At 38.0% G+C, this 115,343-nt stretch carries 103 protein-coding genes and 4 pseudogenes (2 of these 107 cut by a window edge); 54 read left to right on the top strand and 53 right to left on the bottom strand.

Going from position 1 to position 115,343, the window contains the following annotated elements; translation table 11 throughout:
• The 6 genes from QF044_RS19090 to QF044_RS19065 form a co-directional block, all read left to right on the top strand.
• Positions 1 to 967 carry the 3' portion of a regulatory iron-sulfur-containing complex subunit RicT gene (locus QF044_RS19090; protein WP_307270734.1) on the top strand. The gene continues 458 nt to the left of window position 1, outside the view, so 967 of the gene's 1,425 nt are visible here — the last part of the coding sequence; the start codon falls outside the window, past its left edge; it ends in the stop codon at positions 965 to 967.
• Complete coding sequence (locus QF044_RS19085) at positions 960 to 1,424, top strand: gliding motility lipoprotein GldH (protein WP_307270731.1); 465 nt, start codon at positions 960 to 962, stop codon at positions 1,422 to 1,424. The genes QF044_RS19090 and QF044_RS19085 overlap by 8 nt, the downstream gene beginning before the upstream one ends.
• A gap of 6 nt (positions 1,425 to 1,430) precedes the next feature.
• Positions 1,431 to 3,809: a transglycosylase domain-containing protein gene (locus QF044_RS19080; protein ID WP_307270728.1), complete on the top strand. Its 2,379-nt coding sequence runs from the start codon at positions 1,431 to 1,433 to the stop codon at positions 3,807 to 3,809.
• A 75-nt stretch (positions 3,810 to 3,884) separates the two neighbouring features.
• Complete coding sequence (locus tag QF044_RS19075; protein ID WP_307270725.1) at positions 3,885 to 5,426, top strand: YdiU family protein; 1,542 nt, start codon at positions 3,885 to 3,887, stop codon at positions 5,424 to 5,426.
• Between the two features lie 89 nt (positions 5,427 to 5,515).
• A complete protein-coding gene (locus QF044_RS19070) occupies positions 5,516 to 6,358 on the top strand; it encodes a T9SS type A sorting domain-containing protein (RefSeq protein ID WP_307270721.1) in 843 nt (280 codons plus the stop codon).
• Positions 6,359 to 6,433: 75 nt separating this feature from the next.
• Positions 6,434 to 7,711 carry a DUF6080 domain-containing protein gene (locus QF044_RS19065; protein WP_307270718.1) on the top strand — a complete coding sequence of 426 codons (1,278 nt, stop codon included), beginning with the start codon at positions 6,434 to 6,436 and terminating at the stop codon, positions 7,709 to 7,711.
• Between the two features lie 44 nt (positions 7,712 to 7,755).
• Here QF044_RS19065 and QF044_RS19060 read toward each other — a convergent pair whose 3' ends face one another.
• Complete coding sequence (locus QF044_RS19060; protein WP_307270715.1) at positions 7,756 to 8,304, bottom strand: SPOR domain-containing protein; 549 nt, start codon at positions 8,302 to 8,304, stop codon at positions 7,756 to 7,758.
• Positions 8,305 to 8,486: 182 nt separating this feature from the next.
• On the opposite strand from QF044_RS19060, the gene QF044_RS19055 reads away from it, so the two are divergent.
• From QF044_RS19055 to QF044_RS19000, 12 genes and pseudogenes are all read left to right on the top strand, one after another.
• The gene (locus tag QF044_RS19055) at positions 8,487 to 9,848 is read left to right on the top strand and encodes a c-type cytochrome (protein ID WP_307270713.1); all 1,362 of its coding nucleotides are present in this window, start codon (positions 8,487 to 8,489) and stop codon (positions 9,846 to 9,848) included.
• Between the two features lie 23 nt (positions 9,849 to 9,871).
• The gene (locus QF044_RS19050) at positions 9,872 to 12,937 is read left to right on the top strand and encodes a TAT-variant-translocated molybdopterin oxidoreductase (RefSeq protein WP_307270710.1); all 3,066 of its coding nucleotides are present in this window, start codon (positions 9,872 to 9,874) and stop codon (positions 12,935 to 12,937) included.
• A gap of 25 nt (positions 12,938 to 12,962) precedes the next feature.
• On the top strand, positions 12,963 to 14,360 hold the full coding sequence (gene nrfD, locus QF044_RS19045) for an NrfD/PsrC family molybdoenzyme membrane anchor subunit (RefSeq protein WP_307270707.1): 1,398 nt from the start codon (positions 12,963 to 12,965) through the stop codon (positions 14,358 to 14,360).
• Positions 14,347 to 14,868, top strand: coding sequence for a DUF3341 domain-containing protein (locus QF044_RS19040; protein WP_047376185.1), 522 nt, complete (start codon positions 14,347 to 14,349; stop codon positions 14,866 to 14,868). The genes nrfD and QF044_RS19040 overlap by 14 nt, the downstream gene beginning before the upstream one ends.
• A gap of 1 nt (position 14,869) precedes the next feature.
• Positions 14,870 to 15,575 (top strand): annotated as a pseudogene (locus QF044_RS19035) (cytochrome c).
• Positions 15,576 to 15,583: 8 nt separating this feature from the next.
• Complete coding sequence (locus QF044_RS19030) at positions 15,584 to 16,915, top strand: quinol:cytochrome C oxidoreductase (protein WP_307270694.1); 1,332 nt, start codon at positions 15,584 to 15,586, stop codon at positions 16,913 to 16,915.
• Positions 16,916 to 17,071: 156 nt separating this feature from the next.
• Positions 17,072 to 18,091 (top strand): hypothetical protein, encoded by a 1,020-nt coding sequence (locus QF044_RS19025; RefSeq protein ID WP_307270692.1) that lies wholly within the window; start codon positions 17,072 to 17,074, stop codon positions 18,089 to 18,091.
• 161 nt (positions 18,092 to 18,252) lie between these two features.
• Positions 18,253 to 19,449 carry a hypothetical protein gene (locus QF044_RS19020; RefSeq protein WP_307270689.1) on the top strand — a complete coding sequence of 399 codons (1,197 nt, stop codon included), beginning with the start codon at positions 18,253 to 18,255 and terminating at the stop codon, positions 19,447 to 19,449.
• A complete protein-coding gene (locus QF044_RS19015; RefSeq protein ID WP_307270687.1) occupies positions 19,449 to 19,985 on the top strand; it encodes an adenine phosphoribosyltransferase in 537 nt (178 codons plus the stop codon). Before QF044_RS19020 ends, QF044_RS19015 begins: the two co-directional genes overlap by 1 nt.
• 170 nt (positions 19,986 to 20,155) lie before the next feature.
• Complete coding sequence (locus tag QF044_RS19010; protein WP_307270684.1) at positions 20,156 to 20,863, top strand: tetratricopeptide repeat protein; 708 nt, start codon at positions 20,156 to 20,158, stop codon at positions 20,861 to 20,863.
• 3 nt (positions 20,864 to 20,866) lie between these two features.
• Complete coding sequence (ribH, locus tag QF044_RS19005; protein ID WP_307270682.1) at positions 20,867 to 21,385, top strand: 6,7-dimethyl-8-ribityllumazine synthase; 519 nt, start codon at positions 20,867 to 20,869, stop codon at positions 21,383 to 21,385.
• 215 nt (positions 21,386 to 21,600) lie between these two features.
• Positions 21,601 to 23,679, top strand: a complete 2,079-nt coding sequence (locus QF044_RS19000; RefSeq protein ID WP_307270680.1) for an LTA synthase family protein — start codon at positions 21,601 to 21,603, stop codon at positions 23,677 to 23,679.
• Here the strand turns inward: QF044_RS19000 and QF044_RS18995 are convergent.
• Genes QF044_RS18995 through QF044_RS18985 form a run of 3 tightly spaced genes read right to left on the bottom strand, consistent with a single transcriptional unit; the run spans position 23,669 to position 25,446 of the window.
• Complete coding sequence (locus tag QF044_RS18995) at positions 23,669 to 24,796, bottom strand: glutathionylspermidine synthase family protein (protein ID WP_307270677.1); 1,128 nt, start codon at positions 24,794 to 24,796, stop codon at positions 23,669 to 23,671. The genes QF044_RS19000 and QF044_RS18995 overlap by 11 nt on opposite strands.
• Positions 24,797 to 24,799: 3 nt before the next feature.
• Positions 24,800 to 25,126, bottom strand: coding sequence for a hypothetical protein (locus QF044_RS18990; protein ID WP_307270676.1), 327 nt, complete (start codon positions 25,124 to 25,126; stop codon positions 24,800 to 24,802).
• Positions 25,126 to 25,446: a hypothetical protein gene (locus QF044_RS18985; RefSeq protein ID WP_307270673.1), complete on the bottom strand. Its 321-nt coding sequence runs from the start codon at positions 25,444 to 25,446 to the stop codon at positions 25,126 to 25,128. Before QF044_RS18985 ends, QF044_RS18990 begins: the two co-directional genes overlap by 1 nt.
• Before the next feature lie 78 nt (positions 25,447 to 25,524).
• Here QF044_RS18985 and QF044_RS18980 point away from each other — a divergent pair, with 78 nt between their 5' ends.
• Entirely contained in the window at positions 25,525 to 26,382 is an 858-nt protein-coding gene (locus tag QF044_RS18980) for a neutral zinc metallopeptidase (RefSeq protein WP_307270671.1), read from the top strand.
• A 62-nt stretch (positions 26,383 to 26,444) separates the two neighbouring features.
• Here the strand turns inward: QF044_RS18980 and QF044_RS18975 are convergent, their stop codons facing one another.
• Both QF044_RS18975 and QF044_RS18970 read right to left on the bottom strand, forming a co-directional pair.
• Positions 26,445 to 27,284: a GLPGLI family protein gene (locus tag QF044_RS18975; RefSeq protein ID WP_307270668.1), complete on the bottom strand. Its 840-nt coding sequence runs from the start codon at positions 27,282 to 27,284 to the stop codon at positions 26,445 to 26,447.
• An 8-nt stretch (positions 27,285 to 27,292) separates the two neighbouring features.
• Positions 27,293 to 28,213, bottom strand: coding sequence for a GLPGLI family protein (locus tag QF044_RS18970; RefSeq protein ID WP_307270665.1), 921 nt, complete (start codon positions 28,211 to 28,213; stop codon positions 27,293 to 27,295).
• 214 nt (positions 28,214 to 28,427) lie between these two features.
• On the opposite strand from QF044_RS18970, the gene QF044_RS18965 reads away from it, so the two are divergent.
• The 5 genes and pseudogenes from QF044_RS18965 (at position 28,428) to sufD (ending at position 32,980) form a co-directional block, all read left to right on the top strand.
• Entirely contained in the window at positions 28,428 to 28,757 is a 330-nt protein-coding gene (locus QF044_RS18965) for an iron-sulfur cluster assembly accessory protein (protein WP_307270662.1), read from the top strand.
• Positions 28,758 to 28,838: 81 nt separating this feature from the next.
• Complete coding sequence (sufB, locus tag QF044_RS18960; RefSeq protein WP_307270658.1) at positions 28,839 to 30,287, top strand: Fe-S cluster assembly protein SufB; 1,449 nt, start codon at positions 28,839 to 28,841, stop codon at positions 30,285 to 30,287.
• Positions 30,288 to 30,294: 7 nt separating this feature from the next.
• Positions 30,295 to 30,810, top strand: coding sequence for a GNAT family N-acetyltransferase (locus tag QF044_RS18955; protein WP_307270656.1), 516 nt, complete (start codon positions 30,295 to 30,297; stop codon positions 30,808 to 30,810).
• Positions 30,811 to 30,812: 2 nt separating this feature from the next.
• A pseudogene (sufC, locus tag QF044_RS18950) lies at positions 30,813 to 31,557 on the top strand (Fe-S cluster assembly ATPase SufC).
• 115 nt (positions 31,558 to 31,672) lie between these two features.
• Positions 31,673 to 32,980, top strand: coding sequence for a Fe-S cluster assembly protein SufD (gene sufD / locus QF044_RS18945; RefSeq protein WP_307272076.1), 1,308 nt, complete (start codon positions 31,673 to 31,675; stop codon positions 32,978 to 32,980).
• Between the two features lie 190 nt (positions 32,981 to 33,170).
• Here the strand turns inward: sufD and QF044_RS18940 are convergent, their stop codons facing one another.
• Complete coding sequence (locus QF044_RS18940) at positions 33,171 to 34,091, bottom strand: DUF3078 domain-containing protein (protein WP_307270653.1); 921 nt, start codon at positions 34,089 to 34,091, stop codon at positions 33,171 to 33,173.
• A 219-nt stretch (positions 34,092 to 34,310) separates the two neighbouring features.
• Positions 34,311 to 35,237, bottom strand: coding sequence for a DUF3078 domain-containing protein (locus QF044_RS18935; RefSeq protein WP_307270650.1), 927 nt, complete (start codon positions 35,235 to 35,237; stop codon positions 34,311 to 34,313).
• Between the two features lie 257 nt (positions 35,238 to 35,494).
• Here QF044_RS18935 and QF044_RS18930 point away from each other — a divergent pair, with 257 nt between their 5' ends.
• The 4 genes from QF044_RS18930 (at position 35,495) to QF044_RS18915 (ending at position 39,582) form a co-directional block, all read left to right on the top strand.
• Positions 35,495 to 36,262 (top strand): rhomboid family intramembrane serine protease, encoded by a 768-nt coding sequence (locus tag QF044_RS18930; RefSeq protein ID WP_307270647.1) that lies wholly within the window; start codon positions 35,495 to 35,497, stop codon positions 36,260 to 36,262.
• Between the two features lie 165 nt (positions 36,263 to 36,427).
• On the top strand, positions 36,428 to 37,537 hold the full coding sequence (gene dprA, locus QF044_RS18925; protein WP_307270646.1) for a DNA-processing protein DprA: 1,110 nt from the start codon (positions 36,428 to 36,430) through the stop codon (positions 37,535 to 37,537).
• A gap of 190 nt (positions 37,538 to 37,727) precedes the next feature.
• Positions 37,728 to 39,086 carry an NADP-specific glutamate dehydrogenase gene (gdhA, locus tag QF044_RS18920; protein ID WP_307270644.1) on the top strand — a complete coding sequence of 453 codons (1,359 nt, stop codon included), beginning with the start codon at positions 37,728 to 37,730 and terminating at the stop codon, positions 39,084 to 39,086.
• A 127-nt stretch (positions 39,087 to 39,213) separates the two neighbouring features.
• Entirely contained in the window at positions 39,214 to 39,582 is a 369-nt protein-coding gene (locus QF044_RS18915) for an iron chaperone (RefSeq protein ID WP_307270641.1), read from the top strand.
• 39 nt (positions 39,583 to 39,621) lie between these two features.
• Here the strand turns inward: QF044_RS18915 and QF044_RS18910 are convergent, their stop codons facing one another.
• The 4 genes and pseudogenes from QF044_RS18910 to QF044_RS18895 form a co-directional block, all read right to left on the bottom strand.
• Positions 39,622 to 39,867: a hypothetical protein gene (locus QF044_RS18910; protein ID WP_307270639.1), complete on the bottom strand. Its 246-nt coding sequence runs from the start codon at positions 39,865 to 39,867 to the stop codon at positions 39,622 to 39,624.
• A gap of 176 nt (positions 39,868 to 40,043) precedes the next feature.
• Complete coding sequence (locus QF044_RS18905; protein WP_307270637.1) at positions 40,044 to 40,367, bottom strand: hypothetical protein; 324 nt, start codon at positions 40,365 to 40,367, stop codon at positions 40,044 to 40,046.
• 115 nt (positions 40,368 to 40,482) lie between these two features.
• Positions 40,483 to 40,972 (bottom strand): annotated as a pseudogene (locus tag QF044_RS18900) (YkgJ family cysteine cluster protein).
• Complete coding sequence (locus QF044_RS18895; RefSeq protein ID WP_307270634.1) at positions 40,973 to 41,944, bottom strand: ion channel; 972 nt, start codon at positions 41,942 to 41,944, stop codon at positions 40,973 to 40,975.
• Between the two features lie 152 nt (positions 41,945 to 42,096).
• On the opposite strand from QF044_RS18895, the gene QF044_RS18890 reads away from it, so the two are divergent.
• Positions 42,097 to 42,477, top strand: coding sequence for a group III truncated hemoglobin (locus QF044_RS18890; RefSeq protein WP_307270632.1), 381 nt, complete (start codon positions 42,097 to 42,099; stop codon positions 42,475 to 42,477).
• A gap of 58 nt (positions 42,478 to 42,535) precedes the next feature.
• On the opposite strand, the gene QF044_RS18885 is transcribed toward QF044_RS18890, so the two are convergent.
• The 9 genes and pseudogenes from QF044_RS18885 to hflX all read right to left on the bottom strand — a co-directional run.
• Complete coding sequence (locus tag QF044_RS18885; protein WP_307270630.1) at positions 42,536 to 43,606, bottom strand: calcium:proton antiporter; 1,071 nt, start codon at positions 43,604 to 43,606, stop codon at positions 42,536 to 42,538.
• Between the two features lie 203 nt (positions 43,607 to 43,809).
• Positions 43,810 to 44,148: a DUF6122 family protein gene (locus QF044_RS18880; RefSeq protein ID WP_307270629.1), complete on the bottom strand. Its 339-nt coding sequence runs from the start codon at positions 44,146 to 44,148 to the stop codon at positions 43,810 to 43,812.
• Positions 44,149 to 44,176: 28 nt separating this feature from the next.
• Positions 44,177 to 45,415: a hypothetical protein gene (locus QF044_RS18875; RefSeq protein WP_307270628.1), complete on the bottom strand. Its 1,239-nt coding sequence runs from the start codon at positions 45,413 to 45,415 to the stop codon at positions 44,177 to 44,179.
• Positions 45,416 to 47,365, bottom strand: a complete 1,950-nt coding sequence (locus tag QF044_RS18870; protein WP_307270627.1) for a hypothetical protein — start codon at positions 47,363 to 47,365, stop codon at positions 45,416 to 45,418.
• A 95-nt stretch (positions 47,366 to 47,460) separates the two neighbouring features.
• Entirely contained in the window at positions 47,461 to 48,129 is a 669-nt protein-coding gene (locus tag QF044_RS18865) for a hypothetical protein (RefSeq protein ID WP_307270625.1), read from the bottom strand.
• Positions 48,130 to 48,214: 85 nt separating this feature from the next.
• Positions 48,215 to 48,934, bottom strand: coding sequence for a DNA alkylation repair protein (locus QF044_RS18860; protein WP_307270624.1), 720 nt, complete (start codon positions 48,932 to 48,934; stop codon positions 48,215 to 48,217).
• A 26-nt stretch (positions 48,935 to 48,960) separates the two neighbouring features.
• Entirely contained in the window at positions 48,961 to 50,241 is a 1,281-nt protein-coding gene (locus QF044_RS18855; RefSeq protein WP_307270612.1) for a sodium:proton antiporter, read from the bottom strand.
• A 21-nt stretch (positions 50,242 to 50,262) separates the two neighbouring features.
• Complete coding sequence (locus QF044_RS18850) at positions 50,263 to 50,892, bottom strand: DUF4919 domain-containing protein (protein WP_307272074.1); 630 nt, start codon at positions 50,890 to 50,892, stop codon at positions 50,263 to 50,265.
• A 15-nt stretch (positions 50,893 to 50,907) separates the two neighbouring features.
• Positions 50,908 to 52,122 (bottom strand): annotated as a pseudogene (hflX, locus tag QF044_RS18845) (GTPase HflX); the annotation flags it as partial.
• Positions 52,123 to 52,328: 206 nt separating this feature from the next.
• Between hflX and QF044_RS18840 the strand changes: the two are divergent.
• The 4 genes from QF044_RS18840 (at position 52,329) to QF044_RS18825 (ending at position 56,658) form a co-directional block, all read left to right on the top strand.
• Positions 52,329 to 53,036 (top strand): LytTR family DNA-binding domain-containing protein, encoded by a 708-nt coding sequence (locus tag QF044_RS18840; protein WP_307270611.1) that lies wholly within the window; start codon positions 52,329 to 52,331, stop codon positions 53,034 to 53,036.
• Between the two features lie 164 nt (positions 53,037 to 53,200).
• Positions 53,201 to 53,683 (top strand): T9SS type A sorting domain-containing protein, encoded by a 483-nt coding sequence (locus tag QF044_RS18835; protein WP_307270608.1) that lies wholly within the window; start codon positions 53,201 to 53,203, stop codon positions 53,681 to 53,683.
• 4 nt (positions 53,684 to 53,687) lie between these two features.
• Positions 53,688 to 56,234: a collagen-like protein gene (locus QF044_RS18830; RefSeq protein ID WP_307270605.1), complete on the top strand. Its 2,547-nt coding sequence runs from the start codon at positions 53,688 to 53,690 to the stop codon at positions 56,232 to 56,234.
• Positions 56,235 to 56,241: 7 nt separating this feature from the next.
• The gene (locus tag QF044_RS18825) at positions 56,242 to 56,658 is read left to right on the top strand and encodes a hypothetical protein (protein WP_307270603.1); all 417 of its coding nucleotides are present in this window, start codon (positions 56,242 to 56,244) and stop codon (positions 56,656 to 56,658) included.
• A gap of 75 nt (positions 56,659 to 56,733) precedes the next feature.
• Here the strand turns inward: QF044_RS18825 and QF044_RS18820 are convergent, their stop codons facing one another.
• Positions 56,734 to 57,168, bottom strand: a complete 435-nt coding sequence (locus QF044_RS18820) for an META domain-containing protein (protein WP_307270602.1) — start codon at positions 57,166 to 57,168, stop codon at positions 56,734 to 56,736.
• Between the two features lie 86 nt (positions 57,169 to 57,254).
• Here QF044_RS18820 and QF044_RS18815 point away from each other — a divergent pair, with 86 nt between their 5' ends.
• Both QF044_RS18815 and QF044_RS18810 read left to right on the top strand, forming a co-directional pair.
• On the top strand, positions 57,255 to 59,462 hold the full coding sequence (locus QF044_RS18815) for a S46 family peptidase (RefSeq protein WP_307270598.1): 2,208 nt from the start codon (positions 57,255 to 57,257) through the stop codon (positions 59,460 to 59,462).
• 71 nt (positions 59,463 to 59,533) lie between these two features.
• Positions 59,534 to 60,010, top strand: a complete 477-nt coding sequence (locus QF044_RS18810) for a YdeI/OmpD-associated family protein (protein ID WP_307270595.1) — start codon at positions 59,534 to 59,536, stop codon at positions 60,008 to 60,010.
• 209 nt (positions 60,011 to 60,219) lie between these two features.
• On the opposite strand, the gene QF044_RS18805 is transcribed toward QF044_RS18810, so the two are convergent.
• The 11 genes from QF044_RS18805 to QF044_RS18755 all read right to left on the bottom strand — a co-directional run bounded on the left by QF044_RS18805 (position 60,220) and on the right by QF044_RS18755 (position 76,372).
• Positions 60,220 to 62,430, bottom strand: a complete 2,211-nt coding sequence (locus tag QF044_RS18805; protein WP_307270592.1) for a thioester reductase domain-containing protein — start codon at positions 62,428 to 62,430, stop codon at positions 60,220 to 60,222.
• Complete coding sequence (locus QF044_RS18800; RefSeq protein WP_307270589.1) at positions 62,384 to 63,322, bottom strand: AMP-binding protein; 939 nt, start codon at positions 63,320 to 63,322, stop codon at positions 62,384 to 62,386. Before QF044_RS18800 ends, QF044_RS18805 begins: the two co-directional genes overlap by 47 nt.
• 418 nt (positions 63,323 to 63,740) lie before the next feature.
• The gene (locus QF044_RS18795; protein WP_307270587.1) at positions 63,741 to 65,276 is read right to left on the bottom strand and encodes a YifB family Mg chelatase-like AAA ATPase; all 1,536 of its coding nucleotides are present in this window, start codon (positions 65,274 to 65,276) and stop codon (positions 63,741 to 63,743) included.
• A 178-nt stretch (positions 65,277 to 65,454) separates the two neighbouring features.
• On the bottom strand, positions 65,455 to 66,417 hold the full coding sequence (locus QF044_RS18790) for a T9SS type A sorting domain-containing protein (RefSeq protein ID WP_307270584.1): 963 nt from the start codon (positions 66,415 to 66,417) through the stop codon (positions 65,455 to 65,457).
• Positions 66,418 to 66,456: 39 nt separating this feature from the next.
• Entirely contained in the window at positions 66,457 to 67,854 is a 1,398-nt protein-coding gene (locus QF044_RS18785; RefSeq protein WP_307270582.1) for a porin family protein, read from the bottom strand.
• Positions 67,847 to 68,413, bottom strand: a complete 567-nt coding sequence (locus QF044_RS18780; RefSeq protein WP_307270580.1) for an RNA polymerase sigma factor — start codon at positions 68,411 to 68,413, stop codon at positions 67,847 to 67,849. The genes QF044_RS18785 and QF044_RS18780 overlap by 8 nt, the downstream gene beginning before the upstream one ends.
• A gap of 102 nt (positions 68,414 to 68,515) precedes the next feature.
• Positions 68,516 to 69,091, bottom strand: coding sequence for a DUF4840 domain-containing protein (locus QF044_RS18775; protein WP_307270579.1), 576 nt, complete (start codon positions 69,089 to 69,091; stop codon positions 68,516 to 68,518).
• 209 nt (positions 69,092 to 69,300) lie between these two features.
• A complete protein-coding gene (locus QF044_RS18770; RefSeq protein WP_307270577.1) occupies positions 69,301 to 69,633 on the bottom strand; it encodes a hypothetical protein in 333 nt (110 codons plus the stop codon).
• A gap of 4 nt (positions 69,634 to 69,637) precedes the next feature.
• On the bottom strand, positions 69,638 to 70,435 hold the full coding sequence (locus QF044_RS18765) for a hypothetical protein (RefSeq protein ID WP_307270573.1): 798 nt from the start codon (positions 70,433 to 70,435) through the stop codon (positions 69,638 to 69,640).
• Between the two features lie 347 nt (positions 70,436 to 70,782).
• Positions 70,783 to 72,621: a hypothetical protein gene (locus QF044_RS18760; RefSeq protein ID WP_307270571.1), complete on the bottom strand. Its 1,839-nt coding sequence runs from the start codon at positions 72,619 to 72,621 to the stop codon at positions 70,783 to 70,785.
• A gap of 25 nt (positions 72,622 to 72,646) precedes the next feature.
• Positions 72,647 to 76,372 (bottom strand): hypothetical protein, encoded by a 3,726-nt coding sequence (locus QF044_RS18755; RefSeq protein WP_307270569.1) that lies wholly within the window; start codon positions 76,370 to 76,372, stop codon positions 72,647 to 72,649.
• A 776-nt stretch (positions 76,373 to 77,148) separates the two neighbouring features.
• Between QF044_RS18755 and QF044_RS18750 the strand changes: the two genes are divergently transcribed.
• The 12 genes from QF044_RS18750 to QF044_RS18695 all read left to right on the top strand — a co-directional run bounded on the left by QF044_RS18750 (position 77,149) and on the right by QF044_RS18695 (position 88,131).
• Entirely contained in the window at positions 77,149 to 78,291 is a 1,143-nt protein-coding gene (locus tag QF044_RS18750) for a serine hydrolase (RefSeq protein ID WP_307270567.1), read from the top strand.
• Between the two features lie 387 nt (positions 78,292 to 78,678).
• Complete coding sequence (locus QF044_RS18745) at positions 78,679 to 79,242, top strand: hypothetical protein (protein ID WP_307270564.1); 564 nt, start codon at positions 78,679 to 78,681, stop codon at positions 79,240 to 79,242.
• Between the two features lie 10 nt (positions 79,243 to 79,252).
• Positions 79,253 to 79,897, top strand: a complete 645-nt coding sequence (locus tag QF044_RS18740) for a hypothetical protein (protein ID WP_307270561.1) — start codon at positions 79,253 to 79,255, stop codon at positions 79,895 to 79,897.
• Between the two features lie 11 nt (positions 79,898 to 79,908).
• Positions 79,909 to 80,679, top strand: coding sequence for a sensor histidine kinase (locus QF044_RS18735; RefSeq protein WP_307270558.1), 771 nt, complete (start codon positions 79,909 to 79,911; stop codon positions 80,677 to 80,679).
• Positions 80,676 to 81,320, top strand: coding sequence for a response regulator transcription factor (locus QF044_RS18730; RefSeq protein ID WP_307270554.1), 645 nt, complete (start codon positions 80,676 to 80,678; stop codon positions 81,318 to 81,320). The genes QF044_RS18735 and QF044_RS18730 overlap by 4 nt, the downstream gene beginning before the upstream one ends.
• 415 nt (positions 81,321 to 81,735) lie before the next feature.
• Positions 81,736 to 82,587 carry a caspase family protein gene (locus tag QF044_RS18725; protein WP_307270551.1) on the top strand — a complete coding sequence of 284 codons (852 nt, stop codon included), beginning with the start codon at positions 81,736 to 81,738 and terminating at the stop codon, positions 82,585 to 82,587.
• Between the two features lie 68 nt (positions 82,588 to 82,655).
• The gene (locus QF044_RS18720) at positions 82,656 to 83,666 is read left to right on the top strand and encodes a serine protease (protein WP_307270546.1); all 1,011 of its coding nucleotides are present in this window, start codon (positions 82,656 to 82,658) and stop codon (positions 83,664 to 83,666) included.
• A 280-nt stretch (positions 83,667 to 83,946) separates the two neighbouring features.
• Entirely contained in the window at positions 83,947 to 86,175 is a 2,229-nt protein-coding gene (locus QF044_RS18715; protein ID WP_307270543.1) for an outer membrane beta-barrel family protein, read from the top strand.
• A gap of 55 nt (positions 86,176 to 86,230) precedes the next feature.
• Positions 86,231 to 86,740 carry a hypothetical protein gene (locus QF044_RS18710; protein ID WP_307270540.1) on the top strand — a complete coding sequence of 170 codons (510 nt, stop codon included), beginning with the start codon at positions 86,231 to 86,233 and terminating at the stop codon, positions 86,738 to 86,740.
• Positions 86,737 to 87,084 (top strand): tRNA-binding protein, encoded by a 348-nt coding sequence (locus QF044_RS18705; RefSeq protein WP_307270537.1) that lies wholly within the window; start codon positions 86,737 to 86,739, stop codon positions 87,082 to 87,084. The genes QF044_RS18710 and QF044_RS18705 overlap by 4 nt, the downstream gene beginning before the upstream one ends.
• Before the next feature lie 15 nt (positions 87,085 to 87,099).
• Positions 87,100 to 87,801 carry a 3'-5' exonuclease gene (locus QF044_RS18700; protein ID WP_307270535.1) on the top strand — a complete coding sequence of 234 codons (702 nt, stop codon included), beginning with the start codon at positions 87,100 to 87,102 and terminating at the stop codon, positions 87,799 to 87,801.
• Between the two features lie 3 nt (positions 87,802 to 87,804).
• Positions 87,805 to 88,131: an SUF system Fe-S cluster assembly protein gene (locus tag QF044_RS18695; RefSeq protein WP_073328229.1), complete on the top strand. Its 327-nt coding sequence runs from the start codon at positions 87,805 to 87,807 to the stop codon at positions 88,129 to 88,131.
• A gap of 216 nt (positions 88,132 to 88,347) precedes the next feature.
• Here the strand turns inward: QF044_RS18695 and QF044_RS18690 are convergent, their stop codons facing one another.
• The 13 genes from QF044_RS18690 to QF044_RS18630 all read right to left on the bottom strand — a co-directional run bounded on the left by QF044_RS18690 (position 88,348) and on the right by QF044_RS18630 (position 104,485).
• Complete coding sequence (locus QF044_RS18690; protein WP_307270530.1) at positions 88,348 to 89,184, bottom strand: sulfurtransferase; 837 nt, start codon at positions 89,182 to 89,184, stop codon at positions 88,348 to 88,350.
• 181 nt (positions 89,185 to 89,365) lie between these two features.
• Positions 89,366 to 90,214 carry a hydroxymethylglutaryl-CoA lyase gene (locus QF044_RS18685; RefSeq protein WP_307270528.1) on the bottom strand — a complete coding sequence of 283 codons (849 nt, stop codon included), beginning with the start codon at positions 90,212 to 90,214 and terminating at the stop codon, positions 89,366 to 89,368.
• 193 nt (positions 90,215 to 90,407) lie between these two features.
• Entirely contained in the window at positions 90,408 to 91,934 is a 1,527-nt protein-coding gene (locus QF044_RS18680; RefSeq protein ID WP_307270526.1) for a TSUP family transporter, read from the bottom strand.
• A gap of 6 nt (positions 91,935 to 91,940) precedes the next feature.
• On the bottom strand, positions 91,941 to 94,778 hold the full coding sequence (locus QF044_RS18675) for a TonB-dependent receptor domain-containing protein (RefSeq protein WP_307272071.1): 2,838 nt from the start codon (positions 94,776 to 94,778) through the stop codon (positions 91,941 to 91,943).
• Positions 94,779 to 94,951: 173 nt separating this feature from the next.
• On the bottom strand, positions 94,952 to 96,625 hold the full coding sequence (locus QF044_RS18670) for an NADPH-dependent assimilatory sulfite reductase hemoprotein subunit (RefSeq protein WP_307270524.1): 1,674 nt from the start codon (positions 96,623 to 96,625) through the stop codon (positions 94,952 to 94,954).
• A gap of 19 nt (positions 96,626 to 96,644) precedes the next feature.
• Positions 96,645 to 98,354, bottom strand: coding sequence for a sulfite reductase flavoprotein subunit alpha (locus QF044_RS18665; protein WP_307270521.1), 1,710 nt, complete (start codon positions 98,352 to 98,354; stop codon positions 96,645 to 96,647).
• On the bottom strand, positions 98,344 to 99,189 hold the full coding sequence (cobA, locus tag QF044_RS18660) for a uroporphyrinogen-III C-methyltransferase (RefSeq protein WP_307270519.1): 846 nt from the start codon (positions 99,187 to 99,189) through the stop codon (positions 98,344 to 98,346). The genes QF044_RS18665 and cobA overlap by 11 nt, the downstream gene beginning before the upstream one ends.
• Before the next feature lie 24 nt (positions 99,190 to 99,213).
• Positions 99,214 to 100,125, bottom strand: coding sequence for a cysteine synthase A (gene cysK / locus QF044_RS18655; RefSeq protein ID WP_307270517.1), 912 nt, complete (start codon positions 100,123 to 100,125; stop codon positions 99,214 to 99,216).
• Positions 100,126 to 100,154: 29 nt separating this feature from the next.
• Positions 100,155 to 100,985: a serine O-acetyltransferase EpsC gene (epsC, locus tag QF044_RS18650; protein ID WP_307270514.1), complete on the bottom strand. Its 831-nt coding sequence runs from the start codon at positions 100,983 to 100,985 to the stop codon at positions 100,155 to 100,157.
• A gap of 2 nt (positions 100,986 to 100,987) precedes the next feature.
• Entirely contained in the window at positions 100,988 to 102,226 is a 1,239-nt protein-coding gene (locus tag QF044_RS18645; RefSeq protein WP_307270512.1) for a sulfate adenylyltransferase subunit 1, read from the bottom strand.
• A gap of 125 nt (positions 102,227 to 102,351) precedes the next feature.
• Entirely contained in the window at positions 102,352 to 103,260 is a 909-nt protein-coding gene (gene cysD / locus QF044_RS18640; RefSeq protein WP_307270510.1) for a sulfate adenylyltransferase subunit CysD, read from the bottom strand.
• 10 nt (positions 103,261 to 103,270) lie between these two features.
• A complete protein-coding gene (locus tag QF044_RS18635) occupies positions 103,271 to 103,984 on the bottom strand; it encodes a phosphoadenylyl-sulfate reductase (protein WP_307270508.1) in 714 nt (237 codons plus the stop codon).
• A gap of 84 nt (positions 103,985 to 104,068) precedes the next feature.
• Entirely contained in the window at positions 104,069 to 104,485 is a 417-nt protein-coding gene (locus QF044_RS18630; RefSeq protein ID WP_307270506.1) for an Rrf2 family transcriptional regulator, read from the bottom strand.
• A gap of 156 nt (positions 104,486 to 104,641) precedes the next feature.
• Here QF044_RS18630 and pepT point away from each other — a divergent pair, with 156 nt between their 5' ends.
• The 6 genes from pepT to QF044_RS18600 all read left to right on the top strand — a co-directional run bounded on the left by pepT (position 104,642) and on the right by QF044_RS18600 (position 109,614).
• A complete protein-coding gene (gene pepT / locus QF044_RS18625; protein ID WP_307270504.1) occupies positions 104,642 to 105,889 on the top strand; it encodes a peptidase T in 1,248 nt (415 codons plus the stop codon).
• 6 nt (positions 105,890 to 105,895) lie between these two features.
• Entirely contained in the window at positions 105,896 to 106,465 is a 570-nt protein-coding gene (locus tag QF044_RS18620) for a hypothetical protein (protein WP_307270502.1), read from the top strand.
• 306 nt (positions 106,466 to 106,771) lie between these two features.
• Positions 106,772 to 107,008 carry a hypothetical protein gene (locus QF044_RS18615; RefSeq protein WP_307270500.1) on the top strand — a complete coding sequence of 79 codons (237 nt, stop codon included), beginning with the start codon at positions 106,772 to 106,774 and terminating at the stop codon, positions 107,006 to 107,008.
• A gap of 145 nt (positions 107,009 to 107,153) precedes the next feature.
• Positions 107,154 to 107,750 carry a porin family protein gene (locus QF044_RS18610; RefSeq protein ID WP_307270498.1) on the top strand — a complete coding sequence of 199 codons (597 nt, stop codon included), beginning with the start codon at positions 107,154 to 107,156 and terminating at the stop codon, positions 107,748 to 107,750.
• A 78-nt stretch (positions 107,751 to 107,828) separates the two neighbouring features.
• Complete coding sequence (locus tag QF044_RS18605) at positions 107,829 to 108,890, top strand: sensor histidine kinase (RefSeq protein ID WP_307270496.1); 1,062 nt, start codon at positions 107,829 to 107,831, stop codon at positions 108,888 to 108,890.
• Complete coding sequence (locus QF044_RS18600) at positions 108,880 to 109,614, top strand: LytTR family DNA-binding domain-containing protein (RefSeq protein WP_307270494.1); 735 nt, start codon at positions 108,880 to 108,882, stop codon at positions 109,612 to 109,614. The genes QF044_RS18605 and QF044_RS18600 overlap by 11 nt, the downstream gene beginning before the upstream one ends.
• A gap of 160 nt (positions 109,615 to 109,774) precedes the next feature.
• Here QF044_RS18600 and QF044_RS18595 read toward each other — a convergent pair whose 3' ends face one another.
• The 7 genes from QF044_RS18595 to QF044_RS18565 form a co-directional block, all read right to left on the bottom strand.
• Positions 109,775 to 110,677, bottom strand: coding sequence for a DUF6268 family outer membrane beta-barrel protein (locus QF044_RS18595; protein ID WP_307270491.1), 903 nt, complete (start codon positions 110,675 to 110,677; stop codon positions 109,775 to 109,777).
• A 131-nt stretch (positions 110,678 to 110,808) separates the two neighbouring features.
• A complete protein-coding gene (locus QF044_RS18590) occupies positions 110,809 to 111,108 on the bottom strand; it encodes a hypothetical protein (RefSeq protein WP_307270489.1) in 300 nt (99 codons plus the stop codon).
• Positions 111,108 to 112,037: a multidrug effflux MFS transporter gene (locus QF044_RS18585; protein WP_307270487.1), complete on the bottom strand. Its 930-nt coding sequence runs from the start codon at positions 112,035 to 112,037 to the stop codon at positions 111,108 to 111,110. Before QF044_RS18585 ends, QF044_RS18590 begins: the two co-directional genes overlap by 1 nt.
• A gap of 178 nt (positions 112,038 to 112,215) precedes the next feature.
• Positions 112,216 to 113,034: a helix-turn-helix domain-containing protein gene (locus QF044_RS18580; protein ID WP_307270485.1), complete on the bottom strand. Its 819-nt coding sequence runs from the start codon at positions 113,032 to 113,034 to the stop codon at positions 112,216 to 112,218.
• 3 nt (positions 113,035 to 113,037) lie between these two features.
• On the bottom strand, positions 113,038 to 113,484 hold the full coding sequence (locus QF044_RS18575) for a hypothetical protein (RefSeq protein ID WP_307270483.1): 447 nt from the start codon (positions 113,482 to 113,484) through the stop codon (positions 113,038 to 113,040).
• Positions 113,485 to 113,569: 85 nt separating this feature from the next.
• Positions 113,570 to 114,634, bottom strand: a complete 1,065-nt coding sequence (gene thiL, locus QF044_RS18570) for a thiamine-phosphate kinase (protein ID WP_307270481.1) — start codon at positions 114,632 to 114,634, stop codon at positions 113,570 to 113,572.
• A 60-nt stretch (positions 114,635 to 114,694) separates the two neighbouring features.
• Entirely contained in the window at positions 114,695 to 115,189 is a 495-nt protein-coding gene (locus QF044_RS18565; RefSeq protein WP_307270479.1) for a thioesterase family protein, read from the bottom strand.
• A gap of 114 nt (positions 115,190 to 115,303) precedes the next feature.
• Between QF044_RS18565 and QF044_RS18560 the strand changes: the two genes are divergently transcribed.
• Positions 115,304 to 115,343 carry the 5' end (the start) of an NAD(P)/FAD-dependent oxidoreductase gene (locus tag QF044_RS18560; RefSeq protein ID WP_307270477.1) on the top strand. The gene runs 1,166 nt beyond the window's last position, so 40 of the gene's 1,206 nt are visible here — the first part of the coding sequence; the start codon lies at positions 115,304 to 115,306; its stop codon lies beyond the right edge, outside the window.

Here is a 115,343-nt window from a genome sequence, read left to right as displayed (position 1 = left end):
TCTTGAAATGAAAGTCACTGATGTAGAATACCAGGGCGATTCTTCAAAGATCACTTTTTATTACACTGCTGATAACCGAGTGGATTTCAGGCAGCTGATAAAAGAATATGCCGGAGCTTTCAGAACAAAGATCGATATGAAACAGATCGGGTTCAGGCAGGAAGCGGCCAAAGTAGGCGGAATCGGATCGTGTGGAAGAGAACTCTGCTGTTCCACATGGCTTACAGATTTTAGATCCGTCAATACGAATGTAGCAAGATACCAACAGTTAAGCATTAATCCTCAAAAACTTGCAGGACAATGTGGTAAATTGAAATGCTGTCTTAATTACGAACTGGACAGTTACCTTGATGCATTAAGCCATTTTCCCTCTTCTTCAACAACATTGGACACGGAAAAGGGAAGAGCATTCTGTATCAAAATAGACGTTTTCAAAAAGAAAATGTGGTTTGCCTATGTTGACAGCTCTATGGCATGGTACGATTTTGATATTGAACTCGTTAAGAAATTAATAGCAAAAAACAAAAAAGGCGAAAGAACGCCTCCTTTGGAAGATCTTAAACAGCCGGATATCCCTGCCCAAACTATTGACCTGATCCAGGAGAACAATATGGACAGGTTTGAAAAGAAAAACAGAGGAAACAACAGGAACAGAAACCAAAACAACAGACCAAACAACGGCGGTCAAGCGCAAGGGCAACAAGGACAAGGACAGGGACCAAAGAAAAACAGACCGGAAAGGACTGAGAGACCTGAAAGAACCGATAGACCTGACAGACCAGAAAACACTAATGCAAATTCTGGAAATCAGCCTAGACCGCAACAGAAGCAACAGCAAAAACCGCAGCAGCCAAAAGCACAAACGGAAAGAGCTGATACACCTTCTGATCCTGAGAAAAAACAGCAGAACTCAAACAAGAAAAATTTTAAAAAGAAATTTCCTCCAAAAAAAGATAAAAATGCGTAAAACTTTAGGATTATTACCTCTTATGCTTTTCTTTAGTTGTCATTCTTCCCAGGAAGAAAATGTGACGATGAATTCCGTTAATAATAAATGGAACAAGAAAAGTGAGCAAAAATTTAATCTTGAAGTTACCGATCCGCAGAATCCTAAAAATATTATATTTGTTGTAAGAAATAACAATGATTATCCTTACAGCAACATAAGATTCATTGTCAACTTCACCAACCTGCAGAACAAAAAAAAGGAAACAGATACCCTGAATTATGTTTTGGCGAAACCAAACGGAGAATGGCTTGGTACAGGTTTTGGTGACACGAAGGAAGCATTATTTCAGTATAAAATGAACTACAGATTTCCAGCAAAGGGAAAATATGAGATCGGCCTGATTCAGGCGATGAGAAATGACATCCTTCCGGGAATTGAAGACGTTGGAGTAAAAATAGAAACGGCTAAACCGTAACCATAAATGGAAGACAACAGACAAAATGCAGGAAACAAGGGAAAAACCTTCCCTCTTCCTCCCAAAAAAAAGAAAGATACCTCCTGGAAAAAATGGGTTAGATTTATTTGGATTGGACTCATTGCGGTAGTTTTAGGTATTTCAGGACTTTTCTTTGCTGTTTCTCAGGGTTTCCTTGGGGAAATGCCTGATGTAAAGGAACTTGAAAACCCTGACATCTACGTCGCTTCTGAAATCATTTCATCGGATGGGGTTACTTTAGGCAAATTTGAAAAAGAAAAAACGCAGCCTATTGTTTATAAAGACCTTCCTCCTTACCTTATTTATGCCCTTCAGGCTAAAGAAGACGAGCGTTTCAAAGAACACTCAGGGATTGATCTTCAGTCTATTGCCAGAGCCGTAGTTTATGGAGGTGGCCGAGGCGGAGGTTCCACTATTACCCAGCAGTTAGCTAAGCTTCTTTTCACAGGATCTGCTTCTCAGAATAAAATTGAAAGAGCATTCCAGAAACTGAAAGAATGGGTAGTTGCAGTAAGTCTTGAAAAAAGATATACCAAAGAAGAGATCATCACATTATATTTCAACAAGTTTGACTTCCTTTTCAATGCTAACGGTGTAGAAATGGCTTCCAAGGTTTATTTTAACAAAAAAACTTCGGAACTTACCCTTCCTGAGGCGGCCACTTTTGTAGCCATGCTTGAAAATCCAAGGAAGAACAATCCTTACAGATATCCTGAAAAAGCAAAGGACAGAAGAAATGTAGTGCTGGAGCAGATGCAGAAAACCGGTTATATTGACCAGGCTACTTATGAAAAAGCCATTAATACTCCGGTAGAAGTAGACTTCCACCCTATTAAAAATATTACAGACGGATATTCTGCGTATTATAAATTTTATTTAAGAAAAGAAATAGACAGGTACCTTGAAGGCTACGAAAAAGAAACCGGCAAGAAACTTAATCTTTACAAAGACGGATTAAAGATTTATGTTACCCTTGATTCCAAAATGCAGAAATATGCTGAAGAATCAATCAAGGAGCACCTTACTGATCTACAGAAACGATTTGATGCAGAACAGAGAGGCAGAAAAGACAGACCTTTTTATTACCTGACCAAAAAGCAGGTCAATGATGTAATGATGCAGGCTGTAAGAAGAACAGGCCGTTACAAACTGCTGAAAGCTGACAATATGCCTGAAGACTCTATCATCATGGAGTTTCAGAAACCTATTAAAACATCAAGGTTCACATGGGCCGGTGAAGAAGAAGTGGAAATGTCTCCATGGGATTCCATCAGATATCACAAGCAGATTGCCCAGGCAGGCTTAATGTCAATGGTTCCGGGAAGTGGAGAGATTAAAGCATGGGTAGGTGGTATAGACTGGCAGCATTTCCAGTATGACCATATCAAACAAGGAAAAAGACAGGTAGGATCTACCTTCAAGCCATTTGTATATGCGACTGCTATTATGAAATTAGGAATGACACCATGTTCCACTGTTTCTAACGGTACTTATGATCACAAAGGATGGCATGTGCCTGGAAGAGGAGGAATGCTTACATTAAAAGACGCTCTTGCACACTCCCAAAACCCGGTTGCCGCAAGGTTAATTGAAATGACAGGAGTAGATGCCGTTATTCAGACTGCAAGAGACCTGGGTGTTACGGAAGACATTCCTAGAAACAATACCATTGCCTTAGGTTCATCAGACATTACCATTTATGAAATGCTTGGTGCATACAGTACTTTTGCCAACTATGGAAACTACAATAAACCTGAAATGATCTGGAGAATTGAAGATGCCAACGGAAGAGTAATCAAAGAAGTAAATGTAGAACCAAAAGAAGTAATGAACCCAATGTATGCCTACACCATGATTGAATTAATGAAAGGTGTTGCTCAGTTCGGTACAGCTTCTGGAGAATTAGGACGAAGAGGAATTTCAAAAGGGGTGGAAATTGCCGCTAAAACTGGTACCACTCAGAATAACTCCGATGGTTGGTTTATGGGAATTACTCCAAAACTGGCAACGGGTGCCTGGGTAGGATGGGAAGACAGAGCAACTCACTTCTTTGGAACCGGTGAAGGTCAGGGTGCGAAAATGGCATTGCCGATCTGGGCTATCTTCATGAAGAAAGTATGGGCTGACAAATCCCTGGGAATTACTCCTGATGACAAATTCACCAGACCTTCTGACTGGAAAGACGGATGTTCAAATCTTAAAGGCTTAGGTGAAGGATATGGAGATGACGGAGGGCTTCAGACCATTGACGAGATCAAGAATCCAAGACCGGTAGACCCAACTCCGAAAAACAATACAGAAAAGAAAGAAGAAAATATCAATGACAATCTCCACTCTACTGATGAGGTAGATTTTAATAAATAAATTCTCTTTTAGAAATACACAAGACCTTTCAATAATTTGGAAGGTCTTTTCTTTTATAATTTATACCTTTGACCTATGAATATTGAACAGATCAGACAGCCTTTTACCGATATATTTCCAGGAGATCTTTCCGGCAATACCCTGCAGAGAAATACTCCAAAAGTTTTATTTGCATCCGTAAATCCCGCAGGTTTTGACGGTCCTAAAATGATTGCTTTCAACGAAGCCTTATCCGAAGAAATAGGATTAGGGAAATATGAAGAAAAAGACCTGGATTTTCTTGTTGGAAACAACCTTCCGGACAATGTAAAAACCTACTCTACAGCCTATGCCGGACACCAGTTCGGGAACTGGGCAGGGCAACTTGGAGACGGAAGAGCAATACTTGCCGGAGAAATCATCAATAAAGACGGAAAAAAGACAGAAATTCAGTGGAAAGGAGCCGGAGCAACGCCTTATTCCAGGCACGCAGACGGAAGAGCAGTACTGAGGTCTTCCGTACGCGAATATCTGATGAGTGAAGCAATGTACCATCTCGGAGTTCCCACAACAAGAGCGCTAAGCTTAGCCTTAACAGGGGAAGATGTGGTCAGAGACATGATGTACAACGGAAATCCTCAGCTGGAAAAAGGTGCTGTGGTCATTAGAACTGCTGAAAGTTTCCTGCGTTTCGGACATTTTGAACTGATGTCTGCCCAGAGAGAATACGACACCCTACAGGATCTCGTTGATTTTACCATTGAAAATTATTTTCCGGAAATCACTTCAGCAGGTACTCAGAAATACAAAGATTTTTTTGAAAATGTATGTACAAGAACTGCAAATCTGATGACAGAATGGTTCAGGGTAGGATTTGTACACGGTGTGATGAACACCGACAATATGTCTGTTTTAGGATTGACGATAGATTACGGGCCTTATTCGATGATGGATGAGTATGACCTGAATTTCACCCCAAACACAACAGACCTTCCGGGAAGAAGATATGCTTTTGGACAGCAGGGACAAATCTCGCAATGGAACCTCTGGCAGTTGGCAAATGCCCTTCACGCATTGATTAAAGACGAAAAGTTCTTAGAAGACACTTTGAATCAATATGGCACTTATTTCTGGGAATCTCATGATAAAATGCTATGCAGAAAATTTGGTTTTGATGAGCTTCGGGAAAGTGATGAGGAATTTTTCACCAACTGGCAGGGATTGATGCAGGAACTTCACCTGGATTATACCTTATTTTTCAATCAGCTGGAAAAGCTAAATGCTGAAAGTGATGTTAAATCTCTCTTTGAAAATGTGTCCTATGTTGTTTTAACCGATCAAAGAATCAAAAAACTGGAAGATTTTGCGAAAAAATATGAGGCAAGGCTCTCTTCTAATAGTATTTCAAGAGAAGCGTCACTTTCATTGATGAAGCAGACAAATCCTAAGTTCACTTTAAGAAATTATCTTCTTTACGAGTGTATTGAAGAGATCAGTTCAGGAAAGACAGATATGCTTGAAAAACTTACGCGAGCATTAGAAAATCCATATGAAGAATTGTATCCTGAATTTTCTACAAAAAGGCCATCAGCCTATGATGACACATCTGGGTGTTCTACACTTTCTTGCAGCTCATAACGTAAAAAACCATATCGTTTAATAGATTTTATTGAAATTTCTACATCATATTATTATTTTTCCTTAATTTTAGAAAAAAAATAATTCTTATGAAGAAAGCTCTCTTTTCGCTAAGCTTATTGCTTGGAATTACAGCAACTCATGCACAGACTATCCTTTCCGAAGATTTTGAAGGAGCAGTATTTCCTTCCACCGGATGGACAAGAACCTCTACAGTAGCCTCCAGACCATGGCAGCTAACCAGCTCTTTCCCTACGAGCACATCAGGATTCCTTATTTCAGGAACAAAATCTGCAGGTGTAGATTACATTAACCAAAATAACAATGCTGCTTTAGTAAGTCCTGCATTTTCATTGGCCGGAACTACTGCACCAGTTTTAAAATTCAAAGTAAAGGTGGGCTGGTCTTATATGATCGATCAGGATCTTGGCAACCTTGTGGCTCAGATTTCCACTGATGGAGGTACAAACTGGACGACTCTTTGGGATGAAGATACAGAAGCCGGATTTACAGATGACGGAGATAACAATGAAGCAACAGATTTGTACAACACAGTATCAGTACAAAAATCTTTAACTACTTACGCCGGGCAAGCTAATGTTAAAATCAGATTTCAGTATATAGCTAATGATGCCGATGCTGTTTCTATAGACGACATCCAGGTCTTAGGAAATGCCACACTAGGGACAAATGAGATCACCTCCCAATCTAAAGAGGCTGTAACCATTCACCCTAACCCTACAAAAGGAGAAATCAATATCAAAGCTGATCAGAAGATTAAATCTACAACAGTATTTGATATGACAGGCAAATCCCTTCTTCAAGGAGATTCTGAAAAAGCAAATATTTCGTCACTACCTAAAGGAATTTATTTAGTTAAAATTAATTTTGCCAATGGCAGCACATCAACAAGAAAAGTGATCAAGCAATAATGCCATTATCATAATCTTTAAAACTCACCAAGTCCGGTGAGTTTTTTTATTTTATTTTTGCAAAAAAAACAATACGTGTCTCTTATTAAAACAAAACTGATCAATTTATTAAAGCAGGTATTTCCATCTTCCTATACCGAGTTGGCAGTATTTCTGTTCTTCATTAGCTGTTACGGAATTTTAGGAACTTATATTGCCCTTCATTACAGGATTATTTTTGACAGCAGAATTCCATGGGACGCTTATTTCAGTTTTGACAATAAAGCAATTGTAATGACCGGCGGAAGTTTTGAAAGACATCCTTTAGCTTATTACTTTTTCAACTGGATCAGAGAGTTTTCCCTTTTGATATCCGGAGGAAAGACGGATGCTTCCTTTAGACTCATACTGGCCTGGCTCAGCAATATAGCCATTAGCCTCTGTATGGTGCAGATATTTAAATATCTGAAAAATATCATTAGACTTCCGCTAATGCTCAGCCTGTTAATTATTTTGTTTTTCGGATGTTTTTCAACCAGTATTATTCTCTCTTTTACTCCTGAAAACTTTACTTACACTCTCCTGCTTCTCAGTATTTATAATTATTATGCGGCCATAAAGCTTAGAAAAGAAGAAAAAATTCCCGGATCGGCACTCACATTAGCCGGTATTACTATTGGAGGGCTTACTATTACCAACCTGGTTAAGGTTTTTATTCCGGTTGTGTTTGAAAGGGATATTTTCAAAAATTGGAAAAAATTCGGAAATGCAGTATTCCGTGTTCTATTGGCTATAGCCTGTTTTGTTTTTCTCTATCTGCTCCGGATTGATTTTAAGTATGAAAATATATTATCGAAAACCAACCAACAGTACGAGAAGTTCTCCAATGTAGAATCCATTCCGGACTGGGATATGATGCTTTCTTATTTTTTTGGAGGCAGCATTCTTTTTCCAAGTTTCATGATTTCGGATAAACATAATATGAAAGGTTTTGACTTTAAGGGACTTTTAATGGAACCTTATTCTACCACTTTTTCATACCTTTTTGTCATCACTTTACTTATATTGATTTTGTGGAGTTATCTTAAAAATTTCAAAAACAAAATGGTCCAGATTCTTGCCCTTTCATTCCTGTTTGACATTATCATTCATTGCATGATGAGGTTCGGACTTCATACATCGTATATCTATGGAGGACACTTTGTATTCGTATATCCATTACTTTTAGGATGGCTTTTTCATGGATACAGATCAAGGCCGAAAACACTATCATTTTTAATGATAACAATGGTCGTCTTATTTGTTTTTCTACTCGCCAATAACCTGTTTAGAATGTCAGATTTTTTTTCGTTTTTAGAAACTTACTACCAATAAAAAAAGCTGAGAAATTTCTCAGCTTTAATTTTATATTTTTGTTATTACTTTGCTTCTGAACAGAAGATTCTGTATTGTACAGCCACCGCCGACTTAAAGTATTCTCTAATTTTCGACAAGTCTGAAGCTGCACTCTGTTTCGTGAAATAGCTACCTGCCAAAATTTTATAATTTGGTCTCAAAGAAGCATCTGTTTCCACTTTCAGGCTGGGAAATCTTTTTCTGAAATAAGATTTTACCTCATTGGCCTCTTCATTACTTTTAACAGTTGTGATCTGAATTTTAAATCCTAAAATCCTTGGATTTTTACGACAAATCTCTGCATTACTCAATTCTCTGCTCGGCACATAGATTTTTGGAGGCCTTGGAGCAGTCACAATTCCGCTGTCGGTATTATTTTCTCTTACCGAAGGGCCACCCGTAGTTCTGGAACATTTATCTTCAATTCCGCCCAAAGCAGCACTTACTTTAGAATCCATCGTCATTATTAGCTCTGTACCAGACAGTGTATCTTTCTGAACAACCTGCTGGGCTTCAATACTATAAAACCCAAATAAAGATACTATTGAAAATATTTTGATTAAATTTCTCATTTAAACTTGTTTCTGCAAATCTATTAAAATTAAAAAATTATACCAAACAACACTATTTAGAATCAATACAAATTAAACGTAAATGATATTTTCCCTTTTCCATATACCGTTAAATTCCTGTTAAAAATATTATTTTTGCGGGATTGATATGTTCAATATTTTACTAACATAAGATAATTTAAATGATTAGTTGGAGAAAGCATTATAAACAAACGTTGATCGCAATAGGCTTATTGCTATCAACCAGTGCTTCAATTTACGGGCAAGACGGCGATCCTAAAAACGGAGAGAAACTTTTCAAAGCAAATTGTACTGCATGCCACGCGCTGGACAAACAAGTAATAGGACCTCCTTTGAAAGGGGTCGTAGAACGAGTGAAAACAGAAGGCGGTGTAGACAAAGATTGGCTTCACAAGTGGATCAAAGACAACAAAGCTCTAAGGGCTTCTGGGGATAAATACGCCAATGAGATTTTTGAAAAATTTAATAAGACTGAAATGTTGCAGTTTCCTAATCTTACAGATAAGGATATTGATGACATCTTAGCTTTTACCACTAATCCTCCGGCTCCCGAGCCTGCCAAAGTTGACGATAAGGCAACTGCAACAAACGGAGCTGCTGCTGCACCTGCAGACAAAACCACTACAAGCGTAGTGATTATTTCACTTTTAGCCATTGCTGCTTTATTAGTTTGGATCTTAATTAAACTGAGACAATTGGTTAAATTAGGTCAATCTGAAGAATTAAACGAGCTTAATAAAACAAGGGTTAAATCTTTCAGTGAAATTTATGAGAAGTACCACTACATAGGTAAAGCTGCATTGGGTATCCTTGCCCTTCTGGCCGCTTATGGAGTTTGGAACTGGATCATGTGGATCGGGGTTTACAAAGGATACAAACCTGAACAGCCAATCTACTTCTCTCACAAAATTCACGCTGGAGAACAGAAAATTGACTGTCAACTATGTCACTCAAGTGCCAAATACGGTAAAGTATCTGAAATTCCTTCTATGAACGTTTGTATGAACTGTCACAGAACAATTTCTGAATACAATGCAGATCACTACATGGAACCTGGAAAAGACAAAGCATTCTACGATGGTGAAATCCAGAAGATCTATGCCGCTACAGGCTGGGATCCTGCAAAACAGGTGTACACTGGAAAAACACAGCCGGTTGAATGGACAAGAATTCACAATATGCCAGACTTCGTGTACTTCAACCACTCTCAACACGTAGTAGCGGGTGAGCAGGCAATCATCAATTCTTTCAACAAAAAGAATCCAAACAACAAAATTGACGTTGTATGTAAAGCTTGTCACGGAAAAATCGATACAATGAATGTTGTTCAGATGGCTAACGACTTCACTATGGGATGGTGTATCGAATGTCACAGAACGACTGAGGTTGATATGAACAACGGTTATAATAAAGAATACTTCAAGAATCTACATGACAAGTTGAAAAAACAATATCCTCAGGATGGCGGTAAAATCACTGTAGATGCAATTGGAGGTCTTGAGTGTGGTAAATGTCATTATTAATAACTAAAAAATTAGAAGTATAAATGGCTTCAAACAAAATACAATTTAGAAGTATTCATGAACTTAAAGACCCAGCTTTAAATGGTAAGCTGGCTCTTAAAGAGTTTCAGGAAGAAATTCCGGTAGAAGATTTCCTTGGAGATGCTGAACAGAACGGATCCAGTACTTCAAGAAGAGATTTCTTAAAATTATTAGGATTCTCTACAGCAGCAGTAACACTGGCTGCCTGTGAAGCTCCGGTAATCAAAACGATTCCTTATGTGGTAAAGCCACATGATATCATTCCAGGGGTTCCGAATTATTACGCTTCAACATATTTTGACGGATTCGACTTCGCCAGCGTTTTAGTAAAGACCCGTGAAGGAAGACCTATCAAAATAGACCCGAACCCTGCTGCAGGTGATTTAGGTAAAACGAATGCAAGAGCTCAGGCAAGTGTACTTTCTCTTTATGATAACGATAAAGTAAAACAGCCTAAACTGGATGGCAAAGACGAAACTTTCGATAAAGTAGACAGCTTTGTTCTTAAAGGTTTAGCAGACGCTGCTGCATCAGGCAAAAAGATTGTGCTTTTATCACACTCTTTCGCTTCACCTACTTTCAAAAAGCTGTTTGGTGAGTTCAAAGCTAAATATCCTACCGCTGAGCTGGTAACTTATGATGCTTTCCCTTACTCAGCATCTCTGGATGCTGCACAGGAAGTTTTCGGACAGAGAGCATTGCCGGTTTATGACCTTAAAGTTTCAGAATTGGTCGTTTCTTTCCAGGCTGATTTCTTAGGAGATTACAACGGAGGAAGCTTAGAAAGCTCTTATGCGGCGGCAAGAAAGCCGGGAGCAAACATGTTGAGACACATTCAGGTGGAAGCCAATATGTCTGTAACAGGTGCTAACGCTGACTCAAGATACAGATTAAAGCCAAGTGCTGTAAACAAAACATTAGTTGAAGTTTATAATGCAATCGTAGGAGGTGGTACTTCAGATAAGACTGCTACTGAAATTGCAAACGAACTTAAAGCGAAAGGCAGCAAAGCTGTTGTTTTTGCTGACGGTTCTAAAGGTGCTCAGGTTTTAGCTCACTTAATCAACCAAAAATTAGGTTCAGTTGCTTTCACAGGTAAAGCTAACTTCCTGAAAGAATTTGACAAAGCAAGATACCAGGAATTCTTAGGATGGGTAAATGCAGGTCAGGTTGGTGTATTGATCGCGAACAATGTAGACCCTATCTACTCTCATCCAAAAGGTGAAGATTTCAAAAAATCTCTTTCTAAGGTTGCTTGTGTAGTAGCTGTTGCAGATAAGAAAAATGAAATGTACAAAGCAGCGAAAGCTGTAATTCCTGTAGCTAACTGGCTTGAATCTTGGGGTGACATTGAACCTCAGACAGGAGTTTACTCATTAATGCAGCCTACGATCCAGAAAATCTACAAATCAAGACAGATTGAAGAATCTCTATTGGTTTGGAAGAACGGTAAAAACAATGCTGCTAATAATTACTATGATTATTTAAAAGCAAGTGCAGCTTCTATTTTAGGAGCAACTTCTTTCAATAAAGCTTTATATAACGGTATCGCGACTTCAAATAATGCAACTGCATTATCTTATACAGGAGGAAACGGTGCACAGGCAGTTGCTGAATTAGGAAGCTTCAAACCTTCTGAATTAGAATTGGTATTGTACACTAAGACTTCAATGGGAGACGGAACTCAGGCCAACAACCCTTGGCTTCAGGAATTACCGGATCCACTGACAAGAATGTCTTGGGATAACTACCTGACTATTTCTCCAAAAGATGCAGAGAAATTTGCCATTGATAACGATCTGAATGCAAGAATGCAGCTGAACGGTTCTATTGTAAATCTTACTGTAAATGGAGTAACAATAAAAGATGTTCCTGTATTTGTTCAACCGGGACAGGCAGAAGGTTCTGTAGGTCTGGCACTTGGTTATGGTAAAAAAGATTCCGGAGCTACTGCCGATACAGGAGTAAATGCTTATCCATTATTTGATGGATCTAACCTGGCTATTTCAGGAGTGAAAATCGAAAAAACTGGCGAAGAGCACGAATTTGCAGGGATCCAGCTTCAGAATACATTAATGGGCCGTTATGAAATCGCTAAAGAAGTTCCTTTGGCTGAATTCATCAACGTAGCTTTCGATGACGAACATAAAGGATGGAACAAGCCTTTGGAATACCACACGATCAGCGGAGCACTTCCAGCGAGAAAAATCGACCTTTGGGATGCTTTTGATGATACGGATGGACCTCACTTCAACTTATCTATTGACTTGAACTCTTGTACTGGTTGTGGAGCATGTATTATTGCTTGTCAGGCAGAAAACAACGTTCCAGTTGTAGGTAAAGAAGAAATAAGAATGTCCAGAGATATGTATTGGTTAAGAATTGACCGTTACTATTCTTCAAGACAGAAAGTAGAAGTATACGAAGGATTGAAAGAAGGAATGGCAGTACCTGAACTATATGGTACAGCATTCGGAGACGGAGGTGCATTAAACCACCCTGCAGACAATCCAGATGTAATCTTCCAACCAGTAATGTGTCAGCACTGTAACCACGCTCCTTGTGAAACTGTATGTCCGGTAGCGGCTACTTCACACGGTAAGCAAGGACAGAACCACATGGCTTACAACAGATGTATCGGAACAAGATATTGTGCAAACAACTGTCCGTACAAAGTAAGACGTTTCAACTGGTTTACTTATAACTTAAATGATAAATTTGATTTCAATCAAAATAACGATTTAGGAAGAATGGTACTTAACCCTGATGTTGTTGTAAGAACAAGAGGGGTAATGGAGAAATGTTCATTGTGTATCCAAAAGACTCAGGCAACCATCTTAAATGCTAAGAAGGAAAACAGAAAAGTAACAGACAACGAATTTAAAGATTCTGTTGCTTGTGCTGGCGCTTGTTCTACCGGATCAATGACGTTTGGAGACATGAATGACAAAGATTCTGAAGTGAGAAAATTGTATTCTAGCAACAGAAGATATTATTTACTTGAGGAGATCGGCACAAAACCAAACGTGTTCTATCACACTAAAGTAAGAAACAGAGTAGAAAAATAAAGTTTAAATAATAAATAGGTAAAAAATGTCAGGACATTACGAAGCTCCGATAAGGGAACCTCTAATTATTGGTCACAAAACTTATCACGATATTACAGAAGATATCGCACGACCTATCGAAGAAAGAGCAGGTAAATTATGGTGGGTATCACTATATGCAGCCTTGGTTCTATTCATCTATGGATTTGGGTGTATCGCTTATACTATCGGGACAGGTATTGGAGCATGGGGGCTTAACAGAACTATTAACTGGGGTTGGGATATTACCAACTTCGTATGGTGGGTAGGTATCGGTCACGCCGGAACACTTATCTCCGCAGTATTATTATTATTTAGACAGCGTTGGAGAATGTCTGTAAACAGATCTGCAGAGGCGATGACGATCTTTGCGGTTGTGCAGGCAGCAATCTTCCCTGTAATCCACATGGGTAGAGTTTGGGTAGGATACTGGGTTTTCCCTCTTCCAAACCAATTCGGTTCTCTTTGGGGGAACTTTAACTCTCCTCTACTTTGGGACGTATTTGCGATCTCTACGTATTTCTCAGTATCAACTGTATTCTGGTTTATGGGACTAATCCCTGACTTTGCAATGATCAGAGATAGAGCTAAAACACCTTGGACTAAGAAAATTTATACATTCCTAGCATTTGGATGGGGTGGTAAAGCAAAACACTGGCAGAGATTCGAAGAACTTTCTTTGGTTCTTGCAGGTTTAGCTACTCCACTTGTATTCTCAGTACACACCACGGTATCTTTTGACTTCGCAACTTCGGTTATTAAAGGATGGCACTCTACGATCTATCCTCCTTACTTCGTTGCAGGAGCAATCTTCTCAGGATTTGCAATGGTACAGACCCTATTGCTTGTCGCTAGAAAAGTATGTCACCTTGAGGAATATATCACAATGTATCATATCGAAATTATGAACATCGTAATTATTCTTACCGGTGGTATGGTAACTGTAGCGTATGCTACTGAATATTTCATCGGATGGTACTCAGGATCAAGATTTGAAGACTTTACTTATCTTTCTCCGGGTGCTGCTGTAGGACCTTACTGGTGGGCATTCTGGGCTTTGATTAGCTGTAACTTGATTATCCCGGCATTATTCTGGTTCAAGAGAATAAGAACAAATATCATCGCAACATTTATTATTGCATTGATCATCAACATCGGTATGTGGTTTGAGCGTTTTGATATCATCGTTATCAACCTTTCCAGAGATTACTTACCAGGATCTTGGACTATGTTTAAGCCAACGATCATTGATGTGGGTGTATATTTAGGAACAATCGGATTCTTCTCTGTATTATTCTTACTATACGCAAGAACGTTCCCTGTAATTGCACAGGCTGAATTAAAATCGATTCTGAAAATTTCAGGTGAAACTTATAAAGCAAAAGAAGGAGATGAGCACCACTAAAATTGTATACGGACTTTATGCTGACGACGACGATCTAATGAACGGCGTTAAGGCATTCAACGATAAAGGAATCGCTATAAACGAAGTTTATACTCCGTTTCCGGTTCATGGACTAGACAAAGCTTTAGGGTTAAAGAAAACAAGAATTTCTGATGCCGCATTCTTATATGCTCTTTATGGAGTGACCATTGGTGCTACTGTAACCTGGTATGTAATGAATCATGACTGGCCTCAAAATATTGGTGGTAAACCTGCTTTTGACTGGGCACACAACATGCCTGCATTCGTAGTTCCAATGTTTGAATTGATGGTTTTCTGTGCTGCTCACATGATGTCATTGACTTTCTTAGTAAGAAATAAAATGTATCCTGGAGCTCCTGCTCAGAACCCGGATCCGAGAACTACTGATGATAAATTCATGATGGAATTTGTAACTGAAGATGTAGAATCTGTAAAACAGTTGCTGATTGAAACTGGAGTTGAAGAAATAACTGTTAAAGACGCTTAAAATGAAAAAGAATGTATTAAAAATTACAGCTGTTTTAGGTTTAACAACGGTTTTACTTAATTCTTGCGGACCAAAAGAAAATACACCATTAGTATACTTCCCGGATATGTACTTCCCGGTAGCTTACGATCCATTGATGAAAGCTCAGGACGCTTATTCAGATCATGAAAATGAAATTCCTGCTTTCGTTAAAAACAGTTTTGCAACAGGATTGGCTCCGGTAGAAGGATCTGTAGCTCAAAATAAAGATGGAATCTTTGAAGAAGGCTTACTTCCGAAAAACGTAGATCAGTACAATGCAGGATATGATGCTTCAAAAACTATGACAACATCACCTCTTAATCCGGCTAATGCAGCTAAAGATATCGAAAGAGGAAAAATGCTGTTTGATCATACCTGTGCAGCATGTCACGGAACTGGAGGTGATGGACAAGGTCCTATCGTACAAAGCGGTGCTTTCTCCGGTGTACCTAACTATGCCGACAGAGAAATTACTGTAGGATCTGTTCATTATGTATTAACAAACCGGTAGAAATGCAATGGGATCTTATGCTGGCCAGCTTAGCGCTGGAGACAGATGGAGAGTGGCAATGTATGTAATGAGTGCTTTCAAGAAAAATGCAGCACCAGCAGCAGCTACAACGGCTACAGCTACACCAGCTGCAGCAACGACAGAGACTAAGACTACTACCGAAACTAAAAAATAAGAAAAGAAATGTATAGTTTTTCACCAAAATTAAAATCAACTTCTCTAATACTTCTTGTGGTAGGTTTAGTTCTATTTGCTGTCGGTTTCTTTATGAATAGAGGAATCAGTACTGAGAAAATAGAGCATATGATGGAAGCGGTTCATTCTGCCGGTCATGATGCACCTACACACTCAAGTGAAATGGTAGGGCCTCAGGACCATGCCGCTCATTTAGAGCATGCGACAATGCAAATTCATAATTCGCCTTTAGCATCATTACATTTCGTAGCTGTATTCTTCTTCGGAGTAAGTTGTGCAGTATTATTTTTCTACTGTATTCAGCATGTTGCTCACGCAGGATGGCCAATTATCATCACAAGAGTAATGGAAGCTATTGCTTCTTATATCCCTTTTGGAGGTGCTATTTTAGTAATATTAATGTTCCTGAATATCTTTCACCAGGCTCACCTGTTCCATTGGATGGATCCGGATCTTACAGATCCAAATTCTGCCCATTTCGACGTAATCCTGTTTGAAAAGAAGAGATTCTTAAATATTCCTTTCTATGCAATCAGAACATTGATCTATGTGATAGGCGCTTCATTCTTTGTAATGAAACTTAAAGCTCAGTCTAAGAAAGTAGACGAAACCAAATCTAAAGTAGAATATCAATTGCTTTACAGATGGGCAGTAGGATATATCGCATTCTTCGGATTTGCTTCTGCAGCTTGGGCTTGGGACTGGTTGATGTCTATTGACCCTCACTGGTATTCTACAATGTATATCTGGTATTCAATGGTAAGCTGCCTTTCAAGTGGTATTGCTGTGATCATTCTTCTAAGTGTTTTCTTAAAGAAAAACGGATTTTTACCTCAGTTCAATGACAACCACTTACACGATTTAGGAGTATTCCTTTTCGCTACAAGTATGCTTTGGACGTATACATGGTTTGCACAGTTTATGCTATATTGGTATGCGAATGTACCGGAAGAAGTTAACTACTTCTTTGGAAGATTCCAGCACTATGGTATTACTTTCTTACCAATGCTAATAGTAAACTTCGTATTGCCATTATTGGTATTAGTAAGCAGCAGCATCAAAAGAAACTACAAAGTTGTTACCACAATGGCTGTAGTGGTTATTTTAGGTCACCTTTTAGATTATTTCAATATGGTAATGCCTGGAACGGTAGGTCCATACTGGAAAACTCCTGAAGTATTGATCCTGATATTAGGTGCTGTACTATTTGTAGTAGGATTATTTATGTTCACTGTATTGACTGCTTTATCAAAATTAAAGCTGATTCCTACAGGAAACCCATTCTTACATGAATCTGAAATTTATGAGTATCCTTTCTAAGGACTTGTAACAGAAATAAAATAAAAAAGACTGATTGTAATGATCAGTCTTTTTTTGTGCAGACCAATGAACATTAAAAGTGTTTCAGGTAACCCTTTTGGATTTCTGGTGTCTTTATAAAATTGATGAATTATTTTAACCCAATAAAATATTATTATGAAAAGAAATCATCTGCTTCTCGCTCTGTTGATCTTCCTCTCCGGATTTATTCAGGCCCAGACCATCACTTTTGTTTCTGACCAAACGAATAAACCACTCCCCAAAGTTTCCGTGTTCGGTAATGACGGAAGTATCCTCGCATTCTCTGATATCGATGGCAAAATTGATAAACAGCAACTGGATCCGTCAAAGGAGAAATTCCAGCTCGTTTATAATAACTTTCCGGTGGCAACCCTATCCTATTCAGATTTCAGTCAGGAAGTAATTAAAATTAATGATCAGGTCAAAGAAATAGAAACCGTAGTCATTAAAAATACAAAACCGGCAAAATATATTTTTATCAAAGGAAACTTCAACGCTTACGTAACTGTGAACAATAAGCTGAACAGCTACGCAGACGGCATTGTTATATACATTTTTGACAATAAAACTAAAAAACTCAAAAGCACCAATGTAGAGCAATACAGAGTGTACAGATTAAACATCAAAAACGAAAAAAAAGAAACAGCATCATGGGATTATGGAAATTCATTGCAGCTTCCCAAACTTAAAAATGTCGGAAATCCCGAAGAATACATAACAAAAAGAAATACCATTAAGGAATTAAAAGGAGACCGGAAAGACCAGATCGAAGTCACAGGAGCTGCTCTAAAGGAAAAAGAGTTTTCCCTGTTTGGATTTCGGTTTTACGATATCAGAACTATTTTGAATATGTCTTTTGAAAAAGGATCAGAAAAAACACTAAAAGATTTCCTTGAATATAATGAAGTTGCTTTTGTAAAACTTAAGCATAAAAGCGAACCCAATTATAACCAGATTATTCTTTACAATAATTTTTATCCTACAGAATTCAGCTTCAGTAATGATAACGATATTGAAAAAGTGAAATTTGATAAGGACAACAGCAGCTACCAAACAAAATTCTGGCAGGAACCATCATTCCCGGATATGCAGACCATCTTTAGCTCATTCTTCAAGGACGACCTTAAGGAACAACCAAACAAAACTAAAAATTAAATTATAGGTTTAAACGGAAAGAAAAGCTAAGACATTAATATTCAAATAACGAGGTGACTGAACAAATCCATAAAAGAAATAAAACTTAAAACCTCACAAAAGAAAAATAAAAACTCACTATTAATAAAGGTTTTATTAAATTTGCAACAAACCAAATAAAAATGAAAAAGTTTTCTTTTCTACTTGTTTTCAGTCTGTTGCTTTTTACAGCATGCAAAAAGAATCATGTAGATGCTACGAATACTAAAACGCTGCAGTCAAGTATCAATGACATGACTTCAAGCCTTTCAACAATTAAACAGATCAAATTCAATGAAGCGCTTTATATTTTAAAGACGTTTGGGGTAGAAGCAGAAGGTGATGTAGAAGAACTTAAAGCCCTTGGAAAGCTTATCGACGGAAAAAAAGTTCCTGAGATCCTTACATTGGCCGACCAAGTTGCACAGAAAAACGGCATCGAATGGGCCAGTACCTCCCCTCCTTCACTTGGAGAAATGAATATCTTCGGAGATGAAAAAGCAAAAGAGACTGATCCCAACGATGTAAGAGCAAATGCAGTAAACATTATTACCCGGCCTACAGGGGATGATGGAAATGGTGCACCTACTGCTATTCAGATCATTCCAAGACTTGTAGATGCTGCAGGAAACCCTGTTTCATTTACCGGAGCCGGCCTTGAAGCCACTTTAGAAGTCTTCAGCAACGGGGTAAAACTTTCTACAGCTAAAAACCTGATGCAGGATAATAATTTTAAAGGATTTAATTTAAAATTCTCTTCAATTCCTGCTGCAAAAGTAGTAGACGGCAAAATAGACATCACAGTTTCAGTAAAAACAACAGCCAAGACATTCAAAATGTCAAAAATCGGACTTGATGTTAATCCATCAGCCCTAAAAGTTCTTGTTGTACCAAAAACCGACTCAACTGCCGTAACCAAGGATCCAAATGCTGTAATTGATCCAAACAATCCTACAGCTACACCAACTCCTGGAGATCCTAATGCAACTACGACGACACCAACTACTCCAAAACAGCCGGCAGCAGATCCTAAAAATACAGTAAGCAGGTTCTTAAGCAGCGTAAGTTCACAAAACCTTAAGGCAGCCTATGACGCTTCCAGCAACCCAAGCTGGGGAAGCTATGAATCTTTCTCAAATCCTACTTCAGGGTTCGGATCTGTGAAGAACGTGAGCGTAAAAAACATTACTACCAATGCGACGAATGCAGGTGGTGCCAGTGTAAACGCAACTTATGATGTAACGGACAAGAACGGAAAAACAACTTCATTAAAAGTAACTTTCGGACTTAAAAATGTAAATGGAGACTGGAAAATTTCCAGCTATAAAATAAACCCATAATGGCTTCACAAGAACTGATCAGAAAACTGGAAGATACAATTGAAAATATCCCTGATTTTCCCATCCCGGGAATCCAGTTCAAAGATATTTCACCCATTTTTCTAAATCCAAAACTTTATGAAGATGTGATCGCAGAATTGGTTGCATTCAGTAAAGGAAAAGTAGATGCCGTATGCGGAATAGAAAGCCGCGGATATTTATTCGGAATTGCCATTGCCGTAGCATTGGAAGTTCCTTTCATCCTGATCAGAAAGGCAGGCAAGCTCCCACCACCGGTTATTTCAGAAAAATATGACCTGGAATACGGAAGTGCAGTGATTGAAACCCGTAAAGGGCAGATAAAGCCGGGACAGAGAATTCTTATCCATGATGATTTATTGGCAACAGGCGGAACTACAGAAGCCGCAGCCAAACTAGTGGAAAAACAAGGGGCAACCGTCGCACAATTCAGTTTCCTTATTGGCCTGAAAGGATTAAACGGAGATGAGAAACTGAAAAGATTTAATGCAGAAATCTATCCCGTTCTTGAATATTAAATGGCTATAAACTGTAGAAAGATATTGGCCTTGAAGATATCGCACTGGGCAGAATCCAAGCGTAATATCAATAACTTTTGACAATTAACAACATTTTCACAATAATACTTCAAAGTATTTTGTAAATCATTCAGAAACAATTAAATTTGCATTTCAATTTTTAAAAATTTATGGCAAAATTGGGAAAGAATGCTCAGAACGAGCAAGAAGGTAAAGAAACGGTTGAGTTCTTTAAAGACCTTGACAGAGAGGCTTTAAACACTGAACGGTTCCTTGAGAAATATTCAAAACCATTGGGTATTATTTTCGGGGTATTGGTATTGGGTGTTTTAGGATTTTTCGCTTACAAGCAGTTTGTAGTGGCTCCTAAGAATGTTGAAGCTGTAAAAGGTTTCCTTGCTGCTCAAAAAAACCAGACAGCAGGTAAAGACAAAGAAGCCTTAGGCGGAACTTCTGCTGCAAATACAGGTTTCTTAGGAACATATAACGAATATTCGAACACAAAGGTTGGTGAGCTTGCTGCTTATAATGCAGGATTATTAAAATTCAAAGCTGGAAAATTCCAGGAAGCTTACGATCTTTTAGATAAATTTTCATCTGACAACAAAACATTGGTAGCATTGAAATTTGGTGCCATGGCAGATGCACAATCAGGTCTTAATAAAAATGATGAGGCGCTGTCTTTATTAGATAAAGCTGCATCAGCTTCTGATGATCCTTATACTACTTACTATTTCACAAGAAAAGCAGGTATTCTAGCATTGGGATTAAAGAAAAATGCAGAAGCTAAGAAATACTTCTCTGCAATCAGCGAGAAATATCAGGACTATGACAACGGAATGTCTGATTCTTATATTGAAATGACTAAATATTTTTAAAAAATGGCAACAGTTAATCTTTCCGATTACAAGCCACTTCATATAACAAATGCCGAAGATTTTTCTATCGGCATTGTTTTTTCTGAGTGGAATGATTTTGTAACTTACAATCTTCGTGATGCAGCTTTGGAAATTCTTGAAAAAGAAGGCGTAAAACCAGAAAACATTAAACTATTCTCGGTTCCGGGTGCTTTTGAACTGAACTATGCCAGTATGCAGCTATGCAAAGAAAGAAAGTATGATGCAGTAATCGCTATCGGATGTGTAATCCGTGGTGAGACTCCTCACTTTGATTTTGTATGTGATGCAGTAGCGCAGGGAATCAAAGACTGTAATATCTTAACGGATACCCCTACTATCTTCTGTGTGCTGACTGATGACACAAAAGAGCAGTCTATCGCAAGAAGTGGCGGAGACCTTGGAAATAAAGGTGTAGAAGCAGCAGTAACCGCTTTAAGGATGATCGATTTTAAAAAGAATCTTTCTGATAAAAAGGGGAATATCGGTTTCGGACACTCTTAATTTTTAATTTCTTTTAACAGTATACAGGACTATTTTTAATAGTCCTTTTTATTTGATATACTGCTTTATATTTCCTTTTTTTTACATTTAATTGATGAATATTACAAGTTATTTATTCACTAATAATTTCAAAAAAATATAAGAAACGTCATGTTTTTATCTATAAGTTATATACAAGAACTATCTTTGCGAAAATTAACTAATACATAACGTACATGTTTCCAAGCAAAATAAAACCATTCTTGTATTTAGGGATTTTCTATCTGATCATTTCATTGATCGTAAGAATTGTATTTCTTTTTCATCCGATCACTACGGCAAGTTTCGGTTTTTTTGAAGTCATAAAAGTCCTGTCAATCGGTTTATTGAATGATATTTTTGTTTTCACGTTAGCCAGTACGATTTTGGCACTTTATTTTTTATTTCTATCCAATTCAAAATACAAAAAACCTTATGGCTATATTATTTTTGGAGCCTTGGTGCTGTTTTTCCTCTACATATTGCTCGTTCCCAACAATATATTCAATCAGTATGGAGGATCTATTTCAGAAGTGGCTTTAACTTTTGTGGGAATTAAAACGCTGTTCTTTGGCCTGATGCTTTTTATCCCTTCAAAGAGGATCAGAATCAGAAATGTGTTATATTTCATTACACTTTTGCTATATGTTCTTCTGATCATCTTCAATGCTGTAAGTGAATATTTCTTTTATAATGAATTCGGAGTACGTTATAACTTCATTGCGGTAGATTATTTAATATACACCAACGAGGTTATCGGAAACATTATGGAAAGCTATCCTGTAGTACCCTTATTTTCTGCAATCCTGATTATCACTTTAGCCATTACATGGTTTATCTATAAAAAAACAAAAGACGAGCTTTTAGAACTTCCGAACTTTAAACAAAAGATGATCCTTTTAGGGAGTTTTATTGTTCTTGCCGGAATCAGTCTTTTTGGGATATCATTATTAATGCAGATCAGATCAGACAATGTTTTTGCCGACGAGATTGAAAACAACGGACTTCCAAAATTTTACTGGGCATTTACTCATAATGAACTGGATTATTTTAAATTTTACCCACAGATTGGCCAGCAGGAAGCTGAAAAGAATTTTTTGAGCCAGTACGCAGAACCTGTGTTAACAAGAAATGTGGTCGCAGAGCAACCTGAGCTTAAGAAAAACGTTGTTCTGATCTCTATTGAAAGCTTATCTGCCGATTTCATGGCACATTATGGAGGCACTTTAAAAATCACTCCTTTCCTGGATAGTCTGGCAGACCGATCCATGATGTTCACCAATCTTTATGCTACCGGAAACAGGACCGTAAGAGGTCTTGAAGCGCTTACACTTTGTATTCCCCCTACTGCCGGAGAAAGTGTGATCAAAAGGGATGATAACAAAAATAAATTCACAACAGGAAGCGTATTCAAATCCAAAGGATATGATGTGAAATTTTTATATGGCGGTTACAGCTATTTCGATAATATGCAGGATTTCTATGCCGGAAACGGGTATGGTATTGTCGACAGGAATAATTTTAAACCTGAAGAAATCACTTTTGCCAATGTCTGGGGTGTTGCCGATGAAGATATGGCTAAAAAAGCAATTCAGACAATGAATGCTGAGGCTAAATCCGGAAAACCGTTTTTCAACCACTGGATGACCGTTTCCAATCACAGGCCTTTTACCTATCCTGACGGAAGAATAGACATTCCCGGAACAGCAAAATCACGTGACGGCGGTGTAAAATATACCGATTATTCACTTAGAATGTTTTTTGAAATGGCTAAAAAACAGGATTGGTACAAAAATACAGTCTTTGTGATCATTGCCGATCATTGCGCATCCAGTGCAGGGAAAACAGAACTTCCTATGGATAAGTACAGAATTCCGGCGATGATCTTCTCGGAAGGATTTATCCAGCCTCAGAAATTTGATAAGCTGATGTCTCAGATCGATATAATGCCTACTTTATTCGGGCTGTTGAATTTCAACTACCAATCTAAATTTCTTGGCCAGGATGTCTTCAAAAAAGAATTCCAGCCCAAAGCCTATATAGCAACCTATCAGGATCTTGGATTGATAAAAGACGGGCGTTTAACGATCATTTCACCAGTTAAAAAGGTAAAACAATACTCGTTACAGCTGGAATCCAGCACTCTCGCTCCTGAATTCAAATTATATTATGATGAAAAGCTGATGAAGGATCCCGATCAGAAACTGGTCAATGATGCGGTTTCTGCCTATCAGTCCACTTCATTCTGGCTTAAAGAAAAGAAGCTTAACCGATAAGGTGAGGAACAAAACGGCTCTGGTTATTGGTGATCAGGTGAACACTTTCCCTGATCCCGATGCCTGCAGGCTCCTGCCCGATCACCCAGCTGCCGATTACCGGATAATTACCTTCAAAATTGGGAAGCTCAAATAATTGCTGATAAATAAAGCCTTCCTTGCCGTAAACGCCATCATTCTCCTCAACAGGGATGTTATTTTTGTGTAGGATCACATTGGCTCCTTCTCTGGAGTAAATAGGCTTTTTAGCAAAATCTTTCAGATGCCCAGGTTCAAAATAAGATTCCAGAAGGTAAGGATGATTGGGATACATCTCCCAAATAATGGGCAGAATAGCTTTTGAGGAAAGTAAAATTTTCCATGCCGGTTCAATCCATTGCGACCTGAAACCATTTTTCACCAGTTTTTCGCCAAAACCGTCTGCAAGGATCCACTCATAAGGATAAAGCTTGAAAATATATTCCATCACAGAACGGTCTTCTGCAATGAATTCTGAAATATCTTCAGCCCATCCAATATCCTGAACAGGAATAAATTCTGTATCAAAACCTGCCTGCGAAGCACAGTCGCGCATGTATTCCACATTGGTTACATCTTCAATATTGGTAAGTGAAGCAAAATAAATATGATGAGGATTCATATAATGTTTAAGGTGCTTCCAATAGCCCACCAGCTTTTCATGAATAGAATTAAACTGATCTTTATTAGGATACATTTCCTGCAGCCAATACCATTGTATAACCGATGCTTCATACAGCGAGGTAGGAGTATCTGCATTAAATTCCAGCAATTTCAGATTCTTTCCATCAAAACCGAAATCAAATCTTCCGTAGATGGACGGATGATCTTCTTCCCAGCTTGTGATAATATAATTCCGGAACCACTCAGGAATATTGAATTTTTCCCAAAGATCTTTTTCAATAATATAATCTACCGCTTTTAAGCACATTTCCCAGAGCTCGGCAGTAGCAGTTTCTATTGTATCGATTTCTTCTGTACTCAACTGGTAATAATGACTTTCGTCCCAATAAAGCCCATCCAGAGAATGGTATCCAAACCCCAGGTTCTCAAGTTTATGCTGCCAGTTTTTCCTGAACTGTGACTGAATTCTTTTCATAATTTATGATGATGCACTGAAACCACTTCTTCCCAGCTGGCCTCTTACTACATTTCCTTTAAAGTTATTTCTACCGATATTGGATTTGGTGCTTATCGCATCACTGTAATAGCCGGCCTTCTGATAAGAACCGTAGCTGTAAGCTCCATACGGCCTAAATGCATGGTACAGCAGAAGTCCCGTCATAAAACCATGTGATCTGGTGTAGGAAGCTGTAGTATCAGACCTCATATAGACTTTCTTTTCGTTTGGATTCTTAGATGTCTCCTGAGAACAGGCAGCCAATATTCCTGTCACAAAAAGCAATTTTATAGAACTGGACTTTTTCATTATTGAACGGTTATAAAAAATTCATAGTCTTTTTTCGTTTTGGCAATATGCTCAGAACCATTATTGTCTTCTCCTCCTACAAGAGTATCTCCAAGGCTTGGAATGGTATCCTTTTTAATAATTTCTTTAAAAAGTCTTTTATCCTTCCAGATTTTGTGTTTAGTGATGAGAAGGTCTGCATGATCAAGATGTTCAACGGAAAGTACGGTTTCAATTGAACCATTCTTATCAACATTATTTACTTCATCCTCTTTCTCTTTTTTACAGGCTGTAAATGCCATTATTCCAACTGATAACAGGCAAAGCTTAATTTTTTTCACGAAGGTTGTAATTTTTCACAAAAGTAGCAATTTAGTAATGATATTATTTTAAATTTACAAGGCAAAAATTTATTTATTATGAAATGGACAGACGACAGAGGCGGAAACGTGGATGACCGCCGTGGTTCTGGTGGCAGCGGAGGTATGATTGTAGGTGGAGGGCTCGGAACTTTGATTATAGCTGCAATTGTTTTCTTTTTGGGAGGTGATCCTTCCGGTATTCTGAACTCCGGCAGTGTACAATCTTCCGGAAACGGACAAAAACGCGAACTTACCGCTGAAGAGAATAAAATTGGGGAAATGGTAGATATGATGAGTGGATGGAATGTCATTACCTGGGATCAGATTTTTAAAGAAAACGGGATGACGTATACAAAACCGGGAATTGTTCTTTTTGAAGATACTACACAATCCGGATGCGGAACTGCTCAGTCTGCCATGGGACCGTTCTACTGTCCTGCCGACCAAAAGATCTATATGGACATGAGCTTTTTTAATGAACTACAGCAGAGATTCGGGGCAAAAGTAACGGAATTCACTGTAGCCTATGTTTTGGCCCACGAAGAAGGGCACCATATCCAGACTCTTTTGGGAACCACTCAGAAAGTAGATGAGTTAAGAAGAAGCGGAAGATATTCTGAAGCAGATATGAACAGGGTGTCTATAGCTACAGAGCTGCAGGCAGATTTCTATGCCGGAGTATGGGCAAAAAGAACAAATGATACAAAAGGTATTCTGGAGCCTGGTGATATAGAATCTGCCATAGATGCGGCCCAGGCTGTAGGTGATGACAATATCCAAAAAAGATCGCAAGGCTATGTGAATCAGGAAAGCTTTACCCACGGCTCATCAGCTCAGCGCAAAGAATGGTTTATGAAAGGTTATAATACAGGAGATATTAAGCAGGGAGATACCTTTAACCAGCTTTTAAAATAATTTAAGAATAGAAATCTTATACAAACAATCATCCCTGAAGAAGTTCTTCAGGGATGATTGTTTTATTGCAATTCAATGGGGTTGCTATTTTTCTTAGCTTCTTGTTTTACTCTTTCTTCCATTCTCTTCCTCATATCTGCCGGGTTTTGATTTCCACCGCCACCACCTGCTCTCGGGGATGCCGGGAAGCCTCCCCCTCCGCCACTCTGCATGAATGACATGGGATCTGTTTTAAACTTTTCCTGTTGCTTCACATAATCAGATCTTTTTACTTTCAAAGTATTTCCAAATTGATTTAAAGTTGAAATTTCTGCAATTTTATAATTCTTCATCAGGTCAAAAGAATAATCACCGTTCTCATCTTCCACTTTAACGATAAGTCCGGGAAGTCCTCCAAATTTATAGGGCCCGTCCTGATAAGGCAGATCTGTAGTGAACCAGGCAGTCCATTTCCTTCCTGCAAAATCCGTTGTTGCCTTTTGTACTTTGTAGTCTCCTATTTTCGTGGTTTCGGAAGATATCTTCCAGTTCAGGGGACGGTCTTCCTCATACACATAAACATCCCTTCCAATCCTATCCTTAAAGATTGTTTTCTGGCTAGCCTTATCCTTTTCAACTGAATAATTGATATTGGTTCGTACACCTTCCATCTGCTCTCTGCTTACTGAACCTCTGCCTCCTCCACCTGAAAAAGCCTTTTGCAGTATGGAATCCCTTTTAAATCTGTTTTCGGAATAAAAAAGAGATTTTTCTGCGGAAATATCCAGATATGCATTTTCTGTTTTAATATCGGTTTTATTTTCCGCATCAGGTTTCATCGTAACCTGATATACAAAACGGTTGCTCTGTCCGGAAATATGCTGTATAAACAGCGCTAAAGCAATGATGCCTATTTTTTTCATTCTAAGTTTTATTTTAATTCAATTGGGTTTTGACTGATCTCATTATTAAAAGAAGGAGTAGCTGTGTCAGAATTTGGTGAAGGCATGTGATCCCCATTCATTCCTCTACCCGTCATTTCCCCACCACCTGGATGATCACCTCCTCTCATTCCTCCGCCATGTCTACCGCCTCCGCCAAAGTTTTGCATTCCTGCAGCATCTTTCATTGTTCTTCTGTTTTTTGCAAATTCAAGCTCCAGTGCAGCTTTATCACCGTTAAAATTAATTCTTGTACTTTGTTTTGCATCAGAAATATCCGGCTCTTCAAAAGAATTTTTAATTATTATTTTTTTGATCAGATCAAATTTATAGTCGCCTTTATCATCTTCTAATTTCACAATTAATCCCGGTAATCCAGAGAATTTATAGGGACCATCAGAAATATTAATTTCTTTTGTGAACCAGGCTGTCCACACTCTGCCTCCAAAATTGGTTATAGCTTTTTGAGCCGGATATCCATTTTGCTGTTCCATAACATTCGTTATTTCCCATTTTATCGGTCGGTCTTCCTGATAATAAATTTGTTTCCCTGCTACTTTGTCGTGGTAATAAACCTTTTGCCCGGGAATATTTTTGGTGATATAATATTCAAAAAAAGTAGGTTCAGCATGTTTTCGTACATCAAGCTTAGAAAAATCTTTTTTTTCACTCTTCTTATCTTTTTTTTCTTCTTCTTTAAAAACGGTAAATAAAGAATCTTTAATTAATTTATTTTCACTGATAAATAAAGAATGATCTCCTTTAACATTCAGAAAAGTTTTTTCAGTTTTCATCGTTACCAGATTAATTGAATCCGGATTAACCGAAGCCTGGTATATGTATCTTACCGTCTGTCCATGGTACATTGTTAATAAAAACAGCATCAAAAAAACAGGTAATTTATATTTCATATATTATTTCTTTTATAGATATTAAATCCTACTCAAAGTTAAATCAAAAACAAAATCTCAGGATTTTTGAAATGAAATTTATATAAATTTAACATCCACAATCAAATCCAAATTAATTTAATAAGATTGGAATCATTAAAATAGATAGCTTCAATTTGAGATTGCGGAAATTAGTTCGTATTTTTGCATAATTAAATCATTCTAAATAAATACAATGATAAAAGTATCAGACCAAGCAAAGGCAAAAGCCATCCAACTTATGACGGAAGATGGTTTCAACCCTGCTGAAGATTATATAAGAGTAGGGGTGAAAAGTGGAGGATGTTCTGGTTTAGAGTATGTTTTGGGATTTGACAATCAAAAAACAGACACAGATCAAATTTTTGAAGACAATGATGTCAAAATTATTGTTGAAAAAAAATCTATCCTTTATTTAGCAGGAACGATCCTTGAATATTCAGGAGGATTAAACGGAAAGGGGTTTGTTTTCAACAATCCTAATGCATCCAGAACGTGTGGTTGTGGAGAGAGTTTTTCTTTATAATTAGAAGTTAGAAACAAGAGGTTAGAAATGAGCACATTGCAAAGACTAACATCTGAAAACTGACCTCTAAAATCTATTACAATGAGTAAATACACTGAAGACGATTTAAGAGTCGATCTCGAAAATAAAAAATATGAATTCGGTTGGGAAACAAAAATCGATTACGAAGATTTCCCAATTGGTTTAAATGAAGATATCGTTCGTGCCATCTCTGCAAAAAAAGAGGAACCGGAATGGATGACAGAATGGCGTTTGGAATCTTTCAGGATCTGGCTGAAAATGACGGAACCTACCTGGGCCAACATTAAATATGAAAAGCCAGACTTCCAGGCGATCAAATATTACGCTGCACCAAAATCAAAACCTGAATTGGAAAGTTTAGATGAGGTAGATCCGGAATTATTGGCAACTTTTGCCAAATTGGGGATCAATATCGAGGAACAGAAAAGACTTTCAGGAGTTGCTGTAGATATCGTAATAGATTCGGTTTCCGTAAAAACTACATTTCAGGATACCTTAATGGAAAAAGGAATTATTTTCTGTTCCATTTCGGAAGCTATTAAAAACCATCCTGATCTGGTAAGAAAATATCTTGGAAAAGTAGTTCCAAGAGGAGATAATTTTTATTCAGCATTGAATTCCGCAGTATTTTCTGACGGAAGTTTCTGCTATATTCCAAAAGGGGTAAGATGCCCGATGGAGCTTTCCACTTATTTCCGTATCAATCAGGCAGGAACAGGTCAATTTGAAAGAACGCTTGTGATCGCAGATGAAGGAAGTTACGTTTCTTATCTTGAAGGATGTACAGCCCCTTCAAGAGATGAAAACCAGCTGCACGCAGCCGTTGTGGAACTTATTGCAATGGATAATGCAGAGATCAAATATTCAACTGTTCAAAACTGGTATCCGGGGAATGAAGAAGGAAAAGGTGGTGTTTTCAATTTTGTAACCAAAAGAGGTTTATGTGAAAGGAAAGCAAAAATCTCCTGGACACAAGTGGAAACAGGTTCTGCCGTAACATGGAAATATCCTTCATGTATCTTAAAAGGTGACGGATCAATCGGTGAGTTCTATTCTATCGCTGTAACGAACAATCATCAGTATGCCGATACAGGAACAAAAATGATCCACATTGGTAAGAATACGAAATCAACAATTATTTCAAAGGGTATTTCTGCAGGAAAATCTCAGAATTCATACAGAGGTTTGGTAAAAGTAATGCCTTCTGCAAAAGGAGCAAGAAATTTCTCCCAGTGTGACTCCCTGTTGATGGGTAATGAATGTGGTGCACATACCTTCCCTTATATTGAGATCAAAGACCCAACGGCACAGTTAGAGCATGAGGCAACGACTTCAAAGATCGGTGAAGATCAGATCTTCTACTGTAACCAGAGAGGTATTGATACAGAAAGAGCAATTGCTTTGATTGTCAATGGCTTCAGCAAAGAAGTATTGAATAAGCTTCCTATGGAATTCGCCATTGAGGCTCAGAAATTGTTAGAGATATCGCTTGAGGGCTCTGTAGGATAAATTGATAATGGAGGCCACCGAAAATTTAATTTTAAGAAGACCTGAGAAAGAAGATTTTGAAAGGTTCTTTGAAATTAATAAGGATCCACAGACGAACCTGTATAATCCGGGTGGACCAATGACTTTTGCGAAAGCAGAAAACACATTTAAAAGAATGATGGATCATTGGGAGCAGTATGATTTTGGGGGCTGGACCATTATAGCAAAAGAAAACAAGAACATTATCGGTTTTGGAGGCTTGAGCTATAAAATGTACGGTGAAGAAGAAAAACTAAATCTTGGATACCGCTTTGCAGTGGAAGCATGGGGAAAAGGATACGCAACAGAATTCACAAAGAAAGCTATAAACCTGGGATTTAATATCGGTAAAGAAGAAATATTTGGAATTGTTCGTCCTGACAATATAGCTTCTGTTAAAGTTTTAGAAAAGGCAGGAATGACACCAATTGGAACTCTTAATGATGTTCCCGGTCAACCTGAAAGTTTAGTATATAGAATTCAAAATAATTTGTTTAGCAAATAAAAATGTTAGAGATAAAAAACTTACACGCCAGAATTGAAGATGGCGCAGAAATTTTAAAAGGAATTAATCTTGAAATAAAGCCGGGTGAAGTTCATGCCATTATGGGACCGAACGGAGCTGGAAAATCTACTCTTTCTTCTGTGATTGCAGGAAAAGAAGAGTATGAAGTAACAGAAGGGGAAATTATTTTCCAGGGAGAAAACATCATTGAAGATGCTCCTGAAGATAGAGCACACAAAGGAGTTTTCCTTTCTTTCCAATATCCGGTAGAAATCCCGGGAGTTTCTGTAACCAACTTTATTAAGGCTGCTTTAAACGAGACAAGAAAAGCAAACGGACTGGCTGAAATGCCGGCAAAAGAAATGCTTGCTCTTATCCGTGAAAAGTCTGAACAATTGGGAATTAAAAAAGATTTCCTTTCAAGATCACTGAACGAAGGTTTTTCCGGAGGTGAAAAGAAGAGAAACGAGATCTTCCAGATGATGATGCTTAATCCTAAATTAGCTATTCTTGATGAAACAGATTCAGGATTGGATATTGATGCATTAAGAATCGTTGCAGATGGTGTAAACCACTTTAAAAAATGAAGGAAATGCAGTTCTTCTGATTACTCATTATCAGAGATTGCTTAACTATATCCAGCCTGACTTTGTTCACGTTCTTGCCAACGGAAAAATCATCAAAACCGGTGATAAATCTCTGGCTTTAGAGCTTGAAGAAAAAGGCTACGACTGGCTTCTTAACTAAGAAGAAGAATTCAGTGGGGATTTTATCAATCCTTTCTGAAGATGCGGAAAAACCGCAGTAAATATTATTATTTTTTAAATATATAAAATAAGGTGTGATGGCCGAAATAGCAGTAATGGCTTTATACGATCAGATTATTGACAATCACGGTGAATTTTTGGAGAGTCTTCGTCACAGGTTTCTGGATGAAGAGAGAAAAACTGCTCTTCAGAATTTCGAAAACTTAGGTTTTCCAACAAAAAAAGACGAAGAATATAAATATACCAATGTAAAAGAGATCACAGAGAAAAATTATAACTTTTTCCCTAAAGAAGGTCACAATATCACCAGAGAACGGCTGGATCAGCTGCATTTGGGTGAAGAAAATTTTGACTGGATCGTTTTTGTAAATGGTAAACTTCATAAAGAGCTTTCAAAAGTTTCTATAGAAAATGTAGAATTTCTTTCGTTCAATTATGCTTTGAATGATGAAAAACATAAAGAAGTATTTGATACCTATTTTAATACTATTGCTTCCAAAGATTCAGCTTTCACCAATCTAAACCTTGCTTACTGCAAGTATGGTTTTTTTCTGAAAGTTCCCAAAAATGTAGTGATTGAAAAACCAATCCACATTTTTTATATTTCTCAGAATCAGGAAGAAAATACATTCTATAATACAAGAAATTTACTGATTGTAGAAGAAGGTGCTAAAGTAGAGGTTATAGAAAGTCACCATAATTTTGATGACACTTATGTTCTGACAAATTCTGTGACGGAAATCTTTACTTATCCCAATGCTAAAGCAGACTGGCATAAGCTTCAGAATGACAACAACACCTCATATCTGATTGACAGTACTTTTGCAAGGCAGGAAAAAGACAGCTTGACGACAGTAAATACCTTCACTTTCGGAGGGAAGCTGGTAAGAAACAATTTGGATTTCATTCATAACGGAAGCAATATCAACTCGTTTATGAATGGAATTACGATCATTGGAAAAGATCAGCTTGTGGATCACCATACAGCAGTTCACCACAATTTCCCGAACTGTGAAAGCTACCAGAATTATAAAGGTATTTTCGATGGAAATGCGCACGGTGTTTTCAACGGAAAGGTTTTTGTAGATAAAATTGCTCAGAAAACCAATGCTTATCAGCAAAACAACAACGTCCTTTTAAGTGAAGGGGCTACCATTGATACAAAACCTCAGTTGGAGATCTTTGCAGATGACGTAAAATGTTCTCACGGTTGTACAGTGGGCCAGCTTAACGAAGATGCCCTGTTCTATTTAAGAGCAAGAGGAATTTCTAAAAAAGAAGCTCAGGCTTTACTTTTATATGCTTTCGCCAACGACGCAATGCAGAATATTGATATTGAACCGCTTAAAGAAAAAATTTCAAAACTTTTAGCTGAAAAGCTACAGGTGGATTTAGAATTTTAAGACTTATATAAATTGATACCCAAAAAGCACTTCTTCTGAAGTGCTTTTTTATTGATGTCATTTTATAAGTATGGAAGCTGGAAGAGGGAAGTTATTAAGGTTGAATCTAAAATTATTGTTCTTTAAACAGTTAATTCCTTTATTCCTATAGTAAATTCTTGCCTCCTTTTTTCTAACTCTACCGCCCCAATTATTTCAACCAGGATTGATTGTCTTTCTTATCAGAACGTTTTTTTCCGTTATCGATATTATAGGCGAAACCTACTCCCAAAGTTTGTTTAAGCTGTGTTTTCTGGATCTGGTTATGGTCATACAGGAGATCTAAAGTAACATTCGTTGAAATAAACTTATTGATCTTCATATTAAGAATTCCGCTGTAGCCCAGCACCAGGTGATCAGGATGGTCCAGATAATTGGAAAATACAGAAGCCGTATTCGTCAGGTTAATATTCTCCATGATCTTGATCTTGTACATCGCTGTGCCTAAAAAACCGAACTGGAACAGAGAAGAATCACCGTCATTTTTAAGGCCATAAGTTCCTGCTGTCTGAAGTTCCTTATCCAGAACGAAAGTTACTCTGGCGTTAGCAGGACGGAGCGTCATTGTAAAATTGTCATTAGGGCGGTAAGTAACACCAACACCTACGTTCAGGTATCCGGGGGCCATAAAATTAGAAATCTTTTTTGCATCAGGATTATTTCCGTCCTCATAACCTCCTGCAAACTGAGTCTGCAGACCTATACCTCCTGAAAGGTACCAGTTCTTGACAAATTCACGCCCGTAATTGGTAGACAGATTGATTACATCCTGTGTTTTTCTGGTCCCGATCCCTTTTGTATTATTCTGCCCGTAGCCCAGAATAATGATATTTTCCCAAAGATCCTTCCCTTTTTCATAGGTCATATTGTAATTAACCCCGGCAAGCCATCCAACGTTGTTGGCTCCCCCGCCGACCCAGTTTGAAAAGGCAGCCTGATTGAGCATTAAGGTATTCTGTCCCTGTATAGACCATGCTTTTATGGTATCTGCTGTAGCGGCATCAGTTTTAACTTCCTGAGCCATTGCGCTGATTCCAAAACAAATGGAAGCGGACAATAAAAGTTTTTTCATAAGTAATGATTTTCGTTACAAAAATATACATATAATTTCTGTTAAAAAACTAATCACCCTTATTTGAAATATCAAATTGCTATTTAAAGCATTAAATGACTGCAAACTACACTTAAAAAAAAAACCAATGAACTTATCCGCACTTATAAATCCCGGCTTACATTAACGGGAAAGCACCTATTATAGAAGTGCTTTGATCTTTATAAAGAAGGTTATAATTTATTTTTTAATCCACCATTGGCTGTCCTTTCTGTCAGAACGTTTCACACCGTTATTCAGCAGATAGGAAAACCCTATCCCGAGCGTCTGCTTAAGCTGTGTTTTTTGGATCTGGTTGTGGTCATACAGAAGATCTACTGTAATATTGGATGAGATAAATTTATTTACTTTAAAGTTTAAAACGGCACCATAGGCCAGCACCAATCTTTCCGGATGGTCAAGGTAATTTGAGAATACTGAAGCCGTATTGGTTATATGAACATTCTCCATCAGCTTTACTTTATACATTGCTGTTCCTAGAAAACCGAACTGCAGCAATGAAGTATCTCCATCATTTTTTAAACCATAACTTCCGGCATACTGAAGTTCCTTATCCAATACAAATGTCCACCTGGCGTTGGTAGGCCGCAGTGTTACCGTCAAATTATCATTCGGCCGGTAGGTGATCCCCATACCGAGATTTAGATAGCCGGGCGCCATAAAATTAGAGATCTTTTTGGCAGCAGGATTATTACCGTCTTCGTATCCGGCAGCAAACTGAGACTGCAGCCCTGCTCCTAAAGAAAAATACCAGCTTTTGGAAAATTTCCGCCCATAATTAGTAGAAACATTGATAACATCTTGTGTTTTCCTTACACCCAGGCCTTTCGTATCATTCTGCCCATAATCCAAAGCAATTATATTTTCCCAGAGATCATTGTCTTTTTCATAGGTAATATTGTAGTTTACACCAGCAAGCCATCCTACATTGTTGGCCCCTCCGCCGACCCAGTTTGAAAAGGCCGCCTGATTGATCATTAAAGTATTTTTCCCCATTACCGACCAGTATTTTACCGTATCCACGACTACTGAATCTTTTTTCAATTCTTCTTGTGCACTTACATAAATTCCCATAGAAAAGGAAAGAATCAATAAAAACTTCTTCATTATGTTACCTGATTTTCATTACAAAAATATTAATATAATTTTTTTTTAAGCAAATCCAACTTATAAAAAGCCTTAAAAAGTAAAAACTCTTTTCAATTAACCAAAAACAAGCCAGTTTAATACATTCAATGTCAAAATATTAAGCTTCGCATTTTAAAAATTGAAACCTTTTGTCTCAAAATAAAGAGATCATCATATGATACATCGCCAAATTTTCCGAAATTTATTATTGGCTTTTGATTTGAGATACCATTCCTATGTTTAAAAATATAATTTCCAAAAGAGCTATTATAGTCCCATTGCTAATGCTTTCGGCTATGTGGTTAGGCTACTTTCTGCAGACACTGGGCTTTTTTCAAAGCTGTTTCGGAGCCATTATACCTTTACTGCCGGAAGGTCTTTTGGGAATCATCACTTCTCCCCTGCTGCATGGAAATTTAGATCATATCATAGGAAATTCTATTCCGGTAGCCATTCTTATGTCTCTTTTATATCAGTTCTATCCTTTAGTTGCCAATAAAGTAATCATTACCGGCTGGCTGGCCACAGGACTGCTGATCTGGCTATTGCCTCCCATAGACATCCTGACCGGTGATTATATGTACACCTGCACCATTGGAGCCAGCGGAATTGTATACGTCCTTGCATTCTTTCTTTTTTTCAGTGGGGTATTCAAATGGAATATGAAGCATCTTACTATATCCATGCTCGTTGTTTTATACTATGGCAGTTTGATCTGGGGTATGTTTCCTGAAGAGTTATTTTATAATATGCAGGAGCCAAGCAAGATTTCATGGCAGGCACACCTTTCAGGAGCAGTGGTAGGAAGCATTATAGCTTTTGCTTTTAAAAATGTAGGCGAAAAGAAAAAAAAATACATCTGGGAATTTCCCAATTATTATAACGAAAAAGATGATAAGCTCTGGCAGCAATACAAAGAGAATCATCCCGAAGACTTTTTGGAGCTACCTTATAAAAAAAGAGATGATATCTGGGATCATTTGGATGAATTAAGAAAGAAGTAAAATTGAGTAGAGATTGGAAAATGGAGTCTGGATATTAAAATAGGCTTCAGTAATCAAGTAAACTTAAAAGAATAGAAAATGCCTCAATAATTTCTTTCTTCCAGCTTCAGGTTTCCTGACAGTAGCCAACTCATGTTATTTTATTATATTTGATAAAACACACACATGATCACTGAAGAATATCTTTATGCAATTGCCCTGCGTGAATGCAGCCTTATAGGCGACATCAATTTCCATAAACTTGTACGAACCTTCGGAAGCGCTGAAGAAGTATGGAAAAAAGCTAAAAAGGAATACAGCAAAACGAATGGAATAGGCAGAAAAACGGTTTCGGAAATTGGCAAAGAAGACCATCTTAAATTTGCAGAGAAGGAGATCGAATTCTGCGAAAAGAACAATATACAGATCAGGCTCAGACATCTGAATGAAATTCCACGCTTATTAAACGAATGTGATGATGCTCCTGCTATTCTTTATCAAAAGGGAAATTTTGATGATGCTCTGCCAAAGGTAAGTATCGTAGGAACCAGAAATATGACCTCTTATGGCAAAGAATTCATTGAAGGATTTTTCGAAGCCACAAAGCACAACAAATACATATCAGTCAGTGGATTAGCTCTTGGAGTTGATAAGGAGTCTCATGAGCGATCAATTCATTATAACATACCTACAATAGCGGTTCTCGCCCATGGATTTCATACGCTATATCCTTCTAAAAATAAAAAATTATCTGAAAAGATTATTGAGGAAGGAGGTGCATTGCTTACAGAATTCAATTCTTCCAGAAAACCGGACCGTGAAAATTTCATCCAGAGAAACAGAATTATTGCAGGAATTTCACCTTCTACTCTGGTCGTGGAAACGGGTTTCGGCGGCGGATCTGTAAGCACTGCGGCTTTTGCCAATGATTACAACCGGGACGTCTTTGCCCTTCCGGGAAAGATAACGGATCCTTACAGTCAGGGGTGTAACCATCTGATCTTCCAAAACAAAGCAACGGCTATTTCTACGATAAAAGACCTGGTGGATTCCCTGGGTTTCAATCAATCAAAACATAAAATGGAAGAGCTATTTCCTTACAGCGAAACAAATACACAACTATCTGATAACCAAGAATCAATATATAAATCTATAAAAGACAATCCTAAGGTTTCTCTTGACGATCTCGCACAGATGGTTTCGATACCTTCCTATAAAATTCTTCCTGTAATTTTGGAATTGGAGCTTTTAGGGAAAGTAAAATCATTTTCCGGGAGGCAATTTACAGCAATTTAAGAATTAACGATTTCTTAATACTGCATTATTTGTGACATAACTTTTGATTTTTAATAAAATTTGCTTACAAATTATTAATTTAATAATATTTCGGGACATTATTATTTAATTTTCAGCAATGTTGAAATACAGTATTGTGAATCTTGAAAAAAAAATTAAATTTGTTGACAATAATATTCAACCCTAATATATGGAACAATATAATATTGACCAGAAAATCCAGGAGTTTATTGCCAAGATTGAAGCAAAAAATCCTAATGAACCAGAATTTTTACAAGCCGTAAAAGAAGTAGCTGTGACTGTAATTCCGTTTATTATGACCAAGAAGGAATATACGGGAATGAAGCTTCTAGAGAGAATGGCTGAACCTGAAAGAGTGATTATCTTCAGAGTTCCATGGGTTGATGATAAAGGAGAGATCCAGGTAAACAGAGGATTCAGAATCCAAATGAACTCTGCGATCGGACCATACAAAGGAGGAATCCGTTTCCATCCTACTGTAAACCTTTCTGTTCTTAAATTCTTAGCTTTCGAGCAGGTATTTAAAAACTCATTGACGACTCTACCGATGGGTGGAGGAAAAGGAGGTTCAGATTTTGACCCACAAGGTAAATCTGATATGGAAGTAATGCGTTTCTGCCAGGCTTTCATGACTGAATTATGCAAGCATATCGGTCCTGAAACAGATGTACCTGCTGGAGATATTGGTGTAGGAGCAAGAGAGATCGGATATCTTTTCGGACAGTACAAAAAAGTAAGAAACGAGTTTACAGGAGTACTTACAGGAAAAGGTCTTGCATATGGAGGTTCACTGATCCGTCCTGAAGCTACAGGATATGGTGTAGTTTACTTTGCAGAGCAAATGCTTAAAACAATCGGACAGGACTTTAAAGGAAAAACGGTAACGGTTTCAGGCTTCGGAAATGTAGCTTGGGGAGTGATCAAGAAAGCAACTGAGCTTGGTGCTAAAGTTGTAACAGTTTCTGGTCCTGATGGATATATCTACGATAAAGACGGAATCAGCGGTGAAAAGATCGATTATTTATTAGAATTGAGATCTTCCGGAAATAATAGAGCTGAGGATTATGCTAAAAAATATCCTTCTGCGGAATTCCATGCAGGAAAACGTCCTTGGAGTGTAAAATGTGATGTAGCATTCCCATCTGCAACCCAAAATGAATTAGATCTTGAAGATGCTAAACTTTTGGTAGAGAATGGATGTCTGTGTGTTACTGAGGCCGCTAATATGCCTTCTACATTAGATGCAATTAACTATTTCTTAGACAATAAAGTATTATTCTCGCCTGGTAAGGCTTCCAACGCTGGAGGTGTTGCTACTTCAGGTCTTGAGATGACACAGAACTCTATCCGTCTTAACTGGACTTCTGAGGAGGTTGACGCAAGATTGAAAGAGATCATGATCGGTATCCACAAGGCTTGTAGAGATTACGGAAAAGACGAAGATGGCTACGTAAACTACGTGAAAGGTGCCAACATCGCTGGATTCGTGAAAGTAGCGGAAGCAATGCTAGCTCAGGGAGTGGTATAAAAATAAACAAAGGTTGGGAAGTTCCCAGCCTTTTTTGATAAAGCCTGTTCCCGGGATAATGGGAAAAAAGTAAAAAGTGAAAGGAGAAAGCGTGGTATTTGTACCGCGCTTTTTTTATTTTTATGGGATGAAAAACACCTTCAAAAATATTAATGAGTACATTCTTCTGTTTCCTGATGAAGTTCAGCAGAAACTTATAGAATTAAGAGAAACTATTCATTCCGAAATTACAGGCCTTGAAGAATATATTGGTTATCAGATGCCGACATTCAGATACAGGGGAAAACCGTTGGTCTACTTTGCAGGCTATAAAAAACATATAGGATTTTATCCCGGGGCCGAAGACATTAAAGCTTTTGAAAAAGATTTTGTGAAAAACCAGTATAAATTTTCAAAGGGAGCTGTTCAGTTTCCGGCAGATCAGAATATTCCGGCAGAGCTTGTCAGGAAAATAGTACAGTTCAGAGCCCATGAAATAGATCAGAAAAAATCCTGAGATACTTATCCCAGGATTACTTTTACTTTATTTTACGATTTATTTATTTTTCTTTTTCATTTTTCTGTCACTTTGTACAGCATTTTTGTTTTTCGAGTTGGCAGTATCAGTTTTTGATTTGTCCCAACTATTGGTGCTGTTAGTGTTATTCATAGTACTGTCCTTCATGTCCCGATGGGTCCTGGTGGTATCAGGTCTCGTGGTGTCTCTTTTCTGTGGAGTCGTTTGTGCGGAAATAGCTACTGTTCCTACTAATAATACGGTTGCCAAAATTAACTTTTTCATAATATTAATAATTTAGAATGGTATTATGTTAAATACAATTTTCATACTAAAATATTCTATAAGTAACTGTTTTAACGTGATTTATAATTTTTTAAGACAATTTAAAATATAAGCTCCACGAAATAAAAATCCTGAGATATTTCATCCCAGGATCCCCTTTCTACTTTGCTCAATATCTACTTAGATGATTTTGCTTTTTTCTTCGCTTTTTTCTCTGCTTTCGTTTCAGAAGGCTTTGTAGCATCTGTAGCGGTTTCTGTACTTACTGGTGCTGCTTCTTCAACAGTGGTAGCTGGAGTTGCTGCCGGATCTACCGTGGTCGTCGTGGTATTTTGTTTTTGAGCATCTGTAGTAGTGCTCGGTTGTGTATTTTGCTGTTGAGTTTGAGTAGTCTGGTTATTAGTGGTATCGGCAGGCTTTTGAGTTTGGGTCTGGGTTTGTGCCGATACTGCGATTACGCCGACTAATGTAAACGCTGCTGTTAAAACTAACTTTTTCATAATGTAATATTTTAAATGATTGTTTAACTTAAACGACACACCTTTTATTAAATTATGCGTAATAATCTTATTTAACGTACTTTATAATTATTTAAGAGATTTTACAAACCATTATTTACTTTGAAATATTCTTCATCATCTTTTCTACAAACTCATAGGCTGCAGGACAGATAACGGTATTTTTCAGCATTAAATCGTTGATTTGGTAGATTTTTTTCCGGTCTGTATGTGGATATTCCCGGCAGGCTTTCGGCCTTACTTCATATATTGAGCAGGTATTGTCACCATTCAGAAAGAAGCAGGGAAGATCCTGAAGTACCTTATCGTTGTCTTCATCCACCCTTAAAAATTTAGCTTCAAAATCAGCCTGTTTCATGCGCAGATGTTTTGAAATACGTTCAATATCTTTTTCTGTGTATAAAGGTCCTGTTGTTTTGCAGCAGTTGGCGCACTGAAGGCAATCCACTTCTTCAAAAACTTCCTCGTGGGTTTCCTGCACTATATAATCAAGATTTTTGGGCGACTTTTTTTTTTAATCCGTCCAAAAACTTTTTATGTTCCTTCTGCTTTTGTAAAGCCTGCTTTTTATAGAAATCTAAATCCATTTATTCTTTGTTTCCGGTAATTTCCGGAAGATCTGCTTTTTGGTATTCATTAATTTTATCCAGATCTAATATCGTCGTCTGATCTTTATTGTCCGGATAATACATTGGAGTAAATCTAGCTCCGTACACAATTTCTTTTGAAACATAGGAAGATCTCTGCACCACCGTATTGGAAAAGACTTCATCAAAGGCACGGACCTGTATAATAATCTCAATATCCGTATTTTTAAAATCATCTTCAGAGAACCCGTAAAACGGTGATTCTTCTTTGATCTCATGTACAACAGTCCAGTTCAAAGCCAAAGTATTGATTTTGCTTAAATGGGTCTTTAAAGAATAAAAATTACTTTTGGGTACCCCATTCTCAATTACTTCAATAGCTGTCGAAACAATGACATCTGCATCCGTCAAAGCATTGTTTTTAAAAGGAGCCAGCCTGAACATCAAAGCCCGCGACCCTTTAAATGGAGCAATCACTGCAATATCCGAAAACCTGAGATAAGCCCTCGGTCTGGAAAATCTTCCGTAAAAAAGTCCGGTTGCGATGGCAAAGGTAAGCAATCCCAGAAAAGCTTCAAAGGTAGCCACCAGACTTGCCGTAAAGCCTACCGGTGCAATTCTCCCATATCCAACAGTAGTAAACGTTTGTGAGCTGAAAAAAAATACATCGATAAACTCGTTCAGCGGATCACTTTTATCAATTCCGGTAAGGTGCTCTACTCCGATTAGGTAATAGATAAAAGCAAATACCAGATTAATCAGGATATAGGCTATGATGAGGTAAGATAAGAACCGGAATGTTGAAAGATTCAGCATGGTATGATACCAGCTCAGCCTATTGAAGACATTAACTCCCTTGCGCTTTACATTGGGAAGTCCATCTTTATTGATGAACCTTCCGGATGCATTGCTTCCAAAGCCACTGTTTTCAGAATTTTTCTGACGGATCTTCTGTCTGAAGCCTCTTGCCATTCTTATATGATTTATAGTTTAATGTAAGCAGATAAGCGAAAAATACCTATCCCTCTTTTTCTGTTTATAATGCAAAGATAAAATATTGTTTTCATGAAATTTATCAAGCTGATGATTGAATTTATAATTTGATTTTGCAGTACATTTGACATATGAAAAAACTGGAATCAAGAGAAGATATTGAGCATCTTGTCAATTCGTTTTACAAGAAAGTAATTAAAGATGAGACCATTGGGTTTTTCTTTAATGATGTAGCGAAAGTAGATTGGGACAAGCATCTTCCGAAAATGTATTCTTTCTGGGAATCCATCCTTTTTGGCCAGATGAGCTACAAAGGAAATCCTATGGGCGTGCACTTCCCCATCAATGAAGTCCAGGCAATGGAACAGAAGCACTTTGACCGTTGGTTAGAGCTTTGGAGAACAACGATTGAGGAAAATTTTGTCGGAGAAAATGCTGATACGGCTATTTATAAATCAGAAAACATTGCGAAGCTGATGGCTTTTAAAATGGAGCTTGCGAGGAGACTGTGATATAAGTTTGAGAGTCGGAGAGTTTTGATGTTTCCGGGTACGAGATATGCGTTCTAAATTATGGGACAATGACAGTAAAGATGTACGCTGCAAGATTCACCAATAAAACAGTTCCGTACAGGACATTTGTTTTTCCACGGCTTAACGAGAGCATCACTATAAATACGGATAGGGAAAGGAGGATAATATCTTTTTTATCAAGTCCCAATACCAATGGAATATCATATACGATACACACAACAGATACGGCCGGAATGGTCAGACCAATACTTGCCAAGGCAGATCCCAATGCCAGGTTCAAACTGGACTGTATCTGATTGCTTCTTGCAGCACGTATGGCAGCCACTCCCTCAGGAAGAAGGACCACTCCTGCAATAATGACCCCAACCAAAGATTTCGGAGCACCTATGCTCTGTACCATCCCTTCTATGGTTCCTGAAAGGCCTTTGGCCATCAAGACCACAATCACCAGACAAACCACCAGAAAACCAAAGCTTATCAGCGTTTTATTTAATGAAGGAATATAATGTTCTTCCGGATGTTCATCAGGAACGATAAAATAGCTTCTGTGACGCACAGTCTGAACCATCAGAAAAATTCCGTAGATCACAAGACAGGCGATGGATATAAAAATAAGCTGAGCTTCGTTATAAAAAGGACCATTGACGCTTGAAGTAAAATTGGGAAGGACAAGGGTAAGTACGAGAATGGAAACAATACTCACTAAGTAAGTCGTTGCTGAGGTTCTTGCAAAAAACTGCTCATGATATTTCACACCGCCTACAAGAATACAGATTCCTAAAATTCCATTAAGAATGATCATTACCGCAGCAAAAACGGTATCTCTGGCCAGCGTGATCGCCTGATCTCCGCCGGCTACCATGAGTGAGATGATCAACGCAACTTCAATAATAGTGATACAGAGTGCAAGGATAATGGTTCCGAACGGCTCCCCTACTTTATGAGCCACAACTTCTGCGTGATGTACTGCAGATAAGACACTTCCGGTGAGCAGAAGTCCTGCAATAATATCATAAACAACTCCGCTTCCCATTAGCCCGGAAAAGTAATACCCAACGGCCAGAACGGGGAAAATATACGTATAATGTAAAAGTTCTTTTAATTTCATAAAGTGTCTACAAAATACAAAAAATCTATGAAAACTGAAATATCAAAAGAAAATATTAATCATATTTTAATCTCATAAAGTATGAAAGCCAAATGTTGCAAGATGGAAGTTATTGAGATAGAAAGTAGAAATGCAGAATAGTTTTTATTAATTTCTGCACTCTAGTTTCTAATCTTCCTCTTTCAGCTCCAGTCTCATTTTATCTAATGGATCCACAGGTTAAAATCCAGGAAATCCGTCAGCATATGAAACAAAAGACCAATAGCTATAATTCTAATATTTCCTTTGAAAAACAGCAGCAAAAAATACACCGCAATGGCATAATAGGAATGTAAAATATGGAAACCTATGCTATTTCTTGACGGATCAAAAACGGGATTGGCAAAAATATGATCCAGATCTACCAGCATGGTCGCCAGCATAATGAGATATGCTTTCTTCCAGTTTTTACGGAAAAAGATCAGGGCAATAAAAACCGGAAACACCAGATGTAAAAAGTAATGGGTGAACGTTTTCAGTAATGCAATTTCAGTTAAAGTCATTTAATAGTCAGTCAGTTTTAGGATTCGGTTACCATCTTAAAATTAAAGGTAATACTCCGTTTTTAGCTTTAATCTTCACCCAATAATTATCTGCTTTATTCCCGTAAAATATATAATCTATGTCAGAAAGAATTCTTTTTTCCATTGATGTTAAAGTACTTAAAGATGAAACAAGCAGTGGATTATTTCTAATGTAAATATAGCTTTCTTTAAGGTTCGGGGATAATGCTATCGGTTTTCTGGTGGATCTTATGGTAAGGCCTTTATCATTCCTGCCGATATGATTAGGCTGAAAAGGGATCACTGTGAATTGCCCCTGATCATTGATCCATTTTTTATGCTGAAAATATTCCCATGCTTTCTCAGGTACTGAACTTTGAAGATCAATCACATAATTAGGCTGAATAATTTTCTGAACAGTCTTTTTCTCTATTTCATTAAAATTATCATCATAACCGTAGCTAATAATGGTATCGTTTACCTGTTCAATTTCAGCAGTTGCTTTTAAATAGCTGATCTGCGTTGAATCCGCTATATTTTTTTCGAAAAAACGGGCATATTTTTTCACGTTATGAGCATCCAATTCTATTTCTAAAAAGTGTTGTTCTTTCTGAAATTTAGAAATCACAGCTGTAAAATGATCGGTTGCTGAGGTATTTTTTATTTCAATTTCATCAGCTTTCAATGCAATAGAAAAATTCTGAATTTTCTGTCCTGTAATGAAGGAAATACTTCCTAAGGTATTGTCAATAAACTGATCCGCATTCAGGGTATTTTTTTGGGAAGACTGAGAAAGTGACTGGTTGATTTGGTCAAAAGCTAAGAAAGAAGTTCCTACAATACAATGTTTTCCTATTATTTTAAGGAAGATCTGATCTTTCTGAAAGAGGTTTTTCCCTTTGCTGATAAACTGATTATTTTTTAAATAAGCTGAGAATTTTTCAAGATCTTTCAGCTCAACCACGCTGTACCATTCTGAAAATTTGGTGTCTTTGAGATGGAAAATCTGTATGAAATCCGGCATTTTTATCCCCGAATCTTTTAAAGAAATTGTTTTCTGATCTTTCTTTTTACTGCCTGACCATTTTGAAGGATGAGTAATTAAGCTTGAAATATATTGTCCCGTTAATTTTTTCATATCAATTAAAACGACCATATCAGCATTTTCCGGGACAAATTTTAAGGTTTTGTCTTTATGAAAAAACGCAAAATAAAGCGCAGCTGCGAGTAAAACAATTAACGGGACAATAAGTTTCTTTTTATTCATTTACAGGATTTGCGGCTTTTTTTCTGATTCATTAATTTTATAAAGCTCATCAAACAGATCAAAGAAATACATCAGACTGTTTTCCGAAGAATTTTTAATGTTGTAATCCATTTCTGTTTCTACGCTTTCTCCCTTTACTTCGGTTTTATAATACACTTCACCAACATTTTTTCTGAACAGATCCAATGTTTTTCTTTCGGAAGGTGTTTTGAATTCTTTTTCTAAACCGATCAAAAGTCTCTGGATATCGAATCTTCCGGATAATGGATATTTAGAGGAATCTTTTGCCCACTGCTTAGAGATGCCAGACTGGTTCTGAGGCGTAAGATTGTCTGTAGAACTGGTAAGGTATACGATGCCGTCTTTTACTGTAAAATACAGCTGATCAAGATATCCATCCCCTTTTTCATCTTTAAACGAGTAAAAATTTCCGGTTTTTGAGAACTTTTTAGACAAATGCTTATTGGTGGTCAGTACATTGAAAACCCTGTTCCAATAACCTTCATTTTCTGTTGCAAAGGCAAAAGTGAAATTAGGAACGGCTACATCTTTAGTTTTCTTCACTTCCTTTTCATTATAGTCATCATCATATTCGTAGTCCGTATATTCTACCTGCTTGGATTTTAATTCATTCAGAACAAAAATTCCGTTTCCTGGAGCTATTTTGGTAATAGCTTCTTCGTCCAGAACAATTTTCATGGTTTCCATCATCAGCTCCATTTCCTTTTTGTACTCGCCTTCTCCGGAATCCTGAAGCAGGCTGTACATCATATCAAAAGTTTTTGCCCCGTTTACATTCATCACATAATACCCGATGCTTTTATCATTGATCAATGCAGCCAGTTTTTTGTTTTTCTTTCCTTTATAAACAGAAGAAATAGTTTTCTGGGTTTCTGAGTTTTTATGCTGATAGTTATTTACTAGCTTTACTTTATCTTTTTCAAAGTATAAATTATAAGAAGAACTTGAATTATAGGCATTCTTAAGGAACTGCCAGAACTCCAGACTCTTCATCATTTTACCATAGATTCCGTCATTAACTATCTTTCCGTAGTCTGTGTAGACGAACATGTCAGAATTAGGATCCCGGAAAGTGAGCATTGCTTTAGGAACATCAATTTCTAAATTGGAATTAAAATACCGGTCGAAACGTTCCTCAGCAATTTTCTTTACTATTTTGAACTCTTCTATACGCATAGAATCCAGTTCTTTCTGATAAGCCGTATCCACTACAGCTTCACCTTCGTTCCAATCCTCTTCTTTCGGATATACTTCAGCCTCACCATCCGGGTGCTGGGTATCTACATTTTCCTTAGGATATTTGTGGTTCTTTTCCAGATACTTGATATCTTTCTGGATCCGGGTGATTTCCTTGTTGTTTTCTTTGATATTTTCCTTCAAATATTTGATTTCATCCTTCAAACTGATGATTTCTTCTTTATAGTCAAAAGGAAGTTCCGGCTCTATGGCATAAGCACTGTCTACCACGACTGCTGCACTGTCTGCAACCGCTACGGCACTGTCTATCGTAGCATCAGCAGACCAGATGTCTTTATATGGCTTTGTATAACTAACCAGGCTCAGGACCGCACGGTCATTATTCCATGCTACAAAAACATCATCATCTATATCTACGTAAGAATACTTGTTTTTCTTGGAAATTTCCAGGCCTTTTTTCTTAATAGAATTGATAAATTCCTGAAATTTTTCTTTGTTATCAATGATAAAATGAGTGTTATAAGCCTTTATAGAATCATTGGTAGTGGCATAATGATATTGCGTAGCATCATATTTGATCCCCGTTTTGGAGTAATCATTCCACGAAGATTTTTCTTTGCTTTTTTTGCTTAATTCATGCAGTAACGGATTCAGTTTCTGCCAGTTGATCTTTTGATTAAGCTGTTTCCCGTTGATCTCCATATAAAATACGGCATCATTGGGAAGTTTCATACTTTGCTGTGCAAAAACAAACATAAAACCCAAAAAGTATGAAAGTAATTGTTTGTGTTTTTAAAAGGATCGATTTCATGGTTGTGTATTAGAATTTATTGAAATAATATCGTGTTTTGTAGTTGTTTTTTTTGAAAAATAAGGTCTAAAATATCGGCCTCCAGCTTCACTGCTTTTTTATTTGGAGAAAGTACATAGGCGCTGTTTGTCTGGGATTTTACAGAACTTTCAAACTGCATCACGGAAGTATATTTGGCATTATTGAAGATTTCTTTGTCTGCCTTTCCCATTTTATCATAATCCGATTTAAAGGTATTCACCTTATTTCTGGTCAGTGATTTTTTTTCAAGATTCTGGCTGTAGATTTGAGTCGGGATCATTTTGCCAAGGATATTTTTAGCTTTAAGCTGTTCAAGTCCGGCATTGATGTTTTCAATTTTTTTAAAATTACAGCTTAATTTGATGATATAATTATCAAAATCCATTGAAGTTTTCACATTGGTGATTCCCGGAGTTCCTTTGAATATTTTGGCTGCTTCATTAATTTTATTCTCAATTTCCGCTTTTTTCGGAACTTTTTTTCCGTTAATAGTTTCCATTTTAGAAATTGAAGCAAGCCTGGTTTTGCTTTTACTGGCGTTGAGAATAATAGTGTACTCTCCTGTTCCATCAGCTTTTACATTGACTTTATCCAGGATATCAAAACAGCTGGTGAGCACCAATAAAGGAAAAATAAGAGCCAACAGCTTCAGAAAATTTTTCATATTTGAGTTTTAAAACACAAAACTACTTAATTCCTGTTGAAAAAAATTTACGGAGCCTGTAATTTCACGGAAAACCACTACTTTTTTAAATTCTGCCTTTCAAATAATCCTGTCTTATCCCTTCATCCAGCTTTTCGATAGCATATCTCAGGCTGGTTCTTGGCATTTCCCGATAGTGTTTATTTAAAAAAGCAATCAGTTCAGTTTCACTTTTCTGACCCATTTCCCTTAACAGCCATCCGTTTGCTTTATGCATCAGATCATGGGAATGCTTCAGGTTTTTAGTAACAAATTCTTTCGTCAGTTCAAAAGACCCTTTTTTCACATAATGCATCGTCCCTACCACAGCAATTCTCTTGTGCCACATTTCCTCAGAATCTGAAAGGTTTCTCAGCAGTTCTTCCTTTCCGTTTTCAAAGGCATACCTCCCTAGAATTTTATAGCAGCTCGAATCTACCAGATCCCAATTATTGACGTATGGCAAATGATCCAGGTAAAACTGTATGATCTCTTCTTTCACGGCCTTATCTTTCGTTTTTTCAAACTTGTAAATCAGCATAAAAAGAGCAGTAAGACGATGTTCATGGTATTTAGATGTCAGGAGAATGCCCAGATCCTGAAGACTTATTTTGGAATAATATTCTTTGGCTACAGATCTCTGATCCGGAACCTTTACGCCTAAAAATAAATCTCCTTCACCATATTCTCCTTTTCCTGTTTTGAAAAACCTTGGAAAGAACTCCGCTTTTTCAGGAATGGACAGTACAGCCAGGGCTTCCTGTATTTCTTTAATCAGATCACTCATGACAATAGTGATTTATCTATTTAAAATTATGCATGCTCATCTGCAACACTACTCTGCTGTTCTTCTTTCGCAATAGCCTTTGGATTAGCTACTTTGGCAATCGTAAGTCCCTGAACGATAATAGAAAATACAACAACACAATATGTGATACTTAGAATAATTTCACTGTATTCACTTTTGGGAATAGACATGGCCAACGCAATAGAAACTCCGCCACGGATTCCTCCCCAAACCAAAACTTTTATAGTCTGCGGACTAAATCTTGTTCTTAGAGACATGAATCTAGTTGGCACCCAGATTGAGATCAGACGCGCAATTAAAACCACGGCAATAGCCAACAGGCCAGGAACCATAAAGAACTTTAAGTCTTTGATCATCAATAACTCAAAACCTATGAACAGGAATAACACGGCATTCAGAATTTCATCAATCAGTTCCCAGAATTTGATAAGATAATCCTGAGTGATTGATTTCATTTTAAATCTGACGTTAAAATTACCCATGAATAAACCTGCGGCAACCATCGTTAAAGGTCCGGAAATATGCATCTGTCTGGCGATAAGATATCCTCCCATCACCACAGAAAGCGTTACCAGAACGGAAATAATATAATCATCCACTTCACGCATCAGCCTGGATGTGATCCACCCCAGCACTACACCAAGAAGAATACCTCCACCCGCTTCTTTCAGCAGCAGCAAGCCTATACTTTCAACGCCCAGATCTACTTCTTTTCCAATAGCCAGCTGCAGCACTACGGTAAAGACCACAACAGCCATACCGTCATTAAACAAAGATTCCCCGGCCACTTTTGTTTCCAGTGATTTGGAAACATTGGCCTGTTTCAGGATACTCAGAACCGCAACCGGATCGGTAGGCGAAATAAGTGCTCCAAAAACCAGACAGTAAATGAATGGCAGTTGAATTCCTAAAAACGGTAGCAGGTAAAACATCCCGAATCCTACTACAAATGTGGAAATAACCACTCCTGCTGTAGAAAATATAAGAACCGGCCGGAACTGTTCCTTAAGGTCGTTGATATTAATATGAATTCCTCCTGCAAAGAGAAGGAAATTCAGCATGGCTCCCATCAGAACTTCTGTGAAGTCTATACTGTTCATTAAATTGTTTAAATGCCCAAATGTTCTTGGAAGTATCGTCTCACCAAACATTACAAGAAAAATAGAAACTACAATGGCAATCACCATGATCCCGATGGTACTCGGAAGCTTCAGAAATCTGTAATTCAGGTAGGCAAAAATCGATGCTAATACTATTAGGGCTGAAAATGAATAATATAACTCCACTAAAGTGTTTTTTTAATTAATTTATAGGTCTAAATAAAGTATTTTGATATACAGCTGGTTACCGTCTTTTTCCCAAATATCAAACATACCGTCCTTCCCGGTTTTTGATGCTCTTGTATAATCTTTTCCAATATTGAGGATATTTAGAAGGATGTACTCATCGCCCACGGAATTGACCAGATAAGCTGTTTTTTCAGATGCTCCGTCCCCGGAATTTTTCATTCCTTCAGTAAGCGAGCGGAACTGATTCAGGTGATGCATAAAGTTATTGCCGTCTTTCCGGGCATCATAAGCTCTTAGAAGGACAAGAAGAATATCCAGATTGGTAGGATCTTTATCATAAAGGATCTTTCCCTGTTTGATACATTCTTCAAAATTCTCTTGTTTAAAAGCTTCTGCCAGAATTTTAAAGCCGTCGTCTGTTGTCGAAATTTTATCATTCCTGAAATTTCTTCCGTAATATAAGTGCTGGGCTTCAATACTGTCCAGAGATTTCGGATATCCCTTATATTTAAAGATCAGCTTCTCATAATTGTAAGGAGAAGCTGAATTTTTAAGATCTTTCTCTATATTTTTTAAATTAATTTTTGATTTCTGGCTGAATCCAAAAACTGAAAATAAAACCAATAACAGGAAAAAGTGATATTTCATCAAATCGTTGTTTTCTTCTTCTACCTCATCGTTATCGAAATACTCGAAAAGGAAATCATTGTATGGGAACCTGGAAATATGAATTTTCATTACCTCATCGTAGATCATCTTCTTCATTTCCGGGAAATTTTCCTTCGTTAAAGCAGAGATGAAAACAGTTGGATATTTAGATTTACCCATCCACGTTTTCGTCCATTCTTCCAGAGAAATATTCTTTTTTGTAGATGGTGTAAGATCATCATCATCCTTTTTCTCGTAGCTGAAATCATCAATTTTATTGAAAACCATGATCATTGGTTTCTGATGAGCATTGATCTCCATCAAGGTATTGTTAACAGACTCTACCTGGTCTTCAAAGCTTTCATGAGAAATATCTACTACATGAATCAGCAGGTCTGCTTCCCGAACCTCATCCAATGTAGATTTAAAAGATTCTACAAGCTGCGTGGGTAGCTTTCTGATAAATCCAACTGTATCAGTAAGTAAAAACGGTAAATTTCCAATGACCACTTTTCGTACGGTCGTATCCAGTGTTGCAAACAGTTTGTTTTCTGCAAATACATCAGATTTGGAAAGCGCATTCATCAGCGTAGATTTTCCAACGTTGGTGTAACCTACCAAAGCAGCCCTAACCACTTTTCCGCGGTTATTACGCTGGGTGGCCATCTGTTTGTCTATTACTTTCAGCTTATCCTTCAATAGGGAAATTCTGTCACGGATGATACGGCGGTCAGTTTCAATTTCAGTTTCACCGGGACCTCTCATCCCGATTCCTCCTTTCTGACGTTCAAGGTGAGTCCACATCCTTGTCAGACGGGGTAATAGATACTGATATTGAGCCAATTCCACCTGGGTTCTTGCATAAGACGTCTGGGCTCTTTGTGCAAAAATATCCAGAATAAGATTCGTCCGGTCCAGAATTTTTACTTCTATTTCTTTTTCAAGGTTTTTAAGCTGGGAAGGAGACAGTTCGTCATCAAAAATAATAGTTCCTATCTCGTTTTCCTTTACATATTCTTTTATTTCCTGTGCTTTACCGCTTCCGATAAAAGTTTTGGAATCCGGCTGAGTTAATTTCTGAGTAAAACGTTTTTGCACCGTCGCACCTGCTGTGAAGGCCAAAAACTCCAGTTCATCCATATATTCCGTAAGCTTATCTTCATCCTGATTTTGGGTAATAACCCCTACCAAAATGGCTTTTTCGTAATTATGTTCTTTCTTATCTAGCATTAATTTCTGTCTATGTTTATGATTTTCACAAGATACCAATTTTCAGGAAAAAAAACAAAATCATTTTTTCATTCTATCGATTTTTAATGTTAATTTAAGTTTACAATATCTTTCTTTTGTGAAAAATTAATAACTTTATAAAACAGATTTGCAAACAATAAACATTTAAAATTACAAATCTTATAAAAATCAACCTACAAAAGATCATGATTACCTATCTTAAATGTATGATCATTGACAATGACGAACTGGATAGACTGGTTCTTCAGCATCATGTCAGGCAATATGACAATATAGAGATTATTGCATCTTTTGATTCTGCGGAAAAAGCAATTCCGTATCTTGAATTCCCGATTGATCTTCTGATCAGCGAGACCAATCTAAACGGAATGAGTGGATTGGAATTCAGAAAACTGGCTCACAAAATCCCGGCCTGCATCTTTGTAAGCTCCCAACCTGAACTGGCAGCCGAAGCATTTGAAACGGATACCCTTGACTTCGTCACAAAACCACTGAAAACAGAACGATTTCAGCAATCAATACAGAAAGTATTCAATTTTTTTGAAACAAAAGAAAAGTGTGACAGCTTTGATGCTCTTCTTGGTGAAAACTGCATTAAAATAAAAGAAGGTGGTAATACTTCTCAGGTAAAACTTACTGACATCCTCTATCTTGAAGCTCTGAAAGATTATACCAGACTCGTTACCCATGAAAAGAAGCACTGCGTTCTGGATTCCCTGGGAAACATCCTTAATAAAAGCTTTTTTGATTCTTTTGTGAGGATACATCGCAGCTATGCCGTACCCAGGCACTTCATCCGCGGAAAAAGCAGCAACGAGATAGAACTTATCCATCAGATCAGACTTCCTATTGGCAGAACTTACAAAGAGAAACTTTCCTTCCTTGATCCCTGAAATCACTGAATACCAACATTTTTGCAATAAAATGCCGTTGGTCGATTATTTTTGTCGTTAGTCTATTTTCCTGTCATCTGGTTTTGATATATGGTAATTTAGTGTTCACAAATTTTCAAATAAAAAATTTGGATAACTAATTAATAACCAGAAAACTATTTTACATGAAAAGAACATCTATTCACTGCTTCTTTCTCATTCTGTTCACTTTTTCCGTCAGTCTTCTGACTGCTCAGTCAGCAGTTTTGGCGACAGGAACGAATGCATCGGGAAGCAACGGCTCGGTTTCTTACAGTGTGGGCCAAACCACCTACCTCAACAAAGGGGCGAACTTCCAGGTAATGGAAGGTGTACAACAGGCCTATGAAATTACTACACTGTCCGCCAGCGAAACCGTATCAAAGCAAGAAGGCATTTTAATTTACCCCAATCCTTTCAGAGATTTTCTGTACATAGATTTTACCTCTACTTCTTATAAAGGGACGGAATACCAGTTGTTCGATGCTCAGGGCAAACTGATCAAAAAAGAGATGATCGCAGAGTCCAAATCCGAACTTAATCTTTCTTCGCTCCCAGCAGCAGTTTATATTATTCGGATCAATCAAAAGGGAGAGAACATAAAAACTTTTAAAATCATAAAAAAATAACGCCATGAAAAAAATATTATTATCGCTGGGTATCATGCTTGGCCTCTTTATGGGACATGCACAGGTTCCTGAAAAAATGAGCTATCAGGCCGTCATCAGAAATAGCTCAGGCCAGCTTTTAACCAACCAAAGTATTGCTGTAAAAGTGAGTATACTGGCGGGTTCTCTTATCGGGCCACTGGTTTATTCTGAAAGACTTACCGGAAATACAAATGCCAACGGGCTGATCAGTATGGAAATAGGAACAGGAACAGTGCTTTCCGGAACCTTTGCTACCATAAACTGGCCTACCGGCAACTATTATCTAAAAACTGAAACTGACCCTACGGGAGGAACCAATTATACAATAGCAGGAACCAGCCAACTATTAAGTGTTCCTTATGCAATGTATGCAAAAACAGCTGGAGGTGGCGGTGGAAGCTTTGCCATTCCTTATACCAGCACGGTAAATAATGCAGGAACGCTTTTCAGCTTAATTAATGATGGTGATGGAACTTCTGTAGAAGGGATCAATAATACAACAACCTCCAGCATAGCTTCGGTACGGGGAATTGTAAGCAATACTGCTCCCGGTGGATTTTCCAGTGGTGTCCGTGGGATCAATAACGGTACAGGAGGACTGGGCGTAGGGGTCTGGGGCAGCCAGAACGGAAGTGGCTGGGGCGTTTATGGTGTAACTCCTAACGGGCTTGGTGTCTATGGAAATTCATCTGCTTCCGGTACCGGTGTATACGCAAACAGTAACTCGGGAACCGGCCTTACAGCTACCAGCACCAATGGAATAGCAGCAAATATGTCGATTTTTAATAATGCAAATAACAATAATGTCCTTAATGCCAACACGGTTGGAAACGGAACCGTGATTAATGTTTCTTCCAGCGGAAACGGTGCCGGGGTTGTCAGCTCTACAGGGAGTGGTTTTGCTGTTCAGGGTATTACCAGTGCACAAACCTCTGCAGGAATCATAGGGGACAATAACGGAAACGGCGAGGCTATAGTAGGTAGAAATACCAGTGACATTGCAGGTGCCGTAGTCGGCAGAAATGATGGCGGAGGCTATGGGGTAAGAGGATTTGTAGCAACCAATACTACGGGAACTTCTATAGGGGTCTTCGGCCAGGTAGGCCTTAGCAGCGGAAAAGGACGTGCAGGAAGGTTTGAAAATGTGAATGCTTCCAATGATGTGAACACTTTGGAGGTAGAAACCAATGGGACAGGAAACATTCCTGATAATACAGAAGGTAACGCATCCTCTTTTCTTGTTAATAATACCAACAGTGTAGGCGCAGCAGTACGGGGAGAAGTAAAAACAATCTTTGGGAACTTCGGAGCAGCCGGTATTTTTGGAGTTTCTTCAGGGACAGGTGGTTTTGCAGGTTTATTCCACGCTTCCAATACATCTGGGAACGGTGCTGCTCTAGTGGCTATCACTGATGGAAATGGAAATGCCATTACGGCTAATGCCAGTAAAAACGGAAATGGTGTAGAAACCAATATTGATGGAGCAGGAAATGCCTTATATGCATGGGTTCCCACTTTTGCAACAGGACGCGCCGGAAAGTTTAATATATTCAATGATACCAATACAAGTGATGTCATAACGGTAACCACTGTAGGTAACGGTATTGGGGGGAACTTTAAAGTTGATCGTGTAACAGGTACCTCTCCCGCCGTAAAAGGAGAAGTAACTTCACAGTTCGCCAACTTCGGTACTGCCGGTGTTTATGGTTTATCATCCGGAACGGGAGGTTTTGGCGGATTATTCTATGCTTCCAATGCTTCAGGAAATGGACCCGCTCTGTTAGCTTTAACAGAAGGGAATGGAAATGGAATCACAGCCAATGCCGGTAAAAACGGAGATGGTATTGAAGCAACAGCAGACGGAACAGGAAACGCCGTGTATGGATGGACGCCAAATTTCGGAGTAGGAAGAGCTGGAAGATTTGCTAATTTCAATGCGGCCAACGGTAATCCTACTGTACACGTAACCAACGTGGGAACAGGAAGTGTATTACTACTGAATCATCAGGGACCAAGTGGAAATATTGCTATCCTGCAAACGAACAGCGCAAATGTAGCCCGTGTAGACAGAACCGGCAAAGGATTCTTCAACGGAGGAACTCAAAACAGTGGGGCTGACGTTGCTGAAGCATTTGATGTGGAAGGCAACAGTTCAGAGTATGAACCGGGAGATATTTTAATCATCTCAACAGATTCTGACCGTACCGTGGAAAAATCATCAAAACCCTACTCTACACTTGTTGCGGGAGTTTATGCTACAAAACCGGGTGTTCTCTTAACGGAAGAAAATATAGATTCTGAATTAATTGGAAAAGTTCCGATGGGAGTCATTGGAGTCATTCCTACGAAAGTCTGTCTGGAAGGCGGAAAAATTAAAAGAGGTGATTTTTTGGTAACCTCTTCCATATCCGGAACTGCTATGAAAGCAAATCCTAAAAAGGTGAAAATCGGGCAGGTCATCGGTAAGGCGCTTCAGGATTATGACCAAAATTCAACAGGGAAAATCAAAGTATTGGTAAACATTAAATAAAACGATCATGAAAGCATTATATATCATTGCATTTTCAGCATTAAGCACTACGATCTATGCTCAGGAAAATACGAAAGCGCCTGAACTTGAAGACCAGACTCAGGTGGTGAAGCAGCTGAGAGAACATGAGGCTCAGGCTGCAAAAATAGCCCAGGAAAGTACTCCAAAAAAACAGACCGCAACTGTTCTGGCTTCAGACCAGGGTCTTGAGGTTAAAAAACAGGACACAAAGGTTAAAGCCGCTCCTTCAGCTGCCGGTTCAGGAAAATTGCTGCCCAATACAGCATCTCTTGCCGAACTCAAAGCTTCTATTCCCAACAGACAGGCATCCAATACCGTTTCTAAAGGCACAAATAACAGTGTACAGGGCTTGCCCAATACAGCAACTTTATCAGAAATAAAAAAAACAATTCCAAAAAACTGATAACCAACCAGATTTCAAGCAGGAAGTCCGCAAATTTGCGGACTTTTTATATTTTAAACAGATGGTCTTTAATGATCAATCCCAATCTGCTGCTACAAATTTCATAGAATTTCCACTTTCATCAGACAAGGTAAGGAAATGCCCTTCTACAGAATAATGAGTCATTTGTTCAAATTTTTGAGCAAAAGCGGTTTCCAGATCCATATCCTGACACGCTTTCAATGTACTTCCCACTTCTGAAATCTTTACTTTTCCATCCTTTTTAAATTCGGAGGTAAAAAAGATGTTATTGCACCCCATGAACGCTCCTCCCTTAATTTTTCCTTTCTCCATAGTTCCAGTCAGGTTGATTTCTGCTTTATTTTTAATGAATCCTTCCTTTGAAAAAGGATCAAAAGAAACAAGCATCCATTGTCTCTGAAGGCTGGGATTTTTTTCAGGAACTGAAGAGCAGCTGAAAACTGCTGACAAGAATAAAATGGCAAAAAATGATACAAGTACTTTTTTCATGCGGGTTATCCTTCCATTTTCATACCATTCGGGGACAGAATATCGTAAAAATTAGTAAATTAGCGACACAAAAATTATTTTATAAAATGAAAAGACTATTTCTACTGTTCACTTTCTTGTTGGGCTTTGCTCAGATGAGGGCGGATGAAGGGATGTGGCTGTTAATGCTCATCAAAAGACTTAACGGGGTCGATATGCAAAAAGAAGGACTGCATCTGACACCTGAAGAAATTTATTCGGTAAACAATTCAAGCTTAAAGGATGCTATCGTAAGTTTCGGTGGATTCTGTACAGGAGAGATTGTTTCTGACAAGGGACTTATCTTCACAAACCACCACTGTGGTTATGGTGCTGTAGCTGCTGCATCTACTCCGGAAAAAGATTATCTGAAGAACGGATTCTGGGCTACAAAGCAAAAAGATGAATTCAATGCAAAAGATCTTTATGTAAGATTTTTGGTTAGAATGGATGATGCTACACAGAGAATCAATTCTAAGCTAAATAACAATATGACCGGTGCAGAGAGAAAAGCAGTGATTGATGCTGAAACTAAGGCAATCCAGACTGAAAACTCTGAAAACGGAAAATATACAGTAGTGGTAAAAGATTTCTTCAATGGAAATGAATTCTACTATTTCGTTTACCAGGATTATAAAGATATCAGATTGGTAGGGGCACCACCTTCATCATTGGGTAAATTTGGGGGTGATACTGATAACTGGGAATGGCCAAGACATACTGCTGACTTTACAGTATTCAGAGTATATGGAGATGCAGCAGGAAACCCTGCAGAATTTGCTCCGGGCAACGTTCCATTGAAGCCTAAGCACTTCCTTCCTGTTTCTCTTAAAGGAATCAAGCCTGGAGATTTTTCTATGATTTTAGGATATCCAGGAAGAACAAACCGTTACCTTACTTCTTACGGAATCCAGCAGATGGTAAACAAAGACTATCCGGCTTGGGTAGAAGCTTCTAAACTGGCTATGGATGTTATGAAGAAGTATATGAATAAGGATAAAGCGACTCAGCTTAACTATGCTTCTCAATATGCTTCCGTGGCAAACTACTGGAAAAACAGACAGGGAACTATTGATGCGGTAGATAAAAACGGGACTATCTCTGACAAACAGAAGATTGAAGACACTTACAGAAAATGGTCTGCGTTGCCAGGAAACGCTGATTATGATGGTGTTTTAGAAGATATTGGGGCTTATTACAAGCAGGTTTCTGACAGAAATGTTGAAAGAAACTATGCTTCCCAGTTCTCAAGAAATGCAAAATATATTACGCTTGCCTTACAGGTAGGAGCCGTTCTTAAAGCTTATTCTGCTCAGGATATGCAGGGAAGATTAGCAATGAAAGCTAAAACTGAAACAGCTATCAAAGAAGCTTATGAAAATTTCAGTCCACCTTTGGAAGGAGAAATGCTTGCTTCTATGGCTGGTCTTTACCAGTCGAGAGTAAATAAAGATGTAGCATCTGCCACTATTTTAGGATTGGATTCCAAAACACTTTCTAACGTAGCATATTCTTCAATTTTTGCAAACAAGACTTCTGCTACGAACTTCTTACTAAACCCTGATCCATTGAAACTTGATGCTGATCCACTTTGGAAAATAGCAAACGGAATTGTTGCTGATCAGAAAATGAGCATGGAGAAATACTCTAAAGTTGATGACAACTTCAACAAAAATAACCGTCTTTTCTTAGCTGGATTAATGAAAGCTATGCCTGATAAAAAATTCTATCCGGATGCTAACTCTACCATGAGATTAACGTACGGAACGGTAGATAAACTTCCTGTAAGAAATGACAGAAACTATTTCGGAGTTACAGACAACTATTATACTGATATGACGGGTCTTGTAGGGAAATACAAGAAAGGTGACGAAGAATTCGATCTTCCACAGAGAGTGATCGATCTTTACAACCTTAAAGATTTCGGTCAGTATGCTGATGCTGCAGGATATATGCCTGTTAACTTCCTTTCTAACAACGACATTACCGGTGGTAACTCTGGTTCTCCTGTCATTGATGGAGACGGAAACCTTATCGGTATCGCATTCGATGGAAACAGCGAAGCATTAAGCGGTGATATCGTATTTGAACAGGACTGGCAGAAAACAATCAACGTAGATGTACGTTTTGTTCTTTGGACAATCGACAAATATGCAGGGGCAAGAAGATTGATCGATGAATTAAAGCTTGTAAGAGGAGAAAATACACCTCCTGATACAAAGTCTAAAAATTCAGGAACGACTCAAATGCCTAAGAAAGCAAAAAAGGTAAAATAATCTTTTCCTGATAAATTTTAAAAACCGTGAATTTGCGTTCACGGTTTTTTTATTTTTGAATTTAAATCTTTATGATGCAAGATAAAATTGAATTTACCGCACTGATACAACAAAACGGGGAAATGGACGCCGCTTTTGTGGAATTTCCTTTTTCTACAGTAGAACTGTTTGGCAAAAAAGGACATGTAAAGATTAAAGCTACATTTGACAATAAAGTGGAATACCGAGGCAGCCTCGCAAAAATGAAATCTGACTGTCATATTTTAGGCTTAACCCAAGACATACGGAAGCAGCTTGGAAAGACTTTTGGCGATAAGGTTTTAGTAAGCCTTATTGAAGACAAAGAGGAAAGAACCGTTGAAATTGCTGATGATATAGCTTTTGTTTTTAATGAAAATCCTGAAGCCAAAGCTCTGTTTGATAAAATGAGCTATACTCACCGGAAAGAATACATCCGTTGGATAGAGGAAGCCAAGAAATCTGAAACCAGGGAGAACAGAAAAGTTAAGATGATCCAGATGATCTTAGATGGTAAAAAGGGAATTTAAGCAAACTGCCCAAAGCAAAAAACTAAGGGCAGAATGAAAGGATTGTATATTTCACGTTGAAAGTGCAGACAGCTTATGTTGTTGCGCCTGTACTTAGTTCGCAGTCATTGGCACCTGGACTAATTCATCATTTAACGGCAGCGATTTTCTTCAACTGCAGACTCACAAGAAAGCCGGATGATAGACCAAGGCCATTTCAAAGTTTTATTTTATTTCAGAATTCCCAGATATTTCAAATATAAATCCAGCATTTTCTTATCAAATATCGGCTCCTCAATACCAGATCCTTCAAGGAACTTCATCACATTAGAACAATCCCAGACATAGGTATTCTGATAGAGCTCCACCGTGGAAAGTCCTTCATGCATATTATCCTTAAAGAGACTGGTCAGCGGGTAGAGCCTGTTTTTACGGTCATCTTCCCACTGCTTTCTCCATTCTTTATAAGGAAGCCCCTCAAGCGTAAACGGGTAGTATTTCTTTAGCAAACCAAAGAAATTTTCAAGAGTAAGATTGGTTTCCGGCTTTGCAATCAGGTTGAACTTTTTACCAACCGCATCTTTATTTTTTGTGATGTGAGCCATAGATTGGGTCATATAATCTACTGTGATCAGTCCTTCCCTTAGCTCTGTCAGCAAAGGATAAGATTTAAATTCAACACAATTTTTCACGAGACCGGACCACCATTGGTAAGGAGCACTGGCACCCGTTTCGCTGTGACACATGGCATAGCCAAGGCGATAGGTGATTAACGGGAGACCTTCTTTAGCTGCTAGATCAGCAATAGCCTCCATCACATATTTACTCCTTACATAGCCAATATCTTTGCTTACTGACATAATATTCTGTTCAATATCATCACTTTCAAGCATTACTTTTTTGCCTGTGAAAACATGGCCCCAACTGTAAACAGAAATGGTAGATAACAACGCAAGGCATTTGGTTCTTTCGGCACCGGCAAGCTTTATAATTTCCCTTAATCCTTCTACATTCGGTGCTTTCATATAAGAATAAGGTTCTATAAAATTAACGGAGCTTCCAGAGTGATAAATAAGATCCAGCACTCCTGCAAGTTTTTTGAATTCCTCTTCAGAAAGACCTAATAATGGAAGGGATAAATCTCCTATTACCGGAATGATTCTCGGTTTCTGCTCTTCTTTTCTATCAATATGATACTGTTTATAGCAGCGGTCTATTTTCTCTACAGCATGAAATTCATCCTGCGCTCTTACGAGACAGTAAATATCTGCAGATGTGGTATCTAAAAGCTCCTGAAGCAAATGAATCCCTACAAATCCGGTAACTCCGGTCAAAAATATGGTTTTAGGCTTTTCCAGTTGCTTGGGATCAAAACCTCCCGCAAAAACGGTTCCCGGAGCCAGATAAACATCCTGTTGAAGGGCTACATACGGCTCTACATCTTCCTTCGGAATGGCCTCCCGAGCTTCTTTGGCTCTGATGATCAATTCATCAGCAAGCTGCCTGAGGACCGGGAACTGGTAAATATCCCTCATATAGATTTTAGTATCCAATCTTGAATTCAGGGCGGTTGCCACTATAGCGACAAGAAGGGAGTTTCCACCGATGTCAAAGAAATTATCCGTCATATTAATCACCGGACGTTCCAGCTCTTCTGCCCAGATATCTGCTATAATTCTTTCGGTTTCGTTGGTGGGAGGTTCTGTAGAAATAAGCTCTTTTGCCTCTTTGTCTGCCCATTCCTTCAGCAAATGAGTGTCTGTTTTTCCGTTGGCCGTCAATGGTATTTTATCAACATTGATAATCTGAGCCGGAATCATATAGCCGGGCAGTTCTTCTTTCAGCTGTTGTCTTACCCATGCAGCATCTGCTTTTTCACCGGGCTTTATGATGATAAAAGCTACAATATATTTATTACTTCCATGGTCTTTTGTAATGACTGCAGCTTCCTGTATTCCTTCCAAACGGGCAAGACAGCGTTCAATTTCGCCCAATTCCACGCGAAAGCCTCTAACTTTCACCTGATTATCTATCCTTCCTAAAAATTCAATATCTCCATCTGGCTTCCAGCGGGCAAGATCACCGGTACGGTAGAGCTTTTCATTTTCTCTGAATGGACTGTTAATGAATTTGGATGTCGTGAGTTCTTCATTATTAAGATAGCCTTGAGCCAGAAGATTTCCTCCGATATGCAGTTCTCCTACAGCCCCTACCGGCAACAGCTCGTTATTTTCTCCTAAAATATAAGCCTGTGCATTGGCTATTGGCCTTCCGATTGAAGAAACATACCGCCCATTAATATCTTTAACCTTCTTGAAGGTAGCAAAAACTGCGCATTCGGTAGGACCGTAATAATCAATTAATTCATAACTTAATTCGCTGGTGAGTACGGGTTTAAGTTTTTCCCCCTGCTGTAAAGAGGTATTTGAGTTTAAGATCATTATATTTTCTGGTTTCTTCAACAACGGAAGGAGCAAGAACAGAAGGGACAAATCCATGGGTAATCTGATTTCTGCGGTAAAAATTCACAAGCTCTGAAGGTCCTACTCTATCTTCATTGTCCGCAATATACAGTATGGCACCGGCAATAAGCGCTGACCAGATTTCCCATACAGAGATATCGAATGCCAATCCTGCAACAAGGGTAAGATGTGAGGTGTCGTCAACATGAAAATACTGATTGTGCCATGTAACCAAATGTTGAATGCTATGATGGGAAATCATGACCCCTTTAGGGTTACCTGTTGATCCGGATGTGTAGATAGTATAGGCTAATGCATCCTGATTTATAGTAATATCGGGCAGTTCCGCAGATAAATGAGACAGGCTTTCTGTATTATCCAGATGAAAAATTTCAGCATTAATCCCTTCTCTCAGTAAGTTCCCCCGCTGCGTATCGGTAATAAGTATTTCCGCTGAGGTATCTGCAAGAATGTATTCTACACGTTTTACAGGGTACCCAGGATCTATCGGGACGTAAGCGGCTCCTGTCTTCAAAATACCCAGGATGACAACAAGCCACTCCAACGATCGGTCCAGCCATACGGGAACAAACATTCCTTCTTTAACTCCTTTTTCTAAAAGGACATTAGCAAGCTGATTGCTTTTCTGATCAAGCTCAATGTAATTCATCCTGTTTTCCTGATAAACAGCGGCGAAATTTTTGGGATGCAGGAGTGCCTGTTTTTTGAAAAGAGAGACCAATGTTTCTTCTTTGTGATAATCCCAATTTGTTTTGTTAAAATCATTGAGAAGTCTTTCTCTGTCTTCAGGGGATAAAAAGACCGGTACACCAGCGGGCTGCCCCGATGGCGTTGATATTGTATTTGGCATATTAGTTTTTGGTTTTGTTGGTGATAATAGTTTCAGATGAACTGCATTATAGCAGGACGTTAGGTCTGTGTAAAAACAGCCTAGTACCTATTAGCTACAAAGAATGTTATGCATTCTGTGCCTATCATAAGCTAGAATTGAGAAGCTCATGCCTTTTCTGTTGATTTTTCTTTCATAATGTAATATTTTTAAAAATTTGGCAATTAAATTTAACATAATTTTTAAATATAAAAAAATAAATAATCATAAATTTTCTCCAAATAGGGATTTAAATATTGTGATTAGCATGTATGATTTAAACCAAAAAGTAAACAATATATCAAAAAAAAAAAATATGTTCTACTGATCAACAAAATAGTCGGGGGAAATTAAAACGATCAGAATGTATTTTCCCCAACCATATTGAGAATTTCACAATTTACACATTCCAAAATTCCCGATCCAGACTCCTGTATTGTATGGCTTCTGAAATATGATGGGATAGTATATTTTCAACTCCTTCCAGATCAGCTGCTGTCCTGGCCACTTTTAGGATACGGTCATAGGCTCTTGCCGAAAGATTGAGTTTTTCCATAGCAAGTTTAATGAGATGCATCGAGGTTTCATCCAAACTGCAGAATGCTTCAATTTCTTTAGGTCCAATCTGAGCATTATAACTGATATTGAGATCCTTATATCGTTCATTCTGAATATTCCGTGCCTTGAGTACCCGTTCCCGGATATCTGAACTTTTTTCGCCTTTTCTTTTTTCTGCCAGCTGTTCAAATTCAACTTTCTGTACTTCTATATGAATATCGATCCTGTCTAATAAGGGTCCTGAAAGTTTGTTCATATACCGCTGCATTTCGTAAACGGATGAGGTGTTGCCCGGATCATCCGGAAAAAAACCGCTGGGGCTTGGATTCATAGAAGCTACGAGCATGAAGCTTGCAGGGTAGTTTACAGTAAACCGGGCTCTGGAAATTGTTACTTCACGGTCTTCAAGAGGTTGTCTCATAACTTCTAAAACGGTTCTTTTGAACTCCGGCATTTCATCAAGAAATAAGACGCCGTTGTGGGCAAGCGAGATTTCTCCAGGCTGGGGGTAGCTGCCGCCGCCAACCAATGCAACGTCTGAAATGGTATGATGTGGCGAACGAAAGGGCCTTACGGTCATAAGAGACGTTTCTGCGCCCATTTTACCGGCTACAGAATGTATTTTTGTTGTTTCTAAAGCTTCTTTCAGGGTTAAAGGAGGAAGAATGCCCGGAACTCTTTTGGCGAGCATGGTCTTTCCGCTTCCGGGAGGCCCGATGAGGATGATATTGTGTCCGCCGGCAGCAGCTATTTCCATGGCTCTTTTTGCTGTTTCCTGGCCTTTAACCTCAGAAAAATCAAATGAGAAATCGTTCATTTTTTCCTGGAACTCTTTTCTGGTGTCCAGTACTACTCTTTCGATAGGCTTTCCTTCGTTAAAAAAATCAATTACTTCTTTGATATTTTCGGCTCCATAAACTTCCAGATTATCTACAATGGCAGCTTCGCGGGTGTTTTGCTTAGGAAGTATAATTCCTTTAAAACCCTCTTCACGTGCCTGAATTGCGATAGGCAAAACTCCTTTTATAGGCTGCAGGCTACCATCAAGGGAAAGCTCACCCATGATAACATACTGATGGATATTTTCGGCAAGGATCTGATCTGATGCGGCAAGGATCCCTATTGCAATAGAGAGGTCGTAAGCAGCACCTTCTTTTCTGAGATCTGCAGGCGCCATATTAATCGTGATCTTTTTACCGGGAATTTTATATCCTACATTCTTTAAGGCTGCAGAGATTCTGTAACTGCTTTCTTTGATGGCATTATCGGGAAGTCCAACAAGATGGTAGCCTACTCCTCCTGTGTCCACATTTACTTCAATAGTAATGGTTTGTGCAGCGACTCCGAAGATGGCGCTTCCATAAATTTTTATTAGCATGATTGGTGTTTTTTGAAGTAAATATAAATAATATATTATTTTAAAAAATTGATCTAATAATGAACAACTTTCTGATTCATAATATTTTTTGAAAAAAATATCAACAAAAGACAAGCCGGCAGAGACTTTCTCTGTACCGGCTTGTCATAATTAAAAAAACTAACTAGGATGTGTACGATTATTTTTTTATAAACTTATTTTTATAGGTATTTCCTTTGGAATCTTTAGAAAGGATGATATAATTTCCCGGAACAAGACTACTTACATCAATAGGTTCATTGAATCGGTGTTCGTTTTTCTGAAGGACAATCTTTCCTGACATTTCAATAATAGAAACCTCTTTGTAAGTTTTGTCGGATTCTTTCCCGATAAAAAGAAACTGTGAGGCAGGATTTGGATATACCTTCAGATTGTTTTCCTTATGTTTCACTTCACCAGTTCCAAGACTACAGAATTCCCAGCTTCCAAAATTGAGCTTAACGAAATTTCCTGTTCCTAAAAATTCACACTGATCCGGGCAATACTCTGTGCAGGCATAAAATCCATATTCTCCAGATTCTGTAGCAGTATAAGTATCTCCCACGGCCCCACTAATCACACACGGATCTCCGGCCGAAGGTGGCGGGCTGTTCGGAATGCACTTATACCAAACATGGGTACCATAAAGATCAGGAAAAACATCATCAAATTGCACAGAAGCTCCGGCACAGATATTATATTCTCCTTGTCCTATCTCCTGAAAAGTTCCGGGGGTAAAGGTGCTGAGCATAGAGGGCAGGCCATAAGCAAATCCGTCTGCCATCACAGCAGGGCTTTCTGCAGTACAGTCACCTTGAGTAACCTCAACTTTAAAGTAATACAGCTGGTCATCATTTCCGTTGATCGTCAATGTCTGTGAAACAGCTCCAGGTATAGCAGTCCAGGGATTGGTGTTTGGTGTCTGCCAGGTCCATTGCTGTTTGTACCACTGATAACTTCCGAATGCCTGGGTAGAAAGCACCTCTGTTTCAGTGTTGCAGAACAGTATCTTATCAGGAAATTTCAGTCCCAGTCTTGGGCTGGTAATGGTAGGATTGCACTGGGCTTTTATATTCAGAATAGCCATGAATAATAAAGCCAAAAAAATTAGTTTGGTTTTCATATTTAAATATTTAAGGTTTGATGTCGTCTATTGTGGGTATCAGTCCAGCAGGAGCCTGATTCCGAACTTCATATTAAAATTCAAAGGTTTTTCTTTATAAATAGTGTTGAGTTCACTATTATTCTTAAAGTGATACCCAATTCCCGGCTCCGCATAAATCCCTATTTTATCAATAATTTTCACCTGTAGTCCTACCGCTGAATTGACTGAAAACTGCACAGGTTTAACATCCAGTTTTTCTTCCTGGGTGTCCTGCACCTCATCATTGACGATATATTTTGTTCTGAGTTTTCCAGCAACTGCTTTTTCGGCAAGCACTCCACCCGTCACATATCCCGTAAACCGGCCTTTCTGAATTACATTATAATTTACCTGTACAGGAATACCAATATAATGGATACTCTGCTCGCCTTTTATATAATTGGAAGTACTTCCTGAATGTAGTTCCGAAGTTAGTTTTGTATAATTGATCCCAGTTCCTATACCCCACCTTTTTCCTAAATTATAATACATCGAAAGACCAAATGTAACAGGAATTTTATGTCTTATCCTTGCTTCGACTTCCTTGCTTTGGTTGGCCAGCAGTACTTCAGTAAGAGGGTCAGGATCTGTTCCGGAAATCCACATATCACTGAAGGTCATGGGACTTCCACTAATGGAGGCATAGCCCGGAAACTTCTGATCGGAAGCATTTGAGGAAACATTTCCGGTCAGCATACTGAGCATCCATTTTTTGGACTGGCGTCCGGGAATTTTAGCTTTATTATTGTCTGCATACTTTTCCGATAACCTATTTTCTTTGTCATTTAAAACTTCCTCTAAAGGGCTTTTATCTGCCGAAACCGGATTGATATTAACAGGAAAAGAAATGTGATCAGATAGATTTCTCTCTGCCAAAAACATTAAACCGCTGGGTTTTATACCGAGTTCCATTATTAATTTTCCATCCTTGGCTTGTTTATTTAATGGATCTTTTATAATTTCATTTATGCAAGATCTTTCTGTTAGGATATTTCCAAGACTGCCGTATTGTTTATCCTCATCTGTTTTAATCTGTTCATCTTCACTCGCATCTGATTTTGGCAACTCTGAAACATTTCTGTCTGTTTCTTTACTACTGTCCGAATTATCAGTTTTTTTTGTGATGTGAGAGGTGTTTTTTTCACCATTGAAATTTAAAAGCAACTTTCCTGTAAAGAATAATATAACAATAGCTGCAGCAATTCCTGCGATACGATAAAATGCTGATTTCCCTTTGCTTGGTAAAATTAACTCCTTTGGTTTTTCATCTTCATTTCCAGGCATCACGGTACCCAATAATGCGTTTTCTTCATCAGAAAAAAGCTCATCTTTAATATCTTCCCACAATCCGTCCGGAATATCCTCTTCGTGGTCTTCCATTTTCCTCTGCAGGTCATTTAGCCACTGATTATTCATATTGTGCTTTTTTTGACATTTTAAATTCATTAATTCTCTGGATCAACAGTCCTTTCGCCCTGTGAAACTGAGAGGCGGAAGAGTTCTCTGCAATTCCTAAAAGTCCGGCAATCTCTTTGTGGCTTTTTTTCTCAAACACAAACAAGTTGAAAACCGTTCTGTAGCCATCCGGAAGCGACTGTATCATTTTCATAATGGCAGCTTTCGGAATTTCTTCCAAATCGGGCTCTTCTTCATTGGGAATATCAGGAAATTCAGATATATCCGTATCCGTAGCTGTACCGGAATGCTGTTTTATATGTTTTAAAGCTTCATTAATGGTGATTCTGATCATCCAGCCTTTGAGTGAACCGCTTCCTCTGTATTCAAAACTTTTTATGGAGCGGAACATATTGATAAAACTGTTCTGAAGAACATCCCGGACATCATCTTTTCCAGAAATATACCGCGAACAGATTCCTGAAAGACTTCCAGAATAGGATCCGAAAAGTTCTTTCCAGGCAGCTTCTTCCTTCATAAGAAGGCGCCTTATCAAAATCTGCTCTTTGTTTTCTTCCATGTACGAATAAGGTCCGGGTTGATTTATCGGCCGATTAAAAATTTAAAGCAAAAATAGACTGCATCCGGCAAAACACAATCTATTGTTTATATTATCTATCAATTAATTCTTTATACAGTAAGGAAAATTGTAATAAATAATTTCAAAGGGATTCACTACTACTCCATCCACCGTAATTTTTTCAGCTGCAAAAGCAAATCTCAGTGAATAATCTGCAGCAAAATAACCTTTCTGCTTTGCTGTGAGGGTGACCGTTGTCTTTTTATTAACTCCATCCACAGGAATCTGAAGTTCCAGTTCTTTAGGAACAAAAGTAAGTTCCACCCAATTTTTTTCAGCATTTAATACGGACGTATAATTCAGGTTATATTTCACCTTCCCCATTTCTGTTAAGGCTTTTTGTGCCTTTACAGGATCTTTCACAACAGTCATTACAATTTCCTTTAATGGAAACTCCGGAAATGCCAGGGTATCTTTTTTTATTTTAAAGTCTACAATTTTCTCTGCTCTAAACTCTCCCTGCATGGTGATCAGCCTTCCTTTATAATTGCCGTTTATATCTTCCAGCTTTACAGGTGGTAATTCTATCCTGTCCTCATTCATGCATGAGAACAGGGAGAAGATAATTGAGATAACCAAAACGGTAGTAATAACCTTAAGTACTATTAAATTCTTCATTTCATTATTTTTTTAACATTAAACATTGGTTGTATTGAGTACTCATCTATAAAATCCGTTTTTTGGAAAATCTTGCGTGGCATTTTGAAAAAAAGATAAAATTGAATTATAACATACTGATTTACTGTGAATAAAATTTTACGATTTATTTTGAGAAATAAAAAACCAGCGTGGGTTTCACGCTGGTTGGGGGATTCTATATAAATAAATTATAATGTATCTATTTCTGATAACTTGATAAGATAATTCTCGCTAAAATATTTATCTAATTTGAAAATAATATCCTTATAATAGATTTTAAAAAACCGAAAAAGTTCTTCATTGCTATAGGAAGACTCTAAGAGACTCTTATAATCATACTCTGGATGCTGTATAACCCATTCAAAAACTTCTTTATTCCTTAAAACAATATCTATTTTTAAATTAGATAAATCTATATCTGCTACTACATATTTATAAATATCTCTATGTGTATAAATTTGACTTACTTTTTGAAAATGTAAAACACTATGTAAAACATCTCCTAATAATATGTTATCCATAATTTTAAAATTCTGATTTGAATTGAATATTTTCTTTTGGGTTCTCAATATTAAAATATCCCCTATTCTGTAGTTCCTTTATTGTATTTTTTTCTACAAGATCTAAGGTTGGCCTGTAGTGGCCACTCCCATTATTTATCTCTTTTATTCTGCCTTGCTTGATAAGTATTTCTCCACCTGCAGATATTGGTTTCCCCTCCAAAAATGAAGAATGATGAAACTCTCCAACCTGTCTGTTTTTTGACAAGTAGATTTTTCCCTCTTCAGACATAACGAAAATAGCATATTCAGTTTTAACCGAAGTACCATCTTCTAAAGTAGATATACTTACGTAAGTATCAATCAAATTTCCTTCTGAATCAACTATCTTATCATATTGAACAAACACTTCGTAGGAAGTACGTTCCTTTTCAGTAAGGTACTTCACTCCCTTTTCAAAATCCTTTTTGGAGCCAACAGTATACATATTTTCTAGACTCGTGGTAGAATATTTTACTCCAGAGGCAGGTTCCTTATCGAAAAACATCCATGTATCATCAAATGCTTCTTCTAAAACATCAATTAGTTTTTCTTCGTTGTAACTAGCCTGCTTGACTTTATTGATCAGGTTAACATATTTCCTTATATATTTATTTCCTTTAGCTACTGGTAACCCTTTATAAATGAGTAAATACTCCTGTCTGGTTGTCTGTCCTGTTTCATTTGCTATTTCTATAAAATCTATACCTAAATTTTCTAGTTTAACCCCAGAAATATGATCAAAAGCACCACAACTTGGTTCTACCCATTCTGATGTTTGCAAAAATTGTAGTCGACTACGATGAAAATGCCATGTATTCAAATCCAAAAACAAAGAAATTGCCATTGCTCTCAAACCTTTCTGCAAATCTAATCGTAAATTTTCGCAAAACTAAATGTAAAGAAAAAAACAGTATAATTGCGTCAACTATAATAAAGCCTTTCAGTTGTGTTTGAAAGGCTTTTTAATTTAATTTTAAATCACGTTTAAAATTTCCAAACTAGAAATGCATCCAGTCGTAATTCTTTTCCCTGCCTAAAGAGACAAAACCTTAATAAATACACTGTGCATGGGTTACATCCTAATAACTTAGACTAGGAGAAATAAATTTCACTTTAATTAAGTACATTTCATTTTAAACTCTTTACTAATCGCCAAATAGCATTAATCACAGACTTTGCCACTAATTTATATCCGAAATTATTAGGGTGCAAACCGTCATTAGTTGTAATCATTAATGTTTCATCCGTGATTTCGGATTGTCTATATTGATCTACAAAATCCCACCCATTAAGTGCACAAATTGTCATAATTGCTGCTTCATAATTTAATAGTGTGTGACCTTTTGTATTTGCTGAGGTGGATGTATAGCCAGAATTATTTCGTTTCAAAGCGTTAAACGCTATCACCGGTGAATTATATCCGTTGGGCTGCAACGCAACAACTCTATCACGGAATGCCCGCAAAGCACCATAATAAGTCAGCACACCTGTTGAATTGTCATAATCTGAAATAGTTCCAATAGGAATATTTCGTTTAAAATCGTTCGTTATAGTGTCAATAGTCCAAAATCCTACGCTTGCATCGGTGAAAACGTTCAAGCGTAAAGCTAAAGAGTTAGCATCATCCAAGGCTGTAGCACCAAGCGAAAATCCTGAATAACAGTATTTATTATAACCTTCAAATTTAAAAATACGCTTTACAAGTGTTTGAATTCCTTCATAAACATTTGTCTCTGATATTGCAACACCATCATATGCCCAAATTGAATGCCCAACGCAATTCCAAGTTAAAGGAACTTGAATTCTTTTATCAGCAGTTAAAAAATCATTTTTGATCAAAAACCCTTTCTTAATAATTTTGGGGGGCTGGTCTATATATCCACACGCACGTATAGAAACAATATCATCTGTAATATTAAAAGGATAAGGAGTTATTGAAAAATCTCCTGTTGGTACTAAAGCCACTACTGAATTATCAGCCTTATAACCAACTACTCCAACGGAAATAGTTGTATTTTTTCCATAAAACTCATAATTTCCCGGCGATAGAAACATCATTTCAGTAGTTCTCCAATTTTGAGAATTCGACATTGTTCCATCACTTTTTAAGTAATTGTTTAGCGCCGTATAATTACCCGTAATATTTATGCTCTTCTTATCGCCTGTTAAAGGGTTTATTACAACCGACTTTCCTTCATCTGTAAGTTTAATACCTCCATCAATTCTATTGAATTCTACATACATATCTACATATCCCTGCGAATTGGGAAAAGAAGTTGCATTTAGATCATTTATAGTTGTGACAAATGGAGCGCCATATCCTAAGGCTGATGTACGCGTAGCAGTTGCAACCCTCTTGTATGAAAAAGGATTATTTGTAAGAATCTGAATCCACAATTCACCGCTATACTGTATATTAGAATCAAATTGAACAGTAGTAGTAAAGTCATTAGTTGTCGATGCAGTTACCGTCTGTCTTTTTTTCGCAATTAATGTACCATCAACTTTTTTACCCTGAAATAAGCGCACTTCTATTTCAGTTATTGGAGTTACAGAATCTTGAGCAAATGACACATAAATTTTATTAAAAGTATTCGGTACGACTCCGATGGAAATTGATACACCCCGAACATTGGACACAGCAGTAGTGGTAACTAAGCCAGATGCGGTTACTTGCTTCGCGTCACTTTCAATTGAACTATTTATAAAAACTGTATCTTGAATTTCTACTCTTTTTGATACATATTCTGAAATTTGTTGCCCGCCTTGAGCTTCAATATTAGTATTGGGATTAAAAAGTGGAGATACGTTAGCAGCTGCCGGAGTTTTCATATCTCCATTTTCATCAATGGCATAGTCTGTATAAGTAGCTGAACCGGGTTCAGCTACTTGGTAAATAACATTGGTTTCCCTTTGCCCTTGCGGAGGTAATGCATTTACTCTAATAATTTTTCCTATAGTAGACATATTTTTTGTTTTTAGTTAAATGTGATTAATTAATCTGCTGCCAATCTCCGGAAATCACTTTCTCAGATGATGTTGCAGGTTCCTGAACACCTAAAAGGTTCGTATTATGCTCAAAATTGAATTTCTCTTCTGTAATCACTTCGGAAGGCACTTCAAAATCATCCGGATTTTCAGTACTGAATGGCAATGCATGTTTTACTTTCAGTCCGATACTTTCTGCCTGAAGGATATTCAGAGCAGTAGGAAGTCTTGTGATCCATGCTTTTCCTTGTTTCAGACCTTTTGGTTCTTTCATTTCGTCAGCAATAGACAAATAAAGTTCGTCTCCAATGACAGGAACTTCTCCTCCATTCCAGATTTTTCCGGTTGCCAGGTAGAATTGCACTGTTTCTTCAAATCCTGGGCGTACAGTCACTACCACTCTGGCCATACCACTCTGCATGAAAGCTCTGAATAGCGGATCGGTATCTTCTGACTGGTAAAGATTCAGCCAGTTTTGTTTGCTTCCCCAATAATAAGGATACAGGTTGTAGGAAAGATTTTCCCATTCAAAAGCCTGCTCCATAAATTTCACAAAAGCAGTGTATTTATCAAGATCACTATTTAAAACCGTTTCATAATTGCTGAAAGAAGAGCCACTTGTTAAGCCTTCCAGGCCATATCCGTGTGTTGATCCTGTTGCTCTGTCTGCCATATAAGAAATACAGTTTTTACGTAAAATTGTATTTTCAATCTGACGGTAGAATGCCGGATTTGAACCTTTGATCTCTACAGCCTTACTCTTCTCTTCTGCAAGCTTATTGTTATATTCTACAAGCGCATCTTCGTAAGCATCCATAATCGCCTTAAATACTTTCTGATACCACGTATTTTTAGCTTCCTTTGTCAACTGAAGATCTACAATACAATTGGCTGATCCTGAGAAAATCTCATAAAAAGTAGCAGAAATGGGAACCGATTTTGAGTATGGCTGGGCAAAAGGTTTTCTTGGATAGAATTTTAACTGCGACCAGAAACCATGATGGAAGAAATCCTGATCCCCTATCATAATACACATGGCAGACTGACTGCTATCTCCTGCTGCACTATATCCTGCCAAGCAGCTTACCGCCACATAATTGTCCGGAATCTGAATTTCATCTTTAAAAGCTGCATTCTGTATTGCGCTATGTTCATCTGTAAACTGGCCACTTAATGATTTTCCTATGCTGTAATTTTCTACAGGCTTTTCAGGCACTTCAACATTATATTTTGCTGCCCAGTATTTTAAAACAGCATCTGATTCTAATGCCCCGTAATTTTCCATTTTCATCACAGCAGATGTCCTTGGATCTTCCGGTTTAATAAGATCAATCTGATCAGGGTTTTTCTGAGAAGTCATTCCCAATAAATGTAGTTTAGCAGGTTCGGGAACCATGAATTCAAACATCATTCGCTTACCGTAGTTATAGATCTGGTTTTTCATCAGCTTATCTACCCATCGGTAAACGCCTACTACATTTTTATCACCTTTTCGGTTATCAAATCCATGAGAATTGTTTTCTTCGAACTCATCAATAATTTTCTCAATTCTTTCTTCATGAACTTTTGTGACAATTCTATCCATTGCCCTTGCCGTAATATCCTGAGCCTGTGTGACAGCCTGTCTCGTGCTTTCGTCTTTGGATCTGTGATTGGCATAATTTGCACCTACGTTCATTGAGAAAGAAGGACCTACTTTAAAATTAGCGTTAGCAAAACCAGCAAAATCATTGGATTCCTGTAAGATTTTAGAAACCTCAGACTGCATTTCAAAACGGTTGGCTGTCGTTGTATCTGAAAGCTGCTCTCTTTCAGTATCTGAAGATGAGGTTGTTGTATTTTCGCTTCTTCTCAGTTTTCTCGTAGATTTTTCACGGTATTCCCTTGCCATGATATTCTCAATGTGAGCGACTTCTCCCTCTACATAGGCATGGGTACTTTGCTCGACTTTCAGATAATCAGCAATTCCAATTTGTTTAAAGCCAAATCCGGAAGGGATAAAATTTTGTTCATCATCAATCGTCACAGGAGGGTTTTCTGTTTCTTCAATCTCCAGATCAAATTTAGATGAAATACAATTTTTTACTGTAATTCCCGGTGTTTTAAATTTAGCTACTCTACCGTTAGTAAAATACACTTCAACATAAAATGAGGCACCTTCAAATTCTGAGAAATCTACTCCCTGTCCTAAAAGATTATTCAAGAAAATAGTATTCCCGTTTCTGGATTTAATGAATTCAGTTCCTCTTCTGACTGGGAAATTAGTGCTAACTAATTCGTGATACACTTCTGAAATATCCCAAGAGGCATCCGGAACATTTAACGCCATATCAAGCCCATAAAATCTGAACATATCTTTTGGACATAACTGATAGGTAAAAGGCACAGTAACGGTTCTTGCCATTGGAACAATAACTCCACCGATACTTGTATAGACTTCAGTATTAGTCTCTGTATTCTGTGCAATGATTCTGTTGGTGTTTTCTTTTACTTCTGTGATTAAAGCGCTGATCTCAGAAAAAGTATTTCTACCTTCCAGTAATTGATGAAGTTCTGAAATTCCTCCTGTAGCAGCTCTTTCTTTATCAGATGATACATTTTGAAATTCAAATCCTAAAACATCCAATAAGGTGTCTAGATTTTCAGGTTTTAATACCGATACCAGATATTCTGCTTCAATTTCAGGACGAAACTGAAAATCTAATTTCGGTAATACCGGTTCCGGTACTTTCGGAATCTGCTGACAAGGATCTTTAGGATCATATGCTACACCGGGAGCTCTTGTCGGACAATATTTATCCCTATTTGCGGCTACTTCCTTATTGTAGTCGTTAATAATTGGCGCTATTCTTACCTGATGCTCTTCATATCTAATATCATATTCTTTCTGATATTCATCTCTATACTGTTTCTCCAAGAGAGATAAATTCTTTGCCAGGCTTTCATATCTTCCGAGCTTTACTTGTCCCTCAGAAATCTGCTGCTGTTTTTTCATTTCTTCAGTCGGAACAGTTTGTTTAAATTCGTCGTCAACTGCTTTTGAAAGCATTTGATATCCAGAGGCAGTTTCGTCCAGCATTAATTCTTTAGGAAGTACAACCTGGGCATTCAGAAGAATTCTTAATTCCTCTTCATTGGTTGCAGAAAAAACGTGCTGTGTTAAAAGTATCTGTATGACCATTTCTTTGATATAGAAGTCCTTTTGAGCAATTACCTGATAAATTAGGTTGTTCCAGAGATCTATTGATTCAGGGGTTGGAAAAAGCTGATTGTCATAGATCTCAGATTTCTTATCCAAAAATTCCCCGTAAGCGCAGGTCTCTTTATTTCTTACAAGCCAAACTGCAAATTGATAATCTCTAGCGTAAGTTATTTTAAAACTTTCCAGGCTATACGTGCTATTAGGACCAGACGAAATACATTTTGGATTATTAGCAAAAGCGGCGGCGCATTCAATACGTTTTCTATGTTTTGAACCTACAGCATTTACCACTGGCTTGTAAAAAGTTTCATCGTCTTTTAGTTGTTGCGGTGCAAGCATAAACCTCTTGCTCTGTTCGTTCTCATCAGATAGCTGAGGGCTTCGCAGGCTTACAAACCTGAAGAGTGTTTGTGTTGGCGTGTTTTCTGTATCCATATTGTTTGTTGATTTGTAGTTAATAATCCCTTTTCCTATTAAGGATTCCCCGATGGTAAATGCCGGAGGCGTTGGTGTGTTATTTGTTGACATTATTTTTCTTTCTTTAATTAAATTTGAAGATTCTTTTTAGTAGAACAACTTCAGGTGCTAGCCTATTTTTTAAGGTGGTGTCTGCTAAAGGATATCCACCATTGGATTTAATATCAGTTCTCATTTCTGTGTTTTTCTTGGAGCAAATATCAGAGCTGAAAGCGACAGAACTTGACGTGTTGAAAATCAATTTTGACTTTTCTGGAATTTTTTTTAAAGCTGCCTTGGAAGCGAAACAGAATCCCTTCAGATTTAAATACTAATATTATTGTGTGATTTTATTGAAAGGTTTCGGGGTTTCTATTGATGAGATCAATTATTCTTATGGAGATTTTACCATTCTTCCCTGACTCTTTATCAGATTAAAGCTGGCCTCATAAGCTGATGATAACATTTAACCTTTTTCAATGGTGATTATCACTTTTAGAATAGCATTTCCGACAGAAACCAGACATTTAGTTTCTAAGTATTAAGTTATTTGAGAAAAGTTGAGTTTGTGGTTCCCTTCTCTGTTTTATACCAAAAAAACTCTGAATTAGGAAAAAAGGATATTGAGATAACGATCCCAACTCACTTTTTATAGAATTAACAAATTTTTAAAACAGCGGTTGATTCAGAGCTGGTTTTTATTGTTAGATTTACCTCAAAATAAACCGATATAAGAAAGCTTTAAAACGAGAAAAACTAGAATACCATCTTAAGTTAAGATACTCATTTTAATCATTAATATTTTGTTTTAATCTAAAACAATCATTCAAAAAATATTAAAATTTCTTATGACAAAACTAAGGTTTATTGCAGCAACAGTTGCTGTTCTTATTATATCTAATTCTTGTGAGCAGGACAATATGCCTGCCCCATCTGCCACACATCCCAATGGTGATCAATACCAGAAAATTGTAGACAAATTCATGGAGGCCGGAGCCGTAGGTGTAAGCATTGCCGTTATTTCGCCGCAAGGAACCTGGAGAGGCAGCGGAGGTTTAGCAGACCGGGAGAAAAACAGTCCTATGACGGTCGATAAAGAGCTGCGTGTAGGGAGTATGACAAAAATGTTTGCCGCAACAACGATCCTGAAGCTGCAGGAGGAAGGATTACTGAATATTAAGGATAAAATCAATAAATATCTTCCTAAAAGTATCACAGATCGTATTGCTAATGCCAATGAAGTCACTATTGAACAGTGCCTTAATCACAGGGCGGGTATCCGGAATTATTTGCAGGATATTTCCGCTGGTGTTTTCGACGGCAGTATTGTTAATTATTCGGCCGCACAAACGCTGACGTTAATCTATGACAAACCTGCTGATGATCCTGTAGGAAAGGGATATTACAGCAATTCCAATTATCTTTTGCTTTCGCTAATTATTACAAAGGTTACAGGAAAACCTTCCTATGAGGTCGTGAATCAGAAGGTCATCAATCCGCTGGGACTGCGTAATACATTTGCAAGCACTACACTTCCCAAGAAACTTACACGGTCTTATTATACGGAAGATCCGGCAGGAAACAACCTGAATGACGTCACCCAGATAGACAATAACGGTATTGGTGGTGAAGGTGCTTTAGACGGCGGAATGATCTCTACAGCTTCAAACATTGCCAGATTTGTAGAGGCTCTGATAACGGGTAAGATCCTGACGCCCGCTTCTATGCAGCAACTGGAAACTTTTGTTGATAATGATCTGAACCGCCTGGAACCTGACCTGAAATACAATAAGCAGTATGGACTTGGTCTTATGAAGCTGGATTCTGACCAAGGTGTAGCACTGGGTCATGACGGCCATGTCTTCGGGTTTGGCGGGAAGTCCTATTACTTTCCAAAACAAAAAACAACGATCTGTATTTTGCTGAACACCTGGTCTCCGAAGGTAGTAGCTTTACTTAATGCGAAATCGACTTTGAATTTGTTTTTCTAATCAATAAAAATATCAGTTTATTATATTGAGATCCTTACTTTTAAATGTGAGGATTTTTCATATGCTATTGGTAGCCATTATTACATCGTTTGACCTAAGATCTGATCCTTATTTTATGGTAAACTATTAAAAAAATTTAAACAGAGTATGAATTAACTTGGATCAGTTCATGTAATCAATCAAGTCAATAATGAAAGTAGATGGGTTATAATTATATAAATTCTTTTTTAAACACCGCTCTGCATAAGCATTATTCAAAAATTACTTATTTATCTGAAAATCAAACCAAAATGTTGTAATTTTATTATGTGTAAAAACAGTGTTTTCCCCCTTTTGCAGAGTTGATGAGTTGCCTAATTTTGTTTTATAAAATTAAAAACCATAAAAATGAAAACTCCTTTTTTTATCAAAAATCTAAGCCTGCTTTTTGCGTTGCTTATTTTAAGTTTTTGCATGTTAAGCTGCACTCGCTGCTCGGAACCCCCTAAAGAACCCGTGAGTGACAGCTATAAAAAGAAACTGATCAGCTCCCGTGAGGGCCGTGTTCTTTATGATGAATATTCCAGGACAAACAATGCCATTCTTACGAAATACAGAAATGGTGAGCCGGATTCACGCTGGTACTGGTTTTCTGTAGAAGATATGGAAGGCTACATTCAATATGTAAAAGAAACGGCAAAAAAACAAAAGCTGAAAAACCCGGGAATCAGAATTTACATGGGGAAATATCCCATCAATCATCCTAAAAGTAAAATGGCAAAACCGGAATATGCCGGATATCAGACCATATTCCTGGTGCCAACTGCTCAAAACCTGAAAAAAGACAGTACAACCGCCATGTCCAGAACAATGAGGTCAACCGATGAAAACACTAATGTAACAGACATGCAATACCTGAATATGACCAATCTTGCGCCTCCGCCAAAAGTGTCTACAGCAGGAATGCAGTAATAATAAAGTCATGAACTGGAACATAGAAACCGGCAAACAGATATCAATGGGCATATCCGTTGTGGTGATGGCTTTACTGATCATCAAAAGCAGAAAAATCTGGAAAGAAAATTTATTTTTTATCATAGGCTATATATTACTTTCCCTGATCGATATTTTTTGCTACTTCTATTTTAAAGCCACGAACCGGTCTACCGAGATATTTTTTGTAATTGGCTTTTTAATACTTGTCTTTTTCCTGTATCTGCTGTACTATTTCAGATTAATTTATCTGCCTCTTTTAAAAAAAATACAGTTGATTTTGCTGGCTATTTTTATCATCAATATCGGGGTTATGTTTTATATAGAGGATGATCTTTTACACCATTTTTCATTCAGTATGCTGTATACGGATATCCTTTTGCTGATGTTTTCCATTATTTTATTTTTATATCAGACCTTTAACTCAGACAAAATACTGGAGCTTAATAATTATCTACCCTTCTGGATCTCAGTTTCTTTACTGATCCTTTTTATCGGGAGCATTCCGATCCTGTATTTCAGAACTACCGTTTCGGAACATATTTATTTTTTTATTTTATTTATTCTGAATCTGATAAGTAACGGAATACTCATATTAGGATTGGTTTGGAACCAACAATACAGATTAAGATAAGTCCTTAAAGTATGGAAGAAAATAATTTGGTCATTACCTTTACCATTACCCTACTTATCGTTGTCCTGACAATGATCTTCATCTATGTGGTCTTTATCAAGAAAAAAACAACCCTTCTGATCAAGCAAAAAGAAAAGGATATGCGGTTTGAAAAGGAACTGGCGACATCACAGGTCGAAATCAAAGAGCAGACGCTGAATTATATAGGACAAGAGCTTCATGATGATCTGGGTCAAAAACTTTCGGTGGTAAGGCTAAGGCAAAATCAACTTATTTCTAAGTTGAAAAATTCCGAAAAAGAAGAGCTGAATGAGTTGAGCGAATTACTGGGTGAATGTATTCAGGATATCAGGAATTTATCTAAAACATTGATTACCGAACAGATCATCCATTTCGGTCTGACAGAATCCATAGAAAGAGAGGTAAAAAGAATACAGAAACTAAAGCTGTTAAAAATAGAATTCATCACCCAGAAACAGGATATTGATATTTCACCGAAACATGGACTGATTCTATTCCGAATTATTCAGGAAAGCATTAATAATATTTTAAAACATTCCAGAGCTAAAAATGTATCCATAAGACTGAAAGATGACCCTGAAACGTTACGCATTAATATTTCTGACAACGGAAAAGGATTTGATACCCGTAAAATACAGGACGGTTCCGGACTGAAGAATATGGAACTGAGGGCGAAACTCATCCATGCAGAATTTGCCATACAGTCGGAACTTGAAAAAGGAACACAAACTTCAATAATCTATTACAAACAGCAACCATGAAAACGATTCCCATAGCTATTGTAGATGATCATACTCTAATGTCCAAAGCGCTGGAAAATATGATCGTAGAAAATCCCCAGTATAAAGTGATCATGAATCATCCCAACGGTGAAGATTTTATAGCTGCGATAGAGAAAGCTTCAGAATTACCTGCCGTAGTCCTGATGGATATCAATATGCCTTATAAAAACGGGATAGAAACCACAGAATGGCTCACTGAGCATCATCCTGACATTAAGGTGATTGCCCTGACCATGGAAGATGAGGAGAAAATACTCATCAAAATGCTGAAGGCAGGTGCCAAAGGATATCTGCTGAAAGATATGCAGCCAGCCATCCTTTTTCAGGCGATTGATACGGTATTTGATAAAGGCAGTTTTTATACCGATTTCGTTGCTCAGAAATTATTGAAAGTAAAAACAGAAGATATGAAAACGGCTTCCCTACTTTCTGAATTAAAAGACAGGGAAAAAGAATTTATCAAATGGGCCTGCAGCGAACTTACCTATAAAGAAATTGCTGACAAAATGTTCCTGAGCCCAAAAACCATTGATGGCTACAGAGATTCCGTCTTTATGAAATTAGAAGTAAAAAACAGGGTTGGCCTGGTTCTTTTTGCCTTAAAACATGATCTCTGCTGAATCTATTTTTATTTAAAACACTGTATATCAATAATTTTAACAACCAGACTTCAATCCGGTGGATTTTTACAATCTACCGGATTTTTTGTTTTTACTATCATCAATAAAATGGTCACCTGTAAAGACATCAAGTTTATTTGACGCTAAGTTTGACCGTAATCTCGCATTAGTATAAGGAGAACAAAGAATCATTAGCCTACTTAGAACTATCAGCGTAATCATCTGTATTAATTTGTGCAATTCGTGGTTAAAAAATTATTCAGAACTCAAAAAAGGTGTTTTACCTGCCACATAATTAGTCTTTTACCTCTGTTTTCGCTCTGTTAAATATTAGAATTTTGTCCTGTAAAAATAACCATACAGGCAGACCCTGAAAAGCCAAAACAGAGTAGGGAAAATTCTAAAAACTAACAACATGAAAAAAGCACTCATCGTAGGAATCAATGATTATGCACCTGTAGGATTAGGTGGGCCGGATTTGAACGGCTGCATCAATGATGCAAGAGACATGGCCAACACCTTAGTAATCTGCGGTTTTGATCCTGCAAAAATTAAAATTCTCACCAATCAGAATGCCACAAGAGCCAACATATTAAACTACCTTAAAACATTGGTGAGCAGCAGTGTAAAAGGAGATTCACTCGTGTTCTATTACTCAGGACACGGAACCAGAGTGGCCAATATCGGAGCAGATCTGGAAATAGACGGTCTGGATGAAGCCATTTGTCCGCACGACTATGCAAGTGCCGGAGTGATCCGTGATGATGATTTTAAAACCATACTCAACAAACTAAAGGCAGGTGTCAACCTGGAAGTTATTTTTGACTGCTGCCATTCCGGAACGGGAACCAGAAAAATGGACCTAGGACTTGATCTGAATCTGGAACTTTCTTATGAAACCGCCCGCTTCATCCCTCCCATGCTGGAAGATGAATTTTATATGACCTATGCAAGCGAAATGCAATCTTCCAAAAATTCTAAAAAGGCAATTGCTCTGACTAAAGCTCTGATTCCGGTTACCGGATTAAATCATACGTTATGGGCTGCCTGTAAAGATAATCAGGTATCTATGGAAGGAAATATAAGTGGGCAGATCAGAGGCTACTTTACCTATCATTTCTGCAAAATCCTACGTGCTACCAATGGAAATATCGTCAGAAAAACACTTGACAAACAAACTGCTATAGCTTTGGCTGCTATGGGAGCCGCCCAAATCAATCAAACTGAAAGCATCACTGCAGAATTTTCTCAAAAAATATTTTCATAAAAAATCAATGGCGGAATCCGAAAAGCCAACCAAAGAGTAGGAAAAACTGATTAAAAAACTCAATAATCATGTCGAAAACTGAAAACAACCAACCAATGACTGCGGAAGAAGTATTAAGACTTAAAACCGTGAAAGCAAAATCAACTGAAAAATTGGCAAATGTCGAAAAACTAGTCAGCCAACGCCCTGCAATGGAAACCATTAACGGAAGATCTTTTCCCAAGGGAATGAAAGCAATCGGGATGCTCGCAGATGAAAAAGCTGGAGAAAGCCAATCTCTGGAAACTGATCATTTCTATCCTACGCATGCCGATTTTGAGTATCTGGCAAAACTTGAACCTAGAAAGGACCGTAAACCAAAATTCATTGACAGAGAATCTTTCTTATCCGCAGAAGGGGTAAAAACTATATTCGGTCCGGATCAGAGAAAAGTATACAATTCTACTGCGTATCCGTGGCGATGCGTGGGAAAAGTAGAAAGCGCTTTAGGCTCAGGAAGCGGGGTAATGATTGGCCCGAGACATCTACTGACCTGTGCCCATATTGTAGACTGGCAGCCTAATAACACTACGGGCTGGTTAAAATTCACTCCCATGTATTATAATGGAAGTGCTCCTTACGGAAGTGCCTGGGGTACCCTGACTTATTATAAATACAAGGTAGCAGGACCAACTATTGATTCTACAGAAATCCAATATGATTACGTGGTCATTGTTCTCGACAGACCTATCGGAAACAGCACAGGCTGGCTGGGCTCAAAATCATATTCCGATTCGTGGGATGGCGGAGCCTACTGGACACATGCAGGGTATCCGGGAGATTTAACAGGAACCCAAAGACCAACATATCAGACAGGAATCGCTTTAGACGGAGATTTCTGGAGTGCGGATGATAATGAAAGCATGACCCACAAAGCAGATATCTGGCCTGGACAAAGCGGCGGCCCGTTCTGGGGATACTGGGATGGCGCTCCCTACGCAGTAGCTACACAAAGTGCCCATAATCCAAGCGACAATTTTGCGAGTGGCGGTTCAGATCTTGTGAATCTTGTGATAAGAGCTAGAAACGAGCATCCTTAACCAATTTATTTGTTTACTGAAGAGCCTGGCTACAAGTCAGGCTCTTTTCGTTGTATCAGACTAAATAATTTAGTTTGAAAATTTATAAATATCTAATAAAATAATACACAATCAACAGTTTTTTAGAGTAGATCAAAACATAATCGAGTTCATGATGTAATATTTGACATATTACAATTGTTTTATAATGAGAGATTTATAATTAAAGTAATAATTACACCTATTTATTATGCATAGCAAGCTACATTGTAATACATTAAATTTAAAAAACACAAAATATATGAAATATCAAATCTTCTTAATCTTAGTTTTGAACAGTATCATGATAACTGCACAAGAAAAAAAAGATACAATAGCTACAAAAACAATCAATGAAATTATATTAACAAAAAATAAATTCCAGAGAAAAAATGACAGATTTGTATATGATATAGGAGCATCCCCTTCAGCAAAAGGAAGTACAGCTTTTAGTCTTTTAAAAGAAACTCCTCTCATCTCATCAATGGATGATAAAACGTTACGAATTGCCGGAAAATCAAACGCGGTAATATACATCAATGGGAAAAAATCTCAGATGGATTCTGATGCTCTGGCAACCTTTTTAAAAAGTATGCCATCCGAAAGTATACAAAAAATAGAGATTATTACAATGCCCGGCAGTGAATTTCAAGTGGAATCCTCAGATGGAGTTATTAATATTATTCTAAAAAAGGTAACAGAAAATGGGCTAAATGGGAGTATAAGAATGAATAATAATCAAGGATACTATAATAACCAGGGAATGGGAGCCTCTATTAATTATAGAAAAAATAAGCTCGGAATTAATTCAAATTTTAATAGTGGAGAAAACACCAAACGGCAATATTATATATTAGAAAATGGTAATAATATAGCATCAAATCAGTCGGAAGGAACCGTTTCTATTCCGAACAAAGATTATGGTGGTTATGTAAATATAGATTATACTTTAAATAATAAAAGTAGTCTTGCATTGAGCTATAATATTTGGTATAATAAAAGCGCCAACTCTATGACTAACTTATTTAATACCGTAAACACGCGCAATGGTAATACTTGGAAAACTGACTATAACCGAAGTATAAACTATGAAAATACACAATCGTACAATAATTCTGTTAATTTAAATTATGAATTAAAAACAGATTCACTGGGCAGTAAACTCAATATAAATGCGGCATACTTAAATTTTAGAAAAAAACAGCAAAGTATCAATACAACATTAGCAGCAGATTCCAATGGGAATACAGGAGAAAGTATAAGCCGGATTACTCAGGAAACTCCACAGATTATTAATAGTTTTTCTACTACAATAGATTACATTAAGAAATTTAAAAATGATATCATCTTATCATTGGGCGGAAATTACAGCTATACCAAAACAGATAATGACACAGAAACAAGTCTGTATCAGTTTGCCACCAATAGCACCATTAGGAATCCTAATCACTTTTTTTATCTGGAGAATATTTACGGAGGATATTTAACTCTAGAAAAGAAAGTAAGTGATAAACTCTCAGCAAAAGCTGGAATCCGATATGAATTAACACAAAATAAAGGTAATTCTAATAATGCTCAGAATGAAAATTTAAGCAACCTTAAGAGAAGCTACAGTAATATTTTGCCTTACTTAAATCTGAATTATTCAATTAATAAAGACAACAACCTTTCCTATTCTTTTTCAGGTCGTATGAAGAGACCTTCCTTTTGGGAAGTGAATCCAGTAAGAACATACTTAACAGAAACTAATTATGTTCAGAATAATCCATTTATGAAAGCATCCGCAGTCTATTCACAGGAGCTCAACTATATGTTCAAAAATTCATATTTCTTCATTATAAGCCATAAATATTATAAAGACGTTATCTTACAAATACCTTTACAGGGACAAATTAATATGAATGGTAATCCTGTAAATGTACTGAGGTATATAAGAACAAATTTTGGTGACCGCCAGGAATTAAATTTTACAATCGGTTTTCAAAAATCTTTTTTTAAACAATATTGGAATACCAATGTGAGTCTGGGAATACAGCATAACATTAATAATGGAACCATCGATACAGATCCATTAACCGGTGAAAAATTTCCGGCTTATATTAATACCAAAAAATCAAATGGAATTACGGTTGCAGTTAACAATAATATAAGACTTGATCACGCTAAAACCTGGTTTGCAAGCATTAATTATTGGTATGTTGGCAATTACCAAATAGAATTGGGACAGCTAAAACCATTAGGAAGTCTGGAAATAGGGCTCAAAAAAATATGGAAAGATTGGACATTTACAGGAAGCGTTGATGATGTTTTAAACACAAATAGAGTTATAATTAATGATCCTCAACAAAATGGAAATTATAATTATGTGAATATTTATAATTATCCACGCCAATTAAATATTTCTATCTCTTATAACTTCGGAAACAAAAAAATTGAAAAAGTACGTAATTTTAATAATGCTTCTGATGATATTAAAAATAGAACAAAGTAAATTTATGAGATTATCAAAACCAATATTTTAATACATTTGTTTAAACATATTCTGAATGAATTTCGAGCAGATCAACTTACACCTTGAGGCTTACAAAGAACACGACCAGATTCTGGATGCCGCTCAATTTTTAATCCATTCTTTTGATCTGGAACATGAAAATTTTGCAGGTTTCGGCTTCAGGGAGGAACGGTCTCCCACGTCCATGCTTTTAACTGCAGAGGGAGAATTGGGAGGACCTCAGAAAGTAATGATCCCTAAGAATTTATTTGATTTTGATCTGAATCTTGTTCTGAATATGGTAGCCCATGAAATGCTTCATGTACGGCAGAAAGCTCCCGGTCAAGTTATCGAAGATAAAAACGAACGGGAATTCCAGGCATACTATGAAATGCTTTTTCACAAGGTCTTTCCGCAGGTTCCTGAGTTCTCAGATTTTCATAAAAAGTTTTTTGGAGGTAAAGCTCTTGAATATTATAAAAGAATGGGTGAAGGATCAGAACTGCAACAGAAATATGCTATAGAAAAAATAGAAATAGAACACTTAATCAATTCATTATCATGACTATAAAACCGGAAATATCCTGGACAGACTTTGAAAAAATAGATATGCGATGCGGAACGATAATTTCAGTTACCGATTTTGAGAAAGCCAGAAATCCTTCTTACCAACTGGAAATTGATTTCGGAGATCTTGGCATTAAAAAATCATCTGCACAGATCACTTCCCTCTACCAAAAAGAAGAGCTTATAGGAAAACAGGTAATGGCTGTCGTCAATTTTCCTAAAAAACAGATCGCTAATTTCTTCAGCGAATGTCTTGTCATGGGAGTATATGGAGAAAACAAAAGTGATGTCACGCTTTTAACGCCTTCATTACCTGTAAAAAACGGAATGCCGATCGGATAAAAAACATCAACACATATGATACAACACATTCCATTAGAAAAGATTTTATTCCTTGATATTGAGACCGTTCCGGGATCAGAATCATGGGAAGTATTGCCTGAAACCGAACAGAAACTTTGGGAGAAGAAAACCAGGTTTCAGAGAAAAGAAGAGGTCACCGCTGCTGAATTCTACGACCGGGCAGGAATTATGGCCGAGTTCGGAAAGATCATCTGCATTACGATCGGAATGGTGGAAAAGAATGATACTTTAAAAATCAAAAGCTTTTCAGGCCACGATGAAAAGAAAATGCTTCAGGAGTTTGGGGAAATTTTTAACAGCCCGAGACTGAATAATGTGATCCTTTGTGCCCACAACGGAAAAGAATTTGATTTTCCCTGGATTGCAAGACGATACCTGATTAATGGAATCCAGCCCCCGATCCCTTTTCAGATGTTTGGAAAAAAGCCATGGGAAATTCCGCATATCGATACGATGGAGCTTTGGAAATTCGGAGATTATAAAAGCTTCGTTTCATTGGAATTACTGGCTCACGTTTTTGGAATTCCTACCCCAAAAGATGATATAGACGGCTCAATGGTTTCATCAATCTACTACATAGAGAAAGACTTGCAGCGAATTGTGGACTATTGTGAAAAAGATGTCTTAACTTTGGCAAATGTTTTCCGGCGAATGCGTCAGGAAGATTTGTTGAAAAGGAATATCAATCTAGATTAAAAAATGAAATTTACAGACGATCAAATTGCTGACATTGGTGAGGAAATCATCAAGGTCTTAAAATCCGTATACGACCCGGAAATTCCGGTAGATATCTACGAATTAGGGCTGATATATGATGTACAGATCTCCGAGGATGGCGATGTAAAAATTATAATGACCCTTACTACCCCGAACTGCCCGGTTGCAGAAACGCTGCCGCAGGAAGTGAAAGATAAGGTAGGAGAAGTGGAAGGTGTGAAAAGCGTAGACTTAGAACTTACATTCGAGCCAAGCTGGAATAAGGATATGATGAGCGAAGAAGCAAAGTTTGAATTGGGAATGCTTTAAAGATTAAAGCAAGGAAGATAGAAGCACGAGGATGGAAGCTTTTGGAGCTCATAAAATCACTCTCTTCCCATATAACTTCTTTGCTACATCAAATACAATACAAACCCGGAAATTTTCCGGGTTTTTCTCTTTAACATTCAATTTTCAATATGATGAGTTTGAAGAAGAAATTATTAAGGCTACAGTAACTTCAGTCTCCTCTTCCATTTTCCAGCCTTACTCTTCCTTAGCTATCTCCTTTCCTTCTCTACGGCTCCATTCGCTCCATGAACCCACATAAAGATCTGGGATAGGGAAACCGGCATAATTCAAAGCTAAAATAGTATGACATGCCGTAACACCAGATCCGCAATGGATGATGAGGTGCTGAGGTTTATCATTTAAAAGTTTCGTGTATTTTTCTTTTAAAACTTCTGGTTTAAGGAAATTACCATTTTGATCCAGGTTTTCCGAGAACGGGATATTGATGGCTCCGGGTATATGTCCGGCCACTAAATCAATAGGTTCAGACTCGCCTTTATAACGGTAAGCATCTCTTACATCTATTACAGTCGATGAATGGTTTATTAATTCATTTTCAACATCTTCCAAACGTTTTAATGGAAGAAGCCAATCTTCTTTTTTTATTACTGGAGATGTTTCAAATGTTTCTACGCCCGAGGAAAATTCTATACCTTCTTTTTCGGCAGACTGAATTCCGCCATCTAAAACCTGTACATTTTGTAATCCGAAAGATCTTAGCATCCACCAGGCTCTTGCTGCTGCATTAGCTCCGCTTTTATCATCATAAATCACCACATGGGAATCTTCTAAAACGCCAAGATTCGCAAGCGTTTCAGCAAATTTTTCAACACCCGGAAGCGGATGTCGTCCTCCAAAAGCAGCATTTTCACCAATCTCAGCCAGATCTTTATCCATATCTATAAAACGGGCTCCTTTGATATGTTTCTCAAGGTAGTTCTGATAGATCTCTTTTCCTACTCTGGCATCAAGAATGATGAGGTTTTCTGATAGATTCTTTTTTAATTCTGATGGTGAAATGATGGGTGACATTTTGTTGGTTTTGGGATTAAATTATAGGTTTTGGCTGATTTTTAAATACGAAAGCGGGCTAAAACCCGCTTCTGTTGATTTATTTTGTCTCGCAGATTTGACAGATTACGCAGATTTTCTTATATTTTTAAAGCAATTCTATCTGCTTTATCTGTAAAATCTGCGAAAGAAGAATCTTTAATTAAAAATGAAAAATATCCTTTGCCTTATTATATGAACTTTCAAAATTCAGCAGGTTTAGTTTGTGTTCTGCTTTTTCTACGCTCATAAAATTGATGACCTGTTCTGTGGGCATATTTCCTACCAGATCATCTTTGGCCATGGGGCAACCTCCGATTCCTTTAATTGCACTATCAAACCTTCTGCAGCCTTTGTCGTAAGCAGCTTTCAGTTTTGAATATGAGTCTTCGTAACGGTTATGAAAATGTCCTCCGAAGTTAATCTCAGGGTATTTTGACGGAATTTTTTCGAATAAAAGCGCAATTGTCTCAGGAGTAGCAACACCTGTGGTATCAGAAAGCAGAACATCGGTAATTCCGATCTCTGAAAATCTTTTTGCCCAGAAATCTACATCTTCCCATTTCCACATTTCTCCGTAAGGGTTTCCAAAAGCCATAGAAAAATAGATATTCAGCTGCTTTCCTTCACTTTTGGTCAGTTCAAGCATTCTGATGACCTCTTCAAAAGCCTCTTCCTGGTTTTTATTGGTATTCCTGTGCTGAAACGTTTCCGAAATAGAAAACGGAAAGCCTAAAATATCTACAGTCTGATGTTTTAATGCTTTTTCGGCACCTCTATAGTTTCCGATGATTGCAGAGACTTTAGTATGGGATAGGGATTTATCGATGTTTTCGGCCACCTCATCAGAATCAGCCATTTGAGGAATTGCTTTCGGAGAAACAAAGCTCAGACAGTCCAAAACATCAAAGCCAACTTCCATCAGAGAGTTGATGTAATCTATTTTTTTGCCGGTAGGGATAAATTCTCCCCAACCCTGCATGGCATCTCTAGGACATTCAGTAAGAAACATTTTTACTTTTTGATTTTCTCAAATATAATAAAACTAAACAAGTTTATATACGGTACATACAAATCTAACATTATTTTGATTTTCAAATATTTATATCCGATTCAAAATTTCAATAACTGATATGCAGTCCCTGATAAGCGATCCAAGAAATCAAATATATTATTTCCCACAGGAACTTTCCCTTCAAAAGCATTTATATTAATGATTTTATAATGGTAATAAGACTCATGATAATCACCACAACACCCACGACAGCAAACATCTTTTTTGCCGGAAGCCGTGATGCAAACATCGCAGAAAAAGGAGCGGTAAAAACGCCGCCTAAAAGAAGTCCGAGCACAATGTTCCAGTGATGGATCCCGATAGTAAAAATAAAGGTCAAAGCACTTATTACAGTCAATAAAAACTTAGCCATCGTTGAGCTACCTACCACATATCGTGGTGTTCTACCCTCCTTGATCAGTGTTCCGGTAACCAGAGGTCCCCAGCCTCCTCCGGCAAAAGAATCTATAAATCCTCCAGCTAAGCCAAGAATTCTGAGATTCGTTCTCTTTTTTGGCCTGCTATTTCCTGATCTATTATTTTTCCCTTTAAAAGCATTTCTAAGGATATTAATTCCCAGATAAAGGGTATAGCAGGCAATGACCGGCTTTACAATATGAGCATACTGTTCTCCGAAATGAGACAACGCAAATGCTCCGATAAAAGCGCCTACTGCTGCCACAGGAAATAAAATCCACACCATTTTTTTATTCACATTTCCTAATTTGTAATGGCTGATGCTTCCGGCTGCCGAAGTAAAAGATTCTGCAGAGTGAATACTGGCACTCACTACCGGAGGCGGAACATTCAGAAGCAAAAGAATGGTCGTACAGATTACTCCGTATCCCATGCCCATAGACCCGGCAACGATTTCTGCCAGAAAACCCGCCAGCAGCATCCAGTAAAAAATATGTCCATCTTTGCTGAGAAAGGTCTGAATATCCCCTGACAGATTGAACTGGAAAATAATCAGGGCCAATACTCCGATAAGGACCAAAACTCCGATGATTCCCAGATAGATATTGGCTCTTCTCTGGACCGTTTTGGTGATGTTGATGAGTTTTTCAATCTCCAGTTTTGTTTCAGTGGGCTGATTGTTTTTTTCATCAAGATAGCTTGTTGTCAACCGGTTCAGCTCTTTTACTTTGTAGGTAAAATCACCTTTCAGCTGGTTCCGGATATGCTGCATATTATCCAGCAGGCCTTCCATTTCTTCGTCCGGAATGGTTTCTGTCAAAACTTCGCGCAGTCTTTTGGCTACTGTGGGAGACTTTCCATTGGTAGAGACTGCAATTTTAAGATCTCCCTTTCTTACAATTGAGCCCAGATAAAAATCACACAGACTTGGTTTATCCGCAATATTAACAAGTATATTATGCTGATGGGCTCTGATACGGATCCGTTCAGCGAGAGAGATATCATTAACAGCTACAATGGCGAGATCTGCACTGTTGAAATCATTATCAGTGTAAGATCTTTCATGCAGGGTCAAATTGGGATAGTTTTGCTTAAGCGCTCTGACCTGATCACTAATTTCTTTTGCTACAAGTTTAATACGTGCCTCAGGAGAGTTCACCAGAACGGACTGCAATTTTTCCAAAGCGATGTTTCCGCCACCGATGATCAGAAGTGATAATTCTTCAAGCTTTAAGAATATGGGATATAAAGAGTTACTCATTGTAATTTAAAGTTTTAGATCATAAGTAAAAGCAATATAATACAGTCCGCCAATCTCGGGTCCTGCCGCATACTGAAGATACCTGCGGTTCAGCAGATTGGTAGCCCCTATTTTCACATTGGCTTTAATTTCAGGAATCCTCCATGTGGCCTGTGCATCAATGGTGTAGTATGCAGGAATATTTCCTGAAGCCAGTGGGCTTTCCCACAAGAAACTGTCCTGCCATCTTGCCGCAACCGTAAATCCTATATTTTTAACGATTTCCCTGTTTCCTACGCTTAAATTGATTGCCCATTTTGGCGTATTGAAGGCTGTAATAAAGAGATCGGAAGTATTGGAGGAAACAAGATCATTATAAGAAACATTGACGTTCACATTATAATTTTTCACGATATTATAACGGACCCCCAAAGATGTTCCCAGACTTTTGTAAATACTGTTGCTGTTGGTATAAACCCTATATCTGTCCTGCTTGCTTCGGTCCGTCATCGCCAGAACAGCATTATCGCTTCCTACAGTTTCATTCTTGGGTACGGCAACTTCTACCTGTCCGAGAAAACCTTCATAAACATTATAATAAAAATCCCAATCGATGACCAGTCTGCTGTTGAATAAAACGGTTTTGTAACCTACTTCAAAGGAGTTCACCTTTTCAGGCTGTAATTTTGGAAGATTGGCGGCAGTTAAAAGGTTTCTGTTTTTCAATGCGGCCTGGCTCTGGCCCATTCCGCCATCCACATCTTTATTGACCGCAGCAGTGAATTGATCAATAGATGCCAGTGTATAAGAGTTTTCAAGATAGCCTAAACCATCATTTGCTTTTGCAAGACCGCCTACTCTTCTCACATTTCCGTTATTAACAAATGACAGGGCTTCAAATAATGAAGGAAAACGGTACCCATTCTGGAAAGAAACTCTGAAATTATGCTGATTAACAGGAGAATAAACCACACTTATCCTTGGATTGAATTTAGCTTCAAACTCCGGATTCCTGTCAACCCGAAGCGCAAGATTCAGTTTTAATTTATCATTAAAAAAAAGCTTGGTAGCCTGGGCAAATGCTCCGTATTTCTGATAAATTACATTGTTACCGAACGTACCGTCTGATAAGGCAATATTTCTTTCATTAACCGGTCTTTCAAAATCAACAAAATTATTTCCGTCAGGCGTGATGCTGTAAAGACGGTAATCTGCTCCTGCCAAAAGACTGAATACTTTGACGAATCTGGTCAGGTCATACGTAATTTCTCCCTGATAAAACCTGGATTTCTGTTCAAGCTTTGCTCCTCCGGTAGCAGGTGCTCCTGCAATTCCTGAATTGGCGGAATCCCAATTATTGATCCCGATAATCGTATTTTTTAACTGCTGAAAGGCAGCCGTTCCCGGAATCACTCTGTTTTTATCTGCTTCCTGTCTTGCGAGAATAAAGGCATCGTTCAGGTTTATCCCTGAATTCAGTCTGTCCTGCAGCGTTGTCTGAAAAATATTTTTCCAGTTGGCATTAGACAAATTGGTAAGATCCAGATTATCAGCTAAAGGCTTAAGATTGTAAGAATCCCCGGTGTTTTCTATGGACATATACGCCCTGAATGTCAACTCTTTCCCGGTAAGTTCTACTTTATGATTCTGAACCGTTGCGTTCTGAAGCCGGATCTTGTTTCCTCGCTGAAAAGTTCCATCCAGCAAGCCATAACGGTACACGTAGGATGTTTTCCACTGGTCTCCAAAACGGTAGTACAATCCTGCATCAAATTTTATATTTTTTACTTCAGGACTGATGAGATCTTTTTCATAATAGCCTGTTCTCGAAACGTTGAAGGTTGTAGGTTTTCCATTATAATTCACTTTTACAGAGGTACGGTTATTCCTTTCGTCTCCGTATTTGTTCCAAAGATCTTCTGCCGGATTGTTGGTGAGAGAAAAGTTTGGGTTGGCAGTAATCAGTGAGCCGGGATTCTGGTCTGTCCGGTTGTCCGAGATCCAATCGACACCGCTGAAATAGGAACCGTTGATTTTTATTGCGAGATTGTTGTTCAGAACTTTTGCGATCCTGAATGCACTTTCTCCCAACGCAGCTGTTTTGTGGTTCACATTGTCCACATGGTTCACGCCGCCTCTGAAATAAAGACTTACGCCTTCCGAGGTAAATGGATCTTTGGTCTGAAGGCTCGCCAAACCATTGATGGCATTCATTCCGTATAAAGCGGAAGCGGCTCCGGGTGTAATTTCCATAGACTGGATGTCCAGTTCTGTTGGCCCTATTGCATTTCCCAATGGAACTCCCAAAGTGGCAGACTGTACATCTACCCCATCTACTAACTGCATAAAGCGGAAGTTATTCGGAGAATTGAATCCTCTGGCGTTGGGAACTTTTAATGTAAGGCTTGAGGTTAAAAGCTGTAAGCCTTTTACGTTTTCCAGGGTTTCATAAAATGAAGCAGCAGGGCTTTCCCGGATTGTTCTAATATCAATCTTTTCAATAGCAATCGGTGATCTGAGTAATTTTTCGGGAAGCCGTGAGGCAGAAATCACTACTTCATTGATAATAGTGTTCTGAGGATTTAATTCTACAGCTATTTTACTGGATAGTGAAAGAATTTCAGCGGTTTGTTCTGTAAACCCCTCTTTCCTGATCACAATTCTGAAGGGTATTTTGACCCTTGTTATCAAATTAAAATTTCCTTCCTGATCGGTAATTGCCTTATCCTGCGTATTTTCTACCTGGATCTGCACTCCGGCAATCCCATTATGGGTATCTGTTTGTTTTATAATTCCGCTTACTTCAATCTGCTGTTGTGCCTGTACAAAGCCGGCAAAGAATAATATGAGGATAATAGGACTGATTTTCTTCTGAAAATATTGTGGGTGTATGGATTTCACTTGTATAAAATTTTAGGGTTGATGAATGGTTTATGCGTCGTCAATTAATGAACAGCATATACACATTCGGATCCCTAAAAGATAATGGTAATGTTTTCCGGCATTTTTTTGCCGGTAAGGAACGTTGATCATATATTTTATTTTATGGTTTGTAAATAGCGATAAGAGAAATCACCAAAGGTTTCTTCTTCCTGCCTGTTTTCTGAGTAAATTCCGAAAAGTTCATCAAGGGTTTCAAGGATCTCTTCTTCCCCGATGTTTTCTTTAAACTTTGTATTGAGGCGCATTCCCAGTCTGTCGCCCCCGATATGAAGATTGTATTTACCATAGGCCGTACCCACAAAGCCAATCTCTGCATTCGGCGATCTTCCGCATCCGTTGGGACAGCCGGTCATTCTGATCGTGATGTCTTCATTCTGAAGTCCGTATTTTTCAAGAACGGGTTCTATTTTTGTCACTAAAGCAGGCAGGTAACGCTGACCTTCAGCCAAAGCGAGTGAGCAGGTATTGAGCGCTACACAGGCCACAGAATTTTTACGTAGTGCACTGGCATCTCTGGTGTAACCGAAAATTCCGGATTCTTTCAGAAGGTCTTCAATTTCAGCTTTATCTTCTTCCAGAATATCAGAAAGGATCAGGTTTTGATTACAGGTAAACCTAAAATTGACTTTTCCTGTTTCTGCAATTTTTAATAACCCTGATTTTAGAGGATAATCTTCTGTATTCAAAACTCTTCCGTGTTCTACAAATAAAGTATAAAACCACTTCCCTTCATGATTCTGCACCCATCCGTAACGGTCTTTTCTCTGTTCAAACTTGAATTCTCTGGCAGGTTCAAAACTAAAACCGCATCGTTTTTCTACTTCATTCCTGTAGCCTTCAATTCCAAGCTTGTCTATAGTATATTTTAACCTTGATAATTTCCGGTCACTTCTGTTCCCGAAATCACGCTGTACAGTAATAATTTCATAAACCGCCTGCAATACTTTTTCTTCTGTGGCTACAAACCCTAAAACAGAGGCAAGACGTGCATAAGTGGCATCATTCCCGTGAGTGGCACCGAGTCCTCCTCCTGCGGCAATATTGTAGCCTACAATTTTGTGATCCTCAATAATCGCAATCAGCGCTATATCATTGATAAAAACATCAACGTCATTATTGGGAGGAACTGCAATTCCAATTTTCAGTTTTCTAGGAAGATATCTGTCCTGATAAAGAGGATCTTCCTCTGATTTTCTGTCAATGACCATTTCATCATCGATCCAGAGATCATAATAAGACTTTGTTTTCGGAAGACACATTTCACTAATCTTTCCTGCCAGTTCATAAGCCTGCTGGTGTAAGGAGGATTCTGAAGGATTTGAGGTACAGGTTACGTTTCTGTTGACATCTCCACATGCTGCTATGGAATCCAGATGTTGCAGATTGAAGCTCTGGATGGTAGGTTTTACATGAGATTTTAAAATCCCATGCAGCTGAATGGTCTGACGTGTGGTAATTTTGATGACGCCCGTGGAATGATCTTCTGCAATATTATTGAGGCCAACCCATTGTTCCGATGTTAAAAATCCTCCGGGAAGCCTGAGACGGATCATGTAGGAATACAGCCATTCCAGTTTCTTGGCGACTCTTTCCTCGCGTCTGTCCCTGTCATCCTGCTGGTACATCCCATGAAATTTGATGAGGGTTTGGTCATCTTCTCTGATGGCTCCGGTAAAATCATCTAAAAGGCTTTCCTTTAAGGTTCCCCTGAGGCCGTTGCTGCCGGTTTTTATTTTTTCTACCGGTGAAAGATTATTTTTATCTGTCATTATATTATCCGTTTATCATTTAATACACATCTTTAACATATCTTCCGCTGAGCTCCAGTTCTTCAAGATAGATCTGAGCGTCTTCAGGACTACGCTTTCCTTTCTCCTGAATAATGTTCAGAATGGTTTTTTCAACATCTTTACTCATGGGTTCTCTGGCACCACAAACGTAAAGTGATGCTCCGCCTTCCAGCCAGTGATATACTTCCTGTGCTTTTTGCTCCAGCCTGTGCTGCACATATATTTTTTCTGTAGTGTCTCTGGAAAAGGCAAGATCAAGATGGGTTAATGCTCCTGTTTTGAGGAAATCCTGCAGCTCTGCCTGATAGAGAAAGTCTGAAACAAAAGTCCGGTCACCGAAAAAGAGCCAGTTTCGGCCTTCTGCCCCCAACGCATCCCGTTCGTAGAGAAAGGACCTGAAAGGAGCAATACCCGTTCCCGGACCGATCATAATAATATCTTTTTCAGGCTTGGGAAGTCTGAAATGTTTGGCTTCCTGAATATAAAACTCCAACTCCTGTTCTTCTTTAAATTCAGCCAGAAAACCACTACACAAACCGTTTTGCTTTTTATCATTGATGAAAAATTCAGATTTCGCTACTGTAATATGAATTTCGGTATCACCATGTGCCTGCAGCGAGGAAGAAATTGAATACAAACGTGGTGACTGACCCGTGAGAGCAGCAATGACTTCCACAAATTCACCGGCATTGTTTACCGGATAGATCCGCAGCAGGTCAAGAAGGCTTAACCTTACATCGGGAATAGAGTGTCCTGTAATCTGTGCATATTGGGCTACTGTAGTTTTGAGCAGATAACTGATATTAAGGTGTTTGTACAACAACTCTTCTGCACTGGCTGTAATTTTTGCTGTTTTAATTTGCTTCTGAGGATCAATTCCGGTGAGGCTGATGATCTCATCTACTTCAGATTTAGAATTGAAAGCAATTACTCCCAATGCATCGCCGGGGTTATAAATCAAAGGTTCTTCTGTTTCAATTTCTATATGAAAGGTTTGCTTTTCGGAGTCTATATCATTCAGATTGATAATAGTTGAAACTTTTCCCCGGTAATGTTTTCTTCCTGTTGAAATTTTTGGAACAGATGTACTTTTCTGGCTGCTTTCTGCCTTTTTACCGACAACATCCAGGATATGTTCTGCCCAGTTATGGGCCTCCTGCTCATAATCAATATCGCATTTTTTCAAAGGAATGATTCGCTGTGCGCCCAATATTTCGAAACGGAAGTCAACATCTTCCCCGGTTTTGCAAAACAGTGGATAGCTGCTGTCTCCAAGCGCAAGGATTCCAAATTTCAGGTGATTGAGATTAAGATCATTTTCATGAAGGTGATCATAAAATTTCTTAGCCAGAAGTGGCGGTTCGCCTTCACCTTGTGTGCTGATGATAACGAAGAAAAGGTCTTCTTTGGCAAGATCTTTAGGTTTATATTGGGAAAGATCCGCCAGCTTTACCTGCACTCCTTTTTTCTTTATTGTTCCTGCAAGTTCTACGGCCAGTTTTTTACTGTTACCGGTTTCCGTACCGTAAGCAAGGGTGATTTTCTTTGGAGAAATGATCTCTGCCTGATTCTCTTCAGAAAAAGTTGGCTGCACGGCATTGGAAAATCCTGCAAGGCCAGCGAGAAAACCGCTTGCCCAGACTGCTTCGTCCCTCGAAAAATCACCGGATATTTCTTTTAGGGCATTTAATTTAGTTTCAGACAGCATATTCGAATAGATTTTGGGTATTTGACACTAAGCTTCCGTTAGTTACAGATTTAAAATAAATCCCTTCCTGTTTATCTGATTCCAGCCATGAAAATTCTTCGTGAAGATTCACCACTTTTCCTACAATAACCAATGAAGGAGATACAAATGTTTTATTTCCAAGCTTTTCCTGAAATTCTTCCAGTGATGAGGTATACACTTTCTGATAAGGAGTGGTGGCCTGTTCGATTATTGCAATCTTTTTATCATCAGTATTTCCTACTGCTAAAAATTTTTCAACCAGACCGTTCAGGTTTCCTTTTGACATATAAAAAACAAGGGTATCCTCTGAGGTTCTAAGTTCTTTCCAGTATTCTTCACTGAGGATTTCTGTTTTATAATAGGTCAGAAAACGTACAGATGTGGCATATCCTCTGGCTGTCAATGGCATTCCTGCGTACGCTGCGGCTCCTGAAGCAGCGGTAATTCCGGGTATAATTTCAAATGGAATATGATGTTCTTTCAATACTTTCAATTCGTCCAGAACATTGGAGAAGAAGGATATATCTCCTCCTTTAAGTCGTACTACCGTTTTCCCCTGAGAGGCAAAGTCTATGATGAGTGTATTGATGTGGGACTGGGGTGTAGAAGCATTTTTGCTGCATTCTTTGCCAACATAAATAATCTCGCTTTTTTTATTGGCATAACGGCTTAGTATTTCCGGACTTACAAGGCGGTCACATAAGATGATATCGGCTGATGCAATAGCTTTTACGGCTTTTACAGTGATGAGATCAGGATCGCCGGGTCCTGCACCTACCAGGTAGACCTGTGGTGAATGGGTATTTTGTTTCATTTTAATCTTCTTATTTTAGGGTGACTAGAACAGTCCTTCTATGGACAGATATCTTTCGCCTGTGTCATAATTGATAGTCAGTATAGTAGATCCGGCGGGAATTTCAGAAAGTTTTTTTGCGACTGCCGCTAAAGCTGCTCCGGTAGAAATTCCTACGAAAAGGCCTTCTTTTTTGGCAGCTTCTTTAGTGAATTCAAAGGCTTCATCTTTCCCGATCTTTACAATTTCATCCAGAATTGCAGTATCCAGAATGGAAGGAATAAATCCAGCCCCCAGACCCTGCAAAGGATGTGGTGCGGGCGAACCTCCGCTAAGAACGGGAGATAATTCCGGTTCTACAGCAATCACTTTGATATTGGGAAATTTCTGTTTCAGAACCTGGGCAATTCCTGTGATGTGACCTCCTGTTCCTACTCCGGTAATGAGGTAATCAAGACCTTCGGGAAAGTCTTTCAGTATTTCCTGGGCGGTCGTTTCAGTGTGTACTTTTACATTGGCAGGATTGTCAAACTGTCTCGGGATCCACGAATTCGGGGTTTCTTTGGCCAGTTCTTCAGCCTTTTCAATGGCTCCTTTCATTCCTTTTTCTCTTGGAGTGAGTACGAATTCTGCTCCATAGGATTCCATAATTTTGCGGCGTTCCAAACTCATGCTTTCCGGCATCACAAGAATAAGTTTATAGTTTTTCACGGCTGCTACCAAAGCAAGACCTATACCTGTATTTCCACTGGTAGGCTCTATGATAACACTGTCTTTATTCAAAAGTCCTTTTGCTTCAGCATCTTCAATCATTGATAAAGCAATTCTGTCTTTAATGCTTCCGCCGGGATTGGCTTTTTCCAGTTTGATCCAGACTTCATTTTCAGGACCGAAAAGTTTGTTAATTTTGACAACCGGGGTATTTCCGATGGTTTCTAATGTGTTTTGGAACTTCATACCGACTCAATTTTATTTTGTTTTTTGTTTTAAATCACAAATGTTAAAGATTCTGGAAGCGGTCCGTTATCTTTTATTTTTATTTCACTTTTATTATAAACCAGGGAATTGGAAGGGACATTTTGTGTGATCCATACATTTCCTCCAATGATACTGTCTCTGCCTATCGTTGTTTCGCCTCCTAAAATCGTTGCACCGGAATAGATGATAACATAGTCTTCAATATTGGGATGTCTTTTCTTATTGGCTTTATCTTTTGAAACATTGAGCGCTCCAAGCGTCACTCCCTGGTATATTTTCACATGATTGCCTATCTCTGTCGTTTCTCCGATCACGATTCCTGTTCCGTGATCAATAAAGAAATGCTTTCCAATGATCGCACCGGGATGAATATCTATTCCTGTTCTGCTGTGTGCATATTCTGAAATGACACGCGGCAATATTTTTATTTCCTGAATCCAGAGCTGATGCGAAATTCTATACACATAGGTTGCAAAAAAGCCCGGATACGAAAGTAGAATCTCTTCTAAAGACCCTGTAGCAGGATCAAATTCTAAAATAGATTCAGCATCAAGAATTAATTTATCATAGATCTCCGGCAAAGCCAGGAAGAAGTTATTGGACTCATTTTGAGCAAAAACCTCATCATTTTTCATACTTTTAATCAAATCAAAGAGACCTTTCTGCAGTTCTTCAAATCCTGTTTTCAGTTGATCACCGCTATTAATTTGCTGTGGAAGAAAAAGGACATTGTACAATTCTCTTACCCATGTTTCCATATCGGTTTTGTCAAAAAACCCATGGGAACTGATCTGCTTTTTTTCGAGTATCTTATGAATAAACTGATCTGAAATTTTCATTTTTATTGAATTATGCAGGCTGCAACGGTTGCATTAGACGTTTCATCCACTAAAATGGCCGATCCTGTTTTTTTATTGCTTATAAAATCATCAAATACTAAAGGCTGTGCTGTTTTTATGGTGACTTTGGCAATTTCGTTAAGCTTTATTTCTCCTTCTGCTGCTTCCTGTTCCAGTGTATTAACGTTGATTTTATAATCCACCTGCTTCACCACTGCTTTTAACTGTCTGCTGTGATGCTGAATCAGATATTTATTGCCTGGTTGCAGAGCTTTATGATCCAGCCAGCACAGTAATACTTCCACTTCTTTTTCAACATGGGGAAGTTCTTCTGCTGATGCAAAAAGGTCTCCCCTGCTGATGTCTATATCTTCCGTGATCTGTAATAATGCGGGTTGCCCTGCAAAGGCTTCCTGAACCTCACTACCATTGACTTCTATCATTGCAATCTCAGTAATAATACCCGCCGGAAGTATCGCTATTTTATCTCCTTTCTTAAAGCTTCCGCTAATAATCTGTCCTGCATAGCCACGGAAATCATGGAGTTCCTCAATCTGCGGACGAATGACATATTGTACCTGAAAACGGCTTCCGCTGTTCTGTTCCTGATCCAGCTGTACTTCTTCCAGATAATCGAGAAGCGAGCTGCCCTGGTACCAATCCGTACTGGACGACAGGGAAACGATATTGTCTCCTTTCAAAGCTGAGATAGGGAAGTAGGTAACGTCATTTAGGCCAAGACCTTCTGCAATTTTTGCATAGTCTGCTTTTATGGATTCAAAAATATCTTCTGAATAGTCTACCATATCCATTTTGTTGATCGCAACAGCTACCTTTTTCAGTTTAAGCAAAGAAGCAATAATGGAATGTCTTCTGGTTTGTTCAATTACTCCTTTCCGGGCATCGATCAGAATAACCATCAGGTCGGAATTGGATGCTCCGGTGATCATGTTTCTGGTATATTGAACATGTCCGGGCGCATCTGCAATGATAAATTTCCTTTTTGAGGTGGAAAAGTAGCGGTAAGCAACATCTATGGTGATTCCCTGCTCTCTTTCTGCCCGCAAACCATCAGTTAGCAAAGCCAGATCCACACCATCTTCATTTTTGTTTTTGGAGTGTTTCTCCAGTACTTCCAGCTGATCCTGCAAGATACTTTTGCTATCGTAAAGCAGTCTTCCGATGAGGGTACTTTTCCCGTCATCTACACTTCCTGCTGTTATAAATCTTAATATATCCACGATTGTTTAATTATAAATGATTGATAATCAATGATGAGTAATGAGTGATTGGTAATGAGTAATATATTCCCGATTGATTATTTTTGTGCATTATATATTGCTTATTACTCATTGTTCATTACCCATTAAAAATAGCCCCCTTTTTTACGGTCTTCCATTGCCGCTTCGGTGACTTTGTCATCTATTCTGGTTTCTCCTCTCTCTGAAATTCTGGTGGCCACAATTTCTTCAATAACCCGGTCTACCGTGGAAGCTTCGGACTCTACGGCCGCGGTACACGTCATATCTCCTACGGTGCGGTAACGGATCCTTTTTGTTTTTACAATATCATGATCTTCAAGAACGGCGAACTCTGAATTGGCGATCCAATGACCGTTAAGATCTACCACTTCCCTTTCGTGCGAGAAATAAATAGATGGCAGGCTTATATTTTCCCTGCGGATATAATTCCAGATATCAAGCTCAGTCCAGTTGCTTATAGGGAAGACTCTTACATTTTCTCCTTTCTGAATTTTTCCGTTGAAAATATTCCACAATTCAGGTCGTTGAAGCTTTGGATCCCACTGTCCGAATTCATCACGAACAGAAAAAATTCTTTCTTTTGCGCGGGCTTTTTCTTCATCTCTTCTGGCTCCGCCAATGCATGCATCGAATTCAAATTCTTCAATAGTATCCAGTAATGTGAAGGTCTGCAGCCAGTTTCTACTTGGGAACTTTCCTTTCGGCTCTGTCAGTTTTCTTTTATTGATGGTATCTTCTACTTTTCGGACTACCAGATCTACATTCAGTTCTTTTGCCAGTTGATCTCTAAAGCTTAAAACTTCCTGAAAATTGTGTCCTGTATCTACATGAACAAACTTGAAAGGAATTTTACCGTAGGGAAATGCTTTTGCTGCCAGATGTGCAAGAACAATACTGTCTTTTCCACCACTGAATAGCAAAGCCGGACGCTCAAACTGTCCTGCAACCTCTCTGAGGATATAAATGGACTCTGACTCTAGCTGATCTAAATAATTTAACTGATATAATGACATAGTATATTTTTTATTGATGAACATGTAAGCCGCATTCTTTCTTATCGGCATCTTCCCACCACCACCGGCCGGCCCTGAAATCTTCACCTTCTTTGATGGCTCTGGTGCAAGGTTCACATCCGATGCTTACAAATCCTTTTTTGTGGAGGTGATTATAAGGCAAATGATATTTCTGTACATAATCTGTCACTTGTTGTGTGGTCCAGTGAAGGATAGGATGGAATTTGATGATCTGATGATCCGGATCCCATTCCAGTTGTGGCATTTGCCCTCTGCCTGCAGAATGTTCAGACCGCAAACCGGTGATCCAAACTTTATATCCCAGAAGGGCTTTTTTCAGAGGAATCACCTTCCTGATATTACAGCAGGCCTTTCTTTTTTCTACAGACTGATAAAAAGAATCCGGCCCATTTTCTGAAACAAATTGCTGCAGGACTTCCGGATCCGGGTAATAGGCTTTTATATTTTTTTTGAAGAAAGCCCGGGATGAGGTCCAGGTTTCATACGTCTGTTCAAAAAGTCGTCCAGTATCTAAAGTAAAAACATCAATATTCAGGTTTTTGATGAGGTGAGTAACTACCTGATCTTCATAACTGAAGCTGGTAGAAAAGATCACTTCTCCAGAAAACCGGTCTGCCAGAACCCGTAAAAATTCTGCATCGAATGTGCCTGCAGAAGCCTCATTCAGAAGTTTATCGAAGTCTGTTTTCAGATTATTTTCCATTCTAATTTGATATTAACTGGTGCAAATATATATAAATCCTAGTAATTCTACCAAATTAGTAGGATTTAAAATTAAAAAAATTTTTTATCCGTTTTTTATAAAGGAAGTCAGTGTAGCTTCCATCATACTTTTGCGGGTTTTCTCTCTTACAATGATGAGCTCATTTCTGAGATAGCAGGTTGCTTCATCAACACAGTCGTCACAAGGTTCGTAAAAATTAATTGATATGCAAGGCGTTAGAGCAATTGGGCCTTCAAAAATGCGATAGATATCGGCCAGCGATACATCATCGGGAGATTTGAGCAGGTAATAACCGCCTGCTGTACCCTGTTTACTGTTGACCAGTTTGGCTCTTTTAAGCTCAAGAAGAATCTGCTCCAGAAATTTTTTGGGGATGTTCTCATCCTGTGCAATAATAGTGGTTGACAAAAATCCCTGATTGTAGTTTCTTGCCAATCTAACCATTGCTTTCAAAGCATATTTGCAACGTTTGGACATCATAATCCACGCAAGTTATGATAATTTATTTGATTATAGAAATTGGTATCTGAGATAAAAGAAATCAATCCCAATTGCAGGCTGAACCACACCAGAAAGATGCGTTAAAATCCTGATTTGAATAATTTACATTGTATATTTGTTGGAAATTTAAGATTGATGAGTACAATAGAATTCAACCCATTGTGGAAAGAGAAACTAATGAACCGTTTTCTCACTTATGTAAAGATATATTCAACCAGCGATGCGGAAAGCGAAGCAACGCCTTCTACCCCAAGACAGTGGGACATTGCCAATCATATTGCAGAAGAACTTAGAACAATAGGTTTAGCAGATGTATCGATAGATGAACATGGTTATATTATGGGATATGTACCTTCCAACTTGGATAATGATGACAGACCAACCATTGGTTTTATTTCGCATTATGATACTTCACCGGATTTCAGCGGAGAGAATGTAAAACCTCAGGTTTGGAAAAATTATGATGGTAGTGATCTTGTTCTGAACCAGACGACAGGATTCACCCTGTCTCCTTCAAAATTTGAAAGTTTAAAACAATATATCGGACAAACGCTGATCACTACAGATGGGAACACGCTTCTTGGTGCAGATGACAAAGCAGGATGTGCAGAAATTGTAACGGCTGCGGAATATCTTATTGCCCACCCGGAAATTAAGCACGGAAGAATTGCCGTAGGGTTTACACCGGATGAAGAGATCGGAAGAGGAGCGCATAAATTTGATGTGGCTAAATTCGGTGCTGAATGGGCTTACACAATGGACGGAAGCGAAGTGGGAGAATTGGAGTATGAAAACTTCAATGCCGCAGGCGCTGTGGTGAAAATCCATGGACTGAGCGTTCATCCAGGCTATGCTTACGGAAAAATGATCAATGCAGCACTTCTGGCAGCTGAATTTATACACTTACTTCCTGCAAATGAAACTCCGGCTACGACTAAAGGCTTTGATGGGTTCTATCATTTAATGGATGTTACAGCTGATATTTCTGAGGCTAAACTTCAATATATCATTCGTGATCATGATGAAGAAAAATTTGAAGCCAGAAAGAAATACTTAGAAGAAAAAGTTGCTGAATTCAATGAAAAACATGGTGCAGGAACTGCAGAAGTGGAGATCAAGGAACAGTACAGAAATATGAAGCAGCAGTTTGAAGGTAAAATGCACATCATTGATCTTGCCGCAAAAGCAATGAAGGAAGCCGGTATTGAACCGAAAATAAAAGCAATCAGAGGCGGAACAGATGGCGCACAGCTGTCTTACATGGGACTTCCTTGCCCTAATATTTTTGCAGGAGGAATGAATTTCCACGGACCTTACGAATATGTTGCTTTAGAAAGCATGGAAAAAGCTACTGAAGTGATCATTAATATTGTAAAAGCCTAAACTGCGATGAAAAAACTTTCAGCATTAGCATTCATCCTGATGTTTGCTTTCAGCAGCGCGCAGATTTCCGGTTTCGAGAAGGCCGATTCCCGCTATGAAAGGAAATTAAAGGCTCTGTATAATAAATATCCTAAGCCCAATGATGAAAGAACTAAGCAGGAGTGGATTCTTACGGAAGAAAAAATAGCAGCATACAAAAATGCTTTGGTGAAAATTTCTGAGGAAGATAAAAAAGCAATAACGGATGTCCCACCACCAATGGCTCCAAAGATCACTAAAGAAGCAGAATATGTAAGTGGAAAGGTAGCTTTTCAAAAGCTTTTAAATGAAGCAGTTGATCTTTCTTTCCTGAATTTTGCAGTCAATCCTTATAAGATCACCTTAAAGTTTATTGTAGACTCTAAAGGGAATGTTTATGAACCCAAGGTAAAAGGTAACAACGAAGCTGTGAATGCGTTTATTGAAGCTGCTTTTTACCGCATCCGGGATAAGGGCAAATGGAAGCCGGCAGAATCCAATGAGAGACCTGTTCTTACCATAGTGAGTCTTCCTTTACAATTAAATTTCAGTAAATAATAAATAAACCGTTGCTTAAGCAGCGGTTTTTCTTGTCATTTGATTCAGATATTGATTTTTTTAACGCAAAGATTGATAATGATGGCGTTGATTTTAAGAAAGCAAAGGCTGAATCAATCGTTGATTGATTTGATTAAGCGGGTGGATTAGTGCCGTGGAAAATTTCAGCATTATCTGTTTATTTCCCGAATAGTTTACTTGTTTTTTTTCTGTATTTTCTCTTTGATGGAACGGTTCTGTTTTTTTAGTATATTTACTTATACATCAAACCATTAACTTTTTAACAATCGAATTATTATGAGAAAAATGAAAAAACTTTTGAGAAAAGACCTTTCCACGATCCTTGGTGCAGGAGGAAGTGGCTGCCACATGAACGGTGAATCTGCCTACTGCTGGACAGACTGTGACTGTAATTATGGAAGAGCCTGTGAAATGTATGATGATGGAAGTCCGGGGAAATGTATTTCTGTAGGAGGAGGCAATACTGGTGGTGGTCCCGGCGGATGTATTCCTCCAACCATTTGTGAAGAGGAACCTTTTTAAATAACACTTATCGGAAGCAAAGTCTTCCGATTTTTTATTTTCTGCTGAAAACAGATACTTGTCAAAGTATTTATGCGGTTCATCAAATAAAGTTTTAATCCGCTTTCGATAGTTGTTGTTTTGCATCAAATTATTACAACAATTTATGAAACAGCAGATTTTAGCGCTAAGCTCACTTTTATTATGTATCACTTGTTCGGTTGAAACAAAGGCACAACAAACTCCGGCATTCCACATCGGGATCAAGGCAGGAACAAGCTTTACAAAAACCTCAACAGCATCTTCCACACTGGAAGGAAAATATGGCTTAGGCTATCAGGGAGGAATTATGACGAGAATGGATATCGGAAGCCTTTATGTACAGGGGGAAGCTTTATTCAACAAAAGAAAGACCTCATTTGATACCAAGGATGGCAGTTCTCCAAAGCTGGCATGGAGTTCTGTTGACATTCCGGTAGTAATCGGTTATAAACTGATCAACAACAAAGACTTCAATGTAAGAGCCTTTGCGGGTGGAGTTTACAGCTATGCCTTTAAAAACAATATATCTACATCCAAAGCTCTTCAGGAAGGCTTCAAAAGTTTTGATAAATCGAATATCGGGATTACAGGAGGCATTGGAGCGGATTACAAAAACTTCACTGTAGATCTTAGGTATGAAACCGGACTTTCAAGCATTAGTAAAGAATTTAAATCGAAACCCCACAGTTTTACATTGGGAATAGGCTATTTCCTATTCTAAAAACTTAAATTATCTTTACTTATTAGAAACTGTGCCCCTGCAGTTTCTAATTTTTTATAAATCTACTTTACTTTCTCCATGACCAAACCATTTATTTTAAGAGAATATATTTTTGTCACCATTTTCTGGCTTGTATTTGCAGCGGCTGTATATATTAATTTTCAGGCTAATTCTGATATAATCTCCTCTGTGTTACAAACCATTGCCTTGGTTATTACCTCAGTTGTGTTTACTCATTTTCTTACTGTAAAACTTCTCCCAAAAGCGTTACGCCAAAAAAGAATGAAGCTGTTTCTGCTCCAGGCTACAGGAGTTATTCTTTTACTGAGTTTTATATATTCTTTAATTTTCACTTATATTGAAATTAACTCCAAAAATCAGCTCCCTGATCACTTTATTGATCATCTTCCCTTTTTATGGCAGGGATTTTATCTGGCACTCCCCGCTTCATTTCTTATCAACGGATCTACCTGCGGAATCAAATTTTATCAGGAACACGGAAGGATAGAACGTGATCATATCCTTCTTCAGCAGGCTCATCTGGAAAATCAGCTCAAACTGTTGCAGGACCAGATCAATCCACACGTGGTCTTCAATATTCTGAACCATATTCATATCCTGATGAGGACAGATATTCAGCTTGCAGATTATCTCTTACTTAAATTTTCGGATATTCTGCGTTACCAGCTTTACCACTGTAACCAAAACCTTGTCCCGATGAATAAGGATATTGAACACCTGCAAAACCTCGTTGAAGTAGAAAAATTAAGATGGGGAAATGAGCTGGAAGTACAATCGGATTGGAAAACCGAAAATACAGCATCATTTATTGCTCCACTCCTATTGGTTCCTTTCATTGAGAATGCTTTTAAATATGTCTGCCGGCTGCCGGGGCACAAAGGTTATGTGCGGATATCATGTACTGAAAAAGACGGTTTCCTATTATTCTGTGCCGAAAATTCCTACTCTGATATTGCGGGCTATAAAAAGAAGGAAGGTTCAGGCGGAATTGGTCTTCAGAATGTACAAAAACGTCTGAAACTGCAATATCCGGATCGCCATAATCTCAAAATTGAATCAGGAAACGATGTGTACAAAGTCAATTTAACCTTACAATTATCTGACAGCAATGAACAATAATACTCCAAAAATGAAATGCCTGATCATTGATGATGAACCATTGGCAAGATTCCACCTTAAAGAACTGGCAGACCAGATTGATTTTTTATCAGTTGAAGGAACCTGTGCCACCGCATTGGAAGCAGATACCATCGTAAAGGAAAAAGAAATTGATCTTTTATTTCTTGATATCAATATGCCTTATCTGACGGGGCTTGAATTCCTGGAACAGCTGGAAAATCCGCCTTTGTGCATTCTGACAACCGCTTATTCGGAATATGCGTTGGAAGGATACCGTTTGCAGGTTGTAGATTACCTTCTGAAACCGATTGCTTTTAACCGTTTTTACCAGGCTGTCAATAAGGCTCAGCAGCAGTTTATTGTCTCCGAAAAGCTGAAGAAGAATTCTCCTTATGATGATCCTTTTCTTTATGTAAGGCAGTCTGACAGCTTCATCAAAGTTTCCTGGGTTGATATTTTATACATTGAAAGTATGCAGAATTATACGAAACTTCATTTTAAAGATAAATCCCTGGTGATCCATCAAACGATGAAGGCGATTGAAGAATCTCTGCCATCGGAGCATTTTTTCAGGATCCATAAATCTTTCCTTATCAACATTATCCACATTGATATGATTTCAGGCGGCCGTCTGTTCATCAATAAAACGGAGCTTCCTATTTCCCGTACCCGAAAAGAGGAGTTGCTCAATCAGGTGGTGTATAAGAAGCTTATTAGTAAATAGAAAGGAAGAAGGAAGCTGGAAGAGGGAAGCTATTGCAGTCGAAATTAAATGATTGCCTTTTTCATTTGAATCTACAAGGATGTAAATAATCAAATCTAGAAGTAAATAGTCGCTGGATATTAACTTCCATCTCCCCGCCCCCATCTTCCATCTTAATCCCTTAAGGTAAATTCCATCTTAACGATACGGCTGCATAAAATGTAGTGGCAAATTTGGGATCATCTATTTTTTTGTCTTTGAAAATACTTTTGATCTTCCTGTCGTTTTCACTGAAACTTCTCAATAATGCGGTTCCCCCTGTAAGCCGAAGGCTGAGTTTATCATTAAGCTTTAATTCCGGACGGATTCCTGCTGTAATCTGTTGGTAACCCAATAGCATGGATTTTCCGTCTTTATTTCTTTCTACCGTCATTCCGCTCAGGTTTACGACGGCTTTTAAAGCAAATTTCTCTGAGAACAGATATCCGGCTTCCATTCCTTCCGGGAAGTTGATGTTAAATTTAATTTTTCCGTTTGTTTTCCAGTCGAAATAAATCCACGGAAGAATCATCGGAACCCCGAAAGCGGTTGTCAATACCGGACCTCCTCCCAGCGCTAAATTGGGATTAAAATGTCTGATAAATAAAACTCCACCCTGTCCAAGAATATCGTCAGAACTTATTTGCTCCATATCAGTATAAACTCCTACGGATGCGGTCATCATCATGCTCCATTTTTTTCCTAAGGGTCTCATGTGCTGGATTCCGGCTTGTGCATTCAGCATCTGATCAGGAAAAAGCTGTCTTTCGTAATCTTTATGCGCCATTTTTGCATAAGACCCACTCAGCAGAAGTGACCAGGCTTTTATTCTTCCACTACTGTCTTTTTTCATTGACAATGGAATGCTGAGGTTAAGATCTGCTCTTTTAAAGTTACTTTTGGAATTGGTTTTCACACTGTCTTCCGGACGTATATAACTGGAAAAAGGAATATATTCTGTTTTAAGTTCGGCAGTTATTCCCGACTGGGCACTCGCCCAATATCCCACCAGGCAATAGGCTGCTGCCAAAAGATTTCTCTTCATAATTTAAATTTTATGCAAAGAGAGACCTTTGAGGCCTGCTCGCAAAAATTACTTGATTAAGTGTATAAATAGTATGACCAAGCGGAAAAATAGAAGGATAATCTAATAAGACTGCATTCTGTTTTTTTAGTTTAAATAGCCTCTTGCGGACTTTCCTCTCCCAAGGATTCTGTAGAAGGTTGCTTACTTTTAAATGAGTGGTAAGCAAACCAGACCGATATCACTGCAATACTTGCCCGTATCATAACCATCGGCATAATAGAATCTGCTTCTAAAAGTCCTGCGATTCCTGAAAGTACAAAAGTAACCATCAGTTGCATAAATCCCATTACAGCTGCCGCTGTCCCGCGCCCTTCTTTAAAAGGAGACAAGGCATGAGCTGAAGTAATAGGAAACAGAATTCCTATAGCCAGCAATGAGAGATAAAGCATTATAATTTCGAGGACAACGGAAAGATCTGTAGCTGATATAATGATATGAAGCCCGCATGCCGCCAGCAGTAAGAATGTAGCTGCCAATAAAAGCTTAGTGTCGCTCTTATTCTTTTTATTAATTTAGGAGTAAGATAGGCCGCCGTTATTAAGGCCAATGAATTAAAACCAAAAATCAAACTAAAAGTGCCACTCGAAAATCCGTGAAGTTTCATAAACAAAAACGGAGCATTGGATATGTAGATGATCAGAGAGGCAAATGCTATACTTCCGATCATTGTGCTGCTAATAAATTCTTTATTGGAAATAATCATTCTAAGATGATCCTTTAACCTTTTTTCATCTTCACTGGTATCAGGCAAAGAAGCTCTTGAATTGGTTTCAGGGACATATTTATAAACCATAAAAAAGGTGATGAGTCCTAATATCCCGAGAAAAGCAAAGGAACTGTTCCATCCCCAGAATTTGAGGAAGACACTTCCCAGTAAAGGAGCAATGATTGGAGCAATACCACTGATCTGTGATTGCTGAGAGAAAATGGCAACGGATCTTTTCTTATCATAAAGATCAATTACAATGGCACGGCCTATCACAATGCCTGCGCTTCCTCCGAATGCTTGCAGAAAACGCATTGCCCACAATACATAAATGTTTTCTGTAAAAAATATGGCTGCAGCTCCAACAATGAAAAGTAAAAGGCCACAATACAGCATTGGTTTACGTCCCGTTCTGTCAGATAATGGTCCCCAAAGTAACTGTCCGAAGGCAAATCCTGCAAAAAACACAGAAATTGAGATCTGAATATGTCCGATATCAGTTTGAAAGATCTGTGCCATATTGGGGAATGCGGGCAGGTAAAGGTCTATACTCAGTGATTCCAAAGTGTTGAGCAGTGCCAGGATAAACACTACGATGTTTAAATTTTTCATAAAACAGGGTAAAATCAGAACTTAACCGCATAAGCGATTTTTCTGCCTGCAAAAGTCTTTTAAAAAGCAATATCTTTCAATACAATAACTGAAGGGATACCAGCACAAAGTGAAGATTATTTTTTTATTCTTTAAAATATTGTCTATTTTAAAACCTTTAAACTGAACATTTTGAAGATTAATCTTTTTTACATTTGAAAGCCTCAGGATTTTGTCCACTATGCTTTTTGAAAAAACGGGAGAAATAGGAAGCATCCCCAAATCCCAGTTTAAAAGCAATTTCTTTAACAGTTAACGCCCCAAAACTAAGCTCTCTTTTCGCTTCAAGCAACAGCCGCTGTGCGATCATTTTTTTCACAGTCGTTCCTCTGGAAAAACGGACAATATCATTGAGATAGTGAGTGCTGATCTTTAACTGATCTGCATAGAAAGGAGTCTCTCTCTGAGCAATATAATGTTCCTCTATTAGCTTGATCAGCTCCTGAATCCGTTGTCTGTCATGAATCATAGGGTCCTGAAGGCTGATCTGTTCTGTAATAACGATGCAGAAAGCCTTCAGATAGGTTTTTAGCAGATTGATTCTGGAAGTAGTATGATATTCTTCTTCCATTAGTCTTATAATCGTGTTACAGGTTTTTCCGCTTTGTAAATCTAAGGTAAAAGGTGCTGTTCCGCCCGTGAGAATTGTTTCTATATCGCAGGCTTCTTTAAAAATCTCTCTGCTTACCGCAAGAACATAGCCTTTTTCACCTCTCAGTTTCATATTGAATACCTGTCCAGGTGCAATGATACAAATTTGGTTATTCCTAAGAGGGTGCTTTTCAAAATCCAGTTCCAGACTGCTGTCTTCTTTTACCTCATTAAACCAGATGATCTCAAAGAAATTGTGCCTATGAATATCATTAAAATTCTCCGGGTGCCCAGTATCAAGTGTCATCAGCTGAAACTGTTCAGAAGTGAGGTGATGGACAGGGATATTTTTTTCTGATGGATTCATTTTTTATTCCTTATTAAATATTGCATTTTCTTTAGCGAAATTTATATCTGAAGGATTTGTAATAATATAAACTTCTCCTTTATCTTCGGATTTTTTCCCTTTATAGTAAATAATTTCCCGGTCAGAAATTAATTTAATACGGTCACCAATTTCTCTTTCAATATAGATCGGCAAATAAATTTCCGCTTTTTTACCTTTGATGCGGTAAGGATATATTCCGTGTTTTAATTCTTTTGAAAATTCGTTTACATTTGAGTTAGAAACATTGACAGACAATACTCCAAAACCATGATTATGAGATCTTTTTATATCCGTAACAGTCCCTTCAAAGACAACTCCATTTTTTAAAACGGCATTGGTATCGGTGTATTCTTTTGCCCCTTTTTTAGTTATATACAGGATGGATCCAATAAAAACAAGAAACAGTAAGATGAATTTTATATATTTCATATCACAAATTTTTACCTCATCAAATAAACAAAAACCACAGCAAAAGTGCTGTGGTTTTTTACAATATTCAAAATTAATTATAAGCCTATCCGTTTTGCTGGTTATTTAAAAAAGCATCCCAGCCTTGTGCCGTAAGGGGAACCAATTGATTGGATCCTCTTGCCACCATATAATTACCTTCTTCATTTTCAACAGCATGCCCGATAATAGTAAAATCCGGGTGGTTTTTAATTTTATCAAAATCATTCGGAGAAATGGTGAACAGAAGCTCATAATCTTCGCCCCCACTTAATGCTGTCATTACGGGATTAAGATTCATTTCATCTGCCGTGGAAATGGTAAGACTGTCCATTGGGATTTTCTCCTCATACAGTCTGAATCCTGTTTTGGACTGGTCAGAAAGATGAAGGATCTCAGAAGCCAGACCGTCAGAAATATCGATCATAGAAGTGGGTTTAATGTCCAATTCTTCCAGGATTGTTTTCACATCAGTTCTTGCTTCAGGTTTAAGCTGTCTTTCCAGAATGTAATCATAACCTTCCATTTCAGGCTGCATATTGGGATCTGCAAGGAAAACAGCGTGTTCCCTCTCAAGAATCTGAAGTCCCATATAAGCACCACCAAGATCACCGCTTACTACCAGCAGATCATTGGGTTTAGCTCCACTTCTTTTTACAATATTTTCATCATTCTCGATTCCTACGGCAGTAATACTCATCACTAAGCCTGAATTGGAGCTTGTGGTATCTCCACCTATCAGATCTACCTTATATCTTGCACAGGCAGCCTGGATTCCTGAGTAGATTTCTTCTAAAGCTTCTACCGGAAAACGGTTGGAGACGGCCATTGAAACCAAAATCTGTGTCGGCACAGCATTCATTGCGGCAATATCACTCAGATTCACTACAACAGCCTTGTATCCTAAATGTTTTAAAGGAACATAGCCTAAATTAAAGTGAACGCCTTCTGCAAGAACATCTGTGGTAAGAACTACCTTTTTATTCCCGGGATTAATAACGGCGGCATCGTCTCCCACTCCCAGTTCCGAAGACTCGTTGGAAATCGGAAAGTGCTGGGTAAGGTGCTTTATAAGCCCGAATTCTCCTAATTTAGAGATTGGAGTCAGTTCCTGTGATTTATCTTCAAACATAATTTTTTCTTTTTTGTAAAATGTTCAATGTATTGACGATCAAACACTGAACTTTGAACCTTATTTAGTAAATTCTGCGGGATCTACATTATCCGGACGGAAAGGAAGTTTTTTAAAGTCTTCTCTGGTCATTACAACCGTTTCCGGGCTTTTATATTTATTCATTGCTTCTACCACATCATCCGGCGGGGTTGTCATTTTTCTCAGCATCATATCGATCCATACGCCCGTAGCTTCAGCAGTTGCGCAGTGTATTCCATCTGGGGTATAGAATTTATGAACAAACCTGTAGATGGAAGAATCTTCTGAACATCCGTCAATCTCAAGACTTACAATAACCGTCTGGTCTGCATAGATCTCTTTGAAGAAAGAATATCTTTCATGCATGATCACCGGACCGATCCCCCATCGGCTCAATTGGGTAACGCCCATTTTTTCTTTGGTCATAAAGGCCATTCTGGACTGTGCACAATACTGTACATATGATGAATTGGCTAAGTGCTTGTTCGCATCAAGATCACTCCAGCGTACTTCGAATTTATGGTAAAAAATCATGTAAAAGTCGTTTTTAGTATGATTAAATTATATTCTTCAAAATTACTCAAATAAGATGGTTTATAAAAATTGTACTTTTGAAAAATATAATCTTCAGCATAGGATTACCATTACATGAAACAGATCATTATTATCGGAGGCGGTGCCGCAGGCT

It is taken from the genome of Chryseobacterium sp. W4I1, from assembly GCF_030816115.1.
GTDB lineage: Bacteria > Bacteroidota > Bacteroidia > Flavobacteriales > Weeksellaceae > Chryseobacterium.
This window is presented reverse-complemented; position numbering and strand designations above follow the sequence as displayed.

Coding starts and splice junctions, on each gene's coding strand:
- QF044_RS18710 (WP_307270540.1), top strand. CDS start 86,231: ATGAATTTCGAGCAGATCAACTTACACCTTGAGGCTTACAAAGAACAC.
- QF044_RS18895 (WP_307270634.1), bottom strand. CDS start 41,944: ATGGCAAGAGGCTTCAGACAGAAGATCCGTCAGAAAAATTCTGAAAAC.
- QF044_RS18670 (WP_307270524.1), bottom strand. CDS start 96,625: ATGACAGATAAAAATAATCTTTCACCGGTAGAAAAAATAAAAACCGGC.
- sufB (WP_307270658.1), top strand. CDS start 28,839: ATGAGTAAATACACTGAAGACGATTTAAGAGTCGATCTCGAAAATAAA.
- QF044_RS19040 (WP_047376185.1), top strand. CDS start 14,347: ATGAGCACCACTAAAATTGTATACGGACTTTATGCTGACGACGACGAT.
- QF044_RS18620 (WP_307270502.1), top strand. CDS start 105,896: ATGAAAAAACTTTCAGCATTAGCATTCATCCTGATGTTTGCTTTCAGC.
- QF044_RS18805 (WP_307270592.1), bottom strand. CDS start 62,430: ATGATCTTAAACTCAAATACCTCTTTACAGCAGGGGGAAAAACTTAAA.
- QF044_RS18870 (WP_307270627.1), bottom strand. CDS start 47,365: ATGAAACTTCCCAATGATGCCGTATTTTATATGGAGATCAACGGGAAA.
- QF044_RS18915 (WP_307270641.1), top strand. CDS start 39,214: ATGAAAAACACCTTCAAAAATATTAATGAGTACATTCTTCTGTTTCCT.
- QF044_RS18730 (WP_307270554.1), top strand. CDS start 80,676: ATGAAAACGATTCCCATAGCTATTGTAGATGATCATACTCTAATGTCC.
- epsC (WP_307270514.1), bottom strand. CDS start 100,985: ATGAAAATTTCAGATCAGTTTATTCATAAGATACTCGAAAAAAAGCAG.
- QF044_RS19080 (WP_307270728.1), top strand. CDS start 1,431: ATGGAAGACAACAGACAAAATGCAGGAAACAAGGGAAAAACCTTCCCT.
- QF044_RS18580 (WP_307270485.1), bottom strand. CDS start 113,034: ATGAATCCATCAGAAAAAAATATCCCTGTCCATCACCTCACTTCTGAA.
- QF044_RS18680 (WP_307270526.1), bottom strand. CDS start 91,934: ATGAGTAACTCTTTATATCCCATATTCTTAAAGCTTGAAGAATTATCA.
- QF044_RS18980 (WP_307270671.1), top strand. CDS start 25,525: ATGAAATGGACAGACGACAGAGGCGGAAACGTGGATGACCGCCGTGGT.
- QF044_RS18785 (WP_307270582.1), bottom strand. CDS start 67,854: ATGAATAATCAGTGGCTAAATGACCTGCAGAGGAAAATGGAAGACCAC.
- thiL (WP_307270481.1), bottom strand. CDS start 114,634: ATGTTTGAAGATAAATCACAGGAACTGACTCCAATCTCTAAATTAGGA.
- QF044_RS18635 (WP_307270508.1), bottom strand. CDS start 103,984: ATGGAAAATAATCTGAAAACAGACTTCGATAAACTTCTGAATGAGGCT.
- QF044_RS19000 (WP_307270680.1), top strand. CDS start 21,601: ATGTTTCCAAGCAAAATAAAACCATTCTTGTATTTAGGGATTTTCTAT.
- QF044_RS18725 (WP_307270551.1), top strand. CDS start 81,736: ATGAAAAAAGCACTCATCGTAGGAATCAATGATTATGCACCTGTAGGA.
- QF044_RS18830 (WP_307270605.1), top strand. CDS start 53,688: ATGAAAAAAATATTATTATCGCTGGGTATCATGCTTGGCCTCTTTATG.
- QF044_RS19050 (WP_307270710.1), top strand. CDS start 9,872: ATGGCTTCAAACAAAATACAATTTAGAAGTATTCATGAACTTAAAGAC.
- QF044_RS19010 (WP_307270684.1), top strand. CDS start 20,156: ATGGCAAAATTGGGAAAGAATGCTCAGAACGAGCAAGAAGGTAAAGAA.
- QF044_RS18775 (WP_307270579.1), bottom strand. CDS start 69,091: ATGAAGAATTTAATAGTACTTAAGGTTATTACTACCGTTTTGGTTATC.
- QF044_RS18790 (WP_307270584.1), bottom strand. CDS start 66,417: ATGAAAACCAAACTAATTTTTTTGGCTTTATTATTCATGGCTATTCTG.
- QF044_RS18610 (WP_307270498.1), top strand. CDS start 107,154: ATGAAACAGCAGATTTTAGCGCTAAGCTCACTTTTATTATGTATCACT.
- sufD (WP_307272076.1), top strand. CDS start 31,673: ATGGCTTTATACGATCAGATTATTGACAATCACGGTGAATTTTTGGAG.
- QF044_RS18735 (WP_307270558.1), top strand. CDS start 79,909: ATGGAAGAAAATAATTTGGTCATTACCTTTACCATTACCCTACTTATC.
- QF044_RS19085 (WP_307270731.1), top strand. CDS start 960: ATGCGTAAAACTTTAGGATTATTACCTCTTATGCTTTTCTTTAGTTGT.
- cysK (WP_307270517.1), bottom strand. CDS start 100,125: ATGAAGTTCCAAAACACATTAGAAACCATCGGAAATACCCCGGTTGTC.
- dprA (WP_307270646.1), top strand. CDS start 36,428: ATGATCACTGAAGAATATCTTTATGCAATTGCCCTGCGTGAATGCAGC.
- QF044_RS18740 (WP_307270561.1), top strand. CDS start 79,253: ATGAACTGGAACATAGAAACCGGCAAACAGATATCAATGGGCATATCC.
- QF044_RS18850 (WP_307272074.1), bottom strand. CDS start 50,892: ATGAAATATCACTTTTTCCTGTTATTGGTTTTATTTTCAGTTTTTGGA.
- QF044_RS18905 (WP_307270637.1), bottom strand. CDS start 40,367: ATGAAAAAGTTAGTTTTAACAGCAGCGTTTACATTAGTCGGCGTAATC.
- QF044_RS18615 (WP_307270500.1), top strand. CDS start 106,772: ATGAAAAAACTTTTGAGAAAAGACCTTTCCACGATCCTTGGTGCAGGA.
- QF044_RS18840 (WP_307270611.1), top strand. CDS start 52,329: ATGATTACCTATCTTAAATGTATGATCATTGACAATGACGAACTGGAT.
- QF044_RS18815 (WP_307270598.1), top strand. CDS start 57,255: ATGAAAAGACTATTTCTACTGTTCACTTTCTTGTTGGGCTTTGCTCAG.
- QF044_RS18865 (WP_307270625.1), bottom strand. CDS start 48,129: ATGAAAAATTTTCTGAAGCTGTTGGCTCTTATTTTTCCTTTATTGGTG.
- cobA (WP_307270519.1), bottom strand. CDS start 99,189: ATGAAACAAAATACCCATTCACCACAGGTCTACCTGGTAGGTGCAGGA.
- QF044_RS19055 (WP_307270713.1), top strand. CDS start 8,487: ATGATTAGTTGGAGAAAGCATTATAAACAAACGTTGATCGCAATAGGC.
- QF044_RS18795 (WP_307270587.1), bottom strand. CDS start 65,276: ATGCTAATAAAAATTTATGGAAGCGCCATCTTCGGAGTCGCTGCACAA.
- QF044_RS19020 (WP_307270689.1), top strand. CDS start 18,253: ATGAAAAAGTTTTCTTTTCTACTTGTTTTCAGTCTGTTGCTTTTTACA.
- QF044_RS18575 (WP_307270483.1), bottom strand. CDS start 113,484: ATGAAATATATAAAATTCATCTTACTGTTTCTTGTTTTTATTGGATCC.
- QF044_RS18755 (WP_307270569.1), bottom strand. CDS start 76,372: ATGTCAACAAATAACACACCAACGCCTCCGGCATTTACCATCGGGGAA.
- QF044_RS18820 (WP_307270602.1), bottom strand. CDS start 57,168: ATGAAAAAAGTACTTGTATCATTTTTTGCCATTTTATTCTTGTCAGCA.
- QF044_RS18930 (WP_307270647.1), top strand. CDS start 35,495: ATGTTTAAAAATATAATTTCCAAAAGAGCTATTATAGTCCCATTGCTA.
- QF044_RS18715 (WP_307270543.1), top strand. CDS start 83,947: ATGAAATATCAAATCTTCTTAATCTTAGTTTTGAACAGTATCATGATA.
- QF044_RS18745 (WP_307270564.1), top strand. CDS start 78,679: ATGAAAACTCCTTTTTTTATCAAAAATCTAAGCCTGCTTTTTGCGTTG.
- gdhA (WP_307270644.1), top strand. CDS start 37,728: ATGGAACAATATAATATTGACCAGAAAATCCAGGAGTTTATTGCCAAG.
- QF044_RS19015 (WP_307270687.1), top strand. CDS start 19,449: ATGGCTTCACAAGAACTGATCAGAAAACTGGAAGATACAATTGAAAAT.
- QF044_RS18630 (WP_307270506.1), bottom strand. CDS start 104,485: ATGATGTCCAAACGTTGCAAATATGCTTTGAAAGCAATGGTTAGATTG.
- QF044_RS18810 (WP_307270595.1), top strand. CDS start 59,534: ATGATGCAAGATAAAATTGAATTTACCGCACTGATACAACAAAACGGG.
- nrfD (WP_307270707.1), top strand. CDS start 12,963: ATGTCAGGACATTACGAAGCTCCGATAAGGGAACCTCTAATTATTGGT.
- QF044_RS18720 (WP_307270546.1), top strand. CDS start 82,656: ATGTCGAAAACTGAAAACAACCAACCAATGACTGCGGAAGAAGTATTA.
- QF044_RS18750 (WP_307270567.1), top strand. CDS start 77,149: ATGACAAAACTAAGGTTTATTGCAGCAACAGTTGCTGTTCTTATTATA.
- QF044_RS18965 (WP_307270662.1), top strand. CDS start 28,428: ATGATAAAAGTATCAGACCAAGCAAAGGCAAAAGCCATCCAACTTATG.
- QF044_RS18825 (WP_307270603.1), top strand. CDS start 56,242: ATGAAAGCATTATATATCATTGCATTTTCAGCATTAAGCACTACGATC.
- QF044_RS18800 (WP_307270589.1), bottom strand. CDS start 63,322: ATGCCAAATACAATATCAACGCCATCGGGGCAGCCCGCTGGTGTACCG.
- QF044_RS18885 (WP_307270630.1), bottom strand. CDS start 43,606: ATGAAATTAAAAGAACTTTTACATTATACGTATATTTTCCCCGTTCTG.
- QF044_RS18875 (WP_307270628.1), bottom strand. CDS start 45,415: ATGAATAAAAAGAAACTTATTGTCCCGTTAATTGTTTTACTCGCAGCT.
- QF044_RS18910 (WP_307270639.1), bottom strand. CDS start 39,867: ATGAAAAAGTTAATTTTGGCAACCGTATTATTAGTAGGAACAGTAGCT.
- cysD (WP_307270510.1), bottom strand. CDS start 103,260: ATGTCATTATATCAGTTAAATTATTTAGATCAGCTAGAGTCAGAGTCC.
- QF044_RS18995 (WP_307270677.1), bottom strand. CDS start 24,796: ATGAAAAGAATTCAGTCACAGTTCAGGAAAAACTGGCAGCATAAACTT.
- QF044_RS18705 (WP_307270537.1), top strand. CDS start 86,737: ATGACTATAAAACCGGAAATATCCTGGACAGACTTTGAAAAAATAGAT.
- QF044_RS19025 (WP_307270692.1), top strand. CDS start 17,072: ATGAAAAGAAATCATCTGCTTCTCGCTCTGTTGATCTTCCTCTCCGGA.
- ribH (WP_307270682.1), top strand. CDS start 20,867: ATGGCAACAGTTAATCTTTCCGATTACAAGCCACTTCATATAACAAAT.
- QF044_RS18940 (WP_307270653.1), bottom strand. CDS start 34,091: ATGAAAAAACTTTTATTGTCCGCTTCCATTTGTTTTGGAATCAGCGCA.
- QF044_RS18880 (WP_307270629.1), bottom strand. CDS start 44,148: ATGACTTTAACTGAAATTGCATTACTGAAAACGTTCACCCATTACTTT.
- QF044_RS18975 (WP_307270668.1), bottom strand. CDS start 27,284: ATGAAAAAAATAGGCATCATTGCTTTAGCGCTGTTTATACAGCATATT.
- QF044_RS18835 (WP_307270608.1), top strand. CDS start 53,201: ATGAAAAGAACATCTATTCACTGCTTCTTTCTCATTCTGTTCACTTTT.
- QF044_RS18685 (WP_307270528.1), bottom strand. CDS start 90,214: ATGTTTCTTACTGAATGTCCTAGAGATGCCATGCAGGGTTGGGGAGAA.
- QF044_RS18585 (WP_307270487.1), bottom strand. CDS start 112,037: ATGAAAAATTTAAACATCGTAGTGTTTATCCTGGCACTGCTCAACACT.
- QF044_RS18690 (WP_307270530.1), bottom strand. CDS start 89,184: ATGTCACCCATCATTTCACCATCAGAATTAAAAAAGAATCTATCAGAA.
- QF044_RS19060 (WP_307270715.1), bottom strand. CDS start 8,304: ATGAGAAATTTAATCAAAATATTTTCAATAGTATCTTTATTTGGGTTT.
- QF044_RS19030 (WP_307270694.1), top strand. CDS start 15,584: ATGTATAGTTTTTCACCAAAATTAAAATCAACTTCTCTAATACTTCTT.
- QF044_RS18700 (WP_307270535.1), top strand. CDS start 87,100: ATGATACAACACATTCCATTAGAAAAGATTTTATTCCTTGATATTGAG.
- QF044_RS18565 (WP_307270479.1), bottom strand. CDS start 115,189: ATGATTTTTTACCATAAATTCGAAGTACGCTGGAGTGATCTTGATGCG.
- QF044_RS18695 (WP_073328229.1), top strand. CDS start 87,805: ATGAAATTTACAGACGATCAAATTGCTGACATTGGTGAGGAAATCATC.
- QF044_RS18935 (WP_307270650.1), bottom strand. CDS start 35,237: ATGAAGAAGTTTTTATTGATTCTTTCCTTTTCTATGGGAATTTATGTA.
- QF044_RS19075 (WP_307270725.1), top strand. CDS start 3,885: ATGAATATTGAACAGATCAGACAGCCTTTTACCGATATATTTCCAGGA.
- pepT (WP_307270504.1), top strand. CDS start 104,642: ATGAGTACAATAGAATTCAACCCATTGTGGAAAGAGAAACTAATGAAC.
- QF044_RS18590 (WP_307270489.1), bottom strand. CDS start 111,108: ATGCTTTATCTCTCATTGCTGGCTATAGGAATTCTGTTTCCTATTACT.
- QF044_RS18770 (WP_307270577.1), bottom strand. CDS start 69,633: ATGGATAACATATTATTAGGAGATGTTTTACATAGTGTTTTACATTTT.
- QF044_RS18605 (WP_307270496.1), top strand. CDS start 107,829: ATGACCAAACCATTTATTTTAAGAGAATATATTTTTGTCACCATTTTC.
- QF044_RS18860 (WP_307270624.1), bottom strand. CDS start 48,934: ATGAGTGATCTGATTAAAGAAATACAGGAAGCCCTGGCTGTACTGTCC.
- QF044_RS18760 (WP_307270571.1), bottom strand. CDS start 72,621: ATGTCTACTATAGGAAAAATTATTAGAGTAAATGCATTACCTCCGCAA.
- QF044_RS18665 (WP_307270521.1), bottom strand. CDS start 98,354: ATGCTGTCTGAAACTAAATTAAATGCCCTAAAAGAAATATCCGGTGAT.
- QF044_RS19070 (WP_307270721.1), top strand. CDS start 5,516: ATGAAGAAAGCTCTCTTTTCGCTAAGCTTATTGCTTGGAATTACAGCA.
- QF044_RS18780 (WP_307270580.1), bottom strand. CDS start 68,413: ATGGAAGAAAACAAAGAGCAGATTTTGATAAGGCGCCTTCTTATGAAG.
- QF044_RS18970 (WP_307270665.1), bottom strand. CDS start 28,213: ATGAAATATAAATTACCTGTTTTTTTGATGCTGTTTTTATTAACAATG.
- QF044_RS18600 (WP_307270494.1), top strand. CDS start 108,880: ATGAACAATAATACTCCAAAAATGAAATGCCTGATCATTGATGATGAA.
- QF044_RS18890 (WP_307270632.1), top strand. CDS start 42,097: ATGAAAAAACTGGAATCAAGAGAAGATATTGAGCATCTTGTCAATTCG.
- QF044_RS18595 (WP_307270491.1), bottom strand. CDS start 110,677: ATGAAGAGAAATCTTTTGGCAGCAGCCTATTGCCTGGTGGGATATTGG.
- QF044_RS18955 (WP_307270656.1), top strand. CDS start 30,295: ATGGAGGCCACCGAAAATTTAATTTTAAGAAGACCTGAGAAAGAAGAT.
- QF044_RS18990 (WP_307270676.1), bottom strand. CDS start 25,126: ATGAAAAAGTCCAGTTCTATAAAATTGCTTTTTGTGACAGGAATATTG.